Raw genomic sequence first — 115,343 nt, 5'->3', positions numbered from 1 at the left:
TCACCAGATTGGGCATTCACTTCAATGATGATAGCCTTTTGTTTCGGTTCTGTAGGTTATTATATGGTTATAATCATGGCTGCCATGGATAAGATACCTAAGGATTTTTATGAATGTGCTGATCTTGAAGGGGCAGGAAGTTTTACCAAATTCTTTCGCATTACACTGCCTCTGATGAAAGATATATTAAGGACTGCAATAACATTTTGGTGTCTAGGTGCAATTAACTTTTTCTTATGGTCAAGAGTTTTCAGTGGTTCAGGAATGGATCCAAAGACACTTAGTCCAGCAAACTTGATGTTCAATATGATATTCGGTGGCAGTAAGACCCAGCAGGTAGCTGAACATATCAATGTTGGAATGGGTGCGGCGATAGGTGTGACTCTCTGTGCATCAGTCATACTGGTTTTTGTCATTCTCAACGTTGTAATAAGCAAAGAAAAATATGAGTATTAAGGAGGCATATTATGCAGGAAAAATCAAGTGGATTCAAAGTATCTAATATCAAAAATATGTTTCCTAGATTTCTAGGGAGGATAATAGTTGTTGCATGGGTTTTATTTACGGTAATAGTTATTGGATGGATATTCATTGCTTCCCTAAGTACAACAAAGGAGATATTTACCAATAAATTATTACATAGCGGATTACAGTTCAAGAATTATATCAAGACATTTCAGCTCTACAATGTGGGGAGATATTTCCTTAATAGTGCTATATATACGGTAACAGCATGTTTAGGAGTTATTTTTGTAGCTGCCCCAGCTTCTTACATTATGGCAAAATATGTATTCAAAGGCAAAAATATTGTTAGATTGGCTTATGCTTCTGCAATGGGGATTCCAGGAGCTATGATCATGGTACCTATGTTCATGCTTGTAGGTAAATTACATATGACAGAATCTATCTTGACATTGATTCTTATCTATATCTTTACATCAGTACCATTTACCATATTTTATCTGACAGGATTTTTTACAACCATTCCTAATGAGATACAGCAGGCGGCTTTGATAGATGGATGCAGCCATATAAAAGCATTCTGGAAAGTTATTTTCCCTTTAGCACAACCGGGTATTGTTACAGTTACAATGTTCAATTTCATAGGTATATGGAACGAATATCTATGGGCTCTAATCTTTGCAAGTAAAGCTGAGAAGAGGACACTTGCGATAGGATTGCAGTCTATTGTCCAGAGTATGAGTGTCACTGGGGATTATGCTTCACTTTTTGCAGGGGTAATCATTGTTTTCTTACCTACATTCATCTTGTTCATCATCCTGTCAAACAAGATAATGACTGGAATAACAGGTGGTTCAGTAAAAGGATAATATATTTTTATCTAACAATTGTACATTGATTACATAATTTTTGTCCATAGTATTATTTATTAATTTATGTATAATGACATTAAAAATGGATATTTATAGGAGGATGAGATATGGGCAAAGATGTAATGGTTCTGCAAAATAATAATGTTCAGATTAAGTATACAACAACTGATTTGGATTTGATTATAACCAGTGGAAGAAAAGAATGGAGATATGATAAATCTTATAATCCTTATATGGAGATTAAAGTAAATGATGAAAATAAGAAAATCAATTTCCAGGAAGCACAAAATATTTCCCATACAGAATATAAAACTGGCTTAGGAGAGGGGATAAAGTCAACTTATTCTTATTTCATTATCAAGGGACAACAATTAGATATAGCTTTTGAAACTCTTGTATGGATAGATAACACATATGGTGATGTACATTTTGAGTTTATTCCCATAAGAGAAATGAAAGGTATGATTAGAAAAGTAGTTTGGCCTGGACCATTTGAGTTCAATAAAACAGGTAGCGACAATTATACAGTTGTGCCAATGATGCAGGGATGTATAATTCCTACCAATTGGAAGGCAAAAGTAGAGCATATAGATGATGGACGCTATTATTCAAGAGATGCCTATATGCCTTGGTTTGGCCAGATTGAAGAGGAAAAAGGTTATATTGCTATAGCTGAAACTCCTTGGGATGGAGGTTATGACTTGGACCATGAAGGAACAGGTCATACTTATATAGCTCCTTATTGGGAGCCTTCTCTAGGTTATATCTCTTATAATAGAAAAATAGTATATAGATTCTTGGATGAGTGTGATTACAATACTTTGTGTAAGATTTATAGGGAATATATTAAACAGAAAGGTAAATTCATAACTCTAGAAGAAAAGAATATAAGAAATGCTAATGTTGCAAAACTTATAGGAAGTCCTATTATACATACTAATATATTTACCCACATAGTAGAAGACAGCATATATTATGACAAAGAAAATCCTGACAACAATGACCAACTGACAACCTTTGGTACAAGGACAGAACAATTGAAAAAGCTAAAAGAAATGGGTATAGATAAGGCATATGTTCATCTGGACGGATGGGGTAAGATGGGATATGACAATCAACATCCAGATGTGTTACCTCCTTGTGAAAAAGCTGGTGGCTACAAGGAAATGAAAGAATTATCAGATACCTGTAAAAGCTTGGATTATATTTTTGCCACACATGATAATTATAGAGATTACTATTTTGATGCAGAGACTTTTGACGAAAATCAAGCTGTTCTTAATGAAAATGGTAATGTTGATATGGAAGCAACATGGGCAGGAGGAAAACAAACTTATTTATGTACTACTTTTGCACCTTACTATGTCAAGAGAAATTTTGAACTATTAAAGAACAATGGTATAGAGTTGAAAGGAAGTTACATAGATGTATTCAGTGTTGTAGAACTTGATGAATGTTTTCATGAAAAGCATAAGATGTCAAAAAAAGATTGTATGGATAAAAGGACAGAATGTTTCAACTATGTTAGTTCTGAGGGGATATTAACTAGTTCAGAAGAGGGCTGCGATTGGGCAATACCACATATGAATCTTGTTCACCATGCTCCCCATGCCTTATATCCTAATATAGATACAGGCAGATCAAGGGGTATACCAGTACCTTTGCTGAACTTGGTTTATCATGAATGTATCATAATCCCATGGACCCTTTCAAAAGGGGGGTGGGGTATACCTGTACCTCAAGATGGATTCTTATATGCATTATTAAATGGTGGAGTAGGTTATCTTAGTATAGAGGCTGACAAAGAAGAAATTGAAAGGAATAAGATTGTATGCCAGCTATCTAATAGAGTTGCCATGTGTGAAATGGTAAGTCATGAATTTTTAGATGAAACATGCAATAAACAAAAGACAGTATTTTCTGATGGAACTTTTGTGGAAGTTGATTTTGATAATGACCAGTATAAGATTGGTAATTTATAAGTAGCACTATACCTAGCTGATATATGAGGAGAATAAAATTATGGATTATAAAAAAGAATATAAAGCACCTGAGTCATATTGTAATCTTAGCTTTGATGAGCCTATATTGAACTGGGATGAAGGAATTCCCTTAGGTAATGGACTAACAGGTTGTCTCATATGGGGAGATGGTTCTCCATTGAACTTCAGTCTGGATAGAGGAGATCTATGGGATAAACGTCCAGCCAGTGAGACTCTAAGAGATGATTTCAATTATAAGAAATTAATAGAACTAGTAGAAAACAAGGACCAGCAAGGAATAAGAAATTTATTTGATAACTGCTACAATAAACCAACTCCAACAAAAATTCCAGCAGGTAAATTAATACTGGATTATGGGAAAGTAAATAACATAAGCAGCCAATTAAATATTGAAAATGCTGTTGCTGACATCTGTATAGTAAAAGAGGAAGAAACCTCTAATATAAAAAGTTTCATACATGCAACTAAAAAGATAGGTTTAATGGCAGTATCTAATTACGAGATGGTAAAAGAATTAAAGATCATAGCTCCTAGGTTTGGAGTGAAATCGGATAAGCTAGAGGATGATGGATATAAGAATGAAGATAAATTACATAAATCTATAACAAATCTAGTATATCCCAAAATTGAGTTCCATAAGGAAGATAATCTAAGATGGTTTGTACAAAGAACAGCAGAAGACCTTGAGTACGGGATAATATTAGGTCAAAAGGTCATTGGAGATAATTTATATATTGTTTATAGTATCGGTTCAAGCATAGATGGTCAAGATTGGCTTGAAGAACATAAAAATAATATACTTGAAGCACTAGAATCTGGCTTTGATACTATGCTTATAGATCATATAAACTGGTGGAAGAAATTCTGGGAGAAAAGTTCAATTACTCTATATGATAAAGAATTAGAGAAAATGTGGTACCTGACTAACTACCTTTTTGGAGCATGTTCAAGAAAAAATGCTCCACCTATGCCATTACAAGGAGTATGGACTGCTGATAATGGTGAACTGCCTCCCTGGAAAGGTGATTATCATAATGATTTGAACACTCAATTAAGCTATCTTCATTACTTGAAAGCCAATCATATAGAAGAAGGAGAAAGCTTTTTGGATTTCCTATGGAATCTTCTACCTGAGGGACAAGAATTTGCAAAGAAATTCTTTGATGCAGAAGGACTATGTCTGCCAGCTGTTATGACTATAGATGGTAAACCCCTTGGAGGATGGCCTATGTATAGTCTGAATTTGACTAATCAGATATGGTTGTGTCAATTCTTCCAAAGGCATTGGGAGTATACTGGTGATGATGAGTTCTTGGAAAACAAGGCATACCCTTACTTAAGAGAAACAGCAAGATGTATGTTAAGATGGCTGAAACCAGGTAAGGATGGAAAATTGTATCTTCCATTATCTAGTTCACCAGAAATTCATGATGATGAATTAGAGGCATGGTTGACACCTAACAGTAATTATGATTTATCATTACTGAGATATCTCTTTTCAACCTTGTGTACAATGGCAGAGGTTCTAGGATATGAGGAAAAATCTATATGGAAAGAAAAATTAGAATTATTGCCTGAACTGGCTGTCAATGAAAATAATGTACTTATGTTGTGTCCAGACGAATCATTGAAAGAAAGTCATAGACATCATGGTCATGCAATGGCTATATATCCATTGGATTTGTTGAATTATAATCTAGGTGGTAGGGATAAAGAAATAATCGACAGTACCATTGAAGACTTAGAAAAATTGGGTAAAGGTCTTTGGGTAGGTTTTTCATTTACATGGATGTCAAAATTTTATTCCAGAAAGGGAAATGGAGAAGGGGCAGTATTTCAATTACAGCTCTTTTGGGAAAATCTTTGCTCCAAGAATGGTTTTCATCTTAATGGAGATTACAAAAGCAAAGGCTTGACTAATTGGCATTATAGACCATTCACATTGGAAAGCAATATGTGTGCTGCTGATTCTATCCAAGAAATGCTGTTACAGACATTCGATAGAGTAATAAGGGTATTTCCTGCTATACCTTATGAATGGAAGAAGAATGGTACTAGTTTCAACGACTTCAGAGGAATGAAAGGAATTTTAATTTCTTCATCAATTAAAGATGATAGAGTAGAATATATTCATCTAAAAGCTCATAAACAAGGTGAATACACTGTACAAAATAAGTTTAATTCAGAATTGATTATTATAAAAAGGAAAAATAATATTGAGAAAGTAAATTGTAAAGTAGGCTTGAATTTTATAGTTGACCTAATGGCTAATGAAGAATGTACCATAACAGCTAAATAATCAATAACTTACAAAAAGAATCTATTGCAAAACAATAAATTAAATTGATAATTGAAATGAGGAATTAAAATGAAACCATCACTTATATTTACTAATAATTATTATGAATGTGATCAAACCATCAAAGAGTCATCCGTACCATCAATCTGTGAGATGATAAATGTTCAAAACAAAGATAAACAAAAAAATTTCTTATCAGAAGATGAAGGATTACATATAGGATATGGTAAGGTCGTAGGCTGTTTTCCATATAAAGAGCAAAATCAGTATACTACTGATCTAAAAAACAGAGAGGTAGCAGTAGCAGTTTTAGAAAATGATTACTTGAAAGCAACATTCTTGACAGAGTATGGCGGTAGGTTATGGGAATTGATTGATAAGAAGTCGGGAAAGAATCTATTATATACAAATGATGTAATACAGCCTAGAAATCTAGCCCTAAGAAATGCATGGTTCAGTGGAGGCGTTGAATGGAACTTAGGTGTGATTGGACATTCACCTTTTACCTGCGATAAGTTATATGCAGCCGAAACAACTAGAGAAGACGGCATGCCCATACTTAGATTTTATGAATTTGAAAGAATACGTAAAGTAACTTATCAAATGGATTTTTGGCTAGAAGAAGATTCTAATATTTTATTCTGTAGAATGCGTATTGATAACAGAAATTCTGAAATGATACCTATGTATTGGTGGTCTAATATTGCTGTTCCAGAATACGAACACGGACGACTTGTTGTTCATGCAACAGAAGCTTATAAGAATTCTGCGAGTGGAGGTATAAGAAAAGTCCAAGTACCTGTTGATAATGAAGCCGGATATGATATCACATACTATGAAAATACCATATCATCAGTAGATTATTTTTTTGATATTCCATCAGATGCTAAGAAATATATTGCTAATGTTAATAATGAAGGGTACGGTCTTTTACAGCTATCCTCCAACCGACTCCAAGGTAGAAAACTGTTCTCATGGGGACATATAGAAGGTTCTGATAATTGGCAGGATGTATTGACTAAAAATGCAGGAAAATATATTGAAATTCAAGCTGGTGTAGCGAAAACTCAATATGAATGTATTCCAATGCCACCTAACACTGTTTGGGAATGGATAGAATGCTATACAAGTGTAGATGTTAAGCCAGATAGCATATTCAATGAGTATGATAACGCAGTAAGAACCGTGGATGCTCAAGTAGAGAATATCTGGGAGAAATATGACCTGAACACAATGGTTGCTGATACAAAAGATTCTATAGGAAAGAAAAAGTTCGATCTTGTTAGGAATGCCAGTGGTTACGGTGCTCTTGAAAATAGGCTAAGAGAAAAACTAGGAGAAATTTCAATAAGTAAACATCTTGAATTTCCAGTCAATGATGATGTAAGAGACTGGTTGGATATTCTGGAAAAGAACACCTTTACTCATAAGGACGCTCATATAGCGCCATCTAGTTTTGTAGTCGGTGATGAATGGATAGACATACTAGGAAAATCTTCTAAGTCAGAAGGAAAAGATAACTGGTATGTATGGTACCAATTAGGGGTTATGTACAAGTACACTAACAGGCTTGAAGAAGCTTTGAATTGTTTCAAGGAATCATTGTTTCTAGAAGTAAATAAATGGTCTTATCATGGAGCAGCATATATATATAATGAAATGAAGGATATTGATAAAGCAGTGAAATATGCGGTAAAAGCTATAGAGCTAGGCACAGATGATTATTCATTATGCGAAAGCTGTTTGAAACTTCTATTGAATAATGAATACTATGAATTCATAATTAAGACTTATCATATATTGGGGGAAGAAGTACAAAACAACAATCGAATAAAGATGTATCTAGCATTTGCCTATGTTAACACAGGTAACGTTGATATAGCTGACAGGATGATGAATGCAGAAGGAGGATTGGATGTTGTTGATATCCGTGAAGGAGAAATAACCATCACAGAATTATGGGAAGAAATATTCAAATTAAAAAATCCTGATGTGAGAGAAGAAGATATAAGAGTACCTAAAAAATATAATTATAAGATGAAAGTATACAGTGATAATTAAACTATAGATATTATATCTATGTATAATGTCACCAGATGACTTTAAGTAGGTGTTTTAATACAAATCTATATATTTTGGAGGAGAAGGTATATGAAAGATAGTATTATATATAAAAACACAAAGAAAATGCTTGTAACAATACTAGTATTTTGTATGATGATAAATATTAATCTAAGCATTTCCAAGGGAGTTTATGCAAGTGATGTAATGCCTGATACAGATACTTTTGTATCAACAACTAATTCTATCTATACTGATGATTTTAATGATAACACTATAGATAATCTTGCTGTAGTCAATAATCAAACAGCTAATATATATGGTTATGATGGGATTGTACGACTTCTAGGAACTAGTGGAGATGCATTCGTTGTAGATAATGATTCAATGGATATAAAGAATGGACTCTACCAATTTCGAATGAGACCATCAAGTGAATCCAGATGTGGAGGTCTATTCAGATATGCCTCCAATGATACTTATACTTGGGTGGGGTATGAAAAAGATGGTCATTGGAGGATTAGAGAGACCATAGATGGTGTTGCTTCCAATGATATATATGTCCAAAGGGATGAATTGACACCTTATCAGTGGTATACAGTGAGGGTAATATATATAGACAAATATATTAAGGTGACATGTAATGGTAAAGTAATCTACGAAGGTCAGTTGAATAATAGTCAGCCAGCCGTCAGTGGTAAGATTGGATTCATGGGTTGGTCGGAAACTGATAACTTGTTTGATGATATTCTACAGACTAATGATACTATGGCTACAACTGATATCACCAATGGTATGATTACGGTCAAACTAGATAAGTTTTTTCCACAACCATTAGAATACAGAATCAATAATACACAATCAATGCTCTATGGTGCAGATGCTCAAGAGCATCCTCAGATTAATATTAATGGAACTTCATATGATGTTAAAGTGACATCTCTTCAGACTAATGGGGATTCTGCGGATTATGATGTATACATACCAGGATTTGATGTCTCTATACATTACACTTTTACCCTAGAAGGGAATGCACTAGTTAGAAGAATTACAGATATAAGCGGTAATGGAGAACCTAATATAGAGACAATTACAATTACAACAGCTATTATGAGAACTGTGGAAGAACAATCTGGAGCTTATGGGATATATACCTTTTTAGAAAGCAATGGACATACCATAAGAGATATTGCCAACAGTGTATCAGGATTTCAAGGTACCTATGAATATACTGATTGGCCAATAATATGGAATGATAATGCTGTTGGAGCTGTTTATAACAATGTTTATGATTATCCATTTGTCTTTGCTGGTAAAACTGGAGCAGATGGTAAAAGATGTTTGGCTATCTATGATAATCAGTATCATTATAGGGTTAAAGGCATTAAACCAGATCTAATGTTCGAGAGTAGAACCTATATTGGTGGTGATACCAATAATAGCTCTTATGTAAATTGGGAAGATGGAGCTATATGGGTACGAGAACAGTTACCTCAATTGCCAGTGGAGTTAAAGAACTTTTTCCAGAATGGAGGTAATTGGCATCAAGTACAAGGAGCATATCAAGATGAAAAAAATACACTAGGAGGAGCTTCACAGATAAAGACCACCTATCCACAAACTTTGGCTTTCATGAAACAAATCTATTACCAAACAGAAGGCTCTAATCAAGTATTAGCATATGTTGGATGGAATGGACATGGACATGATGATGATTATCCTGATTGGAATCCGGTTTTCAATCCTGGATTAGGCGGTAAGGATACAGCTGTAGAATATTATTCAAAGATGAAAGAGTATAACGGTGAACTATCTTTTCATGTCAATGCAGATGATATGTATGAAGATTCACCTGCTTATGATGATGATATCTTAGCTAAAAATAAATTTGGTAATAGAATAAAGTCATGGCAGTATGGTGCATTACCAACAGCTTATGCCATTTCACATTTCAAAGACTATAAAAAAGGTACTATGGATACTAGAAGGAATCAATTTCTAGACAATTATTGGGAGCCATTGGTGATATATCAAGATGTAATGCTTGTGAAAAATAGTCCTTATGATGGTTATTATGATGCAGAAGAAAGATTTGCAATGAAGATGCAGGCAGATGGTTTTAAACAAAGAGGAGTCTATATGGCTACAGAATATTATCAGCCATTACATCGTAGAAATGGTATATTCGTATTCAAGAGTAGATGGGGAGATTCGAAAGTAGATAATTTCATTAATGAGGGACAAACAATATATGCTAAGTATTATGAAGACTCCAATCATTATCCAGGTGCAGGGTACAAAGAGACTTGGGGTGTGCTATCCTCCAACGAGAGATGGGGAAATATGAATATCACTCTAAAAGATGATATAGTAGATGATACATATATCTATGCATTACCAGCAGCATATATGAGGAACTATAATGCATTAAGCTGGACGGATAATAATAGTGAATATAAATTAACTTTTACTGACAATGTAGTTTCAAGATGGGATAAGGGAAATAACAAGTATAGTCTTACACATGGTGATGTTGTTATAGCCGATGCTTACGACAGGTTCATTCCTTCACCAGATGGTACAGAAAAAATATTCATCTTTTATGATGGGGCAAAATCACGTGAATGGACATTACCAGCTAGTTGGAATAATTACTCATTTGTTGACCTATATGAGCTGACAGAAAGCGGAAGGTCATATATCAAGAAGATACCAGTAATAAATGGTAAGGTTGATATATATGCAGAGAGTCATACTCCATACATAATTGTTAATGGAGATAATGGTCAGCCAAATGTTGGTCCAGTTGATTCTGCATTAAATAAAAATACTGTTTCTTCTTCCAATGATGGTTCTAATATATCAGATAAAGCTGTTGATGGAGATGATTCAACCTATTGGACAGCTAATGAAGCCAATAATCAGTGGATAGAGATAGACCTATCTCATGAGACTCAGGTAAATAGGGTAGAGATAAAAGAAAATGGCAGCAATATAACATCTTATCGTATCCAATATTGGAATGGTAGTGACTGGATTGATATTTATAGTGATGGAATAATAGGCTCATATATAAATAAATCATTCCAAACAGTAAGTACCAAAAAGATAAGATTATATATAGATACAGCTGACTCTAATCCTAGTATTTCACATTTTGGTACATTCAGTGATCAAAATCTAGTGATAGGCAAGAGTGTCAATGCATCATCAAAACATGATTATCTTTTTAGTAGTGTAGGTAATTTCAGTTATACTTATCAGACGATACCAGCATGTGCCATAGATGGAACAACGGAATCTTTCTGGGTAGCTGAAGGAGAGACTTCAGGGGCATGGTTAGAAGTTGATTTGGGTAGATTGATGTCATTTGACAGAGTGGTCATTAACGAGAGGGATAATGCAGTAAATGGATTCCGTTTACAATATTACAATGGTTCTTCATGGATGGATGTTTACTCAGGTACAACAATAGGAAGTTCTAAGGAAATAGATTTCAATAAGGTTCAAGGAACTAAGGTAAGGTTATATATTGATTCGGCATCAGGGGACCCTAAGATAGAAGAATTCTGTGTTTATGATGTAGGTGGAGTACAATACGATAAATAATAATTAATAACGAATAGGCTTCGGGTTAATCCCACAGCCTATTCGTTATTGGGGATTTATTATTTTTTATAATATATTTTTTTATAGTCTTTTGGACTCATACAGGTAAATCTTTTGAAAACGGTTGCAAAATATTGACTGGAGGAAAAGGATAGGGTGAATGCCACATCAGTTATTGTCATATCAGTCGTGCTTAATAGAATCTTGGCTGTGCCTATTTTTCTTCTTAGAATATATTCATGAGGAGGCATACTGAATTGGTTTTTGAACTTAGTCTTGAATCGTGTTTCAGATAGCCTGCAAATATCTGCTAGTTCAGAAATACTAATGTTGCTGTAGATGTTTTCTTCTATGTAATCTGTTATGTTTTGCATAGTATTGCTATAATAATCTCTATTTTGAGTATTCTTGCATTCTATTATGTTCAAGAGTAATTCTGAAACCAGATTTCTGATGATGGTTTTTTTATATGGAACATTTCTAAAGGGAACTTTTATCAGATTATCAAATATTTCAGAGATTCTTGTTGATGCTTTGAATACTCTATCTTCACTGTTATTAATCAATTTGACAATATTATCTCCTTCAATATCTCCGTAGCCTATTAAGTTATTCTTATGCTTATTAAGGTCTATGATAAAATAATAGAAATAGGCTTTATCTTCTGGATTACAGCCTGTACTATGAAGTTCGTCAGCATATACTATAAAACATTCACCACTTCTAACTACATAATCCTTGTCTTTGACATTATATATCTGTTCGCCCTTTACAATATACACTAATTCAATTTTATTCTCATGAATATGTGCATCTAGAGGCTGCCTTGCTTTTATATAGTTTACTTTCCCTAATTTAAAAGAGAATTCTTTATCAATAACTGAAAAATCCACAACGCAACGTTCATTAACACCAGTTTTCTTATTCACCAATAATCTCCCCTATATAATTTTTATCCATTTGTATGATATTATAGCACGTTACTATTTTGAAAGAAAGTTCTAGATGATTTTGATATAATGTAGCAAAAAGCAGGAGGTAAATTCTATGATTAATAAAATAAATTATCAAAAAGCAGTAAGGTTCGAAAGACCTGATTATATCCCTATGACATTTCATATCAATGATGCTTGTTGGGAGCATTATCCTCAAGAAGAACTATTTGAATTAATGGAAACACATAAATTCCTGTTTCCTGATTTCAAGAGACCAAAAGGGGTCTACAAACCTGTATTCGCTAATTGTGCACGTAAAAATGAGCCATTTGTAGATGATTGGGGTTGCTTATGGGAAACATCAATGGATGGAATTACAGGTACTGTAACTAAGCATCCGTTAGCTGATTGGGGAGCTTTTACTGACTATAAAGCACCAGACCCTACAAAGTGTATGGGTATAGGTAAAATTGATTGGAATAAAGCAGCCGAAGATATTAGAAGAATCAAGGAGAATGGAGATTTGGTTTATAGAGGACTACGTCATGGACATACTTTTCTTCAATTATGTGATATAAGAGGGTATCAAAACCTTATTTTTGATATGGTTGATAATCATCCTAATCTTGTAAAATTAATTGATATGGTTGAAGAATTCAACAGTTATATCGTTAATAAATACCTTGAAATAGGTGTTGATGTGATGGGTTATGCAGAGGATCTTGGAATGCAGAAAGGACCTATGATATCACCTGATTATTTTAAGCAATATATAAAACCAAGTTATGAGAGACTAATGAAACCAGCTCGTGATAAAGGAGTTATTGTCCATATGCACTCTGATGGGGATTTGCATGATCTAATTGATGATCTTATTGATGGTGGAGTAGAAGTTATAAACATGCAGGATAATACAAATGGTGTTGATTGGATAGCAGATAAGTTCGCTGGAAAAGTTTGTATAGAGCTTGATATTGATAGACAATTCATTACTCCTAATGGTACTCCAAAGGAGGTTGATACACTTATTAGAGAAGAGGTAGAAAAAATAGGAAGAAAAGAAGGCGGTCTCATGATGATCTATGGACTTTATCCTGGAATCCCTTTGGAAAATGTTAAAGCGTTGATGGATGCAATGGAGAAGTACGCTTTTTATTACTAATAGTACATATGTTATGCTTTTTAATCTGATAAGTAAATAAAAGATAAGGAATGTAAAAATATGCTCATATATCCACCATATTTATTTCAATATAATTAAGATATGAAATAAATAAGTTATAATTGAGGTGATGATATATGAGCTGTTTAATTTGACTTACGGGGATATTTCTCTGCTAGAATAATACTACATAGCCGTTTTCTTGAAGTTCAATGCAGTTAAAAACTATACAATATGGAGGAAAAGTAATGAAACGAATTGTAAGTCTTTTCATAATATCGGTTTTTTTATTTAGTTATATGTCTAGTGTGTTCAATATCAATAATGATGTTCAAGCGTCAACACCTCTTAGAAGACCTATATCGGAAGATAATCCTTTATTTTTCTATAATATATATTATGGAGATCAGGGACCAGATAATATTGAAGCATTTTGGAATATATTACCTGATGATGTCAAAGATTACTTTGCTATCATGATATTGCCTGAATCTCCTTACAATTATACTGAAGTCAATAGGAACTGGATTGAAAGCATGTTGGATAAAGCACAAGAATTAGGTGTTCCTGTAATTATCCAAAATGAATCCTTCAATACTCATAGTAATATACCAAAATCCTATTATTCACAGTTGTTTGATGAGTATTCTGTACTTATTGGATTATGTATTGCAGAGCTTAGTGTTGCCAATCTAGGTGTAGTTACGCCAGATGCCAGTACAATACAATCTATGAAGGATACTATTGATACTGTAGCAGCCAAAGGTGGTTATTTCATATGGCAGGATATGGCTACCTTTACTACACATGTTTTTCTTAAGATAGGAGCTGATAATGAGCTCTTCAATAAATTCAAGGATAACAGTGAGCATATTATTATTATGGATAAGCACAATGGAAAAAGTAAGCGTTTTGTTACACCAGCGGCGGCAATGGGATTATGGTTATCGGACTTAGCAGGCAATTGGGGAAGCAATTCAGAAGACTGGTTATGGGCTGAAGCAGGTTATTCAAGATTGTATGAAGAACCTGAATCTGTTATATGGACAGATATATTCAGAAAAGATGAATGGAAGAAAGTATTCACATTCCCAGATGCCCAATATGGAGTGGACTGGTTACAGGATATGGCATTTGGTGCCAATGTTTTTTCATTGGAATGTCCTTACCATGGTTTTACATCTATGGAATCAGACCAGTTGACACCAGCATTCAATAATGTTGTTCTACCACTGATTAGAAAAATGATTAACGATTCTATTATTCCAAGTAAACAGGAAGTATATGATAAAGTCAAGGTTGCATTCCATCCAACTGAGCAGAAGCCAGGTGCATTAGAGGATGATGAATTCTTCAAGAAATTGTATGGTGCTGATAATAGTGAGCATGAATGGATGCCTTCCAATGGAAGATATTTTGGAATACCAATATTACCTGTTTTATCAGGTGAAGATGAGATGAATCATTTTACTAGTATTCTTCATTCTAATAAATATGATGGTCATTTTCCATCTGTTTATGAAAAGGTCAACCTTATGAATTCTATTTATCATTCTATAGGGACTGGTGATTCTTGGTTTGTAAATGTTGATGATAACTGGTTTATTGCTAACCCTCATGAGAATGAGAATGTTGCTACTACTTTTGAGTTTCCTCTTAAAATAAATACCTGTACAAGTATCAGTGGACAGATTGACCCTCATACCTTCAGCATTATCGAAGAAGGTGAAAATTCTCTTGATATACATCTTAGCAATTATCGTATTGATGCTGAAACAGATGTATGGAATAATCCTAATTATGAATTTAAAAATGATATCAAAGAGTATGTTCGTAATCAGTATATTGCTAATCCTACAGATGATGAACTTCGCCAGAGTATCATTAAGATTAAGGGAGCTACAGATGGCGAACCAAGTATAACTAGTATAGAGGGTAATAATGGTTATAATTATTCTGCATCTTGGGACGAAGCACTAAAAGAATATACAATAACAGTAAATCATAATGGACCAGTTGATATAACAGTTAATGCAACAGGGATTAACGAGGATACTACCAGTAAAAACATTGCTCCTTTTGCACATGTAAGTACTTCCAGCTACGAAAACGGGGATAACATAGATGAGTATGCTATTGATGGTTCTATGAACACAAGATGGAATGCGGCACATAGTGACCAAGCAGGTTCATGGATGAAGCTTGAATTTGACAAAAAAGTTACATTCAATAAAGTTGTAATTAAAGAATTTCTGGATAGGATGACTGGATATGAGCTTCAATATTGGGATGGAATCCAGTGGGTTAATATTGCAGCTGCAACTAATGTTGATAATTCAGTACATACTTTTGATTTTGATCCAGTAACGGCTAATAAAGTAAGGCTATATGTAACAGAGACTAAAAAAGATTCCAATGGATGGGGAAGTGAACCATCAATATATGAATTTGAATTATACAGTGAGAGTGATGAGATTCCAGTAAGTGATCTAGGATATAATCTTGCTGCTAATAAGAATGTAAGCTGTTCCAGTTATCACAATAATGACGATTTCTATAAAGCCAATAATGTAACTGATAATAACCTTATGTCTAGATGGAATGCGGCAGGGGGTACTGGACCTGGTGAATGGCTGGAAATTGATTTTGGTGAGCCTACTACTTTCAGTAAGATTGTATTGAGAGAATTTTTGGATAGGATAACAGGTTATAAGTTACAATACCTGGATGGTAATGATTGGATAGATATTACTGAAGATTCAACTATAGGTCATTATTGTATCAATATATTTGAACCTATAGAATCAAGTAAGGTAAGATTATATATTACATCATCTAAAACAGACTCTTGTGGTTGGGGCAGAGACCCATCAATATATGAGTTTGAGGTTTATAATTAGGATATTAAATTATGAACAGTAGATAAAGGTGTCTGATAGTACATTAGATGCCTTTATCTTTGTTTTGTATATGTAGAGAATTAAAATTATTAAGAGATTCAGGGTTGGTAATATATAATATGAATTATATATAATTTTTAATTTTAGTTATCAATAATTAATGTTATAATGTATAACAAGATTTGCGAAGGAGGATACTAGTATGATTGATTTGAGAAGTGATACGGTAACTAATCCAACAACTAAGATGAGAGAAGCTATGTATAATGCTGTTGTCGGAGATGATGTCTATGGAGATGACCCTACAGTAAATGAGTTGGAGGAATATGCTGCCAAGTTAGTTGGTAAAGAGGCTGCTTTATTCGTACCAAGTGGAACTTTTGGAAACCAAGTTTCTCTACTAACACATTGTAATCGTGGGGATGAAGTGATATTAGGGGATGATTGTCATATAGTACAACATGAGGTTGGTTCATCATCTGTAATTGCAGGTGTTCAACTTAGAACTCTTACAAGTAACAAGGGAATATTGGATGTAGAAGAGATAAAAAGTAAAATAAGGGAAGACGACTTGCATTATCCAAAAACAGGTCTTATATGTGTGGAAAATGCTCATTCCAATGGAAGAGTCATACCAATAGAAGTATTAAAAGAAATATATTCAGTTGCCAAAAATCATGATATACCAATACATCTGGATGGTGCAAGGTTATTTAATGCGGCAGCTGCACTTGACGTAGAGGCAAAAGAGATTACTGGATATTGTGATTCTGTAATGTTCTGTTTGTCAAAAGGTCTATGTGCTCCAGTTGGTTCCATTGTAGCAGGAACTAAAACTTTTATTGACAAAGCCAGAAAGAATCGAAAACTTATGGGTGGTGGATTACGACAATCTGGTATATTAGCAGCGGCTGGATTGGTAGCATTGAAAGACATGACAAAGCGTTTGCATATTGACCATGAAAATGCTAAGAATTTGGCAGCTAAATTAAATGACTTAGACAATATTCAAGTGTTCTTGGAAGATACTCACATCAATATGGTATTCTTCAAGATAACTAAGGATATAGATTATGATGATATAATTAGTTATTACAATAAAAAAGATATCAAAGTTAATGGCCCTGAAAATGGTATTATGCGTTTTGTAACCAATAATGATGTCAGCGAAAAAGATGTTGATTATATAGTTGAATGTACTAATGAGTATCTGAACAAGTAGTAGAATGTTAAGAAGAATAATGCTTAGGAGAGCATCCGTGAATCTTCTTGAACTTTTTACTGAAGTAGAATACATCAGAGTATCCAACCATCTGTGATATCTCAGTGACATTGTATTTATTGGTATTAAGAAGTTTTTTGGCTTGTTCCATTCTAAGTTCCGTAATATATTGCAGAATGGACTGGCCAGCTATTTTTTTGAATATACTTCCTAAGTAAGTAGGAGTCAGTTCAAAGAAATCCGATATCTCAGCTACAGATAGAGTAGGGTCTGCATAGGTTTTCTGTATATACTTAATCACCCTATTGACTAAAGATGTATTGGATGGTTTTTCGTGATTGACGTAATCCATACATTGATTAGTGTAAGCTACAACTATATCTTGTAGATGTTGTAGAGAATAGTCTTCGGATATTAATTCTTGCACAAAACTGTTAATACATCTCTTAGAATTAATCTGGTCAGGAAAATTTATCTGTAGAGTAACAAATATTTCAGTTAATGACAAGATAAGATAATCTTTAGAAGCATTTTTTCTAATATTAATGAAGATATCATTTATCAATTTGGTAAGGTCTCTGGAATTCTTGGAATTCAAGCATAATAATAATTTTTTTCTTATAGCAATTGATTTTGGCTTATTTTTATTAAGTGACAATGAATTTTTGCTTAATATAATATTATCATCAATAAAATATCTCTGATAAAGAAGATTCCATACTAGATTATAGTTTCTAGTCCAATTCTCGTTTATAGGTATAAAATCACCAATAGATATAAAAACATTAACAGAGTCAGTTATATAATTGGTTATTAGTTGATTAATATAATTAATCTTAATTGCAGATTTACTTTTGATTATTAATTGAATTATTGATACTGATTCGTTTTCTTTAAATGATTGAGCTAAAACAGTTTTTTTATTTAACTCGTTAAAGTGCTTTGATAAATGATTTATGAATGATGATATGTAATTATCATGATCTTCTGGACAGAATACACCTATAAAGAGCAATGAATCATAATTTTTGATATCAGGATATTTTTTATATAGGCTGTGGATATTATTAAAATCCAAGATGGTATTATATAAATGTGTACGCTTTTGGTAATTATTATAATCATATATCTTTTGCTGTTTTTCTATAGATTTGAGTATAGTATTCTTGCATGAAAGAAGTGCTTCATTCAATGTTTCCTTATTGATAGGTTTTAATAGATAATCTTCTACCTTGAACTTAACGGCTTTTTGAGCATAATCAAAATCGTTGTAACCAGTTAATATAATGATTTTAGTGTTGATATTATTAGTCATAATATATTCAGCTACTTGAATTCCCGATTTTATAGGCATTTTTATATCCAACATGAGTATATCAACTTGAGTATTACTTATTTTATCTATAACTTCATTTCCATTTTCTGCTTCACCAATGAATTCTAGTTTTAATTCTTCCCAGTCAATAATTTTCTTTAATCTTTGTCTAATAAAATATTCATCATCAGCAATTAAAACAGTTAACATAGAAAAAACCTCCATATAATTATATTTTGTCTCGTTTAGGAATAGTTACTGTTACTTCACAGCCCATACAGGGTTCACTGGTAATATTAAGTCCATAATCTTTACCATAATATAATTTCACTCTCTTATCTATATTAGTTATTCCAAAACTGCTTTCGTTTTCACTCCAAATAGTCGCTAATCGTTCCTTGGTAATTCCAATACCATTATCAGTAACAGTGAATATTATCTTATTATCTGATTCTCTGACACTGATTCTTATTATACCTTTTCCTTCAATTTCTTTTATACCATGATATATACTATTTTCAACAATTGGCTGCAACAACAGTTTCAGACAGATTTTATCTTTTAAGGAGTCAGGACAATCAATAGTATATTCGAATTTATTATAATACCTGATCAGCATAATGTGCAAATATGATTCTATGATGGATAATTCATTTTCTATAGTTATGAAAGAGCTGCCTTTATTCAATATTTCTCTATAGAACTGAGAAAGATTCATTACTATGTCCGTAAGTTTTTCTTTTTCATCTATTTCTGCAAGAGAACAGATATTGTCAAGTGCGTTGTATAGAAAATGAGGGTTTATCTGCTGTTGTAGTAGGTCTAGTGATAATTTTTGCTTCATTTTTTGCTCTTTTATCAAATCGTTAGTTAATTTTGATTGGGCTGTAAGCATCTTGTTGAATTCACCATAAAGGAATCCTATCTCTTCACCTACCTGCAATTCTTCCATTGGTTCCCAATTCCCTTTGATTACATGTTGTATATGACCAATTAGTTTGTGAATTGGTGAAGTAATGGTTTTTGATATCTTATGAGAGAAAATAGTGGCTAGTGCTATACCGCACAAGGCTATTAGTGCAGAAAGCAGTATAATAGTAAAAAATGGCTTCAAAAAGAAATTTCTATTTATTTCATGCATTATATACCAGTCCAGTTTGGGAAAATATCTATAGAAAACAATATTGTCTTCTAAAAAAGTATATCCTGAGGATTCATTTTCAACAACATCAAGAAAATTGACGTAGTATTGATATAACTTATAAAAACCATCTGTACTCTTGATTAAACCATATTTATCTAGAATGAATTGATTACCATAACCGTGTTTGGTATTATAGCTGTATATATCTGATATAGCAGTTTCAGGAATTGATATTTCAATATATCCTAATAACTGTCCCAGATCATAGCTGTAAAAATCTTGTAGATATGATACAACATTAATTGTATCTTTTACCATATATGGCAGCATCTTTTCTCTTGATACCCATATGTTTTTGGATATATCAATACCTAGTATATCCGGTGGAGTAGCAGATGTATCTGTTGTAGCAAGGAGGCTTCTGTCACAGCTATAGATTGATACAGAATGAATAAATTTTGTTGATTGGATTATTGTATCAATTCTATTTTTTAGAGCAATGGAATCCAGATATGTGAAGGCTTGGTCTTTTCTATAATATTTACTTGCCAATTCTTGAACTATGGGGTCTACAGCTATAGTTTTACCAAAGTTCTCAACTGTAGTGAGAGAGAATTCAAGTTGCTTGGATATATAATTCAATTCATTCAATGAAGAAGTTGTTGTAAGGTCAAATTGACGAGATACAATAATGGTTGATGTTATAATAAAAATCAGGGAAATAATAATTGCAGAGGTCAATATGATACTTAGAAAAATCTTTGTGTTTATTGATAGAGTATGTACTTTTTTTGAGAATGCAGTCATGAATATTACCACCTTAATCAAGAGTCATTAATAGTTATAAGAGTATTACTAGAACTTCTATTGAATTTGTCAATATTGTTAATCTTACTATTTAATATAAGTTTAAATTATGTAAATGTACTATAAGTATACATGAAAAAATTTTATATGTAAAAAATATATAGAAAAAGTACAAAAGATATTAGAAATGTCTATGGCTGGTTTGTATATTTTTTGATATTATACAGTTGCGATAATGAATCATAATATAAAAACAAGGGGGTACAACAATGAAAAAAATTATTGCGTTACTTTTAGTATTGACAATGGGTATTGGTTTAACAGCTTGTGGTAGCAAAGACACTTCAAAAGATACATCCAAAGATTCGAAAGATGAAAAGATTGAAATTAGACTTTTGACAAGATCAGCAGGACCAAGTATGTCAGCACAGATTTTTAGAGATATCCTAAAGGATTTTGAAGAAAAGCATCCCGATGTAGTGATAATTGATGAATCACAAGGTGATGAATCCTCTTTCAACAACAAATTAAAAACAGATATAGCATCAGGAACATTACCTAATATTTTTAGGATTCAAGGAGTATCTAATCTTGGTGAATACATTAAGAATGGTATGATAATGAATATGGACCCTATATACGAAGCTGATAAGGAGTGGAGCCAAGGTTTGACAGAAGGTGCTGTCAATTATTATAAGGTTCCAGGCTTTGATGGTTCATATGGTGTACCAGCTGAATCAGGGTTAATAGGAGTCTTCTATAACGAAGTAGTTCTAAAAGAAGCAGGAATTGATAAATTCCCTGAGACATGGAATGAGTTAAAAGCTGCAATTGAAAAAATAAAAGCAATCAATAAAACTCCAATAGCTCTTGGAGCAAAATCAACTTACATGGCGGGACATCTACATAATAACATTTTATACAAATGGTTAGGAGCAGATGCACCAAAGGCTCTTGGTGACAGAACTATGAAATGGACAGATTCAGAAGTTGTGGAAACACTTAGCTATGTAAAAGAATTATATGATATGGGTGCTTTTCCAGAGGGTGTTGCAGGCTTAAGTGATGATATTGTAATTACTCAATTCTTAAAAGGTGAAGCGGCTATGATTATTACTGGTCCTTGGAACATTGGAAAATTCACTAGTGAAGAAGAGACTGAGTATTATAATGATATCAAGATTGCAAAATTCCCATATTTTGAAGATAAACCTCAATTCAAAGATCATGATATGCAATCCATCAATCCTTTCATGATTAATGGAAAATTGGAAGGTAAGGAAAAAGAATATACCATAGAGTTAATGAAAATGCTAACATCTGCTGATGCAGCGAAAAGATATGCAGAAGAAGCGCAGAGTATCATGCCTAGAAATGATATGGTACTTGATGAAGGCTCTCTAAGCAAGTTATTCCAAGATGTTGTAGAGTTGAGCGGAACATCTACAGGTATTGCAGTTGATGTATTTGATTTTGACCCATTAGCATCTATGCAGGATAGAACAAGAAACTCAATCGTAGGTATGTTCGTGGGTAATACACCAGAACAAGCGGCTCAAGAGATTCAAGCAGAAATTTATAAATCAAAATAAAAATAAATAAAAGTTAATAATACAAAAGAGAATTCTTGAGCTGTTATTCAACTTGGGAATTCTCATTTGCATATATGGGAGGGAGAAAAAATTGCGTAAAATAAAAAGCAAAAAGGACGGAACTAAAATTTTAATGTTTTTAATTCCGGCTCTAGTGATATATATACTATTTATGGTTATACCAATGATCGGTGCAGTTTTCTTTTCAGCGTCTGAATGGAGTGGAATAAAAGGAGCTCCTATAGACTTTGTAGGGTTCAAGAATTACATATCTGTCTTTCAGAGTTCAGCATTTATATTGTCATTGAAGAATATGGGCAGAATGGTTTTCTTCAGTGTATTATTCCATACACCTATAGCCCTTTTATTGGCTGTGGCGATAAATGCAAAATTCAGAGGATATAGATTCTTCAAAGCTGTATTTTTTGTACCAACAATATTCCCTTTGACAGCTGTTGGATTATTGTGGTATTTCATATTCATGCCTAACGGTTCTCTTAACCATCTATTATCTACTATTGGGCTTGACAGCTTAGTTACAAGTTGGCTGATTAATCCTGGGACAGCAATAAATACAATAATATTCGTTAATATCTGGGCTGGTATTGGTTATTATATGGTTATTTTATTGGCTGGACTTACTACTATACCAAATGAAGTATATGAAGCGGCTGCTATTGATGGGGCATCAAGCTTCAAAAAATTCTTTCATGTAACAATTCCTATGTTAAAACCTATCATCAGTATGTGTATTTTGATGGATATAATTGGTACAATAAAAGTTTTTGATTTGATTTTCGTCATGACAGAAGGAGGACCTAATGGACTTACCAATCTGCCAACGACGTTAATGTATTACGAAGCATTTAGATATGATAATTATGGTGTAGGTAGTGCTATAGGAGTTATTATATTATTGATTGCGCTGGTTCTTACATTAGGAAGTAAATGGATTATGAGAAAAAAAGAAGCTTGATGGAGGTGAAGAGATGAAAAAAACAAAAAAGAAATCAAACAGGACCTTAAAGAAAATGGGAGTGTATATTTTCTTAATAGTTATGGCTCTGGTCTTTGTTGGACCTATGGTCTTTACATTATTATCATCAATGAAAGGGAATGTAGAGATCTTTGATAATCCGTTTGGATTGCCTGAGAAATTTTTAATTAGTAATTATGTTACTGCATGGAAAGAAGCCAATATGGGTACTTATTTTGTTAATAGTATACTCATATCTGTATCCACGGTAGCGATTTTGATTGTGGTATCATCTATGGTTGCTTATGTATTAGCAAGATTTGATTTTAAATTGAATAAGTTCCTAGGAATATTTTTCTTATTGGGTATGATGATTCCAATGCATACAATTCTTGTTCCAGTTGCATATATAATAGGATCATTTAATCTTAAGAATAATATTTTTGCCCTTATTCTTCTATATGTTGCGTTTTCATTGCCCTTCAGTATATTTGTCTTGACATCTTTCATGAAAGGTATCAATGCATCTCTAGAAGAAGCGGCAATCATCGATGGGGCAGGTTATTTTCAGATATATTCAAGAGTAATGTTGCCATTGACAGTTCCAGCTATTTCTACAGTTTCAATTTTTAACTTTTTAGGTGCTTGGAATAATGTTCTTTTCCCATTGCTATTTATCAACAATAACAAGCTAAAACCTATTTCACTAGGATTGCTCAATTTCAATGGTGAGAGAGGTTCAGAATATGGACCATTGATGGCTGCAATCATCATTACTGTTTTTGTACCTTTCGTCATATATCTATTATTCCAGGAAAAAGTAGAAAGTGGATTGGCGGCTGGTGCTATCAAAGGTTAAGAAATATAATATTACTATGTAGATATAAAATGGAGCCAGCTATACAAAAGTCAAGTAAAAAATGAAATAAAAGAAGAAAATATTGAATAGATAAAAAAGAACATCATAAATAAAGGTACTGCTAAGAATACCTAAATTATATTGTGAGTTATGTAATGTATATAAAATCCTCTTTACTGTTAAGCATAGCGAAAATGGTATTTATCATGTTTTTGGACACATTACAAAGTGCAGAATTATGATGCTTGCCTTGAAGTTTTTTCTTATGATATTTCTGACGGAATTGATTGTTCTTGCCTTTTCCTACACACGCAACACGTGTAGCTGTAAAAATGGAAGTTCTGAGGTATTTAGAGCCACGTTTAGATATGCGACACCGTTTACCTTTGAACTCTCCTGATTCATAGATGGAGGGATCAAGACCGGCAAATGCTAATAGTTGAGAAGGTGAATTAAAGCGTGAGATATCACCGATTTCACCAATGATAGAAGCACCAATAACGTTACCAACACCTGGTATTGTTGTTATAAAATCAAAATCAGCCATCAGAGCATCAAGATGTTTATCGATAATAGCAATCTGTTTGTTGTAGTGATTGATGTCATCGATGATAGACTCTATAAGAAGTGAGTTGGTAATAGAAGTATCACCAATTGTTTTTTTAGCAAGATTTTTGATTAATTGAGCAGCAGAAACACGATCCCCCTTGATTTTGATAATGCTTACAAGTGTGTCAAGATGCATACGAGCAATCTTAGCAGGAGCTGGATAAGAAGAGAAAAGATTCATAGCCCACTGAGAATGCTGTTTGAAGTGTTTGATAAACTCAGGGAAAGTAATCTGGAGCAATCGAGTGAACTCCATTTTGGCCTTTGCAAGGGTATGAAGTTTATCTAGACGTAATCTAGATAATGACTTAAGTTCAGAAGTCGTGTATAGTGTAGATATATAGGGTTTGAGATGCGTGAAATTATGCATGATATATCTACAGATTGCAAGGCAGTCAAGTTTATCAGTTTTTGTGTTTCTTAGTGAATATGCCATTCTACTGTGGTGGGTTAGAACGGGGTTAATCATATACACGTTGAAACCGGCAGAGTGCAAGAAGTCACGGATGTTACTGGAGTAAATACCAGTTTCTTCAAGCCCTATATGGACGTTATCAAAAAGCTCCGTATGGGAAGAAATTTCCGTATGGAGTTTTTTAAATCCAGCAGAAGAGTTTTCGATAGTAAAAGACTCTGAAAGGATTTCACCGTACTCTGAAATAATAATTACATCATGTTTTTTTGAAGCGACATCAATGCCAATAAAAAGCATGTTAAGACCTCCTAGATATATTTAAACATTGTGCGACCACAAACTAAAATTCGGATGACCTTGTAAATGAAACGTCAAGCGTTAACCAGCTAATTTATCCTTTGAATAATAGTTGTGGGTATACCCTCCATTCAACGGTCGAGCCGTAGGTAAAACATGGAATACTCCACAACGTTTATCTAAATATTATATAGGAAAATAATATAAAGCAGAAATAAGAAAGGAGAGTATACTGATGTATCAATCTGATATATTTAGTATACAAGGGTTATTATGAATGATTTAAGATACAGGCAAGTTCATTTGGATTTTCATACAAGTGAATATATTCCAAGGGTAGCTGAGAATTTTGACGGAGATGATTTTGCTAGTACGTTAAAGGATGCACACATCAATTCTATTACATGCTTTGCGAGATGTCATCATGGATACCTATACTATCCATCCAAGTCACAACCAGATATGATACATCCGAATCTTGTAAAAAAAGATTTGTTATTGCAGCAGATAGAAGCTTGTCATAAGTATGGCATCAAAGCGCCTATCTATACAACGGTACAATGGGATGGATATATAGCCAGAAAACACCCAGAATGGCTAGCGATTGATGAAGAGGGAAAGTACATAAATAGTCAGGATGTACCTGAACCACATTTTTATTATACTATCTGTCTCAACAGTGATTACAGAGAGTATTTCAAAAATCATATACAAGATATTATTAATGTAGTGGGAGTAGATAATATAGACGGATTTTTCATGGATATATTATTCAAAGTTGATTGTAACTGTCCAAAATGTGTTGAGAAAATGACTGGACTAGGATTCAATCCAAAAGAGAAAACAGATAGAATAGCCTACTCACTAGAAATGTTACATGAATTCAAAAGCGAAATAACAGAGTTTATTACTGAGAGAGTACCAGACACTAGTATTTTCTATAATAGTTCCCATGTTGGACCAGCATTGAAAGATAGTTTGAAGGAGTATTCCCATCTTGAATTGGAATCATTACCAAGTGGTGGATGGGGTTATATGCATTTTCCTACAACTGTAAGATATGCAAGAAATTTGGGTAAAGAGATTCTTGGGATGACAGGAAAATTTCATACTTATTGGGGAGATTTTCATTCACTGAAAAATAAAGCAGCCCTTGAATTTGAATGTTTTCAAATGTTAGCAATGAATGCAGGTTGTTCAATAGGAGACCAACTTGACCCAAGAGGTAAATTATCTGTTGGAGCTTATGATTTGATAGGGCATGTTTATAAACAAGTCCATGAAAAAGAACCTTATTGTATAGGTGCTAAGGCATTGACTGAAATAGGGGTAATGACACCAGAAGAATATTATACAGCTAAAGACCATGATCTAGGATTACCACCTGCATTGGTAGGTACTGTAAGAATGCTGCAGGAATTATCATACCAATTTGATATTATAGATAGTAGAACAGATCTATCAAAGTATAAACTTGTAATATTACCTGATGATATAGATTACTCACCAAGATTGGAAAACATTTTGCAAAAGTATATAAGTAACGGTGGAAAAGTTATAGGAAGTTATCATTCCTGTATAGATACTGTAAATGGTACTAGCAAACTCTATGGTGTAACTTATAAACAGGAGTCTCCATATTACAGGGATTTTATTTATCCTAATAATCTTATTGGAAAGGATTTATCTGAAGAAGAATATGTAATGTATCTAAGAGGTGCTCAGGTTGAAGCTAAGGAAAGTCTAATACTTATGAATACTGTAAAGCCTTATTTCAATAGGGAAGGTAAGAAATTCTGTTCACATCAGCATACACCATCATCAGGAGAAAAAGGATATCCAGCAGTAACAAGAAAGGATAATGTAATATATTTTTCACATCCTATATTTAAAACATATCGACAATATAGTCCTATATGGTGTAAAATGATAATTAAAGATGCAATAGGATTGTTGTTGGATGAAAAGTATGTCGAGCATAATGGACCTTCTACAATAGTGACTACAATGAATACCCAGTGTAAAGAGAACAGAGATATTCTTCATGTATTACATTATATAGCAGAAAAAAGGGCAGAGAATCTATATACTATTGAAGATATCATTCCTCTAGCTAACATATCATTCCAAGTATTTGTAGGAGATAAAGAAGTCGACAATCTCTTTAATATTTCTGATAAGCAAACTATTGAATATAAACGGAAAGGTAATTATATTCTATTTACAGCAGATAAGATTGAAGGGCATGAGATGTTCTGTATAGAATATAATTAAAACAAACTGGTGAAGCCATATGATAAGTGTTAGTGGAAAAAGGGATTACAAAGGGCAAGTTATTTTTTTATATGAAGATGATTCAAGTTATATACCAGATGAAGTGTTAGAAGCCAGAAATATCTCCAGCACTTTAGAAGGTAAGCTGTATTCTGTAACAAACATATATATATCCAATAAATTCTATGTCATTGTTGGTTTAGGTGGCTACCGTGATTTAGATATGAAGAAATTAAAATCAGTTGTAGCCAAGAGCGTAAAACAGATGAAGAAAGCAGGTATAGAGGAATATGGTATGGACATTACTCCTTTTATACAAAGATTTGATAGTCAATGTTTATTCCACTTAGTAGAAGGTATCAAATTAGGTAATTATGAATTCTATGGTTATAAGACTGATAAAAAAGAATATGATTACACTGTTTTTCTCCAAGGAATCCATAAGGACATTAATCAGGTTAAAGAAATAATACATAAAGCAGAAAATATTGTAGATGGCATAATCATAGCTAGAGATTTGGTTAATGCACCAGCCAATAGATTAACGCCTGAATTGTTGTCACAGGAAGTTATATTATTAGGTGATAAAGCTGGTTTTGAAGTGGAGATTCTTAAAGAAGATGAATTGGAAGAGTTGAATATGAAAGCTTTTCTAACGGTTGGCAGTAGTAGCGGTAACTCACCAAGATTAATTGTAATGCGTTATAAAGGCGATTCTACAAGTGATAAGGTTGCTGGATTAGTTGGAAAAGGTGTTACCTGCGATACAGGAGGATATTGTTTGAAAGCCAGTAATACAATGGGTGGCATAAAAGGTGATATGGCTGGTGGAGCAGCGGTTATAGGAGCTATATATGGATTGGCAATGAATAAAGTCAAGACTAATGTTGTGGGAATTATCCCAGCCTGTGAAAACCGTATTTCAAGGGAAAGTTATATACCTGGCGATGTAATTGATTCTATGTCAGGTAAGACAATAGAAATAATCAATACAGATGCAGAAGGAAGATTAATTCTTGCAGATGCAATTACATATGGTATAAAAGTAGAAGGTATAGATAAAGTAATAGATATTGCAACACTTACCAGTGCTGTTGTTGCAGCATTAGGATTTACAACAACTGGGGTATTGACTAATAACACAGAGTTTTATGATAAATTGATAAAAGCCTCAGAAAAATCAGGAGAACAGTTTTGGAGATTTCCTATATATGATGAGTATAGGGATATGTTAAAAAGTGATATAGCAGATATTAAAAATATGGGTAAGGATTATCTAGGGACAGTAACAGCAGGATTGTTTATTGGAAGTTTTGCAGAGAAACTGCCATGGATTCATATGGATATAGCTGGTACTGCATGGGTGAATCCGCCAATATTCCAGTATCAGTCTGAAGGTGCTACAGGTGCCCCAGTCACATCACTTTACTTTTTATTTGGAATGGGAGACGAATAAGATGTATATTCTTGAAGGTTGTGTAGACTCAGTAGAATCAGCTATAGAAGCAGAAAAAGGTGGTGGTAACCGTCTTGAATTATGCAGTAATCTAATCATAGGTGGTACAACCCCTAGTATCAACCTTTTTAATATGGTAAGAGAACATACTAATATAAAGATTAATGTGCTGATTCGTCCAAGATTTGGAGACTTTTGTTATTCAGATAAAGAATTTGAAGTAATTAAAAGAGAAGTTAAAATGTTTCAGGAAGCAGGTGCAGATGGAGTAGTAATAGGTGTACTTAATCCTGATGGAACTTTGGATATAGATAGAATGAATGAGCTGATCCATATTACAGAAGGGATGCATATAACATTACATCGTGCCTTTGATATGTGTAAGAATCCTTTAGAAACATTAGAACAGGCAAAACAATTAGGAATCAATACCATTCTAACATCCGGACAGAAGAATAGCTGCTATGATGGAAAAGAACTAATCAGAGAGTTGGTCAACAATTCTAAGGGCAAAGTAGATATTCTTATAGGTGGCGGTGTTAAGGCAGAAATAATAAAAGAAATGTATAAATTTACTGGAGCTGTCTCATATCATATGTCTGGTAAAGAGGTAATAAACAGTTCCATGGAATACAGAAAAGAAGAGGTAAGCATGGGTATTGCCTCATTAAGTGAATATAGTATATGGCAGACAAGTTCCACAAAAATATCACAGGTAAAAGATATTTTAGAAAAACTTATAAGTAATTAAAATAATAAAAGAAGGTGTTATATATGTTGTTTTCTAATGAACTCAAGAAAACTATTGATGCTGATTTTGAAGAAGTTCTGAAACTTATAGAGTATAAGAAACAAGAAATACAAAGGGGATTAGATCAATGTAACGAAATAGAACAGTATTGCATTAAGTTCTTATATACATGTATGCCTCTTAGCGATATGGCAAATTATAGCTTTGATATATATTTGAGTTATGTAAGACATGGACTTTTTCTAAAAGAGAATATGCCTTGGGGAGATAAAATACCATCAAACATATTTCTTAAATATGTGATGTTCTATCGTATCAATAATGAGAACATAGAAGATTGTAGACGTACTTTCTATAATAATCTTATTGATAGGATAAAAGACAAGGACATGCCAGAAGCTGTAATCGAAGTCAATTACTGGTGCTTGGAACAAGCCACATATCAAACAACTGACGAAAGAACAGCTTCTCCACTTACAGTTTTAAGATCGGCTTACGGTAGATGCGGAGAAGAATCCACTTTCACAGTCACAGCCCTTAGAAGTGTTGGAATTCCAGCTAGACAGGTGTATGTACCTAGATGGTCACACTGCGACGATAATCATGCGTGGGTAGAAGTGTGGTGTAATGGTAAGTGGAATTATCTTGGAGCCTGTGAACCAGAACCCTCACTAAACATAGGATGGTTTACAGCTGCAGCATCTAGAGCAATGCTCATTAACAGCAGAATATTTACTTCTATGAATAATGTGAATCAGATAGTTGATGAAGAACTGATATCTAAAAATGATAAAGCAGCTCTTGTGAATAGTATAGAAAACTATGCAGATACCAAGAAATTAGTAGTCAAAATACTAGATTCTAATAATGAACCTATGGATAAAGTAAAAGTTCGGTTTGAAGTACTTAATTATTCTGAGTTCTATCCTGTAGCTACGGTTATTACTAATAATGACGGAATAGCTGGAGTAACACTAGGACTTGGAGATATCTATATTCATGCTGTCAAGGATAATAGATTCATAAATAAACTTGTAGATACCAGAAACCAAGATGAGATAGTTCTCTCATGGAATGATTCTATAATAGAAGAAGTAGTAGTGGAGGATATTGATATCGTTCCACCTATTGATAATATGAAATATGCTATAAGTCTTACAGATAGTGAAAAAGAATCAGGTAAAAAACGCTTCACAGAATGTAATCATAAACGAAAACAAAAAGAGAGCAATTTTATCACCCATGATAATGTATCAAAGTTAATGAATGAAAATAATTATAAAGATGATGCTCTAAAAGATATTTTCATAAAATCTAAGGGTAATTACCAAGAAATCAAAGCTTTCATTGACAGCAAAATAGAGTGCTCAATAGATGATAAAATAATATTATTAACGAGTCTTTCTAATAAAGATTACACAGATATCACTAACACTATACTCCAAGAACATCTAATATATTCTATGGAATACAAAAGCAACTATCCAGAAGAGATATTCCAAAATTATATTATGAATCCTAGAGTACATTTTGAGATGATTACCAATTATAGAAAGTACATATTAGATTATTTTGACGAAGACACAAAGAAGAGATTTATTGAACACCCAACGAGCATATGGGATTATATAGATACATATATTACTGAACTTCCCAAATTAGAATATAACCTACTATCCACTAATCCAGTTGACTTGCTCAAGCTTAAAAAAGGGAACAGCATGTCCAAGAAAATACTTTTCGTCGCTATTTGTCGTACACTAGGTATCCCTGCAAGAATAGACAAAGAAAATCTTGAATTGCAATACTATACTGAAGATAGATTCATTAACGTTAACCATATATTACAGAAGAGTCATATTAAACTAACTCTTATCAACGAAGATAATACCAACTGGAAATACTGGTTGAACTTCACTATAGCCAAATTAAATAATGGAGTATATGAAACCCTCGATCTTGTTGACAGGAAATGGGTTAATGACAAACTTACCTTAGAATTGGAACCAGGAAACTATAGAATCATAACATCCAACAGAATGCCAAATGGAAGTATCTTCTCAAAGAAATACTGTTTCATACTATTTGTTGAAAAAGAATTAGGTATTTCCTTACGCCAAGGCAAACTAGAGGATATGTTCAAAAATATTGAAATCAATGATTTCAAGTTAATAGACAAAGATAACAATAAAATAATCGCAAGTAACATACTAGGTGATAAAAAGAATATCATAATCTGGATAGAAGAAGGCAAAGAACCAACAGAACATGTTCTAAATGAAATGCTGGAACATCAAGATATACTAAATAAGTTACCCTGCAACATCATCTTTGTACTAAGGAATAAAGAAGCTTTAACTAATGCTACACTAAATAAAACACTAAAAGTATATCCTAACATACAAATCTATTATGATGAATCAGCTGCTAATGCCTCACCTATAGCTAGAAGAGTATACGTTGACCCTGACAAATTACCATTGATTCTATTAACCAATAAAGGTCTAAATGTAGTATATGCCTTCAGCGGCTATAACGTTGGATTATCAGATCTGATAATTAAAATAATAGAAGCCATATAAAGTATATAATCCCTAAATACTTTAGCCTATACTTCACAACCATAAACAACTTAAAATCCACTTTATAATAATTCTAAAATAGTATCTGTTTGCTTGAATATTAATAAGCTCACAGATACTATTTTACGTAATTAAATGAACATTAAATATGCGTTAAAAGAATATTTAATAAAAAATAATCCTCAAAATGTCTACACTTCATACTCCGCATCCAACAATAACTTCTTAACATCCTCAACACAATACCCTCTGCTTTTTTCCGTAACAGATAGATGATCCCTAGGATTCGCTCCATATTCAGCATACAATTGATTAACACCGCAAATTAAAGTCATAGGAGTTACTTCATGAGCATTCATAGCTCGTTTTGGTCTCGAAGCAATTCTCGATACAGCCCCAATCTTAGCTAATTCTCTAGCAGATATTTGCCCCTTATCAAATAACGGAGTCCCTTTCACCGGTATCCTTCGCATAACAGCCATAACACTAACATTATTATCCCTAGCTCTTATTATCTCATCCGCAATCTCTTCATAACTATGCTCCGGACCTATAGGTTCTACACAATAATATAATTCCAAGTTCTCTGAAGCTATAGCAGCTAGAGTTTTCAATCTAGTCTCAGTATTGACTTCCGTATCTATACCTTCCCTCAATCGATTAATATGATAAATACCTGTAAAACCAACTTCCTTTAACTGCCTAGCTACATCCACATCAAAATCACCTATATTAGCTACCAGCCTAACATCCCCAGGCAAGACCTTTCTCACTTCCATACCTATCCTAAGATACTCATCAATAGGATAATCAGCAGTAGTCATCAAAAACAGATCATCAATACCTTTCTCAACCAAATCTCCAATCTCAACTAAAACTTCCTCAACAGACTTCCTCCAACTAGTATCCAAAGAATAATGCTTCTCTCCCATAGAACAGAATTTACAATTAACCGAACAAGGCTCAGCATTCAAACCAATCTGTGCAAATATTATGCCCTTGTTATTAAATTCACTTCTAGTCAATTCGTCCGCCTTACATAAAATCGAGTAAAAATCCTCCGAACCATTAACCACATTCAACAATCCTACTATTTCATTCTTATCTAGGACTTTCTCATCATTTAATAGTGATGATATATAATTGCTATCCTTATTATCCATGATTTCACCTCTCCAATAAAAATTTTATCATACATATATTGTACTTGAACTAAAATCTTAACTATATAAATATATTAATTTAATTTGTAATTTTTTATGAAGATTAAGGAGTAACACCAATAATTGAGATAGGTAGTGCTAAAAATATATTATATATTATTCCAATATATAAAAAAATTCCTCCCTTAACATAAGTCAAAGAAGGAATCTTCGGGGGCAAATTAATAGAAAGTTCTACTTTCTATTAATCTTCTAGATCTTTTAAAGTTTTTAAAACAGGTATGATTCAAAACCAACGAGTGTAGGGAGTATAGGGGAATATGGAGCAGTGAGCCATGGACCAATGTCATTAAGTTAAGCCTTTGACAGATATAAAAATTCATCTATTGATGCTTTCATGGTTGCCAATAGATGAGTTTTACTTTTACCTCTTGTTAAGATTTTATTTTTGGCATTATTAATAAACAGAGATATCTCTGCTTTAGAAAATACATTTGAGTATTTTGTTTCCTTATGCTATTCTATATAAGAAGCTAACTACAGTAGCCTGCTTTTTGACTTTTCGAGGGTCTTTTCTACCAGGTCTAACTGGCAAAATATTTTTTGCAATTAGTGCTTCAATATCGGGGGGCTCATGCCCCTTATATTTAATGAAATGTCTACAAATTGCTATCGCAATAGTATAATTCACTTGATACATATGTTTAGTAGTACCTTTGGTCTTCTTTATAACAGTGTTTAATGTAATTAGTTCACAAAAATTATACATTATAAGTCTAGCATATATTTCTTGTACTATAAATTCCACTTTTTTGGAGTGAAGATTAATAAGACCGATAGTGTATTTCAACTCTCTAAAAGCAGTCTCTATTCCCCATCTCATATGATATATCTCTTTTAATTTTTCAATTGGAAAGTCATTCCTATTTAGATTAGTAATTAATATCTCATAGGTATCTTCTGAAATAGGAAATCTTACAATTCTAAACTCTATAGGATATGTATCTTTTGAATTTACTGGTAGAAAATCGAATCGATTTCCTTTTCTAATACACTTATATTTGTCTGGATTGGTCCTGATTTCTTTAGTATGTCTTCTTGTGACTAATATACGATAATCAACATCAAAGCAATCTTCATGTGGAAGCTTCAGGCTGGATGTTATTCCATTGCCAGTTATATCTTTTACTCTAAATAGACAGTTCAAGTTCTTCTGTTTTATATACTCAAAAACATGATAACCCTCATATCCTCTGTCAGCGATGATAATAGTATTGTCAGATATGTCTTCCATACGATCAATCATCTGTAGCAATGCCTTTCTTTCATTTTGTCTTCGTCCAGGATAAATCTCAACGTCAACAAAAATTTTATTACAAATATCATAAAGAGCATTAATCTGTAAGTGATTAAAACCTTTCGCATTAGCCCGATTTGGAAAATGAGTTTCAGTGTCATCAGGATTATAGAAAATACTTAAGTTAGAACCATCAACGGCAAGAAGTCTATATCCATTAAAAGTTCTAGAAAAGTTCATAGCCTTTTTAGTAAAATCATGGAAAAGATAATTGAAAGCATCAGGTAAAATCTTATGGCGTTGTTGTACAAATGCAGAAGCAGTAGGTGTATTAATACCAAAGGAAAAATAATTCATAATTTCAAGCTTCAAATTTTGACCACCCATAGTTAGAAGAATTTCTACCATTGTCCTAAAATCAAGTTTTCTAATACGAGTAAAATCTTTCTCAGGATTTTGAAGAAATAAAGATGAAATAGTATCAAGTTCAGAGATACTGTCATATAGATGATTTTTAATTGTATTAGCATAAGTATTATTCATAGCTAAACCTCCTTTAAATAATTCATTTAAGAGGCTTCGCCACAAATTTTCGGGTAAATGTCAAGCATTTTTTAAAAGATTAATATAAAATCGTATAAAAAAAGAGCTCTGCATTATTAATATACAGAAACTCTATTTTCTTAACTTAATGACATTGAGCCATGGACGGCGAACTCAGCCTTTTAAACACGGACGTTTAACTGGCTGACGGAATATTCCCCTATACTCCCTACACGACCGTTAGCCTATAAATAAAAATCACCCCAATTTATTCAGCAAACTGCAAAGCAATCTCCATCATCCTAGTAAAAGCATTTTGACGCTCTTCACTACTTGTTTCCTCTTTTGTAGCAATTGAATCAGAAACAGTCAATATACAAGCTGCATTTTTACCAGATACTTTTGCATTAGCAAACAAAGCAAAAGACTCCATTTCAGCTGCTAAACAACCATAATCATCTCTGTAGCTCTTGTATACTTCTAAATCACTGGAATAAAATACATCAGAAGAATGTATACGACCTCTTACAATAGGTATATTAAGTTCTTCAGCATGTTTTGCAATTTCTTCATTCAATTCTTTTGATGCTTCAATTACATCTTTATCATAACCATTTTGAACTTTTGCATAACTTGATTTTGACCATGCTTCATCAACTAAAATAACATCATATAGTTTTAAGTCCTCAGTATAAGAACCACAAGAACCTATACGAATAATGTTTTCTACATCATAGAAATTAAATAATTCATAAGAATAAATACCTATACTTGGCATACCCATTCCTGAACCCATAACAGAAATACGTTTCCCTTTGTAGTTTCCAGTATAACCGAACATATTACGAACATTATTAAACTTTACAACATCTGTAAGATAAGTATCTGCAATAAATTTAGCACGTAAAGGGTCACCTGGCATTAGTACTGTCTTAGAAATAAGATTTTTATCTTTGCATTCAATATGTGGTGTTGGTATACTCATAAAATTTCTCCTTTACAATATAAATTTTTAGTATATATAAGTAGGTTTTAGTTATTACTTATATATGTTAGTCTTATGAATAAACTTGTAAGTTTATTCAATAAGATTAATCAACAAAAAGTACTTTGCATAAAGCAGTACGTTTTTCCTTTTTGTGGAATAATCTCAATGATATTATATCATTATACATACTTATTAACAACATAACTAGGACATATGTCTATTGATAAAATTTAAATTTTTATAAAAAAGTTATTGGCATTTGCCAATAATGGGTATATAATAGAGGAGGATAAATAAAATATAATAATGAATTGATTACTTGCAAGTATATATCCATTATTATTAATATAAAATGGAAGGAGTAATAAAAATGAAAATATGTATTTCAAGTACAGTAGATAGTATTAACGGTTTGGCAGATGGTAGATTCGGTAGATGTCCTTTCTATGCTATCTATGATGATGAAACTAAAGAATATGAATTTGTAGAGAATGAAGGTGCCAAAGCAGCACAGGGAGCAGGAATCAAAGCAGCTCAGATTGTAGTAGATAATGGTGTAGATGTTGTAATTACAGGTAGTCTAGGACCAAATGCCATTAGAGTTCTTCAAGCAGGTAATATTAAGATATATAAGATGTTGGGAGATAAGGTAAAAGAGCAGGTAGGTTACTATAATGAAGGAAAATTAATTAGTATTGATAAACCTGGTGCATCACATATGGGAATTGGAAAATAATAATTAGATTAGATAAATACTATAGAAAAAGAGGAATTTGTTATGCAAATCGCGGTTTTAAGCGGCAAGGGAGGTACTGGTAAGACAACAGTATCAACCAATCTTGCCAAATTAATTAATGTTAGATATATTGATTGTGATGTTGAAGAACCTAATGGATTCATCTTTCTAAAACCACAAGATATCAAAAGTAAGGAAGTAAGTATACCTGTTCCTTACGTAGATGAAGATAAATGCATTCATTGTAAGAAGTGCGTAGATATCTGTCAATTCAATGCATTAGTTCATACTGACAGAGTAATACTTTTTGAAAAGTTATGTCACGGTTGTGGTGCATGTAGAGCTGTATGTCCAACTATGGCTATTGTTGAAAAAGATAGACCTATAGGTAAGATTGAAACAGGCTACAGTGATGATATGGAGTGCCTTAGCGGAACACTTAATGTTACAGAACCTATGGCAGGACCAATCATCAGTAAGCTCAAAGGCATGATAGATGATAAGACTACAATTATTGATTGTTCACCAGGTAGTTCATGTAATGTTGTCAAACCATTACTAGGTGTTGATTATGCAATATTAGTTACAGAACCTACAGAATTTGGTTTACATGATCTTAAAATTGCAGTAGAATTAGTACGTAAGATGAAAATACCTTTTGGAGTTATCATCAATAGAATGTCACAAGAAGATAATGCTACATCAAAGTATTGCAAAGACGACAACATTAATATTATTGGTACTATTCCTTTTGACAGAGATATTGCAGTTATGTACTCTAAAGGTGAACTACTGATTAAGGATGAAAAATATAAAAAGATGTTCACTGACATAATGAGCAACATAGAGGAGGCGATAGGATGCAGCTTGTAATAATAAGTGGAAAAGGCGGAACAGGAAAAACTACTATTGCAGCATCATTTGCCTATCTTAGTGAAAATAGTATTAAATGTGATTGTGATGTAGATGCTTCTAATCTTCATATTGTTTTAGGCGGTGAAGATATTAAGAGCGAAGCATATATAGGTGCTAAAGTAGCTCATGTTGATGGAGATAAGTGTACTTTATGCAGAGCTTGTGAAGACATGTGCAGATATGATGCAATTAAAGATGGTGTAGTAGATGAATTGAAGTGTGAAGGCTGTGCAGCATGTACAGTAGTTTGTGATTATGACGCTATCAAGATGAAAGATGAAGTTACAGGTGATACCATAATAACTAAAACTTCAAAAGGAATATTATCAAGAGCCCAGATGATAGTGGGTGCTGAAGGTTCAGGAAAACTAGTGACTGATGTCAGGAAAAATGCATTAAGTTATGGAAGTAAAGACGACATGTACATTTTGGATGGTACACCTGGTGTAGGATGTGCTGTTATGGCTTCTGTTACTGGTTGCGATATTGCTCTTATTATTGTTGAACCAAGTCAATCAGGTCTTAATGATTTTAAGAGAGTACTTTCTGTAGTAGAGTTTTTTGAGATAAAACCATTAGTATGTATCAATAAGTATGATATCAATGAAGAGGTAACAAAAGATATATCAGCTTATTGTGAGGCTAAAAATATTGATTTGATTGGTAAGATACCTTTTGACACTACAGTTGAAAAATCAATCAATGAACTTAAGCCTATTGTGCTATACGAAAATAGTATGGCAGCAAAAGAAATTAAAAATATCTGGAAAAAACTTAATGATTATACAAAATAAAATCAAATAATAAATATTATTCAAGGAGGAATTTATAATGAAAGTAGCTATAGCAAAGGAAGGAAATGTAGTTTCAGGACATTTTGGATATTGTGAAGGATTTCAAATCTATGAGGTAGAAAATAATCAGGTCAAAGACACTACATTAGTAGCTAACCCAGGTCACAAACCAGGTTTTTTACCTAGATTTCTTGGAGAAAAAAATGTTAATGTAATTATTGCTGGAGGAATGGGTGCAACAGCTCAACAACTATTCAACGAAAATAATATTTCAGTAATTGTTGGTGCTTCAGGAGAATTAGATGAAGTTATTAAGAGTTATCTTGATGGAAAATTAGAATCTACAGGAAGTGTTTGCCACGATCATTCACATCATGATGAAGGCTGTGAAGAATAATCATAAGTATTAGTTGCAAATGATATTTTATTATGGATAGCAAAGAAGGAATATATTCTCCTCTCTCTACAATTTATTTATAAATTAGTTTTTGCTATCCATATTTAATATTATAAAAATAAGTGTAAAGGTGATGTTATGGAAAATAAATTATTGATGATAGAAAAATTATTAAATGAAAAGGACATAAAATTGACTTCAAGACGTAGAGCTGTGTTAGAAGTTCTTTTGAATCACCAAGAGCATTTTAGGGTAGAGGAGATATATGACAAATTAAAAGCTACTGGGATTGGATTTGCAACGGTATACAGAACAGTAGAATTACTGACTAAAGCAGGAATTATTAATGAAATAATGATTGATAAAGTTAATTACTATGAACTAAAGGTTTTCAGTGAAAAATGTCTACATGTCCATTTTAAATGCAAAGAATGCAAAAAAGTATTTGATTGCAATGATGCCAAGATTGGACTTGATATAGTGAAACTTAAAAACTATACTGAAGAAACATATGGTGTTAATGTTGAGGATGTAACTATAGTAATGCAAGGCACTTGTAAAGAGTGTAGATCGTAGAATCAATCCTGTAAATATAGAAATTATAATTCATAAAAATAATATGCCTATACAATGATTGGGAAAGGGATAATAATCATCATATAGACATAATAAAAATATGTATGTAAAGTTAATGGTTGGTATATTTATTCGTGATTTTCTCTGTTCAAGTTAAGTGAATCCATATTGAATATTCTAATAGCGTCATTAACAGTTGTTTCAATGGCCAATTTACCATATTTATCTACTTCTTTTTTATCCTTGGCTCCATGAGATAGTGAAGCGGGACCACATATGCAACCACCTTCACAAGCCATTCCTTCAATGAAGTTACCTTGTAAACGGTTGAATTTTGCTAATTTCAGATTTTTGGAACATTCATTTAGTCCGTCACATACTACAGGTTTAATATCAATATCCAGATTGTTGGTTTCTACAACATGCTTAATAGCATCTGTAACCCCGCCAGATCTAGCAAATATCCTTCCAAAATAAGAAGCATTATCTAGAATCCCTTCATCACATTCTTCTACTTTTATATCATGAGCATCAAATAATGCTTGCAATTCTTCAAATGTAAGAACATAGTCAACTTCACCTTTTAGGTCAGGTTCATTGATTTCTGATTTTTTAGCAGTACATGGACCAATGAAAACAGTTTTCGCTGTAGGGTCCGTATTCTTGATGAGCTGTGAAGTAGCAATCATAGGAGAAACAGCAGTTGATATATGATCTATAAGATCAGGATAGTTTTTCTTGATATATGTAACAAATGCAGGACAACAGGATGTAGTCATCCATTCTTTTTCGCCTAGTTCTTTTGCAACTTGTGTGCTTTCATAATATGCAATAATATCAGCACCTAAGGCAACTTCGACAACATTGTGAAAGCCTAATTTCTTGATTCCAGTGATTACTTGTTCTATTTTGGCATAAGTAAATTGACTAGAAATGGCAGGTGCAATCATAGCATATACTTTGTAGTTATTGTTTTTAGCTGATTCCTCAATTAGTCTAATTACGTCCACTATAGATGATTTATCCATAATAGCGCCAAAAGGACATTGGTATACACAGGCACCACAGCTGATACAATTCTCATAATCTATTGAAGCCTTTTTAGTATCTGGATCTATGCTTATTGCATCTGCATTACACGCTTTTACACAAGGTCTTTGGATTTCAATAATGGCATTGTAAGGACATGCATTGGCACATCTACCACATTCTTTACACTTATCTGTATCTATGTGAGCTTTTTGTCCAGAAAAATCTATTGCATCAAATGGACAGGCTTCTTTACATTTGTGAGCTATACAGCCTCTGCAGGCTTCTGTAACAGAGTATTTTTGGATAGGACAGCTATCACAGGCCATATCAATAACTTGTATTGTGTTATCATTGTCAGCGTCGCCCCCCATTGCCAATTTAACTCGTTCATTTATTATAGCTCTTTCTTTATATATACAACATCTGGTTTCTGGTTTAGGACCAGGGATAATTTTATTTGGAATATCTAATATATCTTTTTCTAATGTATTGTTTAGTGCAGATGAAGCTACTTCTTTTAGTACTTTGTATTTTAGTAGTTGCACATTAGTTTCAAATTTTCTCATTGTCTTCCTCCTAATTATGAAACAACTGTATATAGACTTTATATGATTAATTCACATAAGTATTTAGTGTAAGTATCTAGATATAGGTTATAGTAACTTGCTTACCTATGTTTTCTAGTTCATTTGCTAATTCTCCTACAATCTTTAGCTTAATGTTAAGGCTGGTAGGGAAATTAGGGTTTTGATGAGCAGGATTAACTGCTTTTCCTACCCAGAAATGTACATGTGTACATTCATTTATTAAGTAATTGGCTAGTTTGCTAGCTCCATTATTTTCATTCAGATAGTTGGCTTTAGTAGTGAAATCTTCTCTAGAATAATTTTTAAGCAGTTCTAGAGTTTGTTTTAAGGTCAGTACTCCTTCAGTTACTAGGTCAATACCATCCATATATGCCATAGGAGGTACGTCTTTTGCCATGGTTTCAATGTCTACATAGATTTCACGATTCAATTCTCTGGAAGCTATATTTGCTGTAGTTCCTCCGCATATTACTTTTTTACTATTGCCCTTGGATAATTTATTGATTATCCATTTATCCATATCCCTATCTTCGGGAGGACCTGTAAACAGGTCTATATTTTCTATTTCACGTACTCTGATATTCATTATAGTGGTATCATCACCAGGATGGTCTTCATATAGATTGTTACATACTCCAATGAAATTACCGCTTATGTTACGTGATGTTTTTTCCACTTTCGCAAGGTCTCTAAGATAGTCATTGATATTGTCCCATTGCCATCCAAGATTAAGAAGTGCACCAACACCTGCATGGACAGCACCGTCACTTATGACAGAGATGTTATCTCCAACCATTAATTTGAAATTGCTTTCTAAAATGGTTTTACCGTTAATATCAATTTTACGTTTATTTAATGCTAAATCTATTCCGTTTCGATATATAAAAATCGGTGGATTATCGTATTCTGCAATATATACTTCTCCTGATTTATCTATTTTTATCATAGTGAAAGTAGAGTAGGCAAGTTTCCTTACCTGACATTCAGGTAGAGTATTCACAATAGTATCTACTGTGTCTTTTATACTTGCCCCTTCTTTTAACATGGTTGCTGCTATCTTTGCTGTTAGGGTAGCAAGTATATTAGCTTTTACACCACTTCCTAATCCATCAGATAGAACAGCGATTACACTGTCTTCTGTACGTATTATCTCTACTTTGTCACCACATAGTTGTTCGCCGTATTTATTAATGCTATTATGAAAAATATCTATAAAATATTTCACTTAGTAACACCTTCCTCGCCTAAAACAATCTGTTGTAATTTCATCAAAGTAATCTTTGTTTCAGCGGTTGTTTCACCTAGGAGACTAGCTATTTCTTGAGCTACACGCATTTGTTTCTCAATGACATTATCAGCCACTTCCAAAGTGTTTTTCTTAAGATTAATAAGTTCTTGGTTTTTCTTTTCTATATTAGTAACATCATATAAAATAGCCATAATCAGATTCTGTTTTGGTAAAAATAAAATGGTTTCATTAACAATCAAATTGTAATGAGAATAAACTACTCTCTTATTAACAATATTTCGTTTTGTTTCTAAAACCTGTCTAAAATCACTATCATCAATGTATGTTGATAAAGCTTTGCCTTTTGATAAGTTGGAATGAATCATAAAAGCACTTTCACAAGCAGGGTTGACATCAACGATATTAAGGTTTTCATCTAACAATAGGATTATGTTAGGTGTGCTTTCAAAAATGAGGTTTGAAAGTTTTTCAGCTTTACTTCTCATGTAAGGGATGCACATTTCTGGTTGAGACATACCTTCATATACAGCTTGGGCTTTTTCACGACAGGTATTGTAACCACAGGCACCACAATTAAGCTCATCTTCCTTAACAACTTTACCCATTGATTTTAGAATCTCTTTTATTTCTTCTTCTGAGGCAAGTTTTTTAGTAACATGGCTATTGGTAAATGAACGATTATAAACCCTTTTATTGGTTAATTCATATTCTAGAGCTTCTTTTTCCTCTAAGTAATCATCAACATGAAGTTGTCTTAGATGAACATTTTCACTATTCTTGCTGACAGCTGGACCATTGATACATCCGTTGGCACATATATTCGCTTCGATGAATAGATTTCCAACATCTTCTTTTGATAATGTCTCAAACAGGTTTTTACAGTCTTCTATACCTGTAACACTTACTGAACGATATCCATTTCTAGTAATGTCATCTTCAATTCCTTTTAAGATACCACCTTCTAGAGGATATCTCTGACCATATGAGGAAGCTGATGAATCAAGGTATGAGTCTTCTAGGTCATTTAGTATTATTCCTTCTTCATGTAACCAAGTATCTAATTCTTCAAAGGATAGAATAGCGTCAATATCTCCAGTTTCCTGGTAACCAAAAGCTTCACATCTTTTAGAAATACATGGTCCTACAAAAGTAATAAATGAATTTTGACCGTATTTTTCTTTTAGTAATATGCTATGGGCTATCATAGGGGATACTACAGGGAGCAGGTAGGGGAGTAATTCTGGATAGTAACGTTGTATCAATAAATTCACTGATGGACAACATGAAGTAATCAGGTTCTTCTTATCATTATGATTACCCATATATTCCTTATATAAGTCACTTACTATTTCTGCACCTATTGCTGTTTCTTCTATTACTTCAAAACCAAGTGCTCTTAGAGCAGCTATAAGTTTTTTTGGTTTTTTATAAATACCACTATAAGAGGGTGCTAATGTAACAACCATTTTTTTAGTACTTTGTATAGAATTCTTTATAGCACTTAAATCACTTTTTATATTTCTGGCATTCTGTGGACAGACTACAAAACATTGTCCGCAACCGATACAATGGTCTTCCATAATCTGTGCTTGGTCATCAACTATTCTTATTGCTTTTACGTGGCAATTTCTTACGCACTTATAACAATTTTTACAATTAGCAGGTAAAAAATCCATTATCTTCATAATAATAACCCCCTTATTGTTGTGGTAACTTAGTTAAGATTTCGTTATTGAAAAATTCTTCAGTTGTAGTTGGACAGACTGAATATATTTTATCGTCTACTTTGACTGATACTGCTTCGGTGCATCTTCCAAGACAAAAAGCACCTTTTATTTCAACTTTATCTTCTAAAGATTGATCTTTAACTAATTCTTGGAGCTTTGAAATGACTGAATAAGACCCTTTTAAATGGCATGCACTACCTATACAAATATTAATTGTTAACATTTTAACCACTCCTTTTAATAAAATAATTATGTATTACCTATAAAATTTGTTAAATATATTTAATGAAATTTTTAGTTATTAATATAAAGATATATATATACATTTGTTGATTATATAATATTTTGGTATATAATTAATATGAGTTTTTCATCTAACTGTTTTTATATGCTAATACATAAGTCTATTGTATTAGGTTCATATATATATTAACAAAAATTAAAAAAAAGTCAATGATTTTGTTAATTAATTAACAAAAAATATTAACCAATTATAGCATTATTTTATTTTTAATATCCAATGCTATTGAAAAATTTTCATATTTTGTATAATATTATATCAATTAATAAAACTGTTATGGAGGAGATTTTATTGTTCAAGATTGAAAAAAAGGGTAAATCTCAAATGAAATCAATAAATAAGATTAAGATTTTCAAGATGATATTGAAAGATGGACCAATATCAAGAACTGACATAGAGAAGACATTAAAATTATCAGCACCCTCGGTTTCTAGAATTGTAGAAAGCCTAATTAAGGAAGACTTAGTTATGGAAGTTGGTAAAGAAGATACTTATGTAGGGAGAAAACCAATAAGTCTTATAGTTAATAAAAATGCCAGCTATATAATAGGTATCAATATTTCCAAGAGTAGTATATATATATGCATCACTAATCTTAAGTCAGAGATCATCTACAAAGATACTCTAAGTATAGTAGCAATAAATAATGCAGATGTTTTATTGGAAGAGTTGGATAAGCTAATAACAGCATCTATTAATAATGCGCAGATTAATAAAGACAAGGTGTTGGGCATTGGTGTTGCATCAAGAGGTATATTAGATTATAAATCAGGGACTATATTAAAACTTAAGAAAGGCATTGAAGATGTAGATATCAAGAGATTTTTAGAGGAAAGATATAATTGTGTAATAATGGTTGAAAATAATACCAATACTGATTTAATCGGAGAATATCTGATTAATAATAAGCTAAGCAATAATAAAAAGAGTCTGATATATATTTACTTAGGTGAAGGCGTTGGAGGTAGTATTATATGTAACAATCAATTGGTGAGAGGTAAAAATAATCTTGCTGGTAAGATTGGTCATATGATAATTCAACCTGATGGTGAAGAATGCTATTGCGGCAAAAAAGGTCATTTGGAAGCTTATTGTTCCAAAGGGGCAATAGAAAAGGCTTATAGAGATAAAAAAGGTGATAAAGATGCTTCACTAACTGATATATGTAAAATGGCAAATGTTAAGAATGAAATATGTGTCGATATAATAAATAATGCCCTTAACAAAATAGCTATAGCTGTTTCTAATCTATTGGTCGTAATTAATCCAGATGTGGTAGTTTTATCGGGAGAGATTTTTGATTACTATGAGGATGCACTAAGTATCTTGAAGAACCTTGTAAAAGATTTAGCTTTTGACATTAAGTTAAATGATATAGATTGGGTAATCAGGTCAAAAGAGAAAATGATGATAGAATATAGTGCTACTGCGCTTATTATGGACAAAGTTTTTAATGTATAATTGTATGATTGTAATATAATTAATATATTTATTCATATTGAAAATATATATATTTTATGCTAAAATCTAATTAGGATAAGAGAGGTTATTTTTTTATTAATTTACTTTCATTATGAAAGTAATGTATTCAAATAAATATTATTGTAAAGGAGCAAGTGAGCTATGAGAGAGCATATAGTTAATACTGAAGTAGGGACATTAGTAGTTAATATCTGTGATGAGATAGTTGTTAATGGTGAATTAGAGTGGGAATTACAATTCAAGGCAAAAGAAAATATAGAAAAAGGTGGAAGTATCAAGATTCTTGTTCCAGCTTATCAACATCAAAGAAGTGAGGAATATCTTCAAACCTATGATTATTGGAAACCTAATTATATCTATGCTGTTGGTGAAGAAGATGATATTAAGGTTGACGTAAGAATAGAAAAAGTTCCTAGTGCTTTTAGTCATATAACAGGATGGGTTGACAGCAATCGTATCGCTGTTGTAACACTGGATAATGGTCTAAAAGAAGGACAGATTATTAAGATTAAATTTGGAGGTATTGATAGACCTTGGTTAGAAGGGGAGTGCACACCTTCTAGAGTCTCACAATTTTCTTTTAGGGTAAATGGTACGTATTTAATTTATAAAGTGTTTATTGATAAAATGGGTAATGGAGAGTACCAAGAAATCAAGGCATTTCCATTAGTGAAGGTAGTACCTGATAAAGCAAAGAGAATAGTTTTAACTGCACCATCTATTATAAAAACTGATGAAGAATTCAATATTGATATAAATGTAGTAGATAGATTCAATAATCCTATATTTGACTATGATACAGATAATTTCAAATTAGTAATAATTAATTTGGATACAAAAGAAAAAACCACAATAACTAAAGTTGAGGATAAGTTTTTAGGTAAGGCAAGTAAAGAAGGTTTTTACGAAATAATAGTAGAAGATACTGATTTACATGTAGAAAAAGCCGTTTTATTATGTGATAATTCAACAGACAATCTGTATTGGGGAGATATTCATACACATTCCAATCTTACTGCCAACATAAGAGACAATGATTGTGGAGCATATCCTAGTGAAGGATATCTATATGCCAAAGAAGTCTCTAGACTAGATTACATATGTATTTCTGAACAGACTTTCATGTTTAATGAAGATAGAAGTGTTAATGTAGATAAAGATACTTGGAATAAAATTGGAACAGAGTCAGATAGATTCTATGAAAAGGGCAGTCTAGTTACGTTCCCAGGAATTGAGCTTCATAGTAAAAGAGGGGATACAGTTGTATTGTTCAGGGATTCTCTAAGCAGTTATGAATATCCTTCAGAGGATGTATTGGATATTGGGGATATGTGGAAGTTCTATAAAGGAAAAGAGTATTTATCTATACCTCATCTACATAGATACTGTAATGGAAGACCTAGAAAAGATGAACAAGAACAGAAATTCACTGGTTTTGATACACAGAACTGGAAAGAGGATAATGAACATGAAGTATTATGCGAAATCTATTCCAGTCAATGGGGAAGATTTGAAAACGATAAACATCCTATGATATTAAAAGCAAGAGCAAATGTTGAGGGTAATACAGTTGTCGATTTTCTGAATAGTGGTAAGAAATGGGGTACAGCCGCTAACAGTGATGGTCATGATGGAAACCCAGGTTATGGAGGAATTACAGGTGTATATGCTTCTGAAAAAACTCGAGAAAGTATTTTTGAGTCCCTGAGCAGCCGCAAGACTTTGGCATCTACGCACCCAAGAACTGTGATCAAGTTTGATATTAATGGCTATGATATGGGAAGTATTAATGAAGGCGATAAAAGTCCTAGAGACATAAATATAAAAACTATAGCACCAAGTAATATTAAAAAAGTTGAAGTTATAAGAAATGGAGAAGTTTTCTGTAGTGAATCCTGTACAAGTAACTATATGGATATAACTGTTACTGATAGGGAAGAGTTATATAAAGATACTTATTATTACATTAGAGTAGTATTAGAGAATGGTCATTTTGGATGGACTAGTCCTATATGGTTTATATAATCAAAGGTTTTCATATATTATAGAATAAATTAATACTTGGTATCGTTTATACAAAGGGAGAAGATGATAAAAAGTATAAGATTAAATATTCCTTTGGAAAATCCAATGATATATTTTTTGAGATGGAAGTGTTGTTTGAGTAATGATATTATTATGGTATAAGTTATTTGATAAAAAATAAAATATATATTTCTTTTTTTGTGAAAACAGTGTATAATATAACAAACGAAGCGTGCTTAGCACGCTTTTTACATGTGAATATTGGAAGGAGAAATACAATTGATTACAGTAACAGGACTAGAACTCCAATTTGGAACGAAAAAATTATTTAAAGATGTTAATGTAAAATTTACACCAGGTAATTGTTATGGGGTAATAGGAGCTAATGGAGCAGGAAAATCTACTTTTCTCAAAATTTTATCTGGTGAAATAGAACCTACTAAAGGAGAAGTAAGCATTACTCCAGGAGAAAGACTAGCAGTTTTAAAACAAGATCACTTCGAATTTGATGATTGTGTTGTTTTAGATACAGTTGTAATGGGACATAAAAGATTATATGATATAAGAATAGAAAAAGATGCATTATATATGAAAGAAGATTTTAGCGAAGAAGATGGTAAACACGCTTCAGAATTGGAAGCAGAATTTGCTGAACTTGATGGATGGGAAGCAGACACTAACGCTGAGAGATTATTAATGGGACTAGGAATAGAAAAAGACTTGCACTATAAGACAATGAAAGAACTAAAAGGTAGTGAAAAAGTTAAGGTTCTACTTGCTCAGGCACTATTTGGTGAACCAGATATTCTATTACTTGATGAGCCTACTAACCATATTGATTTTAAAGCCATTGCTTGGTTGGAAGAGTTTCTTATCACTTATGAAAAAACAGTTATAGTTGTATCTCATGATAGACATTTTCTTAACAAAGTATGTACTAATATGTTGGATATTGATTTTGGTAAAGCAAAATTATTCGTAGGTAACTATGATTTTTGGTATGAATCAAGTCAGCTTGCATTAAAGCTTATAAATGACCAAAACAAAAAGAAAGAAGAAAAAATAAAAGAACTGCAAGCATTTATTGCTAGATTCAGCTCTAATGCATCAAAAGCAAAACAGGCTACATCAAGAAAAAAATTACTTGACAAAATAACTATTGATGATATTCAACCTTCTTCAAGGAGATATCCTTTTGTAGGATTCAATCCAGAAAGAGAAGCAGGAAAAGACATTCTTATGGTTGATGGAATCAGCAAGACTATTGATGGAGTTAAAGTGCTTAACAATGTTACCTTCACTATAGCAAAAGGTGAGAAGATTGTCATTCTTGGAAAGAACGAAATTGCTAGAACAACATTATTTAAGATTTTAATGGGAGAGATGGAGCCAGACGAAGGAACATACAAATGGGGAGTTACAACCAAAAGAGGATATTTACCGAAGGATAACTCAGAATATTTTAATGACGTGGAGACTAATCTTATTGATTGGTTAAGACAATTCTCTGAAGAAAAAGCAGAATCATTCATTAGAGGTTTCTTAGGTAAAATGTTATTTTCAGGGGATGAACCGTTGAAAATGGCTAAAGTTCTATCTGGTGGAGAAAAAGTTAGATGTATGTTCTCAAAATTAATGCTGTCAGGTGCTAATGTCATGATGCTTGATGAACCTACCAACCACCTTGACCTTGAATCAATTCAAGCAGTCAACAATGGTCTTATAGCATTTACAGGTACATTATTATTTACTTCTCATGACCATAAATTTATACAAACCATTGCTAATAGAGTTATTGAGATAACTCCAGCAGGAGTATTTGATAAGAAAGTAACATTTGATGAGTATATTGAAGATGAAGATGTTACTAAAACATTAAAAGAGATGTATAGATAATATTAAATACCATAAAATAATTATAGAAATATAAGTAAAGCAGGTGACTTATGATAAAGTTAGGTAAAGTACAATTATTAACAGTAAAGAGATTATCACCAATAGGAATTTTTCTAACTAGTAATGAAAATGAGAAGAAAGAAGAGAATGGTTTCATTTCTGATCATTATCTGGACGAAAAAAAAGATAAGGAAAAAGAAGAAGTCCTTCTACCAAAAAAACAAGTTCCAGAAGGAATTAAAGTTGGACATCAACTAGAAGTTTTTATCTACAAAGATTCTAAAGATAGACCAATAGCGACTACAAGAAAACCTAAACTTGTACTTGGTGAACTGGCTCCACTAAGAGTTGTTCAACAAACAAAGATAGGTGCTTTCATGGATTGGGGATTAGAGCGTGATTTATTCCTTCCATTTAGAGAGCAGACAGATAAAGTTCATCTTAATAATGAATATCTGGTATCATTATATGTTGATAAGAGTGAAAGATTATGTGCAACTATGGATGTCTACAAACATCTATCTAATGAATCACCTTATAAAAAGGATGATACAGTAAAAGGTATAGTTATAAGTGTCAAAGAAGAGTTAGGTGCATTCGTAGCTGTTGATAATAAGTATAACGGGCTAATTCCCAAGAATGAGCTTTTTAATAACATAAAAAGCGGAGACCACATTGAGGGTCGTGTAACTAAAGTAAGAGAAGATGGAAAACTCAATATTAGTTTAAGACAAAAAGCTTATTTACAGATGAATGATGATTCTAAAAAGATTATGGATAAATTGATTAAGAACAATGGCAAGTTGAACTTAAATGATAAAAGTTCTCCAGATAGAATAAAATCAGAACTCAATATGAGCAAAAATGCCTTCAAGAGAGCAGTCGGTAGACTTTTAAAAGAAGGTAAAATTAAATTTGTTGGTAATGGTATAGAAAAAATATAAATAGCATGTTTGGTAATAAATAAGAAAGGGACTGGCGATAATATTATTGCACAGTCCCTTCCTTTAATATATTGTTTTGCTAAAAAAATTCTATCATATCATCAATTTCTTCAGTTGCATTCTGAATTGCCATATCTCTACCAACTGAACTATCATCCACTCCATCTACGAGGATTTTGTCAAATTTTTTCAATCCTAGAAACTTAAAAATGTCATGTAGATAATTTACTCCTTTATTCATGAAAGGAGATATAAGAAACGGGATTTTAGCACCAGAAGATTGGATATATACCATTTTCCTTTTTTTATCTCCTAATAATCCAGAAACTTTATTGTTGACAGTATCTATATTTATTAATTTTTTATCTTGTATAATACAATCCAGATATTGTTTTAACATTGATGGGAAAAAAATACTCCACATTGGTGCTGTGATAACATATTTATCAGCTCTTAGAAATTGATCACATAGACCTCTGATTTGCTCAACTTGTTGCTTTTCTTCGTCAGAAAGCTTATCATAATCTTCACCACTAGCTAAGGTAGCTCTTGAAGTAAATAATTTATAATTTAATCTTGGTATATTTGCTTCATACAGGTCTAATTCTTCAATTGTATCATTTGGATATAACTCTTTGTACTTATTAATGAATATTCGACCTACTGTTTTACTGGTTGATAAGTCTTCAGGTTTTGAATTAACAGTTATATATAACAATGTAGCCATACAAATCTCTCCTTTTTGTCGTTTTATAAGTTTTACTAATAGTAAGCTACTTTACCTCTATCTATAGTTTGCTGTTTTTTATGTAAATTTAAACATTAATTAATAAATAAAATATATTGTATTTTTGTATACTAAAATGTAATATATGAAGACCTAGATATATCAGGTGTTTAACAAAAAACACAAATTGATTGTACGTCAGACAGAAACAAAAACATAATATTTTAATTAAAATTATAAAAATTACATAAAAAAGTGTTTGACTCACGGACAAAATCTTCATATAATGAGGAAGTAAGTAATCTTATATTGAGGAGGATAAAAATGTGGAAAACAACGCAAATATTAAAAAAGCCATAAGTGTAGAAGGACTTGTATCACTAATCATAATTGGAGTTTTTTTTACTTATCTGTGTAGTATTATGGGAGTAGTCAACATGTTTAATACTTTAATCAGCACAGCGCATGATTTACTAATTAATACAGTATTTTTCATAATGGGCATAACAGTACTCGCAGGAGCATTTGGTTCGGTTTTATCAGAATTCGGAATAATATCAATTCTTAATAGACTATTATCTTGTCTCATGAAGCCCTTGTATAAAATGCCAGGTGCCGCAATATTAGGAGTTGTAACTACATATTTATCAGACAATCCTGCAATCATTACCTTAGCTAATGATAAAGGATTCAAAAGGTATTTTAAGAAATATCAATTACCAGCACTTACCAACATAGGAACGGCTTTTGGAATGGGGCTTGTTGTAACCTCTTTCATGATAGCTCAACAGTCTCCCATTGGAGAAAGCTTTGTATTACCCGCGTTAATCGGGAATATTGGAGCTGTTATCGGAAGTATTGTAAGTGTACGTATAATGCTATACTTTACAAAAAAAGAATTTGGTATAGATGATATGGCTGTGGAAGGCTGTGACAAGTCTTTTAGCATATTAAAATATAGAGAAGTAAGAGAAGGTAATATTGGTTCTAGACTTCTTGAGTCTTTATTAGAAGGGGGTAAATCAGGCGTAGATTTAGGTCTTTCTATCATCCCAGGGGTTTTAATCATTTGTACTATAGTCATGATGCTGACTAATGGACCATCAGTTACAGGAGCATATACAGGTGTAGCTTATGAAGGCGTTGGCTTGTTTACATTCTTAGCTGACAAACTTAATTTTATATTACATCCTATGTTTGGATTCAGCAGTTATGAAGCAGTATCCGTTCCAATTACATCCTTAGGTTCTGTTGGTGCAGCTATAGGACTTGTACCAAAATTATTAAAAGAGAATCTAGTTGGTGGTAATGATATAGCAGTCTTTACTGCTATGGGAATGTGTTGGAGTGGTTACTTAAGTACACATGTAGCAATGATGGATAGCCTAAAATGTAGAAATCTAACAGGTAAAGCTATTATAAGTCATACTTTTGGTGGTTTGGCTGCTGGTATATCGGCACATTGGATTTATGAGATATGGATGAATTTATTATAAATATATAAAAATGTTGAACATGTTAAAGAATCATTTTATTTACTAAGATGGTTCTTTTTTTCTGATAGAATAAACTTTTAGCTGGTATAGGTGGCATATAACTATTGATTCCAGATGACAGCTAATATATAATAAGGTTTGTTCATTAAGAAAAATATAGTGGTATTATAAGCTTAGACATTTATTAATGAATGCTAGAAGAGGATTAGGAAAGTTGAAATCTTATTTATATATTAATTACACTGAAAGGAATGAATGTTTATGATAAAATTAGGATTATGTGCATGGATGTTACCAATGGAAGAAGAGGAGACATTCTCATTTGCGGGTGAATTAGGATTTGATGGAATTGCCATTGATCTTAAATACAATAATGGTTCACTTCATTTAATAGATAAAGATAAGCAAAGAAGATATCTAGAACTAGCAAAAGAAAATAATATTGCTATAGCTACTTTTGCTCTTAATACATTATGTGACCATGACCATGGTATGAGTAAGAAAGAGGATCACCAAATAGTATTTGATATAATAGACCAAGCAATTATGATTGCTGAAAATATGGGAGTAAAAACATTTCAGTTTCCTAGTTTTATTGCTAGTGATATTACTAATGAAGAGGAATTTGATAATACTGTCATTTGTCTAAGATATGCCTGTGAAAAAGCCAAAGGAAAAGGAATCAAGATTGGCTGGGAAAATACTATGGATAAAGATAATAACAAGTTAATGGTTGAAAAAGTAAATTGTGAAAATTTCTTTATATATTATGATACACAAAATCCAGTTTCATTCTCTAATCTTGATAATGTACAATTAGCTAAAGATCTATTAAGCTCAATTAAAGAAATTCATGCAAAAGATAGCTTAGATGATCCAGAGGCTGAATTATATATATGGGAAGGTACCACTAATTTCAAAGAAGTCATGGAAGTATTTAGAGATAGTAATTACTCTGGCTGGATTATTATAGAAAGTAATTATAAAGCTTTTAAGAATTATGTAGATATAATTAAAAAGGACAAAGAATTTATCTTTGATTTGTTTGATAGGTAAGGTTGATTAATCATTAATACATGAAAAATTAGTATATTGAGATATAATAAAAATAATGAATATGAAGAAAATAATGAGGTTGTAGATTAAGATAATACTGCCGCATTATTTTTATGGTTGATGAAACTGTAAAAATGGATTACACTGTAATTATCAACATTAATTAGACATGAAATTCACTTCTAAATGTGCTAATCGGGAAGACTCTTGATTTATTCAATTAAAACTACAAAATATCATTGAAAAGGAGAGATAAAAATAATGAATGAGTTTTATCAACTTGATGTTAATAAGGTCTATGATTATGTACAGCAAGAATTAAACTTTTTTCATGAGGATGCAGATATTGAATGTAGCGAAATTGGTGACGGTAATCTCAATCTAGTTTTTAGAGTAAAAGACAAGAAGCATAATAAAAGTGTTATAGTTAAACAATCTCTTCCATATGTTAGATGTGTAGGAGAAGATTGGCCTCTGAGCATTGGTAGAAGTGAAATAGAGAGTAAATTATTAGAAATTGAGTACAAACTTACAAATGGAAAGGTGCCTGAAGTTTATAAGTTTGATAAGATCATGTATTCAACCATCATGGAAGATCTAACTGACTATGTAATAATGAGAACAGGACTACTTGAGTATAATCAATATCCAAAATTTGTAGACCAAATAACGGATTTTATTGTTAATACATTGATTCTTACATCTGATGTAGTCATGGAACACAAGGAGAAAAAAGCGTATGTAAAAGAATTTATTAATCCACAGTTATGTGAAATAACTGAAGACCTTGTTTACTCTGAACCATTCTTTGATGCCAAGAGGAATAATATCCCTGATTATATGATTACATTCATGGAAAAAAATGTGTGGAACGATAAAGCTCTTATATTGGAAGTAACTAAACTGAAATTTGATTTTATGAATAATGCTCAAGCATTGTTGCATGGTGACCTTCATACAGGAAGTATTTTTATTAATCAAGATAATATAAAAGTTATCGATCCTGAGTTTGCATTTTATGGACCTATTGCTTATGACATCGGTGCTTTGATAGCCAATTTAATTATGAACTACTTATCTACAGATGTAAGATGCAATGATACAGGATTAAAGAACAAACATATGACTTATCTACTTGATACCGTAAAAGATGTTATGGATGTTTTTAGGGATAAATGTATGAAAATATGGCCTGAGGTAGTGAAGGATAATATGGTTTTACGCTCACCAGATTTCGCTAAATACTATATAGATGATATATTTGTAAATACAGCAGGAGTTGCTGGATGCGAAATGATAAGGAGAACAGTTGGACTTGCTCATGTTGCTGATCTAGATGGTATAGAAGATGAGATCAAAAGAGAAGAGACTAGAAAATTGAACGTGTTATTAGCTAAAGAATTCATTATGAAGAGAAATGATATACTGGAAGGAAAAGATTTTGTCAATCTAATCAAGAATTTTTGTGGAAAGAAATAAATTTTCAATAGAAAAGGAGTGTTCATAGATGAATATTATTGTTCCAGCAAAATTGAATGAAGCAAAAGATAAGATGATTCTACTAGACCAGACATTATTACCTATAGAAACAAAATACGTAGAAATTGTAAAAGTCGAAGACACTTGGGAAGCAATCAAGAAGTTACGTGTTAGAGGAGCTCCTGCAATAGGAGTGGCAGCAGGGTTTGGCGTTTATCTAGGAGTAAAGGATTCTATGGCAAAAACATATGATGAATTTTATAAAGAATTCAAAGAAGCAAAAGATTATCTAGCTTCATCAAGACCTACAGCAGTCAACCTTTTTTGGGCTCTTGATCGTATGGAAAGAAGATTGATAGAAGAAAAGGATAAATCAATATTAGAAATAAAGGAATGTCTATTAGAAGAAAGTGAAGAGATACTTAAAGAAGACCAGGAAATGTGTAAAAAAATCTCAGAGTACGGGTTAAGCCTATTAAAGCCTGAAATGGGATTACTGACCCATTGTAATGCAGGTGGTATAGCTACATCAGGTTATGGTACAGCTCTTGGACCAATGTATCTAGGACAAGAAAAAGGATATAATTTCAAGGTGTTCTCTGATGAGACTAGACCTCTTAATCAAGGGTCAAGATTGACAGCATGGGAACTTAATGAAGCAGGTATTGATGTAACAGTAATATGTGATAATATGGCATCAATAGTTATGAAACAAGGCAAAATCAATGCAGTTCTAGTTGGTTGTGACAGAGTTGCTGCTAATGGTGATACAGCTAACAAAATAGGAACATCTGGGGTAGCTATCTTAGCAAAAGAGTACGGTATACCATTTTACGTATTAGGTCCTACTTCCACTATTGATATGGATACTCCAACAGGTGATGATATAAACATAGAACTTAGAGAAAGCAAAGAAATATATAATGGTTTCGGTAAAGTAACAGCGCCACCACAAGTCAAGTTCTACAATCCTGCTTTTGATGTAACTGATAATAAATACATTACTGCTATTATCACAGAAAAAGGCATAGTTGAACCACCATTTGAAGAGAACCTTAAAAAACTGTTCTAACCAATAATCAAGTTTCAATATTGACTTTTTATATAGTAAGATGTAATAATATTCTAAGACGGCTTATTATTAACAACTTAGATGGAGGAATGAATATGATAAATGTATTAGAAAATGATGTTCTAAAAATTGAAGTCAATAGTCTTGGAGCAGAGTTATCAAGTATAAAAACTAAAGAGGATGGATTAGAATATTTATGGCAGGGTGATCCATCAGTATGGGGAAGAAAATCACCTATCTTATTTCCTATTGTTGGGAAACTAAAGGATAACGAATATTATATTGAAAATGAAAAATATGAATTAGGTCAGCATGGATTTGCTAGAGATATGGAATTTCAAGTAGAACAAAAGAATAAAGAAATACTTGAATACAAGCTTAAATATAATGAAGAATCATTAAAGAAATACCCTTATAAATTCTTATTAACTATTACTTATGAATTGAAAGGTAATAGTCTTAACATAGGCTATGAAGTCAAGAATCTAGACTCAACAGAAGTATATTTCTCCATAGGTGCACATCCTGGATTCAATATACCTATTATGGAAGAAGAGAGATTAGAAGATTATTATCTGGAATTCGATAAGCTTGAAACAGTGAATAAATATGAATTAAATATTGAAAACAGTGTTTCTTTAAAAAGTATACCATTTCTAGAAAATGAAAAAGTAATACCTATGACTAAGGATATATTCAATAAAGGGGCAATTATCTTATTGGATGTGGAATCCAACAGCCTATCATTGAAGAGCAAGAAAAGCAGCAGAGAAGTATGCGTTGAATATGATGGATTCCCATATTTAGGTATTTGGGGACAACCTGACAACTCTCCTTTTGTATGTATTGAACCTTGGTATGGAGTAGCTGATTTTGAAGATACAGATAAACAATACAAAACTAAAAGAGGTATTCAAAAACTAGAAGTATCAAAAGAATTTAAAGCTAACTATTATGTTACTATAAAATAATATTAAAAATGAGCAAGCTAATGCTTGCTCATACTCATTCTTTCCTTTATTAATTCTTTTATCAATTCTCCAAATTGCCATTTAACTGAAGTTGGAGTTGCTACAGCGTATATAGGTTTCTTAAGTCCAGTATCCTTGAATAAATTAATGAAAGAATGGACTTCTTTGTTGGAAAGTGCGTTAAAAACAATGGTTTTGGATTTTATTCCTGTCTTATATTTCACAGGTATAATATTATTTTCTATGATATCTTTGATTTTGTTTCCCAACATATCATCTGTGACTACAACACATTCATCAATACCCCTACCCAACGAGAATTTTTCAATGGTACTAATTTCTTCAGAATTATAACCATATATTAGAATACAATTTCTACCTTCCGGTCTTTTACTATCCTCATTATTAATTTGCTCAAATGACATAAAAAATCACCTCAATTTTATTCTTGATTAAATAATATTATTATATACAAAAGCATTTTTATAAATATAGTTAATATAATGAATATACTTCTAAAAAAGTTAGATGTCAATGAAATTAATATTTAAGTATCAGCTTTAAACTAAATTATTTTGCAAGTAAGTCAGAAAAAAGAGTTTTGTTCTGACTTGGTATTTGCAAAATAGTATATGTATATGTTACGCCAGCTACTTGCTCGTCCTGATTCAACAAATAATAATGGACATCGAGTCCATAATTATTTCTGACAGTCCAGTAGGGCTGTCAGATTAAAAGCTGGGTTCGGCGTCCTGCCTCACTACTTCACATATACATATACTATTTTGCGTTAAGTCCCTTCAATGTAATCACAAAACATTTTTTTCTTCTAGTTAGCAGAATTTTGGCTATTTAAGATTTTTACTATATAAATAATGAGGAAACTCATTTATTAATTTATCTAGTAATTTAGTAATAAATATTTTAATCAAGAACATACTATAAACATAAAATATTAGAATGAAAAAAGAGGTGATGATTAATGCCAAAAGATAGTCAGCCAGATAATAAAAGAGCAAGAATGGAAAAATGCAATTACCAAACGCCTATAACAAGAGAGAATATGAATCACAATCCTAATAAGAAAAAACATTCAGTTAAAAATAATGATGTATAAAACAACAAGCAAATGAAAGGGATGTCATATCATATATTTATAGTTCTTAAGACCTATATTATATATATGTTATACATCCTTTTTATGTTAAGTAATTTAATACTTTAGTTGAAAAAATTGCATTACTTTGATATAATTACAATAAAGTTTTTCGGCAAAATTCTACAAAAATGATAAGATGGGTGGTAATGTAATGACAAATGATAATGATTTATCTATTAAGAGTTATACAAAATCGTATAACATCAAAAGTTCCATTGTTTTAAGTATATGCTTAATTGCGAGTATCGTTGTTTCGTTTTTGATAGCTGATATACTTATTGTAAGTCTTATAACATTATGTATACTATTGATAGGCTTGATATTATTAAGAAGATTTAGCAAATATGATAAGAAGAAAATCAAAGAAACCCCAGACGAAATGCTAGTAGAAAAACAACTTAAAAATAGACTAGAAAATCTATTAGAACATGCTGAAAACGTTACACAAAGTGGTTTTGGAAAACAGATTCCTGTTGATTCCAATGATGAAATAGGAAAATTGGCAGCAACTTTTAATTACTTATTAGATAATGTAGGTAATTTTGTGAAAGAATTAGATGAAATCTCAGAAGAATCTTCAGATACAAGTAGGAATCTAGCTGATATAACACATAGAACCTCTTGTGTTATGCAGGAAGTATCTACAACATTACAAGAATTAACGTCTAATACATCCAATCTAAGTGGAAGCATCGAGGAAATAGCAGAGGGTGCTTACAAAGTAGAAGAACTTACTAATGAAGGAATCACGTCATTAAGAAATCTAGAACACAAAATGGAGAATATAGTTGAAAATGCTAATTCTGCTACTCTAAGTATAAAAGAACTTAACTCAGCGTCTAAAAAAATGCAGGGTATAATTGATGTTATATCCAATATAGCAAAACAAACCAATCTATTAGCTTTGAATGCTGCAATAGAAGCTGCAAGAGCAGGTGATACTGGAAAAGGTTTTGCAGTTGTTGCAGATGAAGTTAGAGAGTTAGCAGGAAATACTCAAGATTCATTACAAAGCATAAGTGAACTAATCAGTACTTTTTCAGAAGAAACTATAAAAACAGTAGAAATAATTGACTCTAACAATAAAGATATAATCCAAGGTGGTCAGATATTAAAAGAAACCTCTGGAACATTTAATGTTATAGCACAGAATATAACCAACATGGTTGATGGTATCAAAAATTCAGCAGATGCAAGTTCACAAATTGCAAATGGTAGTAAGGAAATTGCTTCGGCAACAGGTGTTCAGACTAATGCAATAGCTGATATAGCTGATCTTTCTCAAAAATTATCCAATATGGCATCAGAATTGAAAACTACTCTATCAGATACTCAAATAGGAGGAGCGAATCTTGATTTTGATTTAGTGGCTAATGATAATAGTATGAAAATGATTTCAGAAAGTGATAAAAAAGATTTAAAAGGTTCTTTGGGAATAGATAATAAATACATAATTGGTATGATAGCCAGACTTGAACCAGTTAAAGGTTATGATTTCTTAATAGATGGTCTTAAAAAAGTATTACCAAAGCATAATGATGTAGTATGTATTATAGTTGGTGACGGGTCTCTAGAAAACAAATTAAAAGAAAAAGTTGAGAGAGAGCAGTTATCAGATAGAATTCTGTTCTTAGGTTATAGAAAAGATATATTGAAGTTATTAGCTATAATGGATGTTGTAGTATTGACTTCTGAAAAGGAAGGTATGCCACCAAGAACATTGATGGAGGCAATGGCTTCAAGTAAACCTATAGTTGCTACCAATGTAAAAGGTAATACTATGTTAGTTAAGGATAATAAAACAGGATTATTAGTTAATTATAATGATGTGGATAATCTGACTAGATGTTTAGAGTTCTTTGTTAAAAATCCTAGTATTGGTATGGAATATGGTAATAAGGGAAGAGAACATCTTGAGAAATTAATAAATAACTAATGAGATTGATTTTATATATAATTTAATATAAAATAATAGGATATTAAATAATAATTTAGTAGGTTACTTAATATTTTATAATGATAGGTAATAATATTATTAAGTTATATTGGAGGTAAATATGAAAGTTATAGCGTTTAATGGAAGTCCTAGAAAAGAAGGCAATACATATACTTTATTACAGACGGTTTTGAAGCAATTGGAAGAGCATAGTATAGAAACAGAACTTATTCAAGTTGGAAATAGAAATATACATGGATGTATTGGTTGTGGGAAATGTAGGACCAATGGTAATAATAGATGTATATTTGATGATGATATCATTAATGAAAGTATTGAAAAAATTATTGAAGCAGATGGAATTATATTAGGGTCTCCTGTTTATTTCGGAGGATTATCTGCTCAAATGAAAGCTTTTATTGATAGAGTAGGTTATGTAACTCGTCCAGAACGTTTATTAAAAAGAAAAGTCTGTTCAGCCGTTGTTTCACAAAGAAGAGATGGAGCAATAGCAGCATTCAATTCAATGAATAACTTGTTTACTATTTCAGAGGCTATAGTAGTAGGAGCAAATTATTGGAATCTTGGCTTAGGCAGAGCTGCTGGTGATGTTGTTAAGGATACAGAAGGTATAGAGAATATGAAGAACCTTGGTGATAATATGGCTTGGTTGTTGGATAAGATCAAATAATAATTTTATAAAAATGTAAATAACCTAGGAATTAGTGAACTCATACTAATTCCTAGGTTTTTTGTTTTCCTGGGAAATATCTGTTGTGATAATAATATAGAATATTACTATAAAAATGGGTTAAAATAAATATGATTAAATTTCTAGGAGGTATATTATGGAGTTATCACCAAAAGATTGTTTGAAAAAAGCTATATTGGATACACAAGAAAAAGTACGTGACTATGAATCTCACGCAAAAAATATAGACGACCAAGAAATTAGTAGCTGTTTTAAAAAATTTGCAGAGGAAGAAGGACATCAAGCTGTAAAGTTACAAGAGCTGCTTGATAAATGTGATAATTAAAAACTACAAAAATATTATTAGTTAATTAGATTAAGCCTTACTGCCTGTGAGTGCTTTTTCTTTAATTAACTTTTAATGAAAATAACAAATAGTAAAAATATATATGTAAAACACTTTATAAAACATTGAAATTCTGATAATATTAATATGTAAAAATTTAAGAAGGGAGATAGGAAAAAAATGAAAATATTTATTGATACAGCTAATGTTAATGAAATAAAAGAAGCAGAGGAAATGGGTGTAATTTGTGGGGTTACCACTAATCCTTCTTTAATAGCAAAAGAGGGTAGGGATTTTAAAGAAGTTGTTACTGAAATAACAAGTATTGTTGATGGACCAATAAGTGCGGAAGTAATCAGTCTTGAATCTAAAGGTATGATAGAAGAAGCTCGTGAGCTTGCTACTATACATAAAAATATAGTAATCAAGATTCCTATGACTATTGAAGGATTGAAAGCAGTAAAAATCCTTACTTCTGAAGGGATAAAAACAAATGTTACATTGATATTTTCAGCTTCACAAGCATTACTTGCCGCAAGAGCAGGAGCAACTTATGTTAGTCCTTTCATAGGAAGATTAGATGATATTGACACAGTTGGTATGGACCTGGTTGAAGATATATCAGAAATATTTTATATACACGATATAAAAACTGAAATTATAGCTGCTAGTATTAGAAGTCCTCTACATGCTTCACAAGCTGCTTTAGCTGGAGCAGATATTGCTACAATACCACACAAAGTTCTGTTGCAAATGACTAAGCATCCACTAACAGACCTAGGGATTGAAAGATTCCTTAAAGATTGGGAAAATGTTTCAAAGTAAATATGATTGTATGGGGCTGAATAATCAGCCCTATAATTATGTCAAAATTCATTGTTGGATTTTAAGCTCTTCTTAATTTCACGAGGACTTTTATTAGTATATTTTTTCATGACTTTGCTGAAATAAAAAGAATCACTGAAACCACATAATTCAGAGATGTTTGATAATGTCAACGAACTGGTTTTCATTAATTCAAAAGCTTTTTTAAGCCTGATCTTATTAACGTAATCAGAAAAAGGTTCACCAGTTTCTTTTATAAATATTTTTCCGAGATACTCGGGATTATAGCCAAGAATACCAGACATACTTTTTAATGTAAGTTTGTTTCTTATGTTTTTATTCACATATTCTTGCATATAATCTGATATGTTAGAACTACTTGTGTTTTTATGGTAACTATACTCTTTATAAAACTCTTTTAGATAGATATTAAAGAATTGAAGCATAAGGTGTCTGCATTCCAGTTGCCAAAACATTTCTTGTCTATTGAAAGTATCATTCAATTTAACAAAGATATCTCTAATTATGGTGCCGTTCTTTAGTTGAGTGAATTCAGGAAATCTAAAGCCGTTTTCAAAAACAGGATCTTTCCTAATAAGCGAATTCCATTCTAAAGAATTCCTATATAGAGATTCATTAAACTCCATATTCTTATAATCTATATAATTTCCATCAAAAAAATGTTTGAAATCAAAATGAACCCAGTATATTACACCAGAGTCTTTATTAGTTATTTTAAATTCATGTGGAATATTAGGTTTTATTAATATAAGATCATCTTTGCCTATTGTATAGGTTCTATCTTCTATGGTCATGTTTGTAGAACCTTCAAAGCCTAATATGAACTCATGGTCATATATTCTTCGTATAGATGTTCTTGTTTTATTAAATACTTCAATTCCTACATTTCTTACATAGGGACATATTTCTTCAAAATACATTTTTTCTAATAACATAATTAAAGCTCCTTTTAGTTTGAAATGTTATTTTATTAAGTATATATGATTATTATAAATGATTAGGTAAAAAAATGATATCGGTATTTTACATAAAATAATCTGCTTTTTTCATGTGAAATTGATAGTATAAGGATTAATATAAAAACAAGAAGAAATATTTTAGGAGGATAATAATGAATAATACAACTGTTTATGAGATTAAGAGGAATATACCTACATACACATTAACACCTGATGAAAAAAATCCCATGTTTGATATGCATGGAAGATGTCTTAATCCATTTCCATATACGCTTCAGAATGGTTGTACCAATGAAATTAAAGATGAAGAGTATACTATTGTAGTGCTGGAAAACAAATATTTATTAATTGAAGTATTGCCTCAGTTAGGAGGAAGAGTACAGAGAATATTAGATAAAAGAAATAATAGAGATATATTTTATTATAATAAAGTAATAAAACCACAGTTAGTTGGTACAAGAGGTGCGTGGTTTGCTGGAGGAATAGAATTCAATTTTCCTATTAGTCACTCACCAACATCATATGATTCAGTACACTATACCATTAATCAGACAAAAGATAGTGCTTCGGTTACTTTTGGTAATATAGAGCAAATATCATCAATGAATTGGCAGGTTACATTAACATTATATGATGATTCATCTTATATGGAGCAAAAAGTACATCTGAATAATCCTACCCCAGTAGAAAATCGATATTATTTTTGGACAAATGCAGCTATACAAGATACAGAAGACTTGAGGCTTGTTTATCCATTTGACTGGTGTGTCAACCATATTTGTCCCTATTATTTGAAATGGCCTTATTATGAAGATGTAGATTATAGAGAAGCAGATAACATACCCTCTGTCTATGAAACCTTTGGTAAATTACTTACAGATAATTTTTTCGGAGTGTATTATAAAAAAGATGACTATGGCATTGTTCATTATGCTGATAGAAAACAAGTAAAGGGAGCCAAATTTTTTGCTTGGGGAAAAGATGATTTAGGAAAAGCGTGGAATCATGCTCTTACTGAAAATAACGAAGAATATCTGGAAATACAAAGCGGTCTTTATGAAACCCAGTCTGTTTTTAATTTTATTAAACCACATGAAAGTATAGAATGGACGGAGATATGGTATCCTGTTAATTCTCTAGGTAACATTACATACGGAGATAAATATGTTGCAATGAATCATTCTATAGAGAACAATAACTTGAATCTAATGTTTTCAGCAGTTAAGAGTTTTGGAGAGTGTAAACTTACAGTAAAAATAGATGATTATACTATTAATCAAATTATTGATCTTGACCCTGATAAAATAACAAAATTAAATATAGATATTCCTGATAAAATCTTAAGTGTTGATAAATTAGAAATTAGTGTAAGAGATGACGAAGAAGTTATTTTCCTTTATGGTGATAGAGATGAATTCTTGGAAACATATCCATCCATTGATTTATTTACTGATGTTAGAATGAATCGTAGTGTTAAAGATATAGAAAGCTTATTGAATAAAGTCAACAATGATGAAGAACTTACTAAAGATGAAATGGGGAAATTATATCATACAGCTTATTATAAGGAAACTAGGGGAGAAGAAGATGATGCATTAATATTATACAATGCCAATTTAAAGTATAATCCTAGTTGTTTGCTTACTAAAAAAAGATTAGGGATAATGTATTTTAAACAGGAAAAATATGATCAGGCTAGATTTTATCTACAACAAATATTATCCTATAATCCAGTAGATGACGAAGCACGTTTTATGATTGCTATACTGATAGGCAGACAGGGAGATCTTAGACTCTTACGTAAGTTATTATTTGATATTTCTAGCCCTTCACTTAAAAAAGCCTCTGTAGTTGAGATTGCAAAGATTAATATAAGGCTAGGATATTATAGAGAAACAATCGTTATGCTAGAACAATATAAAAATATAAATGAGCCATATATCAATTTTTTGCTTTGTATTGCATATCGACATAATAATCAATTAAAGAAAGCCCAGGGAATTCTTAGTGCAGTGAACATTGTATCTCCTTATTTGTTAGTAGAGAAAAACTTACAAGGATATGATGAAGATGGTTCCGTCATCAATTCTATACTTAAGGTGAATGGATTAATCTTATCAATCATAAGAGAATATACAATACTTGATTGTTATGAGGAGGTTATTGAATTATTAAAATATGTACATGAACCCAATATACTTCATAATGCATATATGAAATATTCTTCTGACCAAATATCTTCAGAGGGAAGTCTTGATTTTAATATAATCAAAAATTCACAAATTGACTATTGCTTCTTCAAAGATTATGTTACAGCAAATGTACTAAGAGAGTATGAAGATATTGATGAATCGGGTAAGATATCATATTTATTAGGTAACTATTACTATGGAATCGGAGACTATGATAATGCAGAAAGTTCATTTTTACTCGCTTATGAAAAGGGTTTGAGATATACAGTTCTCTTAAGAAATCTAGGATATTATTATTATAAAAGAAAAAGTGACCTAGTAAAAGCTTGTTATTACTTGGAACAGGATATAGAGTTGCAGTCAAACAAGAATGAGGATAGTTTAATATTACTTAATGAAATCTACCAATTAAAAGATGATAAGCAAAAACAAAGGGAATTATTATCTGTGTGGCAACAGGTAGATAATCCTAATAGAATTATATATCCAATGATAAGTAGTTTAATTAATATTAGTGAATATAAAAAAGCCCTTGAAGTTATATTAAAAGATGAGTTATATAATTGGGAAGGTAAAGAAAATAGTGGACATCTATATCAACAAATATATAAGGAATTGATAAAAGAAGCTTCTTGCAATAATGATTTATCCTGTTTAGAAGAATATATAGATAAAATGATTAACTATCCAGCAAACATTCATTATGGAGATAGTATGAGAAAACCATTATCGAAAATTTACTATATAAGAGGAAAAGTCTACAAGTTACTAGGCAAAATGGATAAAGCGAAAGAAGAGTTCAATATGGGATATAAAGAGATGTTACGTACAGAACGAAATAATACTGATGATAGCATAAGATATAGCTTCAAATGCTTGAAAGACTTAAAGAATATAGAAAGAAATTACAGTAACGTTTGATTATAGAATAATATAAGATATGGAGGAATTTAAGTGGTAGAACAACAAACAATAATAAACAATACAGAAAATATAAAAGTGGTATATAATAAAAATGATTTTAGTTTTAATGTGGAAACTCCAAACAAAGTATGGTGTCAAAAAAAAGATTTCAAGCCATATGTTGATATCAGCTATAATGATGAAATACATAGATTATATTTTGAGAATGCTGAATCAATAACACATAAGTCATTTGAAACAGGTATCGGAAGAGGAATCAAATGTCTATTATCAAATTTTAAGATAGGAAAAGAAGAAATAGAACTTTGTTTTGAGATATCTATCTGGATTGATAATATCTACGAAGATATTCATTTTGAATTAATTCCAATTAATGAGGTTCAAGGCATTATTGAAAAAATAGTTTGGCCAGGACCATTTGATTTTAAGAAGAAGGAAAAAAATAATTATACAGTAATACCTATGATGTTAGGGTGTATTATCCCTAATAATTGGGCAAAAGAAGTACATCCAATGGAGAACGGTAGATACTATACAAGAGGTGCATATATGCCATGGTGGGGACAGGTTGAAGATAATAACGGTTATATAGCCATTGCAGAAACTCCTTGGGATGGGGGCTATGAGTTAGTTCATCCAGCTGGAGGCGAAACTAATATAGCTTCTGTTTGGTATCCTTCGCTTGGAGAAATTGGTTATAATAGAAAGATAAAATACTCATTTATGGATGAATGTGATTATAACCGACTATGTAAAGTATATAAAAAATATGTCAAACAGCAAAAAGGTATAGTTACCCTAGAAGAGAAGGCAATCCAAAATCCTAATATTAACCAACTTATAGGTTCGCCTGTTATTCATTCTTTTATTTATAATCACACTGAGCCATCAAGTGATATTTATGATAGGGAGCATCCTGAGAATAATGATGTATTGGTATCTTTTAATGAAAGAGTCAACCAACTAAAAGAGCTAAAGGAAAAGGGTGTAGAAAAAGCATATCTTCATCTTGATGGATGGGGGAAGAGAGGTTATGATAACCTTCATCCTGATGTTTTTCCTCCTTGCAAGCAAGCAGGTGGTTGGCAAGGAATGAAATACATATCTGATACATGTAAGGAATTGAATTATATTTTTGCTATACATGATCAATATAGAGATTATTACCTTGATGCTGAAACCTATAATAAGGAACATGCTATTCATAATAGTGATAATAATATAACTGTAGAGGCTGAATGGGCTGGAGGAAATCAGACTTTCTTATGTACTCAGTTAGCACCTTATTATGTGAAGAGGAACTTTGAGACACAAAAAAAGAATGGTATTGAACTAAATGGAGCCTATCTAGATGTTTTTTCTGTTGTGACACTAGATGAATGTTACCATCAAGAGCACAGAATGAGCAGAAAACAGTGTATGGAAAAGAGAAGAGAATGTTTTAATTATGTAAGCTCAGAAAAAATCTTAATTAGTTCAGAAGAGTGTGTTGATTGGGCTTTACCAAATATGGATTTGGTTCATCATTCACCTATGGCATTGACTGTGCCTCTTGATGGTTGGGATTATACGGGAGATGCAATAGGAATTCCAGTGCCACTGTATACGTTAGTTTATCATGAATGTTTAGTGGTTCCTTGGGCGCTTAAAAAAGGCGGTTGGGGGCTGCCAACATCACAAGATGGATTTTTATATGCATTACTTAATGGTGGAACAGGTTATCTTGATATTGAAGCTGATACTGCCCAGATTGAAAAGAATAAGATTGTGTGTAAGCTTCACGAAAAAATAGCTAAAAAAGAAATGGTTAGACATGAGTTTATTGATGGGTCATTGACAAAACAAAGGTCAGTGTTCTCAGATGGAACGATGGTAGAAGTAGATTTTGAAAATGATACATATTCAATAGGAGAAAAGTAATATTTCTTAAGTATAAAATAAGTATAGATATTTAGTATAAAAAATCCCTGAAGTTATTGGCTTAAGGGATTTTTTAGTGTTAACAAATATTATTTTTGTGAAAATTTAATGTTAATTGACAAAATTTCAACTGATATATATAATTTATTTAAATGTTATTTTGGCAAACCGTAAATTTGGCATTGGTATTATATGGTACATTAACGTGAGACTTTGCAATTAATGTATTTAATGAAATTTACAAGTATGTAACTAGGCAGTATTGATTATATCAAAAATCCATGAGGTGAGAAATAATGAATAATAAAATTAAAATATTTCTGATAACAGGTGTTACAGCTGTATTATTATGTAGCTGCACTAGCAATGAAGATTTAATAAAACAAACAGAAGAGATAAATAATCAGCTGATTGAGGTCAAAAGTGAAAATGCAGAATTGAAAGATAAGATTGATGAACTAAATAAAATCATTAAGAATAATGATATTGTACTAAATGATTTAGAAGAAAAAGAAGAACAAGAAATACAAGAACAAGAAATACAAGAACGAGAACAAGAAGATAAAGATGATGAAGAATACCAGCATAATCATTATCAACAATACCAACTATACCAAGAAGATTTAAGTTATTTAGATACTATTGTTGAAGGTAAAGAAACATTCACTACATATAGGAATATTATAAAGAATTTTGGAGAACCAAAAGAAATAAAAAATATTATAGATGAATCAGGAGCATATCTACACGGTTACTTTGCTCTAGTTTTATATGATGATATTGAATTCGTTATTACATGTTGCGGCGATGCTGAAGACCCATTTTATATTACGGATGATGATAGGGTTACTAGAGTAGATATAACTGGTAATAAGTATGTTTTGAACAAAAGTTATTTTTTGTCCCTAGAAGTTAAAGTAGGTGATTCAGCAGATAAGATAGCAAAACATTATAACAATGAGATTATTGATAGTAGAGATAAGAAAGCTTATAGTATGAATCAAGTAATAGAGGTTTTAAGGGATGATGAAGATAGTTTTAAACAAGAAAGTGGTTTATATTTTTCAGGAACAATGGATACAGGTCTTTGTTTAGGAATGGTTATGTTGATAGATGATAATGGGCTAATAACAAGAATAATAATGGGATTGCCAACAGCAGGATAGAATATTTGGAGGTAAGGTTATGCAAGAGGTTAAATTAGTTGAACCAAGTATATTATATAGGGATTCATTTCTAGAATTTATTGAAGACGTGAAAGAAACAGGTTATGAGTCATATGAGCTTTATACTAAGGCTGAAGAAGATTTTAACGAGTTTATCAAAGACCTTCTTGATTCTAGCAAGGGGATTAATATACCAGAAGGATGGATACCATGTAGCAGCTTTTGGCTTGTAGATGATGTTGGAGAAGTAATTGGAGTAATAAGAATTAGGCATAGTGTTGACAGCGAATTTTTGCAAATGATAGGTCATATCGGTTACGAAATAAAATCTACACATAGAAACAAAGGTTATGGTAGCAAATTACTTGAACTAGGTTTAGTTGAAGCTAGGAAACTTGGATTAGAGGAAGTAATAATAACATGTAATGAAAATAACATAGGCTCCAGAAAAATTATTGAAAAATTCAAAGGCAAATATATAAAATCTATTTTTGATACGGATGATCAAAGAAACTTATTACAGTATAAGATATAATTATGATAATTTCTATTTAAATATGGGAGGATTTAATGGATAAAATAGTGTATAAAGAAGTAGAAAGCTATATGCTTTCATGTATGAATAACAATGATTGTGCTCATGGTTATCAACATATCTACCGTGTATTATATAATGCATTAGAATTAAGTAAGGACTATGAAGTAGATAAGGAAGTTTTGATTGCATCAGCTTTATTACATGATATCGGTAGAGATGCCCAAGAGGAAGAATCAAGCAAGAATCATGCTGCTGTAGGAGCTGCGATGGCTTATAAATATTTGATTACCATAGGTTGGAGTGAAGATAAAGCTAATCATGTGAAAGATTGTATTGCAAAACATAGTCATAGAATAGATAATAAAACTTGTAGTATAGAAGCTAAGTTACTCTATGATGCTGATAAATTAGACATTATTGGATATATAGGTATTTCTAGATTAATAGCTTATAGTGGAATAGTAGCCCAACCTTTATATTCTTTAGATGATAATGGACAAGTTCTATCTGGTGATAATGATGGGAAAAATTCATTTTTTAACGAGTATCATCAGAGTATTAAAAAGGTTAATAATAACTTTTATACTAACAAAGCAAAAATAATTGCTGAGGATAGAATAAAAGATAGAATAAAAGATAGTATACATATATATAATAATTTATTTGATGAAGTTGATAAAACTCATAAAAATGGTTTGAATATGTTAGATGAAATTTTCAATGACAGTAAAATGTAGTGATGATTATATTGGTATAACCAACTTTAACAATTAAAAGAGATAATATTGTAAAGAAATAATAAAACTAATTAAGATAAAGGAGAAAGCATGTATAAAAAATTATATATAGTAATTTTAGTAATTCTAATAGGTATAACTGGATGTAATAAACCTAATAATTTGCCAGAAGAAGTAGAAAAAATCGTTAAGTTAGAGAATAATAATTATCAGTTATGGTATTTTAACATCACATATGACCAATATAAAAATAATATTGAAGGTGTGCTTGATGAATCTAGTATAAATAAAGATGATGAAGTAATATTCGGTCATAATGACGAAAAATATAAAGGAAAAGATTTGATTGGTTTAGATATTGATCAAATAAAAGAATACAGAGCAAAAATGAAGAAATCAGTTCTATGGCTTTATGACATAGATGAATTAAAGGTAGAAGTACAGATTTCAGATGTGTATTATGATGAGAAAGAGGATATTAAATACGTATATACTTTAGCTGAAAAAGTCACCAATAATGAAAAAAATATGGTATTATATACAAATTTCAGATACTCATTTAAACAAATAGATGGAATATGGAAAGTATTCAAGATTGACAAATCCTCAGCTAGCCAAGGAGAAGATAATACTATTCAATTATACGATGAACTAGAATATCTATACCATAACGGAGAACCAATTTCATTTATAAAAACAATAAATCCGTTAACAGGGGGAGAATAATTTGCAAATAGAATTGTCTAGCAAACAAAAGGAGTTTATAGATAAATACATAAAAAAATCAGCTAAAGACATATGGGAAGAAAAGCTGATAAATCTAAAGGGCATAGTACTTAATGGGGAAGAAGATAATCAACAGATAGAAGATAAAATCAACGAATGGATTTTAGTTGACATTAAAGTGGCAGAAGAAAATACTAGACCATATAAATGTGTATGTGGACGTTCATTAAGATATCAATATGTAATTAAACACAGAATACTAGATATAACTTATAATCTTGGTTGCGAATGTGTTAAAAAGTATACCGGTATAGATAGTAAATTAGTGAACAGAGTATTACTGAAAAAAGAAGAACTAAACAGTATGGTTGATGAAATAATAAGAAAGTTAAACGAATCAGAAATTGATAGACAACTGTATTTGTTGGATTACGATGAGATACCCAATATGATTAGACAACAATTATTGATTGGTCTACCATTAACCGATAAACAATTGGAAAAAGTTTTTAAGGTTATAGGTAAAGATAATAATAAAAAGAATTATCATAAAAAAGTACATAATGTAATGCAAGAATTAACCAAAGAACAACTAGAATTTTTGAATAAATTGAATTACGAAGATAAACAACCACTAATTATATCACTAATGGATGGTAAAAAAATATATAATATGGATGAACTTAAGGGAGTAGAATTATCTAATATAGCGTTAAGAAAAGTTGAGTTAAACTTACCATTCACAGATAAAGAAATCAGAGATATCAAAAAAGGCAAGAAAACAGAGGATATCAAATATATTGAGATTGCCAGTAAAAAACTTAATAAATCCCAATATGAATTTTGGTGTAGCAGAATGTCTCTTAACCAGAGAAAAGAAACTGCCAAATACATTGTAGAGGGAACAAATATATGTGATAAAAGACTTGTAAGAGGAAAATCCTTAGATAAAAACATAAGAAAGCAAATTCAATTAGGTATTCCATTGACAGAAAAACAGAAGAAAAGTCTAGACATATAGCATTATAAATAAAAAAATATAAGGGAGGATTATATGGAATTAAGAGAGGTTATGAGAAAAAGAAGGTCGGCTAGAAAGTTTCAAGATATTGAAATAAGGGATAGTATTATTAACGACATTTTAGAAAGTGCAAGACTTGCACCTGAGACAGATACTTGTAATTATTATATTGGAGTAATTACAGATGACAAAGTAAAGAATGAAATTGCAAATGCAACGTTATTCGCTGAGTGGGTTGCAGAAGCACCGGTTATCTTTGTTTGCTGTTGTGATATTAGTTGGGATATTGGTGAACAAAAAGATGACGATTATGGTGTTATTGGGAATAAACTTAGATATAGTAAAGAGATAGTTGATTTTTTAAGAGAACATAATAATCGTAAAGCCTGTAAAACCTTAGTACAGAGTACACCAGTTTACATAGCTGCTCAGCATATGATTCTTACTGCTGTTTCCCATGACTTACGTGGGTGTCTAGTAGATTTTATTGATATAGAGAAGATTAATAAAATATTAGGATTACCAGAGCATATAACATGTCAACTTTTAGTACCTATTGGATATCCAGATGAAAAGACAACGCCTAAAAGTAAAGAAAGTAGAGAGGATATGTTTTTTTATAATAAGTGGAAATGATAGAGTATCGCAGATTTTAATTACTATTAAATTAGGTGATTAAATAGTTATTTTAATACTTTTTAAGAGAAAGGAAGCTATAAATATGATTAAGAAATTAACAGATAGAATTTATTATATGCCACATAAAGAGGACACAGATAGACCTTCTCTAGGAGTTATCTGTGGGAATAAGTATAGTTTGGTAGTTGACTCAGGTAACTCTCCAAAACATGCAAAAGAATTTTTAACTGAGCTAGATGCACTAGATATTCCACCATTGAAGTATTTAGCTATTACACATTATCATTGGGATCATATATTTGGAATAAAAGAGATGGGATTAGTGACTATAGCTAATCATAATACAATTGAGAAATTAGAAGAAATAAAAAAATTGAAGTGGGACGATGTATCTTTAGTAGAACATGTTAATGAAGGTAGATTTTCTGATTTTACAATTGAGTGCATTAAAAAAGAAATTACTGATAGATATAATTTTGAAATAGGTGAGTTAGATATTACATATGAGAATAGTATTAAAATAGATCTAGGAGGATTAACATGTATAATCAAATCAATCGGGGGTGACCACACTAACGATGCATCTATGATATATATTCCTGAAGAAAAAGTTTTGTTTTTGGGAGATTGTATTTATGGTGGCATGTACAAAGGTGTATATGGTTATACAAAAGAAAAACTATTTCCAATGATAGATGAAATTCTTGATTGTGATGCAGATCATTATATTGTATCTCATGAGAATATATTTGATAAAGAGGGTATAACAGATTTATTAAAGCAACTAAAAACAGCAGGAGAAATAGTAGGAGAAGATTTATCTAACGAAGAAGCAATAAAAAGATTTTCAGATAAATATAATAGAGTACCTTCTGAAGACGAAAGCTTTTATATGAAATGTTTTGCAGATGTAAATGGAGTGATGTTGAAACAATAGTTATATAGCATTAATATAGTCATTTCAATGAAAGAATAAAATGGGAGTATGAAGATGATTAGAAATGCACCAATATGGGTTAATGAATTATTAGTTGATAGTCTAAGAATAATTTTAGGATTGTTAATTATAATAAATATTATTTTTATTATTATCCTTGTAAGGTATATTATTAAAGGTATTTATTATAAGCATAAAAAACAAGGAAAACATAATGAATATTATAGTAGGAAAAAGATATTTTTATATTCTGGTTTAATCATAGTAACAGCTATAATTATAAGTATTTTCTACTTACCAAGAGAAGTATTACCTAATGATGATTATAGTATTTACAGCATGAATCTACATAAGATTTATCCTATAGAACAAAATCAGTATAACATTAAAGAACTAAGTAAATTAGAAGAATTAGAGAGAATTTTAAAAGATTATAAATGCAAAAGAAGTTTGTTTGGTACAAGTTGTGTGCAACATATGAAAGACTCAAAACCCATATGTTTCAGTCTTATATTGTATAATCAAAATGAAAAGGAAACTTTAGTTGTTAATTTTATAATTGAAAATGATAGGCAAAGAGTATATACGTCAGCTAATATTGATTTTGTATATGATATTGAAAATAAAGATGGTATGTTAGATGATAAAATTTATCGTTTTTTTGAAGAGAATTATTAAGTTATAAAAATAGTAAGCTTAAATATATTAGTTTTACAGTGTTTAATTAGTAAGTAAATTACATATAAATATACATAAGCTGTTAGCTGATAGAATACAATTTTTAGGAGATGTATGTATGTTTAAGTTTTTATCTAAGAAATACGCTAAGAAACATAAGAAACAAGAGATTATACCATTGAAAACACAGTTAGAAAAATTAGAGGAAGTTGGAATAAGAATTAATCCAGATATTGACAGTAATCACCTCTTTAATGTTTTTGATAAGGAAGAATATGAAGAAGATCCGTATGGTTCTTTGTTAATAGCATTAGGTTGTGAAGTTGAAACTTCAAAAGATTGTGGGAAACCCATATCAAAAAATATATGGTATTTAGATACAGAGTGTATTGAAGATACAGGGGATTATGTAAGAGTCATGGAAAAAATAGCTTGTTTAGCTCATGATAACCTGCCATTATCTAAAATACATGACTATATAGATATGGATAAAAGCGAAGCATGGATTGCGTTTAATTTAGGAGAAGAAACATATAAATGGAACTTAGAATTTAATGATGATTGGCTGGATGTGAGAATATTTTCCATGGTTAACAAGCTGTTGTTAAGCAAAGACAGTACAAGTCAATTTGTTATATCAGTATTGGACCAATCTATATTAATAGCTTTTTTAGAAAATGATAAAATTGATGATTTTAATAAAATATCCAAATACATTTTTGAAATAGTTTAACTTTCACTAGGTAGAGATGCTATACCAAAAGATAGGACATTAAAAACACTTTGTACTGAGTACAGGTTTGAAATTGATAAGATACTAGATGATGAATTCTTCTTTTTCAGCTGTACTAAAATGCAGTGAAGAAAACTATATTTTTAACTAAATAATCTCAAAATGAGGTGACTGATAATGAATGTTAATATATGGGACTGAGAGAAAAGGCTGTACATATAATATCGCCCAGGAAGTAATAAAACAGATAGAAGACGCAAATGTAACTGAGATTTTTCTTCCTAGAGATTTGCCAGAGTTTTGTATATCTTGTTTAAGATGTTTCAGTGAAGAAAAAGGTACATGCACACATAGCAATTATACTAATCCAATTCGTCAAAAATTATTATCAACAGATTTAATCATTTTGACTTCGCCAGTGTACTCATATCATGTAACAGGCCAAATGAAAGTTTTTCTGGATCATTTTGCTAATATGTGGATTGTCCATCGTCCCGAAAAGAATATGTTTCATAAACAAGGTTTAGTTATAGCCACTGGAAGTGGACCTGTTTATAATCACAGTTTGAAAGAAATGAAAGATAGTCTGGATTTTTGGGGAGTTGCTAAAACCTATAAAATGGGCTTTGCTGTTTATGAAACAAGGTGGAAGTGCGTATCGGTAAAAATAAAAAATAAAATTACTAAGAAAGCAAAAAAGGTAGCTAAAAAAATTCAAAAAAATAATGGTAAAGTTAAGCCTTGCTTCAGAGTACGTAAATGGTTTTTCGTTAGTAAAATGATGCAAAAGTACATAGGTTCTAATCCGCCAGATGTTGAATATTGGAGAGAACAAGGATGGTTAGGTAGAGAGCGACCATGGAGGTAATTATAGTTGAAAAATGAAAGGGGTTTACAATTATGAATAACACATTAAATGATTTTTTTAATGGTTTGAATGATGATGATAAGGAGATCTATTCAGAAATAGCAGACTTTGCATATGAACTAGGTTATAAACCCAAAAGAGCAAGAACTAAAGATATTAACTATGTATTTACTAATAATAAGACAAAAATACATCTTTTAAAATTCTCATATACGGATGGTCAGCCTAAATTAAAGCTGAAATATTTTGCAACTGACAATTATTCTGAATTTTTTCATGAAGCTATAAAAAATACTATTGAAGAATTTAATTTTAAGTATACTGGTTGTTATAAATGTGGGAGATGTAAAGATAAACCATTAGGATATATATATGAATATCCTGATGGTAAAAAATATTTTAGGTGTGGTAGAGAGTTGATATGTTTACCCCCTCTTACACAAAATGAAGTTCCAGAAATTCTTAAGTTACTTAAAACACAGCATGGATATCATTTATTAAATAATGAATAGAAAGTATAGAAGAAAGAATTTTTTATATTAAACTGATTCAGATAGGTGTTAGATTAGGAGATATTAGAAGGGTGATAGGTAATGAGGACAAAATTAATTTTAGTTGAAGGATTGCCAAGTTCGGGTAAATCAACTATAGCAGAGATAACTGATGAGATTCTTAATGAAATTGGTATAGAGCGAAAACTTTATAAAGAAGGAAACTTAGATCATCCTGCTGATTATGACGGAGTAGCTTGTTTTAATCACAAAGAGTATAATGAACTAGTTGCTAAGTACAATAAATATTCTCAATTGATTCAAAAGGATCTAATACAAAAAGGAAATGATTATTTTTTACCATATGCTAAATTATTGAATGACACATCATATCCAAGTGAATTAATTAATGATATAACAAAATATGATATATATGAATTATCACTAGATAGACATATAGATTTGATTTTAAAGAAATGGGAACATTTTGTACATAGTGTTATACATGATAAGTTTACTTATATTTTTGAATGCTGTTTTATGCAAAATCCAATAACAGTCAGCATGTTACGAGATAATAGTCCTAAGGAAAAAACAATAAATTATATTAAAAGATTGACTAAAATCATTGAACCATTGAATCCTATTTTGTTATATGTTAATCAAATGTATATTGAGAAGTCATTCAAAAAAGTATTGAATGAAAGACCTGAATCATGGTTAAAAGGATTCATTGATTATTACACAAAAAGAGGATTTGGCAAAGAAAATGAGATGAATGGCATAGAAGGAACTATAGAAGTATTAAGAGCAAGAAAAAAATTAGAGCTGGAAATATTTTATTTACTAGAAATGGATAAATGGATTATTGATAATTCATCTTATGATTTTAATAATACTAAGGATGAACTAATGAATATAATCACAAAGCATTATAATAAGTAGTTCAATAAGGATATTTAGACTAGCAAACGTTAACTTTTGGAAGATAAAATGGAAGGGATGATAATAATGTATGATTATAAATTTATAAGAATTGACATCTCTAAGTGGAACAATAACCCAAAAGAAGATTACAGAGAAATAATTAGAAGAGAAGCCAGGGATGGGTGGGAGCTTGTACAGATATTTGCCCCATCACTAGCTGCTGCAGGATTTAGCAAGTATTTTGAGATAATATTGAAAAGAGAAATGTAATACTAGAAAAGTAATTATAGGGATAAGAAGGGATTTAGTTATTATGGAGAATACAACAATATTAAAGGATCTAGACGAATTAATAGAAAAGGATGATTTTTCAGGTGTGGTTTCAATTAAAAAGCAAGGTAAAATTATCTATGAAAAAGCAAGTGGATATGCAGATCGTGGTAACAGAATAAAAAACAATATAGAAACAAAGTTTGGAATTGCATCAGGTACAAAATTATTCACAGCATTAGCTATAGGAAAATTAATAGATCAAGGTAAGATATCTATGGAAACAAAGGTTTGTGACATAATTGATTATAATTTTGAGCTTTATTCAAAAGATATTACTATTAGACAATTATTAACCCATACATCCGGTATGCCAGATTATTATGATGAAGACAAAATTGATGATTTCGATAATTTTTATGTGGATATACCTTGGTATCATTTAAAAGAGCCAAAAGATTATTTTCCTATTTTTCCTAAAGAAGAGATGAAATTTTTACCAGGAAAATCATTTGCTTACTGTAATGGTGGTTTTGTATTACTAGCAGCAATAGTATCTGAAGTATCAAAAATGACATATAAAGATTTTGTTGAACAGGAAATATTTACAGCTGTTGGGATGACTAACTCAGGATTCTATGCAATGAACAGATTACCTGAAAATACAGCAATTGGTTATGTTAAAGATGATATGGGTTGGCGTACAAATATATATAATCTACCTATAGTTGGTGGTGGTGATGGTGGTGCATTTACTACTATTGGTGATTTATATATACTATGGGAAGCATTATTAAGCAATAAGATTCTATCAAAGGATTTAGTTGATTCATATATTAAACCTTATGTTAAAGCTGAATCAGAAGGTAAAGATACATATTACGGTCATGGAATTTGGGTTTATGAAGAAAAAGGAAAGCCTGTAGAAGAATACATTGTAGGATGTGATGCAGGAATATCTTTCAAATCGGCAATTATTAGAGAAAAAGAAATAACTTATACTGTAATTTCTAATACAGGAAATGGAGCTTGGCCAATATTAAGAGAGATAATAAACTTGGTTTATAACAAAGGGCTTTAAGATTTGTCTATACTTGCTTTGCATACTATAACTATTTACACTAATATCTAAATTTGCTATAATACAAGGAAACATAACTATATTAGAGTTAATGTAGGAGGATATTATGCAAAAAAGTACATTGCAAACAGTAGATAGAGCACTAACTATATTGGAGATATTATCTCAAGAAGTTAATGGCTTGACAGCAAAAGAGATAGAAAATAAGATTGAACTTAATAAAAGTACAATCCACAGATTACTTATGACACTTTTAAACAAAGGTTTTATTGAGAAAAATGAACAAACCAATAGATATATAATTGGTCTTAAGATGGTAGAGCTTAGCAGTATAAGATTAAATAATATTGAACTTAAAACTGAAGCTCTTCCATATCTTAGAGAAATGTCTTATAAACTTAACCAACCTGTTCAACTAGCAACATATCTAGATGGAGATGCAGTTTTCATTGAAAAAATTGAACCAATACACTCTATAAGAATGTACTCACAAATTGGTAAAAGAATACCTATCTATTGTTCATCAGTAGGTAAAGCATTACTGTTACAATGGAGTAATGAAAAAATATTGAAATTATTAGAGGATACTGAATTTACTAGTTTTACTCCTACTACATTATTAGACCCTGAAAAAGTCATTAAAGAGATAGAACAAGCTAGGGTAGAAGGCTTTGCTATAGATAATGAAGAGCATGAAGTAGGGATTTATTGTATTGCTTCACCTATATATGACTATAGAGGAGAAATAATTGCAGCGGTAAGTACTGCAGGAACAAATAAAGAGTTCCTAGAAAATAAAGATGCTGAAATAATTCGTGTAGTTAAAAATACTGCTGAAAAAATTTCTAAACGTATGGGGTATAGAGCTAAATAGATTTAATTAAGAGTATTTGTTTGCATTATTTTTGCATTAATTTTAAATTATAGATATTTTTATTATGATTAAGAAGCAGGAGCTTCTTTTAAAATTACCCTTTGATAGTTTCATATAATGAAACATGGTATTATTAAATGAAATATAGTTGACATTACTTGGTGTCAATGATAAAATGTATATATAGTGAAAATGAGTTTCATATAGTGAAACTAATATAGAAAGGATGAAAATATAATGGAAATAAGACAACCATCAAATTCAAGAGATGCTAAGCATTATACTACAGATAGACTTAGAGAAGAATTCTTAATTGAAGAATTATTCGTTACAGGAAAAATTAAACGTGTTTATAGTCACATAGATAGAATTATAACTATGGGTATCTGCCCAGGGGATAAGGCTATCACTTTAGATGAAAACTTGGACGTATGGAAGAACTTAGGAACTAATTCTTTCTTAGAAAGAAGAGAATTAGGAGTTATAAATATAGGTGGAAAAGGTCAAATCACTGTTGACGGAGAAGTATACAAATTAAATGAGCGTGACGGACTATATGTAGGTATGGGAGCTAAAGAAGTTTTATTTACTAGCGATGACCCAAAAAATCCTGCTAAATTCTATAGCTTAAGTGCACCAGCTCACAAAACATACAAAAATGTACATATCGACATTACTAATGCAAAACAAGTTAACTTAGGTTCAGACGAATCTTGTAACAAGAGAACTATATATCAATACATTCATCCAGAAGTAATGGAAAGCTGTCAATTATCAATGGGTCTTACTAAGATGGCTCCAGGAAACGTATGGAATACAATGCCAGCACATACTCATGAAAGAAGAATGGAAGTATATGTATACTTTGACATTCCAGAAGATTCAGTAGTATTCCATTACATGGGAGAACCAACTGAAACAAGACATATCGTTATGAAGAATGAACAAGCTGTTATTTCACCAAGCTGGTCAATCCATTCAGGTTGTGGAACAAGTGCCTATACTTTCATTTGGGGTATGGTTGGAGAAAATAAAGCTTTTGATGATATGGATCACTTAAAGATTACTGACTTAAAATAATTGGTAGAATAGATATTCCTAGAAAACACAATATTAGGAGGTAAATAAAATGGCAAATAAATTTACATTAGAAGGAAAAGTGGCTATAGTTACAGGTTGTAGTACTGGTCTTGGTCAAGGAATGACATTAGGACTTGCAGAAGCAGGAGCAGACATTGTTGGTGTTGATTATGTTGACGCACCTGAAACACAAGAAAAAGTAGAAGCGTTAGGTAGAAAATATTTAGGAATAAAAGCTAACTTACTTACAACAGAGCCTATTCAAGGTATCGTAGATCAGACTGTAGAAAAATTTGGTAGAGTAGATATTCTTATAAATAATGCAGGTATCATTCGTAGAGAAGATTCTATTAACTTTACAGAAAAAGATTGGGATGACGTTATGAACATTAACGTGAAAACAGTATTTTTCTTCAGTCAAGCAGTAGCAAAACAATTCATGAAACAAAAATCAGGCGGAAAAATCATTAATATTGCATCAATGCTTTCATTCCAAGGAGGTATCAGAGTTCCTTCTTATACAGCAAGTAAAAGCGGTGTAATGGGTATTACTAGATTATTAGCTAATGAATGGGCAAAAGAGAATATTAATATTAATGCAATCGCACCAGGTTACATGGATACTAATAATACTGCTGCTTTAAAAGCAGACCCAGTTAGAAGTAAAGCAATACTTGATAGAATACCTGCAAATAGATGGGGATTACCTTCTGATTTAGCTGGTCCAGTTGTATTCTTGGCTTCAGAAGCAGGAAGTTATGTAAATGGTTATACATTAGCTGTTGATGGTGGATGGTTAGCTAGATAAGACATATACTACATAGTTATAATAAACATAAAAATTATTAATACTTCAAAAAAAGCTTATTCTATAACAGGATAAGCTTTTTGTTTATGATTCACAAGAAAATAATATTTACAATTCTTCTTATTAAAGTGCATATTACACATTATAAAAGAAAATAATACTACCAAGCAAATAATGAAAGTTGTGAGGTGGTAATAATGTTTGAAGACATAAAAGATAACAATATCTATAAAAATCTTTATGATGGACAATGGGTCAGTTCTGCTTCCAATAATTTTATAACCATTAATTCTCCTATTAATGAAGAAGAAGTTGGAAAAATTCAAGCTATGACAGGAGAAGAAGTAGATAAAGTAGTTTCAAAGGCTCAGAGTTCTTTTGGTGTATGGGCAGATAAACCAGTTAGTGAGAGAGCTGATATCATTCATAAATCAGCAGCAATACTAGAAGAAAATTCAGAAGAAATAGCAAATATATTAACTAAAGAAATAGCGAAGGATATAAAGAGTGCAAGATCTGAAGTTATTAGGACTGTTGATTTTATAAGATTTACAGCTGATGAAGGTAAAAGAATACAAGGAGAAACTCTTCAAGGTGATGGTTTTCATGGATTTTCAAAAGACAAATTGGCTTTTGTTACAAGAGAATCAGTAGGAGTAGTCCTAGCAATATCACCTTTTAATTATCCAGTCAACCTTTCAGCATCAAAGATAGCACCAGCATTAATGGCGGGGAATAGCGTAGTTTTCAAACCTCCCACTCAAGGTTCTATTAGTGCATTATATCTAGCAAAGGTATTTCAAGCAGCTGGGTTGCCTAATGGTGTACTTAACACAATAACAGGTAAAGGCTCTGAAATAGGAGATTATATAATAAAACACAAGGAGATTGATTTAATAAACTTTACTGGCAGCAGTGAAGTTGGTAGACATATATCAGAAGTGACATCTATGGTACCAAGTATCATGGAATTAGGAGGAAAGGATGCAGCAATAGTATTAAAGGATGCTGATCTAGAACATGCGGCTAATAATATAGTAAAAGGAGCTTTCAGTTACTCAGGGCAAAGATGTACAGCATTAAAAAGAGTTCTTGTATTAGAAAGCATTGCAGATCGACTAGTAGATCTTATAACTGAATATGTATCAAAATTAAAAGTAGGAAATCCTTTTGATGATGTAACAATAACACCACTCATCAACAATAAGGCGGCTGATTTTGTTCAAGGGTTAATTGATGATGCTATAGATAAAGGTGCAACATTAAAAATAGGTAACAAGAGAGAAGGAAATCTATTATATCCAACTGTATTTGATAATGTCACAACTGATATGAGAATCGCATGGGAAGAACCTTTTGGGCCAGTACTTCCTATAATTAGAGTAAAAAATATTGATGAAGCTGTTGATATAGCCAATGCATCTGAATATGGATTACAATCTTCAATCTTCACTAATGATATAGATGATGCGTTTCATATCGCAAGGTTATTGGAAGTGGGTACAGTTCAAATAAATAATAAAACAGAAAGAGGACCTGATCATTTCCCATTCTTGGGAGTAAAATCATCAGGTATGGGTACACAAGGTATCAGGTATAGTATTGAGGCAATGAGTAGACCAAAAGCGATTGTTGTAAATCTTAGGGAAAGAAGCGATAAAGTAGGACAGGTTAAATAATAGAGTTAGGAATGTGAGGGCTATTAACAATTATTAATTATAGCCCTTTTTTCTATATAATCCTTTACAAAAGAATTAAAAAAGTGTAAAATAAAAAATATACAGACCGACAGTCGGTTTGTTGTCGGAAGGAGGTTTATATGGATTTAAAACAGAATATAATAAGAACGGCATATAAACTATTTGCTGAGAAAGGTTATGAAAAGACAACTGTATCAGAGATAATTGAGTCAGTAGGAAGTTCTAAAGGTGGATTTTATCATCATTTCAAATCAAAAGATGAAGTTCTTGAAGCAATAACCATTAATTATATAAAAGATTTAGTCAGATATTATGAAAAGATGCAAGAAAAAAATGTTGAATCCACAATTGAATCATTAAATAATGTTTTTATTACCATCAATAAATGTAAAGCAAGCAAGATAGAAGAATGGCCAGAGATTGGTAAGATATATTCTTTTAAAGGAAACAACACTATTTTGAGAAAGATGGCAGAAGAATTTGAAATAGTTACAACACAACTTTACAAAAAATTGATCATACAAGGCAATGAAGAGGGTATATTCAATGTAAAATATCCAGAGTATTTAGCAGGATTATGGACGAGAGAATTAATAAGAATTTATGGTATTATACCTCAGATTATTATGTCAAAGGATGAACAGAAATATGTTGAATTCACAGAATTACTTGAGTTCAGTGAAGAATTAATAAATGGTGCATTAGGTTTTGATACAAATAAGATTAAGATAAAAGAGGAAGCATTGTCTTATGTAAAATATTGCAGAGATCAACTCAGTAAACAGGATAATTAAAAGGGAGGTAGTTGAATGATAGAAGTTAAAAATCTCACACAGATCTATAAGAGTGGAAAAGGTGTCTTTGATTTGAACTTCACAATTAAGGAAGGAGAAGTTTTTGGCTATATTGGTCCTAATGGTGCTGGAAAAACAACAACCATAAGAAACCTGCTTGGGTTCGCCAATCCAACAAAAGGCAGTGCAGTAATTAATGGAATCAATTGTCGAAAAGAAGCGGCAAAACTTCAAAATACTATTGGTTATCTTCCAGGAGAGATTACTTTCTTTGAGAATATGAAAGGTATGGAATTCCTTAGATTCATGTGTGAAATGCGTCATACCAAGGATTTATCAAGACGTGATGAGCTTATAGAGCTATTTGAATTAGATACAAAAGGTAAAATAAAAAAGATGTCAAAAGGTATGAAACAGAAATTAGGGATAGTGACAGCATTTATGCATGACCCATCTATATATATCTTAGATGAACCAACAAGTGGATTGGACCCTCTCATGCAGAATTTATTTATGAATCTATTGGATAGAGAAAAAGAAAGAGGTAAAACAATAATGATGTCTTCACATATTTTTGAGGAAGTTCAAAGAGTTTGTGATAGAGCAGGCATCATAAAAGATGGTAGAATTGTTGCTGTTGAAGATGTTCAATCTCTTAATGCTATGAAACAGGAAACTTTTATCATTAGATTATCTAACAAAAATGATGTAAGTAAGCTTATGAATAATAAACTGGATGTGAAAAAAATAACAGATAAAAAGGTTAAAATTACAGTAAATAACAATTACAAGGAGTTCTTCAAGATTTTATCTGATTGTAGTGTGATTGGATTAGAAGCTGAGCAACAATCACTTGAAAATGTATTTATGAAATACTATGGGAAGGATGGTGTTACTCATGAATAAGACATTGTTCAAAGCAACATTCAAGGCAAATTGGGGTATAGGATTATTTTTTACGCTTTTCATACTTATGTATGTAACTATAAGTATAGTTATGTTTGATCCTGATAGTGCAGAAACAATAGAAAGTATGCTGGCATTGATGCCTGAGGGAATGTTAAAAGCCTTTGGATTTGATAATCTAGGTACGGATTTAACTGGTTATCTTGCACATTATCTTTATGGATTTATTTTTCTAGTATTTCCAATGATATATACAATAATCATAGGTAATAAATTGATTGCAAAACATGTTGATAATGGATCAATGGCTTATATATTAACAACACCTAATACTCGTATTAGAATAGCTGTAACTCAAGCTGTTTATCTGGTAAGTAGTATAGCTGCCATTTTCATAATAAATGTAGGTATAGGTATTGCTATTAGTGAATCCATGTTCGGAGGACATCTTGATATAGGTAAATTCATTGCTCTAAATTTAGTGACTTATCTAGCCACAATGGTTGTCAGTGGTATAGTATTCTTATTCTCATGTTTATTCAATGAATCAAGAAATGCTCTTGCCTTTGGAGGGGGAATAGCAGCTTTATTCTTGATATTTAGGATGCTCATGGGAATAAGTGAAGATATATCATGGTTAAAATATTTCACTATTTATTCATTTGTAGATATTGAAGAAATCTTAAGCAGTTCAAGCTATGCTGCTATGACAAGTTTGATTTTATTAGGTATAAGCGGTATACTTTACTTTGCAGCGATAATTATTTTTGACCGTAGAAGTCTATCAATATAAAAATTAGCAAAAGTTATAGGGGCTGTAGGATAATATTTTATTTACAGCCCCATCTTAATTAGGATAATAAATTATTGACACATATTACAAACTATAGTATATTAATAAATAACAGGTGATTTTTAATGCAGATAAAAAAAGATGAAGTGAAAAACGCTATTATTAAAAGTGGAGAAAAAGAATTTTTGGAAAAAGGATATGAGAAAGCTTCTATTAGAAAAATAGTAAAGCAAGCAGGAACTACTATTGGTAATTTCTATAACTATTTTGATAATAAAGAGGCTCTATTTGAGGTACTTGTAAAAAATGAATATGACAAGTTCATATATTTTATCCATAATCATGATAAGATAGAAAGACCTGATTATTTATGGCAAATATCTAATCCGTCAAAGTGGAGAGTAGTACTTTCAGAACTCTTAGGTAAAGTGGTTCCTAATTTTGGTATAGGTTTGATTATATTATTAGATTGCAGCGAAGGTACCAAATTCGCTAATTGCAAGAATGAGTTGGTTAATCTTATTAAAAACCATTTTATTGAGCATATGGAGAAATATAATAAGGAATACAGTTCTATTGAGATTGGAGATATAATTTCTGAACAGTTGATAGATGGAATTATTAAAATTCTTAGAAATAATAATAATCCTGACTTAAAACATAAATTAATAACTGAATATATCCTGTTCTACATGATTGGAACAATGGGACTTATACGGGACTTCAACTTTTAATTTTTTTATCCTAATAAAGAACACTTGATTTTTATTAAAATTACTTAAATGGAGGACTGTATATGATAATAGCAAATGATTTAATCTTTACATATCCAAAGACCAATAAATTAGCAGTTAACAAAGTGAATTTTCATATAGATAAAGGAGAAATATTTGGTTTTCTAGGACCTAGTGGAGCTGGTAAAACAACAACTCAAAAATTAATCATTGGTTTGTTAAGAGGGTATAGGGGACATATAAACGTACTAGGTAAAGAGAGAAATAAATGGAGCAAAGATTTCTTTGAAGATATAGGAGTGGCATTTGATTTTCCAAATCTATATCTAAAATTAACTGCTAAAGAAAATCTGGATCTTATTGGATCATACTATAAAAATACAAAATCTGATATTAATAATTTATTAGATAGAGTAGGGTTATTGAAAGATAAAGATAAAAAGGTAGAAGGATTTTCAAAAGGGATGAAAATGAGACTTAATTTTATAAGAGCACTAATTCATAGTCCTAAGCTGCTGTTTTTTGACGAACCAACGTCTGGGCTAGATCCCGTCAATGCAAAAATTATAAAAGATATTATATTAGAATTAAAAGGACAAGGAAAAACCATATTTTTGACAACCCATAATATGACTGTGGCAGAGCAATTATGTGATAGAATAGCCCTTATTGTAGATGGTAGTATAAAAGTAATTGATACCCCTAAGAATCTTATGATAAAAAATGGGCGTAATACTATTAAGTTAGAATATGTAGAAGGCAATCGATTAAATACTAAAGAATATGAGTTAGACACAATCAATAGCAACTCAGAATTTTTGAAAATCATTCAGACCAAAAAAATTAAGACTATACATAGTGGAGAGGCTACATTAGAAGATGTATTCATTGATCTAACAGGGAGGAAATTGATATGAGAATGACAGGAGCATTGAAGACAGATTTTAAATTCCAGATGAAGCAGGGATTTTATATTATTTACCTTTTTTTAACTATTATCTATATGGTGATTTTGTCTATGATTTCTAAAGAATTCAAGAATATCATTTTACCGATCATAGTATTTTCAGATCCATCTGTAGTCGGATTTTTCTTTATTGGAGGCATAATCATGTTGGAAAAATTACAGGGAATCATTAATTATATTGTAGTGACTCCTCTTAGTATAAAAGAATATATTTTATCCAAGGTATTTACCTTATCCTTATTGGCGGTTATTGCAGGAGAAGCAATAACTTTTGTCTCCATAAATTCTACAAGTGTCAATAATATAATATTGGCAATAGGTATTTTTATATCATCTGTTTTCTTTATTCTAATAGGTATTATTGTAGTAGTAGGATGTAAAACACTTAATCAATATATGGTTAAGATGATACCATTCCTGATGCTGCTTATAATTCCATGTATTTCTATTGTAGATTTCAAGTTTTCATATATATTGACTGTAATTCCTAGTGTAGCAGGGTTTAGAATCGTATATGGTGCTTTTAATGATTGGAATATTATTGAAGCGATAGGTCTTATAGCATATGTAGTAATTATTGATTATCTTTTATTGCGCAAAGTTGAAAAAATATTTGAAAACAAAATAGTATATGGAGGTTAGAGCAATGATTAGTTGTGAGCATATAAAGGCAGACTATAAGCAGATTTTTAGAGAAAAAATAATGTTCTTGCTTTTTATTTTACCAGTAATATTAATATGTTTGTTGAAAATTTTATTGATAATTACTCCAATCTATACAGAAGAATATTTAAATATTGATGTTACAGATTATCACAGCTATATAATATCTGTAATATTTTTGATGATTCCATCATTGATTGGGACAGTTACAGGGTTTATGATGTTAGATGATAAAGATGGTAAGATATATGAACTTATGTCAGTAACACCTATTGGCAGAAACGGATATTTATATAACAGGCTATCCATCCCAATAATAATTACATTCATATACAGTTTTTTGATAAGATTAGTTATAGGTATAGCTTCTATTAGTTATGGAACAACCTTATTGATAAGTATTCTAATAAGCATACAAACAATAATCATCGGATTAATAATGTTTGATATAGCAGATGACAAGGTAAAAGGATTAACATACGCAAAAGGACTTAATATCATTATGATATTTGGGTTGGCTGACCTATTAAATAATGAATCTGTAATCTATATAGCAAGGTTGTTTCCATCATATTGGATTACAAGGTTAATAAAATCCCCAAGCTTTTCTAATATAATAATGTCATTTTGTATTCATTTATTATGGTTATTCATAATACTAGGCAGATTTTATAAGAAAAAGAAATAAATATTAACATTAATACCATAATATACAGGCAGACCTCTGTTCAAGCAATATATAATATGTTACTTAAACAGAGGTCTGAAATTTTAACTATACAATTAAAATTTATCTTCTTCTTTTTCTTGTGTTGGCTAATTCCATTGTAATATTTTTACCACGGATTCTTGATTGATTCATTTTATCAATAACTTGATTAGCGTATTTTTCTGGTATTTCCACAAAAGTATATTTATCATACATATCAATTGAACCAATGGAGGAACCTTTTATCTTAGTTTCGCCTGCGATGGCACCAACTATATCTCTAACACCTATTTTATGGTTCTTTCCAATATTGACATATAATCTTGACATACCTTTTTCTCTTTTATTGCCATAGCGTTTGGATTTGTTATTTCCTCTGTCATTTCTATCATTATTGTATGGTTGTCTTCTACTGATTTCATAAGACAGATTCATGTTATTTTCTTCTTTTAATTCAAGATTAGACATAAGTAGTGCTGCGGCTATCTTATCAGAAGTATAACCTTTATCGTTAAGTTTGTTTATGATGTTTTCGTATTGTTCCAAATCAGAAGTATTGTCAATAGTAGAAGCTAGTGATTCCATATAGTTATCTATCTTAACAGCATTAACTTTGTTGATTGATGGAATTTTTTTTCTAGGTATATCTTTTTTAATATATCTAATTATATTCGATATTCTCCTAGTTTCTGTTTTAGAAACCAAAGTATAAGAAGTACCTTTTTTACCTGCTCTACCTGTACGACCAATTCTATGGACATAATATTCTTCATTATCTGGCACGTCATAATTAACAACCGCTTCAACATTTTGAATATCAAGGCCTCTTGCAGCAACGTCAGTAGCAACAAGTATATTAATAATACCTTTATTGAATTTGTTTAGTACGCTAAGTCTTACTACTTGATTCATGTCTCCATGTATTTTATCACATGCGTAACCATTGTCTTGTAATAAGTCTGTTACCTCATCAACCTTCTTTTTGGTATTACAGAATATTAATGATAGTTTTGGATGGTACACATCTATCAATCGTCTTAGAACTTCTAATTTATGATGTTCAAGAACATGATAATATCTTTGATCGATAGTATCAGTTGTCAATTCTTTTCTTGTAATCTTAATAAGCTTAGGCTTCTTTTGGTAATTATGAGTAATATCTAAGATACTTTTTGGCATAGTTGCTGAAAAAAGTATAGTTTGAAGATTTTCGTTAGGTATTTTACTTAGTATGGTCTCAATATCTTCTCTGAATCCCATATTAAGCATTTCATCAGCTTCATCCAGTATAATTGAATTAACATGGTCAAGTTTGATGGTTTTTCTATTCATATGATCCATAAGTCTTCCAGGAGTACCAATGATTATTTGAACACCTTTTTTTAGAACAGAAATCTGTCTATAGATAGGTTCGCCACCATAAACAGGAAATGATTTTACATTATGCATGTATCTTGTTAGCTTCTTGAACTCATTACATACTTGAACAGCTAACTCTCTTGTAGGGCATAGGACTAATACTTGTGGCTTTTTAATAGATGGATCCACTTTTTCTAATATTGGAATTGCAAATGCTGCCGTTTTACCTGTACCTGTTTGGGATTGTCCAATAATATCACTGCCTGATAATATTTCTGGAATTGATTTTTCTTGTATTTCAGTTGCTTCTTCAAATCCCATATCAGATATAGCTTTTAAAATATTATCAGATATATTTAATTCGTTGAAATTCATTATATTATCTCATCCTTAATCTTATTTGTGTTTTATCTTCTATAACTAAATCATTATAGTTGTTAATCGTGAAAAAATCAAGCATAATTTGATATATCTCTATTTTAACCAATTAATTCTTTTATTACTTATAAGTATATGTTAAAATATATTCAAAAGTATTAACATATTATTTATTAATAGTTTATTTTGACAAATACAGAATTGTTCAAAATAACATTGGTTACATAATAAATATTGTTAAAGGAGGACACTGATATGAAAAAAAGAAATCTATTAGGTATATTGATAATTGCAATTGGTGTTGTAATTCTATTAGGTAGATTGGATATAATTGATAGTGAAAATATCTTTGGTACTTATTGGCCCCTTATATTAATTGCTATTGGCTTAGTAAATCTATTTGATAAATATGGTTCAAAAACCTTAGCTTCTGTATTGATAATTGTTGGTGTTATATTTCAATTAAAGGAATTGAATCTAAAAATTCTGGAAGGTATTAATATTGGTGAATTCATATTCCCTGCAGTTGTCATTATAGTTGGTGCTTGGCTAATAATTCCTAAAAAAAAACGTAGTAATAAAAAAATATACTCAGATAATATACTAGACACTTTTTGTTTGTTTTCAGGAAGCGATATAATTAATGATTCAACAGATTTTCAAGGAGGTAATTTAGGTACTGCATTTGGTGGTATTGATGTTGATCTAAGAAATGCTAATATCACAGAAAATGAACCAATAATAATTGATGCATTCGTTGCATTTGGTGGTATTGATATAAAAGTACCTATGGATTGGAAAGTTGAAGTAAAAGGATTTCCTCTTTTTGGTGGATGGGATAATAAAACAAAAAGAGAGATGGCTGATTCAAATAAAGTACTTATAGTTAAAAGTTTTGTTTTGTTCGGTGGACTAGGCGTTGAATACTAAATAATTAATAAGAGAGATATCTAATGATAATGTAGAATCTCTCTTTAATTCTATTATTACAAATAAACTTCTCCAATAGCTATAAAAATTATTTTAATGCTAAAATTAAAGATTTATAATAATTTAAGATATTTTTTAATATATTTTAATAAGATTTTAATATTAATAAATTATACTAGACTTGTTGGATATACTAATAATATGTTGAATTTATAGATAGACGAAGAAGAAAGGATGTGGGATTATGATTGAATGGTTTAAAGAGTTAATGACACTTGGCTATTGGACAGACATGCTTAATCAAATAAGCTCTATGGGAATGTTTGCCGGTGTTGGATTAGCAATGATTGAAGCTTTTTTCCCACCATTACCTTTAATATTATTTGTAACGATTAATGTTATGGCCTTTGGCTTTTGGACTGGTTATTTATATTCATGGTTAGGTTCATGCATCGGCTCAATTATTGTATTCTTGGTAATAAAGAAATTTGGACAAAAAAGATTCCAGCAGAAGATTGCTAAAAACGAAAAAATCTATAATATTTTTAATTGGATTAAGGATAAAGGATTTACCCCTATATTCTTCTTATTAACTTTTCCTTTTACACCTTCTATAGTTGTTTGTGGTTTAGCAGCTCTAGCAGGCATTAAAAATAGAGAATATATTAGTGCGTTGGTTCTTGGTAAGCTTATAATGATATTTTCTCTAAGTTTCATAGGATTTAATATAAGGGCATTTGTAGAAAAGCCTCTTAAATCAATCTTATTAATATCAATAACATTTGCTATATCTTTGATAGGTAAAAAAGTTATTAAGCTATTTGAAAAAAAGTACGAAAAAAAGACATCGACCAAGAATGAAAAATTACCCGCAAAAGCTGCATGAAGAGAATTTGATTAATAATAGAAAAAATACCCTAAAGGTAAGTAGATAAGAATTTACCTTTTAGGGTATTTTTTATTATAAGAAGGGGGTATTTAGCTGTTTGAGTAAAATTAATTATTCTTGCCTAAGCATAAAAGTAATGATTATTGATCTGAGTAACAAATTTACGGTTATTCATAATCCAGAAATTTGAAGATTTTGCTGGATTAAGGAAATATAATGAATTACCAATGTTATTGGAACCATTCAGTGCTGCAATAGCGGCATTTATACTCTCTTGAGTAGGGGTATTGTATATGTTGCCGTCTGCAACTGGTGTAAATTGAATACCGTATTTGTTATCAAAAATAACAGATTTTATTGTGCTTGGAAATTCTGAACTTTTTTTTCGATTAATGATTACGTTAGCTACTGCTAATTTTCCAGCGTATGGTTCACCGACTGCTTCAGCCTCTACAATTCTAGATAACCAATATAAATCTTCTGAGCTATATTTGTTTGAAGGAGGGGTATACCCATTATTGCTGATATATACTGAGCTATTAGCCCATTTTACGTCATATCCTAATATTTCAGATATAAATCTTACAGGTACGAAAGTTCGTCCTCTGACTAAGTTAATTGGTGCATCGATTTTATATTGTTTACCGTTTACAGTTACATATCTAGAACCTACGGGTAATTTAATTACAGTTTGATTAAATACCAATGTAGCAGTCTTGGATGAATAATCCCATTTGATTGACGTAGCATTAAGTGCTTCTCCAATGAATCTAATTGGTACAAAAGTACGTTGATTTTGAATATAAGGATTAACGTCAGGAGTTAAAACATTTCCATTAACGTAAACAGGTATTACTTGAGAAGCAAATGCTTTGCTGGAAAAACTAAAAGCCAAAATTAACGAAATCATTAAAAGCATTATTCTTTTCATCTAATCACCTCAACAACAAGTCTAACAAATGTATTATCCAATCTCAATATGGAATTAATGGAAGAGATGTAAAATTCTAAAACTTAGAATAATTACTGTAAAATTTTATGTAATATTAATTACTAAGTATATATATTGTAATAACTTATATGTTGTAGGGGGATGGTACTGTCTGTATGTACTATATTAAATTAGTTCATGACCAGGAATAATTCATTAAAGATACTTAAAGAGGTTTCTAGTATAGTTAGAATAAATTCATAATGTTAATTAATGAGTAGTCAAAACAATCATGGCTTAATTAAAATATTTATACGTTATTTCTTAGTATAAATAATAAGATTATCTTTGAAATAAATCAGCTGATAGAAAAAAATTAATAATAATATTAGCAGTTATTGGAATTTTAATTTCCTTATATATACAGTAAATTTTACACTTAACTAATCATATGTCATAAAAAAAGATTTAAAAAATGTCGAATAAAGCCTTGACTTTATTATATATAAATGATATAATTCTTTTCGCTGAAGAAAACAAAACAGCAAGCAACAAATCAGGACAGAACCTTGAAAACTGAACAGTGAAACAACCAAAAACTTAGTAATAAGTTTTACCCAAGAAAATTCCTTAGTAAATTAATGGATAAGACGATAGTCTATAAAATATAAGCCAGAGCAATCTGGTCAAGATGAAACTTTAACATGAGAGTTTGATCCTGGCTCAGGATGAACGCTGGCGGCGTGCTTAACACATGCAAGTCGAGCGAGAAGCTACCTATTGAACCTTCGGGTGATTTAGGTAGTGGAAAGCGGCGGACGGGTGAGTAACGCGTGGGTAACCTGCCCTATGCAGGGGGATAACACATTGAAAAGTGTGCTAATACCGCATAAGACCACAGAGTCGCATGACTCAGTGGTAAAAACTCCGGTAGCATAGGATGGACCCGCGTCTGATTAGCTAGTAGGTAAGGTAACGGCTTACCTAGGCGACGATCAGTAGCCGACCTGAGAGGGTGATCGGCCACATTGGGACTGAGACACGGCCCAAACTCCTACGGGAGGCAGCAGTGGGGAATATTGCACAATGGGGGAAACCCTGATGCAGCGACGCCGCGTGAAGGAAGAAGGTTTTCGGATCGTAAACTTCTATCAGCAGGGAAGATAGTGACAGTACCTGACTAAGAAGCCCCGGCTAACTACGTGCCAGCAGCCGCGGTAATACGTAGGGGGCAAGCGTTATCCGGATTTACTGGGTGTAAAGGGTGCGTAGGCGGCGAAGTAAGTCAGATGTGAAAGCCCGAGGCTCAACCTCGGGACTGCATTTGAAACTGCTTTGCTAGAGTGCAGGAGAGGAAAGCGGAATTCCTAGTGTAGCGGTGAAATGCGTAGATATTAGGAGGAACACCAGTGGCGAAGGCGGCTTTCTGGACTGTAACTGACGCTGAGGCACGAAAGCGTGGGGAGCGAACAGGATTAGATACCCTGGTAGTCCACGCCGTAAACGATGAATGCTAGGTGTCGGGGGTCGAACCTCGGTGCCGCAGCAAACGCATTAAGCATTCCACCTGGGGAGTACGATCGCAAGATTGAAACTCAAAGGAATTGACGGGGGCCCGCACAAGCGGTGGAGCATGTGGTTTAATTCGAAGCAACGCGAAGAACCTTACCAAATCTTGACATCCTTCTGACCGTTCCTTAATCGGAACTTTCCTTCGGGACAGAAGAGACAGGTGGTGCATGGTTGTCGTCAGCTCGTGTCGTGAGATGTTGGGTTAAGTCCCGCAACGAGCGCAACCCTTATCTTTAGTAGCCAGCAAGTTAAGTTGGGGACTCTAGAGAGACTGCCGGGGACAACTCGGAGGAAGGTGGGGATGACGTCAAATCATCATGCCCCTTATGATTTGGGCTACACACGTGCTACAATGGCGGTGACAAAGGGAAGCAAAATGGTGACATGGAGCAAATCCCAAAAAAGCCGTCCCAGTTCGGATTGTAGTCTGCAACTCGACTACATGAAGTTGGAATCGCTAGTAATCGCGAATCAGAATGTCGCGGTGAATACGTTCCCGGGCCTTGTACACACCGCCCGTCACACCATGGGAGTTGGAAGCGCCCGAAGCCAGTGACTCAACTGCAAAGAGAGAGCTGTCGAAGGTGAAGCCGATGACTAGGGTGAAGTCGTAACAAGGTAGCCGTATCGGAAGGTGCGGCTGGATCACCTCCTTTCTAAGGAAAATAAGAGAAGCCGAGGCTAATCTTATAAAAGCACTAAGGACTTATGGAATAAAACTAATTAATTAAGTGGAGATTAATTTTTTAACTAAGTTCATCTAAAATTTGATATTCTCTAAGAATCACAGAGAAAATCAAATCAAGATTTACTAAAGTTAAAATATTAATTGATTGTTTCACTGTTGAGTATTCAAGGAACAACAAAAGAATACAGAAAATTTCTGGTGGCGATGCGTTTTTGGGAAACACCCGTTCTCATACCGAACACGATGGTTAAGCCATTAACGGCCGATGGTACTTGGTTGGAGACGACCTGGGAGAGTAGGTGGCTGCCAGATTACCAGTTTTACTTTAACTTCATATGACACTATCAAAATTCTTTAAGATGATTAAAGAATTTAGTTATCAGTTGTAGGAAATGTAAGTAAAAAAAATAAAAAAAGTGCTTGACACAACGCTGGTGACTATGATAATATATCCTAGCGCTTAACACAAGCCAAACAAAGAAACAAAAAAAGATTTATAATGAAAGAGATCGTTTTACATACGTAAAGCCGACTCTTAAATGAACATTGAAAACTACACATTGTAAGTTATTAATCCAATCGGACTATTGATGATAAATCATCGATAAGAAGAGAAGAAGAAATAACTAGACATCAAATAATCAATATCCTTGAAATAAATAGTAACCATATGTCGCATATGGAAAACTGTGAAAACAAGAAAAACCAAAGCAACAACAAGCTACGAGAATCAAAAGATTCTATAAAATAACTTGTAAATCTTAGCTCTTAGATGACTAAAACATAGGTCAAGCTAATAAGAGCATAGGGTGGATGCCTTGGCACTAGGAGCCGATGAAGGACGTGATAAGCTGCGAAAAGCTTCGGGGAGGCGCAAATAGCCATCGAGCCGGAGATATCCGAATGGGGAAACCTGGCTAGGAAATACCTAGTTACTGCATAGTGAATACATAGCTATGCAGGGGGAACTCGGGGAACTGAAACATCTAAGTACCCGAAGGAGTAGAAAGAAACATCGATTCTCTGAGTAGCGGCGAGCGAAAGGGGAAGAGCCCAAACCTAATAACCTAGTTATTAGGGGTTGTGGACTGCATAAGGTATCTTGAGAATTAACCGAATGGTTTTGGGAAAGCCAACCAAAGACGGTGAAAGTCCGGTAGGTGAAAATTCAAAAGAGCTGGCAGGATCCAGAGTAGCACGGGACACGAGAAACCCTGTGTGAAGCTGGGGGGACCACCCCCCAAGGCTAAATACTACCTAGTGACCGATAGCGAATAGTACTGTGAAGGAACGGTGAAAAGAACCCCGGGAGGGGAGTGAAAGAGAACCTGAAACCCTATGTTTACAAGCAGTCGAAGATCTATATATGATCGACGGCGTACTTTTTGTAGAACGGTCCGGCGAGTTACGTATACTGGCAAGGTTAAGGACTAAAGGTCTGGAGCCGAAGGGAAGCCAAGTCTTAACAGGGCGTTAAGTCAGTGTATGTAGACCCGAAACCGGGTGACCTACCCATGGCCAGGATGAAGTTACCGTAAAAGGTAATGGAGGTCCGAACCCACACGTGTTGAAAAACGTGGGGATGAGCTGTGGGTAGCGGAGAAATTCCAATCGAACCCGGAGATAGCTGGTTCTCCTCGAAATAGCTTTAGGGCTAGCCTTGATGGAGTCTAATGGAGGTAGAGCACTGAATTGTCTAGGGGGCTGCGAAGCTTACCAAAACATATCAAACTCCGAATGCCATATAGATGCTCATCAGGAGTCAGACTGCGCGAGATAAGTTGGGTAGTCAAAAGGGAAAGAGCCCAGACCACCAGCTAAGGTCCCAAAGTACATGTTAAGTGGGAAAGGATGTGAGATTTCGAAGACAACTAGGATGTTGGCTTAGAAGCAGCCATACATTCAAAGAGTGCGTAATAGCTCACTAGTCGAGAGATCTTGCGCCGAAAATGTCCGGGGCTAAAACATGACACCGAAGCTGTGGATTGATAGTAATATCAGTGGTAGAGGAGCATTCTTAAAAGGGAAGAAGCTGTACCGTAAGGAGCAGTGGACTATTAAGAAGAGAGAATGCCGGAATGAGTAGCGAGAGAGAAGTGAGAATCTTCTCGGCCGAATATCTAAGGTTTCCAGAGTAAAGCTGATCTTCTCTGGGTAAGTCGGGACCTAAGGCGAGGGCGAAAGCCGTAGTCGATGGACAACAGGTTGAAATTCCTGTACCGCATGCAAACAGAACTGTGGGGACACAGGAGGATAAGAGAATCGGGGAATGGAAAAACCCGTTTAAGTACAAAGGATAGGATGGAAGGAAAATCCGCCGTCCGTTTCTGAAGTACGAACAGGACCGAAATAAAAGTAGGGAAGTCTCTGAATCCATACTGTCAAGAAAAGCCGCTATTGTTTTGTATGTGCCCGTACCGTAAACCGACACAGGTAGATGAGGAGAGAATCCTAAGGCCGACGGGAGAAGCGTTGTTAAGGAACTCGGCAAAATGACTCCGTAACTTAGGGATAAGGAGTGCCTCTTTATAGAGGCCGCAGAGAATAGGCCCAAGCGACTGTTTAGCAAAAACACAGGTCTCTGCAAAACCGAAAGGTGAAGTATAGGGGCTGACGCCTGCCCGGTGCTGGAAGGTTAAGAGGAGGGGTTAGCGCAAGCGAAGCTCTGAATTTAAGCCCCAGTAAACGGCGGCCGTAACTATAACGGTCCTAAGGTAGCGAAATTCCTTGTCGGGTAAGTTCCGACCCGCACGAAAGGCGTAACGATTTGGGCACTGTCTCGACAACGCGCCCGGTGAAATTGTAGTACCAGTGAAGATGCTGGTTACCCGCGACAGGACGGAAAGACCCCGTGGAGCTTTACTCCAGCTTGATACTGGGATTCGGTATTACATGTACAGGATAGGAGGGAGACTTTGAAGCAAGGACGCCAGTCTTTGTGGAGTCGATGTTGGGATACCTCCCTTGTAGTACTGGATTTCTAACCTGGCACCATAAACTGGTGTAGGGACAATGTCAGGTGGGGAGTTTGACTGGGGCGGTCGCCTCCGAAAAGGTATCGGAGGCGCTCAAAGGTCATCTCAGAATGGTTGGAAACCATTCGAAGAGTGCAAAGGCAGAAGATGGCTTGACTGTGACACCGACGGGTGGAGCAGGTACGAAAGTAGGACTTAGTGATCCGGTGGTATGAAAGTGGGATTGCCATCGCTCAACGGATAAAAGCTACCCCGGGGATAACAGGCTTATCACTCCCAAGAGTTCACATCGACGGAGTGGTTTGGCACCTCGATGTCGGCTCATCGCATCCTGGGGCTGAAGTAGGTCCCAAGGGTTGGGCTGTTCGCCCATTAAAGCGGTACGCGAGCTGGGTTCAGAACGTCGTGAGACAGTTCGGTCCCTATCCGTCGTGGGCGCAGGATATTTGAGAGGAGCTGTCCTTAGTACGAGAGGACCGGGATGGACGAACCGCTGGTGTATCTGTTGTATTACCAAGTGCATAGCAGAGTAGCCAAGTTTGGAAGGGATAAACGCTGAAGGCATCTAAGCGTGAAGCCCCCCTCAAGATAAGATATCCCATACCGAAAGGTAGTAAGACCCCTTGAAGACTACAAGGTTGATAGGTCGGAGGTGTAAGCATGGTAACATGTTCAGCTGACCGATACTAATAGGTCGAGGGCTTGACCTAAGTACATCAAAGAGATTTGAGTGTATGGTAGTTAAGCTAAGAGTTAAGATATATAAGTTATGTAGCTTTGCAGAGGTTTGATAAGATGATTAAAGATGTTGTTCAATGTGTTGTTTTGAGCGTTTATTATTTAGGGGCATAGTTCAGTTGGTAGAACGTCGGTCTCCAAAACCGAATGTCGTGGGTTCAAGTCCTGCTGCCCCTGTTATATACAGATAAGTTATTCAATGTATAGAATTAATTTTATCTGGCCTAGTGGTTCAGTTGGTTAGAACGCCGGCCTGTCACGCCGGAGGTCGAGGGTTCGAGTCCCTTCTGGGTCGTTAGTTGCAAAACTAATTTTTTTTAATATTCCCAGGGCGCATAGCTCAGCTGGGAGAGCACCTGCCTTACAAGCAGGGGGTCACAGGTTCGAGCCCTGTTGCGCCCATTATATTTTACAATTTGATAATATGGCGGAGTAGCTCAGATGGCTAGAGCATACGGTTCATACCCGTAGTGTCAACGGTTCGACTCCGTTCTCCGCTACTAAGAAACTTATAACTATATGTTATAAGTTTTTTTAGTGTAAAAATATTTCTTATAATAATAAGAGTACATCTAAGAAAACTATAAATAATTTAGTTTCATAGTATATTATATTTTTAATATAATATTATTATAGTACAAACAATATATATCATCTATTAGATCATTTCCATGACTGCCAAATACTCCCATTATACGACTAAAAATACATACATAATCAAACAAATAAAAACAAAACATATTAATTATCTAAATAATACTACTTAATACAACATAAAAACAAAAATCATAACAATAATGCTATAAATACAAAATATTCACTAATTAGCTTTACAATTGCAAAAAAAAACAATATAATTAATATATGGTAATACTTATTTAATGTATTATCATATATACTTTTTAATATGCATTATAATTACATAAATTTATAACATATATATATATAATAGGTTGGCTAAGAACCTATATTATTATCTTAAAGAACCGGTCTAGTCATAAAAAGATAATAGAACTTGAACATAAAATCTTAGCTGGAATATATAAAAAGGAGGAGTAATATGAAGAATATTACAAAGATAGTTTCAATTTGTTTTCTTATTTTATGTTTGATGCTAAGCTTAACTGCTTGTAAGGGGGAAGAAAAAACAACAATAAAAGAAAACGATGGGGGAGATGCAACCGTTACTGAAGATAGTGATAAAGAGAAAGAACCAAAAGAAAAGAAAACTAAATATGATACATTAGTTTTGGGTTCATCAGATTTTAATGCTGTTTTTAGCCCATACTTTTCTACAACTGCATATGACACTGAGATAACAGAACGTACACAGGAAAGATTAATGTCCAATAATCGTCTTGGAGAGCCTACTTCTAATTTAGCTATATATGAAACACCAAAGGAAATCAAAGATGATGATGGTAATATAAGGACAGTATATAGATTTAAACTTCAAGATAACTTAAAGTTTAGCGATGGAGAACCTATAACAGCTGATGATATTATATTTACATATAAAATATTATGTGATCCAAAATATGATGGATCTTCAACTATATATACAACTCCAATTCTAGGAATAAATGAATATCGTTATGATGATCCTAATTATGCAGAAGTTATAGAAGGATTTAAAGCTAGCTCAAAGGATGTAACGAAAGAAGAAGTTGAAGCACGTATGATATCTGCATATGAGTCTTACGGTGCTGAAGTTATTGATGGATATACAGGTTTTGATAATCCTGATGGTTTAGAAGGAGATGACTTGAAAAAAGCATCTATAGCTAAATTTATTGAAGTAGAGACAGGTTGCTGTTATGGTGATTATGAAGAAGAAGCTATAGAAATGAAATTCAAAGAGCTTGAAAAAGGATACATTGAAGAGAATTTAGCTAGTGGAAATATTAAGGTTCCTGATATTGAAGGTATTAAAAAAGTTGATGAGTTAACTGTTGAAGTCACTATTGAAGGAGTAGATCCAAAAGCCATCTGGAATCTAGGTGCCATTGAAGTTACTCCAGAACACTATTATGGCGAAGGATACAAAAAAGGTGATTTAACAAAAGTAAAAGAGAAAAATGATAAGCCAATGGGTGCTGGTGCATACACATTTGAAAAATTTGAAAATAATGTTGTAACCTTTAGAGCTAATAAAAATTATTTTAAAGGTGAACCAAAAATCAAAAACATAAAATACCAAGTTGTATCAAGTTCTAATAAGCTTGAAACTGTAACTCTAGGAGAAGTTGATATTTCTGATCCAACAGCAAGTCCTGAGATGGTACAAAATGTTAAGGATGCAGGAATTCATTACGAATTAATTGAAAATCTAGGTTATGGATATATAGGTATTAACTCTGAAAGGATTACAGATAAAAACGTAAGAAAAGGCTTAATGCATCTTATGAATAGAGAACCAGCAATTAATACTTATTATGGTGAGTTAGCTAGTGTAATAGAACGACCTATGTCTAGGGTTTCATGGGCTTATCCAGAAAACGCAAAACCTTATTATGAATTCAGTGCTGACAAAGCTCTTGAATGTTTTGAAGCAGCTGGTTATAAACAAGTAGATAAAAGCGGTAGTAAAGTATTAGAAAAAGATGGTAAACAATTAAGGGTTGAAATTGGTATAAGTGGAGATGGTATCATGGACCATCCATCAGCTCCTATCTTGACTCAAATGAAAGAGGAAATGGAAAAATTAGGTGCTATATTAGATATATCTGATGTTGATGGTTCTATACTATTTGATAGACTAGATGCTAAAGAGTGGGATATGTGGGTAGCTGCATGGCAAGCGACTATTGATCCTGATATGTATCAAACTTACCATAGTGATGGACCTAGTAACCATTATTGTATAAAAGATGAAGAGTTAGATAAATTAATTCTTGATGCAAGATCAACAAATGATATTGAGAAAAGAAAAGAGTACTATTCAAAAGCTCTTGATATCATCATGGATGATGCAGTAGAAATGCCAGTTTACCAACGTAAGAATATGTATATATTCAATCCAGAAGTAATTGACATTGATACACTACCTAAAGATATGACACCATTCTATGGATATTTCAGAGAAATAGAGACTTTAGAATTAAAATAATAAATTATACATTTGCAGCCTTCGGGCTGCAAATAAAATCTTAATTATAATATAAGTTGAAAGGATGGTGGAATAATTTTGAGACAATATATTATACGAAGATTATTCGTTTGTATATTTATTTTACTAGGAGTTTCTATACTAATCTATACTTTAATAAGAGTAATGCCAGGTGATTATGTTCAAACTATGACTGCAGGAAATCAAAATGTTACGGAAGAAATGAAAATATCCCTTAGGAAATTATATGGGACGGAAACAAACATAGTTAAAGGGTACGTCGGTTGGTTAGGCAAAGCTATTCAGGGAGATTTCGGTGAATCTTTCTTATATAAACAACCAGTCAGTGAAGTAATAAAAAGTAAAATGTGGACATCCTTCACTATTGCATTCATTGCTTACATAATACAAATGATAGTAGCCATACCACTAGGTATAATATCTGCAACAAAACAATATTCAAAATTGGATTATGGTGTAACCATATTTGCATTTATTGGTATTTCACTACCAAGTTTCTTCTTTGCAGCTATACTTCAAAGAATATTTGCTTTTGGATTAGAATGGGTACCATTACAAGGTATGATAACCGCTAGAATGGATTATACCGGTTGGGCACTGATTAAGGACAAGGCATGGCATTTTATACTACCTATTGTGGTATTAGCATTCTTAAGCATAGGAAGTATTATGAGATATGCAAGAACAAATATGCTTGAGGTATTGAATGCTGATTATATAAGAACAGCTAGGGCAAAAGGATTAAGTGAAAGGAAAGTTATATATAAGCATGCTTTCAGAAATACTTTAATACCTATTGTAACTATGCTAGGTAGTTTATTACCTTCATTATTCTCTGGTGCTATTATTACAGAACAGATTTTTGCTATTGATGGATTAGGTTTTACAGCTTTCAAAGCTCTGAAATCAGGAGATATAAATTACATGATGGGATTTCTTACATTCTCTGCTGTTTTAACACTTCTGGGAACCCTGCTAGCAGATATTTTATACGGTGTCGCAGATCCTAGGGTAAGATTAAAATAATTGGAGAGGGGAGAAAATCATGTTAGAAAAATCAAAGATAGATATTGAAAATGAACAAGTTACTAATAATGATAGAGAAATCGTTGTAGACAAAATAATCACACCAGGGCAGCTGGTAATGAAACGTTTTGTAAGAAATAAATTAGCCATTATAGGTATGGTTATACTTGTTTCTATGTTTTTAATAAGTTTTATCGGTCCTTTTTTCTCACCATATGGTGAATATCAAATATTTTTTCAAAAAGACGGTGTTGAATTAACAGAGGACATTGTAAATTATGAGGATAAAAATATAAAAGTATTGATTAAAGCACCACCTTCAAGTAATCATTGGCTAGGTACAGATAGAGATGGTCGTGATACTTTTACCAGGTTAATGTATGGAGGAAGAATTTCATTAGTTATAGGATTTGTAGTTGTAGCAATAGAGCTGTTCTTTGGTATTATTTTAGGAGGTATTGCAGGATATTTTGGAGGAGTTACAGATAATATCATAATGCGTATAGTTGATATATTTTTCTGTATACCTTTTCTACCCATCGTACTTATTTTGAGTTCAGTATTAATTACTTTAGATGTGGATGGGTCAAAAAAAATATATTATCTAATGTTAGTATTAGGAATCTTGGGATGGGCAGGAGTAGCTAGGTTGGTTCGTGGACAGATTCTGAGTCTCAGGGAACAAGAGTTCATGATTGCTACTGAAGCTATTGGATTAAAGCCAAGAAAAAGAATTTTCAAACATCTTATTCCTAATGTAATGCCTCAACTAATCGTTATAGCTACACTGGGAGTTGGTGGAATAATACTTACAGAATCGGGATTAAGTTTCTTGGGATTTGGTGTTCCATTTCCTTTTGCGTCTTGGGGTAATATGGTTAGTGCAGTAACAGACCCTATCATTTTGAAAGGATATTTATATATTTGGATTCCACCTGGAATCTGTATATTAACTACAGTTATGGGATTTAACTTTGTTGGTGATGGATTGAGAGATGCATTTGATCCTAAAATGAGAAGATAGGTGGTGACAAAGTGAATAGTAAAACAGAGAGTAAAAAATATTTCAAACAAGTATCAAAAACCAATAAAAGTGTTATAAAAAAATATAATAAAAATAAAAAGAAAAAGAATATACCCCTTAGTCAGTACAAAACTAGCATGAGAGATAGTAATAACCTGATTGAAATTGATAATCTAAAGACTTTTTTCTATACAGATATGGGGACAGTTAAAGCTGTTAATGGAATAAGCTATAATATTCCAAGAGGCAAGACAGTTGCTATTGTAGGTGAGTCAGGTTGTGGAAAATCAGTAAGTAGTCTATCACTAATGCGCTTAATTCAAGGACCTGTTGGTCAAATTGTAGAAGGTGAAATAAGATTCAATGTAGGAGATCATGCAATTGATTTGACTAAGACGCCTATTAAGAAAATGCAAAGTATTCGTGGCAATGATATAGCAATGATTTTTCAAGAGCCAATGACTAGTTTGAATCCTGTATTCAGAATTGGTAATCAGATAAATGAAGTCATAGAACTGCATAACAGTGATATGGATAAAAAAGAAGTAAAAGAAAAATCAATTAATATGTTAAAGTTAGTTGGAATACCTAGAGCAGAAGGAATATACGATTCATATCCCCATGAATTGTCTGGAGGAATGCGTCAAAGAGTCATGATCGCTATGGCATTGGCATGTGATCCAAAGATGATAATTGCTGATGAACCAACTACTGCTTTGGATGTAACTATTCAAGCTCAAATACTTGATTTGTTAAGAGACCTAAAAGATAAAATTGATGCCAGTATTCTATTAATCACTCATGATTTAGGTGTTGTAGCTGAGATGGCTGATTATGTAATAGTTATGTATGCTGGTCGTATTGTAGAACAAGGTACTGCTGAAGATATATACTTGAAGCCAAAACATCCTTATACAGTTGGGTTGTTAAAAAGTAAGCCAGTAGTAAATAAATATGTGGACCGTTTGTATACTATACCAGGTTCTGTACCTAACCCAATAGCTATGCCAAATCATTGCTTCTTCAAGGATAGATGTAATTCATGTATCAACAAATGTGAAGGTGAGTATCCTTGCTTTAATAATGTAAGTGACACACATAAAGTGGCATGTTGGCTATATGAGAGGGGGAGGAAAAAATGACAGACACAATACTGGAAGTCAATAATCTGGTAAAATATTTTCCTATCAAAGCTGGATTATTGCAAAAAGTGGTAGGTCATGTAAAAGCTGTTGATGGAGTATCATTTGAATTAAAAGAAGGTAAAACTTTTGGCTTAGTAGGAGAATCAGGTTGCGGTAAAACTACCGTTGGTAGAACTTTATTAAGATTAACTGAACCTACAGACGGAGAAGTCATATACAATGGAGAAAACATTTTTAAATTGAAGCATAAACAAATGCGAAAGTTAAGACCAGAATTGCAGATAATATTCCAAGATCCATATAGTTCTCTTAGCCCTAGATTACCAATAGGTGAAATTGTTGGTGAAGGTGTAAAAGAACATAATATCGTTTTGAAAGAAGAATATAAAGACTACATAATAAAAATAATTGAAGAATGTGGTTTGCAAAATTATCACATAGACAGATACCCACATGAATTTTCAGGAGGACAGCGTCAAAGAATATGTATTGCCAGAGCATTGGCACTTAATCCAAAAGTGATTATAGCTGATGAGCCAGTATCAGCATTGGACGTGTCTATCCAAGCTCAGATTATCAATTTGTTGAAAGACATTCAAGAAGAGAGAGGATTGGCATATGTATTTATTTCTCACGATTTATCAGTAGTTGAACATATCGCTGATGAAGTAGGAGTTATGTATCTAGGTAACTTGGTAGAGAAATCAGATAGGGATGAAATATTCAAGAATCCATTACATCCTTATACTAAAGCCTTATTCAGTGCTGTACCTGTACCTGATCCTACTCTTAAGAAAAAAAGGATTATACTACAAGGTGAAATACCTTCTCCAGCAAATCCTCCAAAAGGATGTAAATTCTGTACAAGATGTTCTTATGCAGAAAAAATCTGTAGAGAAGAAGTTCCAGAGTATAAAGATATTGGTAATAACCATTATGTTGCCTGTCATCTTTATGATTAGGTAGGTGATACATGTGAAAGAGCAGTTTAATGACAAAGATGTTACTATTGCTGATATGAATGTTCCTGGTATGCCATGGTATAGGAAAAGGAGTAAAGTATCAAGTAAAGAAAGAGTTTCACTTAATAGAAGAGAAAGATGGGCTGCTATGATAGGGGTTTTTGAAGCTATATTTCCTATCATTATGATATATGCTGCAGGAATTCTCCTTATATTTTTATTTATATATTTTATATGGTTATGATTAAAAGGCGGATCTGGTTATCCGCCTTTTAATCATATAATATACTTTATATGATTGAATTTTAATCAATAATTTGGAAATAATAAATAGAATGGTATATATTAACATAAAACAATATAAAAGGAGTGGTATATATGCCTTTTCTATTAAAGCCCATAGTTTTGTATGTAGTTGCTATTGTATTACTTAGAATTACTGGTAGAAGGTCATTGGCGCAGATGACTATTGCACAGACAGTAATGGTAATATCTATTGGAGCAATTATTGTAGAGCCTTTCGCTGATAAGGATATTATAAAAACAATAATTGCAGCTTCAATATATATAGTTCTATTGCTTTTATTTGAATATCTGGAATTTCATTTTCACTTCTTTGAAAAAATAGCAGTTGGAAGAGAAGTCATCATCATAGAAAATGGAAGTTTTATACCTGCAAACCTAAAAAAACTTAAGCTTACCAAAGCAGAGATTATGACTAGGGTTAGACAAGAAGGAATACCTAATCTTAATTACATTGAAAAAGGAACATTAGAACCAAATGGACAATTTGGTTTTATATTGAAAAGGGGAGCAGAGCCAATTAGGGTTCAAGATATGGAATATCTATTAAATACTATATTACTAAAACAGCATTTAATAGATAAACCAATAAATCTGGTTGATGAATTAAAAAAACAGCAGATTTAAGTTTTATTAAATATAATTATATTTTTCAAGTATTAACATGGTAGTTAAAATTATTGAAAAGTAAATGGTTATTGTCAAACAAATCTGATTGAAACTTAAGTTGATTTCTCTTATGTTGTTAAATAACTTTATCTTTTTGTACAAGAATCTATAGAAAAATAGACCAAGTATAATACTAACTATATAGAGCAAACTTTTAATTAAATATCCATCTAATGTTATATGTAGATTTACATTAAATAGGAATTTAATTAACTCGATCCCCATTATACCACCTAGGAAACATAAAGTTCCTAACATGGCTATTGCTATTTTTTGATTAAAGGGTGGAGAATATTTTTTACCATCATAGGAACCTCTGAACATGCTTAGATACTTTACAAAAGATAGAATGGTACCAAGATTAATAAGGATAAATCCATAATCCATTAAACCACTATAACTACCTTTTTGAATTAGGTATTTGGAGATACTACCGTTGAAAAATGGAGCTCCAGTTATACCTAATATAGCCATAAAAGTAAATATACTAACAAAGGGCATCCGTTTGAAGACTCCTCTTATCTGACGTATATCTCTGGTTTCATATTCTTCTATAATAATACCGGCTGTTAAAAATAATACGGATTTAAAAATGGCATGATTGATGATATGATAAATACTGCCCCAGTAACTATATGTGTTATTAAGGCTCAAACCAAAGATAATCAGACCAATTTGACTTATAGTATGATAGGAAAGAATTAATTTTATATCTACTTGAGATAATGCAAATATGAATCCTACTACAGCAGTCAAAAATCCCATAATAAGAAATATGGTACTTGTATCAAAAGCAGGAGAAAACATATTCTGAATTCTAAAGAATAGATAAACACCACATTTGACATACAACCCTGATAATATAGCTGAAACAATTGAAGGGGAGGAGTGGGTTCCATGAGCTCTAGGCAGCCAGCTGAATAGTGGCATGACTGCTGATTTCAGGCTTATAGCAGTTATGATTAAGCTATAAGGCAATATCAATGATTTTATATCTGTAACTCTAATCATCTTATCCTGGATGATTGTAATATCCAGAGAACCAAAAATCTTGTATATGTATCCAATACCTATGAGAAAAAACGTCATAGCTACGATATTTATGAGTAGGTACAGCATGCCGTCATATATTGACCTACTATCTTTTTTGAACATAATCAGTATACTAACAACAATAGTTGATACTTCAATAAGAACATATAGATTGAAAAAATCCATTGATAGGAAAATACCGTTTATCAAACCTTGAAGTATCAAGAATAAAAATAAAAACAAATTATTCATATAGTGCTTTCTGAAATTATATATAATCATGCATGTAAAGAGGAATATTGTAAGCATAACAAAAACAGAAGATATAATATCAGCCTTTAGTGCAATACCTACACCAGCCTTATAGTTACCTAGAATACTGGTTATGGGACTATTGTTTTTTATATGGGTAAAATTAATTACACTACATACAAAAAGAATTAGTTGAGATATTAGTATCAAAGGTTTATTGTATCTAGTTTTGAATAGATAGGATATTGATGCAATTATAATTGGAATTAAAATAAAAAAATATAGCTGTATCATATATTCTCTCCTCTTTTTTTAGTAGCTTTATACCAGTTAGTTGTACCATAACGGTGATATAGCGTGATGAACATAGTAAGACTAACTGCTGTTATAGAAATACCTATTACAACTGCTGTAATCATCAAAGCTTGAGGTAACGGGTCAGAAGTAACTTTTTCTATATTTTCACCAATAGGTGGTATAGAATTATCAGTATAATTTATTGTTAAAAAAAACAAGATTATCCCAGATTGAATAATTCCCATAGAGATAATTGTCTTTATTATATTACGTCTAGCCAAAAGACCGTACATACCTATAAAAAATAATGCTATACCTATAGTTTCACCATTTATTATATTATTCATATCACAGACCTCCTTCTTCCATATTATCTGCTTTCGAAAAGTACAAATCTAAAGAAAATTATACTTAGACCACAATAAACTTTAGTCGCAATCAATATGTTCATGACTATAAGATATATTTGGTTGACTAGCAGGATTGAGCTTCCATTTAAATGAAGTACAAATATGGTTACGATTAATATAATACAGAGAAAAAGGATTTTCTCGATTTTTTGTAATCTTGATAATGAAACTTCCAATTCAGGATTTATAATATATTGAATTATAAATGTTGAGCTGATAATTGCACCACCTTGAAAACCGCCACCAGGAGTGCTATGGCCATTTATTGTAATATATATACCAAATAAAAATATGATGGGATACAATACTCCCAATGATTTCATAAGAAGTTCAGATCTGCTTCTCATAGCCTACCTCCTTAATAATCTCCTTCATGTCTAGAAAAGTAGATTATACCTATAATACTTATCAATAATAGTAAAGTTTCAAATATTGTATCGAACACTCTATAATTCAAATAGATTGAGGTAACAACATTGATGCTACCAGTTTCTCTATAGCTATTTTTAATGTAATAATTTAGTACATCAGTGGCGTTATCTATGGGTATGATATCAAAAGATATACACAGGAAAAAAAGTAGTATCAAATATATAGCTATTGATTTTCTTCTCATAACAACGAATCTCCTTCATCTTCAACAATGTAATCATGACCAACATTAATGCTGCTGTTTATATCAATATAGCTTATTAAATCATCAAAATGATAATTTGACTTATCACCATAGATAGTTGTACTGGAAACATTGTGTTGTACAATTACATCGTAGGGGTAATCATTAACTATTTCTTCAATGCTTTTGTCTGATATGACAATATCAAGTTCCAGTTCTTTTTCATAAGAGTAGTTACCTAATGTTTTACACAAAGCATTTTTTTGTATGATGGAAATAGGATCTTTGGGTTTTTCTATAATATAATACACTCTGAATACTTTATATTTATTTAATGCAACCAGATATATGATAGTTGAAAGGGTACAACCTATAACAGCTTCGGCAATAGCAACATCTGGTGCTTGGTATAATAGATAACAAAAAGAGCAGAGTAAGGAAAAAACACATAAATATACAATTGCTCTTCTAAGTGTATTAGTTTGAACAGAGAGAACAGCTAATACAACCAATAGTATCAATGCAACTTCTAGCATTAGTCATCATCTCCTATCCGCAATCCGCTAGTGTATGCTCCTCTAGCAATCGTATGTGTAGCTAAAGGGTTCAAAAAAAGCATAAGTAAAAGTATAAGTACTATTTTGAGGCTGAAGAAGCTAAAGCCTTTTATGAAAATAATACCTATAGTTATGGTTATGAATGATGCGGTATCAATAACAGAAGATACTAATACCCTCGAGTAAAAATTCTTGAATTTGAAAAGTCCTATAAAACCTATTAGCATGAATACAAGACCAATAGATATAATAATATATCCAATAGTAATAATCATTAAATTTTCCCCTTTCCTTTTACAAATCTTGAAATGAATATTATGCCGATAAAACCTAGTAATGTATATACTATAGCAATATCAAGTAAATAAGGTAGATCAAATAAAATTGAAAAGAGAAGTATCAACAGTATTATTTTTGCAGAAAAAAGGTTAAGTCCCAAAAGTCTATCCCAAATAGTTGGACCTTTAATTATTATTACTATACTTAATATAGATAATACCAACAAAAAAGAAAATAAATAATAAATCAATGTTTCACTCCTTTTCTTAGCGCTTTCACAATATTTGGATTTATAATTTTATCAGATTTTTCAGGATATGTAGTTAATATCAATAGCTTATTACCTTTTCTGTTAACTGTAACAGTCCCTGGAGTTAGAGTTATTGCATTAGCTAAAAAAAATATTGACCATTCGTTGTTTAACGTTGTCTTAATAGGTACTAGTCTAGGACTAATATTTGAGGTAAATATTAACTTGAATATACTAAATGTTGATGAATAAATATCAATGAATAGTATAAAGATAAATTTAAGGAACATAAAAAAAGATATATTTATGCTGTGCAGAAATTGTGCACCTCCTGGTATATGACAACTTATAAAAACAGCAAAAGATGAAAGAAGAAAGCCTTCAGCTACTGTAAATATTGAAAAACTGCCACATAGAATGCACCAAATCACTGTAAGAAATAAAATAAAGATTTTGTGGTTTATAATATATTTCAAACTATTCCTCCTCCATTTAAGATACTATTATAATAACAAAAAGCATAATCATTTTCAATATAATTTAAAAAATTATAATAATTATTCACTTTTATTTTGTAACCGATTATAATATATAAATTATATATTATAGCTATTATAGCCGAAAACTTTACATATTAATATTAATGTGTTATATTGAGAAAAATTATAAGTATATTCAATACGCATATGATTGGTGGTTAAGATGAATAATATTATTAGTTCAATAGAAGAAAATCCTATTATTGCAGCTATAAGAAACAAAGATGATATTGAAAAAGCTCTTGAATCTTCAGTTTCTACTATTTTTTTATTATATTCAGATATCTTTAATCTTAAGGAGCTGGTCCATAAAATAAAAGCTAGTGATAAAAGGGTATTTGTTCATATGGATATGATTGAAGGAATGGGTAAAGACAACAAAGCTATAGATTACATATCACAGATAATAAAGCCCGACGGTATAATTAGTACTAGAAGCAATCACATAAAGTATGCAAGGGATAAAGGATTATTTACAATTCAAAGATTTTTTTTGATAGACAGTCTATCTTTTAATACTGCAGTGAAAACAGTGAAATCTGTTAGACCTAATATGATTGAAGTTATGCCTGGTACTATACCTGCTACAATCCAAAAATTAAGTAATAAACTATCTGTTCCTATTATTGCTGGAGGGTTAATAGATACAAAAGACGATATAATATCGGTTCTGAAAGTAGGAGCATTAGGTGTATCTGTAGGAAAAACTGATTTGTGGGATTTGTAGTAGTATTTTTTATTTAGCTCTTTCATTTTATCAGCATTTGTAGTATAATGAAGCTAGATATTAAATTAATTAAATAAGTTCCATACAATTAGTTAAGTTTAAATGTAGGAGAATAGGAGTCACATTTAAATAGAGTTAGCTCTATTTATGCGTGGCTTTTTTTGTGTGTTTCTTATTATTTAATTACATTAATAATATAATGGAGGTCTTGATATGATTTATGATATTAGTATTATAGGTGCAGGAGTTACTGGTTCACTAATAGCACGACAATTATCCAAGTATAATTTGAAGGTATGTCTACTGGAAAAGGAATCAGACGTTGCTATGGGTACTAGTAAAGCGAATAGTGCAATTGTTCATGCAGGTTATGACGCAAAACCTGGTAGTTTAAAAGCTAAGCTCAATGTAAGAGGTAATGAAATGATGGGTGACATTGCAAAAGAATTATATGTGCCTTTTAAAAGAATCGGTTCTTTTGTAATAGCTTTTGATGAAGATGATATGGAACAGATTAAAACCTTATATGATTATGGTATAAAAAACAATGTGCCTGATATGAAGATATTAACTAAAGAAGAAGTTAGGGAAATGGAACCTAATATGTCAGATGAGGTAATTGGTGCATTGCATGCTCCTACTGCTGGTATCGTATGTCCTTATGAATTGACCCTTGCAGCAGCAGAAAATGCTGTTGACAATGGAGTTGAATTGATTTTAGACTGTGCCATAAAAGATATTAATAAAGTAGATGATAATTTTGAGCTTGATACTACAAGAGGTAAAATAGTAAGCAAGTATGTAATAAATGCAGCAGGTCTTTTCAGTGATGATATTTCAGCTATGGCAGGGGATGATAGTTTTAAGATTAATCCTAGAAAAGGGGAATATCTATTACTTGATAAGAGACAAGGAAATGTAGTGAACAAAGTGATTTTCCAGCCACCAACTGTAATGGGTAAAGGAATATTGGTTACACCTACTGTTGACGGAAACTTACTACTTGGACCAACAGCTGAAAATATATTAGACAAAGATGACATTTCTACAACTAGTATTGGTTTAGATACAGTTATTAAAGGAGCAGTTAAGTCTATTCCATCAGTTAATACTAGGGATGTGATAACATCTTTTGCTGGTCTTAGAGCATCATCATCTGTAGGAGACTTTGTTATTGAAAAATCACAGAAGGTGGATGGACTCATTAATGTGGCTGGTATAGAGTCACCAGGACTGTCAGCTGCTCCAGCCATAAGTGAATATGTTATGGAAATTCTTAAGTCCATGGATATTGAGTTAAAGGAAAAAGATGATTACATTAGTACTAGAAAACCTGTTTATAGATTCCGTGAAATGGATGAAAGTGAAAGAGATGAATTAATTAAGAAAAATCCTCTATATGGTAATATAATATGCCGTTGTGAGACTATCACCGAAGGTGAAATAGTTGATTGTATTCACCGTTCTATTGGAGCTTCGAACTTAGATGCTGTAAAAAGAAGAACAAGAGCAGGTATGGGGAGATGTCAAGGCGGTTTCTGTACTCCAAGAGTTGTAGATATTATTGCAAGAGAACTTAATATACCTAAAGAGCAAGTAACGAAAATGGGTGGAAAATCTAAAGTGCTTGTAGGTAAGACAAAATAGATTTTATAGATATAATAAGTAAATAATGAATAATAATACTAAAATGAGGTGAATAACATATGAACACAGTTGATTTAGTTGTAATTGGTGGAGGACCAGCAGGTATGGCTGCTGCAATTGAGGCATATAAGAATGGTATAAAAGACATTC

At 31.9% G+C, this 115,343-nt stretch carries 98 protein-coding genes, 4 tRNA genes and 3 rRNA genes (2 of these 105 only partly in view); 81 read left to right on the top strand and 24 right to left on the bottom strand.

What is annotated here, in order from left to right; all coding sequences use genetic code 11:
* The 6 genes from HYG85_RS01755 to HYG85_RS01730 form a co-directional block, all read left to right on the top strand.
* Window positions 1-456 carry the 3' portion of a carbohydrate ABC transporter permease gene (locus HYG85_RS01755; RefSeq protein ID WP_242986556.1) on the top strand. 468 nt of this gene lie to the left of the window's left edge, so 456 of the gene's 924 nt are visible here — the last part of the coding sequence; its start codon lies beyond the left edge, outside the window; its stop codon occupies window positions 454-456.
* A gap of 11 nt (window positions 457-467) precedes the next feature.
* Window positions 468-1,331, top strand: a complete 864-nt coding sequence (locus tag HYG85_RS01750; protein ID WP_202975266.1) for a carbohydrate ABC transporter permease — start codon at window positions 468-470, stop codon at window positions 1,329-1,331.
* Between the two features lie 110 nt (window positions 1,332-1,441).
* The gene (locus tag HYG85_RS01745) at window positions 1,442-3,316 is read left to right on the top strand and encodes a DUF5696 domain-containing protein (RefSeq protein ID WP_212692023.1); all 1,875 of its coding nucleotides are present in this window, start codon (window positions 1,442-1,444) and stop codon (window positions 3,314-3,316) included.
* 40 nt (window positions 3,317-3,356) lie between these two features.
* On the top strand, window positions 3,357-5,636 hold the full coding sequence (locus HYG85_RS01740; RefSeq protein WP_212692022.1) for a glycosyl hydrolase family 95 catalytic domain-containing protein: 2,280 nt from the start codon (window positions 3,357-3,359) through the stop codon (window positions 5,634-5,636).
* A 69-nt stretch (window positions 5,637-5,705) separates the two neighbouring features.
* Window positions 5,706-7,697 carry a DUF5107 domain-containing protein gene (locus tag HYG85_RS01735; RefSeq protein WP_212692021.1) on the top strand — a complete coding sequence of 664 codons (1,992 nt, stop codon included), beginning with the start codon at window positions 5,706-5,708 and terminating at the stop codon, window positions 7,695-7,697.
* Window positions 7,698-7,787: 90 nt separating this feature from the next.
* Window positions 7,788-11,306 carry a discoidin domain-containing protein gene (locus HYG85_RS01730; RefSeq protein ID WP_212692020.1) on the top strand — a complete coding sequence of 1,173 codons (3,519 nt, stop codon included), beginning with the start codon at window positions 7,788-7,790 and terminating at the stop codon, window positions 11,304-11,306.
* Between the two features lie 59 nt (window positions 11,307-11,365).
* Here the strand turns inward: HYG85_RS01730 and HYG85_RS01725 are convergent, their stop codons facing one another.
* Entirely contained in the window at window positions 11,366-12,235 is an 870-nt protein-coding gene (locus HYG85_RS01725) for an AraC family transcriptional regulator (protein ID WP_212692019.1), read from the bottom strand.
* Window positions 12,236-12,353: 118 nt separating this feature from the next.
* Here HYG85_RS01725 and HYG85_RS01720 point away from each other — a divergent pair, with 118 nt between their 5' ends.
* The 3 genes from HYG85_RS01720 to ltaE all read left to right on the top strand — a co-directional run bounded on the left by HYG85_RS01720 (window position 12,354) and on the right by ltaE (window position 17,525).
* Window positions 12,354-13,403 (top strand): uroporphyrinogen decarboxylase family protein, encoded by a 1,050-nt coding sequence (locus tag HYG85_RS01720; protein WP_212692018.1) that lies wholly within the window; start codon window positions 12,354-12,356, stop codon window positions 13,401-13,403.
* 248 nt (window positions 13,404-13,651) lie between these two features.
* A complete protein-coding gene (locus HYG85_RS01715; RefSeq protein ID WP_212692017.1) occupies window positions 13,652-16,303 on the top strand; it encodes a glycosyl hydrolase family 98 C-terminal domain-containing protein in 2,652 nt (883 codons plus the stop codon).
* Between the two features lie 202 nt (window positions 16,304-16,505).
* Window positions 16,506-17,525: a low-specificity L-threonine aldolase gene (gene ltaE / locus HYG85_RS01710; RefSeq protein ID WP_212692016.1), complete on the top strand. Its 1,020-nt coding sequence runs from the start codon at window positions 16,506-16,508 to the stop codon at window positions 17,523-17,525.
* A 7-nt stretch (window positions 17,526-17,532) separates the two neighbouring features.
* On the opposite strand, the gene HYG85_RS01705 is transcribed toward ltaE, so the two are convergent.
* On the bottom strand, window positions 17,533-19,050 hold the full coding sequence (locus HYG85_RS01705) for a response regulator transcription factor (protein WP_212692015.1): 1,518 nt from the start codon (window positions 19,048-19,050) through the stop codon (window positions 17,533-17,535).
* Between the two features lie 19 nt (window positions 19,051-19,069).
* Window positions 19,070-20,791 (bottom strand): sensor histidine kinase, encoded by a 1,722-nt coding sequence (locus tag HYG85_RS01700; protein ID WP_212692014.1) that lies wholly within the window; start codon window positions 20,789-20,791, stop codon window positions 19,070-19,072.
* Between the two features lie 269 nt (window positions 20,792-21,060).
* On the opposite strand from HYG85_RS01700, the gene HYG85_RS01695 reads away from it, so the two are divergent.
* The 3 genes from HYG85_RS01695 (at window position 21,061) to HYG85_RS01685 (ending at window position 24,218) form a co-directional block, all read left to right on the top strand.
* A complete protein-coding gene (locus HYG85_RS01695) occupies window positions 21,061-22,383 on the top strand; it encodes an ABC transporter substrate-binding protein (RefSeq protein ID WP_212692013.1) in 1,323 nt (440 codons plus the stop codon).
* Window positions 22,384-22,474: 91 nt separating this feature from the next.
* On the top strand, window positions 22,475-23,359 hold the full coding sequence (locus tag HYG85_RS01690) for a carbohydrate ABC transporter permease (RefSeq protein WP_212692012.1): 885 nt from the start codon (window positions 22,475-22,477) through the stop codon (window positions 23,357-23,359).
* A 13-nt stretch (window positions 23,360-23,372) separates the two neighbouring features.
* Window positions 23,373-24,218 (top strand): carbohydrate ABC transporter permease, encoded by an 846-nt coding sequence (locus HYG85_RS01685; RefSeq protein WP_113676079.1) that lies wholly within the window; start codon window positions 23,373-23,375, stop codon window positions 24,216-24,218.
* A 148-nt stretch (window positions 24,219-24,366) separates the two neighbouring features.
* Here HYG85_RS01685 and HYG85_RS01680 read toward each other — a convergent pair whose 3' ends face one another.
* Entirely contained in the window at window positions 24,367-25,539 is a 1,173-nt protein-coding gene (locus tag HYG85_RS01680; RefSeq protein ID WP_113671495.1) for an IS110 family RNA-guided transposase, read from the bottom strand.
* A 273-nt stretch (window positions 25,540-25,812) separates the two neighbouring features.
* Between HYG85_RS01680 and HYG85_RS01675 the strand changes: the two genes are divergently transcribed.
* The 4 genes from HYG85_RS01675 to HYG85_RS01660 are packed head-to-tail and all read left to right on the top strand — an operon-like array spanning window position 25,813 to window position 32,602.
* Window positions 25,813-27,813, top strand: a complete 2,001-nt coding sequence (locus tag HYG85_RS01675; RefSeq protein WP_212692011.1) for an alpha-amylase family protein — start codon at window positions 25,813-25,815, stop codon at window positions 27,811-27,813.
* Between the two features lie 19 nt (window positions 27,814-27,832).
* On the top strand, window positions 27,833-29,269 hold the full coding sequence (locus HYG85_RS01670) for a leucyl aminopeptidase (RefSeq protein WP_212692010.1): 1,437 nt from the start codon (window positions 27,833-27,835) through the stop codon (window positions 29,267-29,269).
* 1 nt (window position 29,270) lies between these two features.
* The gene (locus HYG85_RS01665; RefSeq protein WP_212692009.1) at window positions 29,271-30,020 is read left to right on the top strand and encodes a copper homeostasis protein CutC; all 750 of its coding nucleotides are present in this window, start codon (window positions 29,271-29,273) and stop codon (window positions 30,018-30,020) included.
* 23 nt (window positions 30,021-30,043) lie between these two features.
* Complete coding sequence (locus HYG85_RS01660) at window positions 30,044-32,602, top strand: transglutaminase domain-containing protein (RefSeq protein ID WP_212692008.1); 2,559 nt, start codon at window positions 30,044-30,046, stop codon at window positions 32,600-32,602.
* A 191-nt stretch (window positions 32,603-32,793) separates the two neighbouring features.
* On the opposite strand, the gene HYG85_RS01655 is transcribed toward HYG85_RS01660, so the two are convergent.
* The 3 genes from HYG85_RS01655 to deoD all read right to left on the bottom strand — a co-directional run bounded on the left by HYG85_RS01655 (window position 32,794) and on the right by deoD (window position 36,590).
* A complete protein-coding gene (locus tag HYG85_RS01655; RefSeq protein WP_212692007.1) occupies window positions 32,794-33,765 on the bottom strand; it encodes a biotin synthase BioB in 972 nt (323 codons plus the stop codon).
* A 511-nt stretch (window positions 33,766-34,276) separates the two neighbouring features.
* Complete coding sequence (locus HYG85_RS01650) at window positions 34,277-35,605, bottom strand: IS4 family transposase (protein ID WP_212691219.1); 1,329 nt, start codon at window positions 35,603-35,605, stop codon at window positions 34,277-34,279.
* Window positions 35,606-35,873: 268 nt separating this feature from the next.
* The gene (gene deoD, locus HYG85_RS01645) at window positions 35,874-36,590 is read right to left on the bottom strand and encodes a purine-nucleoside phosphorylase (protein WP_212692006.1); all 717 of its coding nucleotides are present in this window, start codon (window positions 36,588-36,590) and stop codon (window positions 35,874-35,876) included.
* 373 nt (window positions 36,591-36,963) lie between these two features.
* Here deoD and HYG85_RS01640 point away from each other — a divergent pair, with 373 nt between their 5' ends.
* The 5 genes from HYG85_RS01640 (at window position 36,964) to HYG85_RS01620 (ending at window position 40,011) form a co-directional block, all read left to right on the top strand.
* Window positions 36,964-37,329, top strand: coding sequence for a NifB/NifX family molybdenum-iron cluster-binding protein (locus tag HYG85_RS01640; RefSeq protein ID WP_212692005.1), 366 nt, complete (start codon window positions 36,964-36,966; stop codon window positions 37,327-37,329).
* Window positions 37,330-37,371: 42 nt separating this feature from the next.
* Window positions 37,372-38,202, top strand: a complete 831-nt coding sequence (locus HYG85_RS01635) for a nucleotide-binding protein (protein ID WP_212692004.1) — start codon at window positions 37,372-37,374, stop codon at window positions 38,200-38,202.
* Entirely contained in the window at window positions 38,190-39,038 is an 849-nt protein-coding gene (locus tag HYG85_RS01630; RefSeq protein WP_212692003.1) for an ATP-binding protein, read from the top strand. The genes HYG85_RS01635 and HYG85_RS01630 overlap by 13 nt, the downstream gene beginning before the upstream one ends.
* A gap of 37 nt (window positions 39,039-39,075) precedes the next feature.
* Window positions 39,076-39,435 (top strand): NifB/NifX family molybdenum-iron cluster-binding protein, encoded by a 360-nt coding sequence (locus tag HYG85_RS01625; RefSeq protein WP_113671116.1) that lies wholly within the window; start codon window positions 39,076-39,078, stop codon window positions 39,433-39,435.
* 138 nt (window positions 39,436-39,573) lie between these two features.
* The gene (locus HYG85_RS01620) at window positions 39,574-40,011 is read left to right on the top strand and encodes a Fur family transcriptional regulator (protein ID WP_113671115.1); all 438 of its coding nucleotides are present in this window, start codon (window positions 39,574-39,576) and stop codon (window positions 40,009-40,011) included.
* A gap of 128 nt (window positions 40,012-40,139) precedes the next feature.
* Here HYG85_RS01620 and HYG85_RS01615 read toward each other — a convergent pair whose 3' ends face one another.
* From HYG85_RS01615 to HYG85_RS01600, 4 genes are all read right to left on the bottom strand, one after another.
* A complete protein-coding gene (locus HYG85_RS01615) occupies window positions 40,140-41,609 on the bottom strand; it encodes a 4Fe-4S dicluster domain-containing protein (protein WP_113671114.1) in 1,470 nt (489 codons plus the stop codon).
* 76 nt (window positions 41,610-41,685) lie between these two features.
* Window positions 41,686-42,855: a SpoIIE family protein phosphatase gene (locus HYG85_RS01610; protein ID WP_113671113.1), complete on the bottom strand. Its 1,170-nt coding sequence runs from the start codon at window positions 42,853-42,855 to the stop codon at window positions 41,686-41,688.
* Window positions 42,852-44,564: a [Fe-Fe] hydrogenase large subunit C-terminal domain-containing protein gene (locus tag HYG85_RS01605; RefSeq protein ID WP_212692002.1), complete on the bottom strand. Its 1,713-nt coding sequence runs from the start codon at window positions 44,562-44,564 to the stop codon at window positions 42,852-42,854. The genes HYG85_RS01610 and HYG85_RS01605 overlap by 4 nt, the downstream gene beginning before the upstream one ends.
* A gap of 13 nt (window positions 44,565-44,577) precedes the next feature.
* The gene (locus tag HYG85_RS01600) at window positions 44,578-44,829 is read right to left on the bottom strand and encodes a (2Fe-2S) ferredoxin domain-containing protein (RefSeq protein ID WP_113671111.1); all 252 of its coding nucleotides are present in this window, start codon (window positions 44,827-44,829) and stop codon (window positions 44,578-44,580) included.
* A 369-nt stretch (window positions 44,830-45,198) separates the two neighbouring features.
* On the opposite strand from HYG85_RS01600, the gene HYG85_RS01595 reads away from it, so the two are divergent.
* The 4 genes from HYG85_RS01595 (at window position 45,199) to HYG85_RS01580 (ending at window position 51,254) form a co-directional block, all read left to right on the top strand.
* Window positions 45,199-46,368, top strand: coding sequence for an ROK family transcriptional regulator (locus HYG85_RS01595; RefSeq protein WP_212692001.1), 1,170 nt, complete (start codon window positions 45,199-45,201; stop codon window positions 46,366-46,368).
* A 162-nt stretch (window positions 46,369-46,530) separates the two neighbouring features.
* On the top strand, window positions 46,531-48,414 hold the full coding sequence (locus tag HYG85_RS01590) for a DUF3604 domain-containing protein (RefSeq protein ID WP_212692000.1): 1,884 nt from the start codon (window positions 46,531-46,533) through the stop codon (window positions 48,412-48,414).
* 279 nt (window positions 48,415-48,693) lie between these two features.
* Entirely contained in the window at window positions 48,694-50,310 is a 1,617-nt protein-coding gene (locus tag HYG85_RS01585; RefSeq protein WP_212691999.1) for an ABC-F family ATP-binding cassette domain-containing protein, read from the top strand.
* Window positions 50,311-50,360: 50 nt separating this feature from the next.
* Window positions 50,361-51,254, top strand: coding sequence for a CvfB family protein (locus tag HYG85_RS01580; RefSeq protein ID WP_212691998.1), 894 nt, complete (start codon window positions 50,361-50,363; stop codon window positions 51,252-51,254).
* A 79-nt stretch (window positions 51,255-51,333) separates the two neighbouring features.
* On the opposite strand, the gene HYG85_RS01575 is transcribed toward HYG85_RS01580, so the two are convergent.
* Entirely contained in the window at window positions 51,334-51,981 is a 648-nt protein-coding gene (locus HYG85_RS01575) for an FMN-dependent NADH-azoreductase (protein ID WP_113671106.1), read from the bottom strand.
* A 326-nt stretch (window positions 51,982-52,307) separates the two neighbouring features.
* On the opposite strand from HYG85_RS01575, the gene HYG85_RS01570 reads away from it, so the two are divergent.
* The 5 genes from HYG85_RS01570 to HYG85_RS01550 all read left to right on the top strand — a co-directional run bounded on the left by HYG85_RS01570 (window position 52,308) and on the right by HYG85_RS01550 (window position 58,055).
* A complete protein-coding gene (locus HYG85_RS01570; protein ID WP_212691997.1) occupies window positions 52,308-53,477 on the top strand; it encodes a CD0519/CD1768 family membrane protein in 1,170 nt (389 codons plus the stop codon).
* A 261-nt stretch (window positions 53,478-53,738) separates the two neighbouring features.
* Window positions 53,739-54,533: a sugar phosphate isomerase/epimerase family protein gene (locus tag HYG85_RS01565; RefSeq protein ID WP_212691996.1), complete on the top strand. Its 795-nt coding sequence runs from the start codon at window positions 53,739-53,741 to the stop codon at window positions 54,531-54,533.
* 261 nt (window positions 54,534-54,794) lie between these two features.
* Window positions 54,795-56,012 (top strand): S-methyl-5-thioribose kinase, encoded by a 1,218-nt coding sequence (mtnK, locus tag HYG85_RS01560; RefSeq protein ID WP_212691995.1) that lies wholly within the window; start codon window positions 54,795-54,797, stop codon window positions 56,010-56,012.
* A gap of 28 nt (window positions 56,013-56,040) precedes the next feature.
* Window positions 56,041-57,084, top strand: a complete 1,044-nt coding sequence (mtnA, locus tag HYG85_RS01555) for an S-methyl-5-thioribose-1-phosphate isomerase (RefSeq protein ID WP_212691994.1) — start codon at window positions 56,041-56,043, stop codon at window positions 57,082-57,084.
* Window positions 57,085-57,179: 95 nt separating this feature from the next.
* A complete protein-coding gene (locus HYG85_RS01550) occupies window positions 57,180-58,055 on the top strand; it encodes an aldose 1-epimerase family protein (RefSeq protein ID WP_212691993.1) in 876 nt (291 codons plus the stop codon).
* 17 nt (window positions 58,056-58,072) lie between these two features.
* Here the strand turns inward: HYG85_RS01550 and HYG85_RS01545 are convergent, their stop codons facing one another.
* Window positions 58,073-58,480, bottom strand: coding sequence for a DUF3783 domain-containing protein (locus tag HYG85_RS01545; protein ID WP_212691992.1), 408 nt, complete (start codon window positions 58,478-58,480; stop codon window positions 58,073-58,075).
* Between the two features lie 557 nt (window positions 58,481-59,037).
* Here HYG85_RS01545 and HYG85_RS24470 point away from each other — a divergent pair.
* From HYG85_RS24470 to fsa, 5 genes are all read left to right on the top strand, one after another.
* A complete protein-coding gene (locus HYG85_RS24470) occupies window positions 59,038-59,172 on the top strand; it encodes a hypothetical protein (RefSeq protein WP_273326760.1) in 135 nt (44 codons plus the stop codon).
* 193 nt (window positions 59,173-59,365) lie between these two features.
* Entirely contained in the window at window positions 59,366-61,150 is a 1,785-nt protein-coding gene (locus HYG85_RS01540) for a methyl-accepting chemotaxis protein (protein WP_212691991.1), read from the top strand.
* Between the two features lie 121 nt (window positions 61,151-61,271).
* A complete protein-coding gene (locus HYG85_RS01535; RefSeq protein ID WP_212691990.1) occupies window positions 61,272-61,841 on the top strand; it encodes a flavodoxin family protein in 570 nt (189 codons plus the stop codon).
* Window positions 61,842-61,998: 157 nt separating this feature from the next.
* Window positions 61,999-62,187 (top strand): hypothetical protein, encoded by a 189-nt coding sequence (locus tag HYG85_RS01530; protein WP_113671035.1) that lies wholly within the window; start codon window positions 61,999-62,001, stop codon window positions 62,185-62,187.
* 180 nt (window positions 62,188-62,367) lie between these two features.
* A complete protein-coding gene (gene fsa, locus HYG85_RS01525) occupies window positions 62,368-63,012 on the top strand; it encodes a fructose-6-phosphate aldolase (protein ID WP_212691989.1) in 645 nt (214 codons plus the stop codon).
* Between the two features lie 41 nt (window positions 63,013-63,053).
* Here the strand turns inward: fsa and HYG85_RS01520 are convergent, their stop codons facing one another.
* A complete protein-coding gene (locus tag HYG85_RS01520; protein WP_212691988.1) occupies window positions 63,054-63,968 on the bottom strand; it encodes an AraC family transcriptional regulator in 915 nt (304 codons plus the stop codon).
* Window positions 63,969-64,144: 176 nt separating this feature from the next.
* Between HYG85_RS01520 and HYG85_RS01515 the strand changes: the two genes are divergently transcribed.
* The 27 genes from HYG85_RS01515 (at window position 64,145) to HYG85_RS01385 (ending at window position 89,847) form a co-directional block, all read left to right on the top strand.
* A complete protein-coding gene (locus HYG85_RS01515; RefSeq protein ID WP_212691987.1) occupies window positions 64,145-67,105 on the top strand; it encodes a DUF5107 domain-containing protein in 2,961 nt (986 codons plus the stop codon).
* Between the two features lie 33 nt (window positions 67,106-67,138).
* A complete protein-coding gene (locus tag HYG85_RS01510) occupies window positions 67,139-69,028 on the top strand; it encodes a DUF5696 domain-containing protein (protein ID WP_212691986.1) in 1,890 nt (629 codons plus the stop codon).
* Between the two features lie 296 nt (window positions 69,029-69,324).
* Complete coding sequence (locus tag HYG85_RS01505) at window positions 69,325-70,194, top strand: hypothetical protein (RefSeq protein WP_212691985.1); 870 nt, start codon at window positions 69,325-69,327, stop codon at window positions 70,192-70,194.
* A 19-nt stretch (window positions 70,195-70,213) separates the two neighbouring features.
* Window positions 70,214-70,729: a GNAT family N-acetyltransferase gene (locus HYG85_RS01500; RefSeq protein ID WP_212691984.1), complete on the top strand. Its 516-nt coding sequence runs from the start codon at window positions 70,214-70,216 to the stop codon at window positions 70,727-70,729.
* Window positions 70,730-70,764: 35 nt separating this feature from the next.
* Window positions 70,765-71,469: an HD domain-containing protein gene (locus tag HYG85_RS01495; RefSeq protein ID WP_212691983.1), complete on the top strand. Its 705-nt coding sequence runs from the start codon at window positions 70,765-70,767 to the stop codon at window positions 71,467-71,469.
* Window positions 71,470-71,559: 90 nt separating this feature from the next.
* Window positions 71,560-72,195, top strand: coding sequence for a hypothetical protein (locus tag HYG85_RS01490; RefSeq protein ID WP_212691982.1), 636 nt, complete (start codon window positions 71,560-71,562; stop codon window positions 72,193-72,195).
* 1 nt (window position 72,196) lies between these two features.
* Window positions 72,197-73,216, top strand: coding sequence for a hypothetical protein (locus HYG85_RS01485; RefSeq protein WP_212691981.1), 1,020 nt, complete (start codon window positions 72,197-72,199; stop codon window positions 73,214-73,216).
* Window positions 73,217-73,249: 33 nt separating this feature from the next.
* The gene (locus HYG85_RS01480) at window positions 73,250-73,852 is read left to right on the top strand and encodes a nitroreductase family protein (RefSeq protein WP_212691980.1); all 603 of its coding nucleotides are present in this window, start codon (window positions 73,250-73,252) and stop codon (window positions 73,850-73,852) included.
* A gap of 85 nt (window positions 73,853-73,937) precedes the next feature.
* The gene (locus HYG85_RS01475) at window positions 73,938-74,792 is read left to right on the top strand and encodes an MBL fold metallo-hydrolase (RefSeq protein ID WP_212691979.1); all 855 of its coding nucleotides are present in this window, start codon (window positions 73,938-73,940) and stop codon (window positions 74,790-74,792) included.
* Window positions 74,793-74,846: 54 nt separating this feature from the next.
* On the top strand, window positions 74,847-75,470 hold the full coding sequence (locus tag HYG85_RS01470; protein ID WP_212691978.1) for a hypothetical protein: 624 nt from the start codon (window positions 74,847-74,849) through the stop codon (window positions 75,468-75,470).
* 118 nt (window positions 75,471-75,588) lie between these two features.
* Window positions 75,589-76,203, top strand: a complete 615-nt coding sequence (locus tag HYG85_RS01465; RefSeq protein ID WP_212691977.1) for a hypothetical protein — start codon at window positions 75,589-75,591, stop codon at window positions 76,201-76,203.
* Window positions 76,204-76,384: 181 nt separating this feature from the next.
* The gene (locus HYG85_RS01460) at window positions 76,385-77,071 is read left to right on the top strand and encodes a flavodoxin family protein (protein WP_212691976.1); all 687 of its coding nucleotides are present in this window, start codon (window positions 76,385-76,387) and stop codon (window positions 77,069-77,071) included.
* Window positions 77,072-77,103: 32 nt separating this feature from the next.
* Window positions 77,104-77,583, top strand: a complete 480-nt coding sequence (locus HYG85_RS01455) for a hypothetical protein (protein ID WP_212691975.1) — start codon at window positions 77,104-77,106, stop codon at window positions 77,581-77,583.
* 81 nt (window positions 77,584-77,664) lie between these two features.
* A complete protein-coding gene (locus tag HYG85_RS01450; RefSeq protein ID WP_212691974.1) occupies window positions 77,665-78,507 on the top strand; it encodes a P-loop NTPase family protein in 843 nt (280 codons plus the stop codon).
* Window positions 78,508-78,555: 48 nt separating this feature from the next.
* Window positions 78,556-78,759: a DUF4177 domain-containing protein gene (locus HYG85_RS01445; RefSeq protein ID WP_212691973.1), complete on the top strand. Its 204-nt coding sequence runs from the start codon at window positions 78,556-78,558 to the stop codon at window positions 78,757-78,759.
* Window positions 78,760-78,802: 43 nt separating this feature from the next.
* Window positions 78,803-79,840 (top strand): serine hydrolase domain-containing protein, encoded by a 1,038-nt coding sequence (locus HYG85_RS01440; RefSeq protein WP_212691972.1) that lies wholly within the window; start codon window positions 78,803-78,805, stop codon window positions 79,838-79,840.
* A gap of 106 nt (window positions 79,841-79,946) precedes the next feature.
* Window positions 79,947-80,714 (top strand): IclR family transcriptional regulator, encoded by a 768-nt coding sequence (locus tag HYG85_RS01435; RefSeq protein ID WP_113671073.1) that lies wholly within the window; start codon window positions 79,947-79,949, stop codon window positions 80,712-80,714.
* Between the two features lie 237 nt (window positions 80,715-80,951).
* Complete coding sequence (gene kduI, locus HYG85_RS01430; protein ID WP_113671072.1) at window positions 80,952-81,794, top strand: 5-dehydro-4-deoxy-D-glucuronate isomerase; 843 nt, start codon at window positions 80,952-80,954, stop codon at window positions 81,792-81,794.
* A 49-nt stretch (window positions 81,795-81,843) separates the two neighbouring features.
* Window positions 81,844-82,602, top strand: coding sequence for a 2-dehydro-3-deoxy-D-gluconate 5-dehydrogenase KduD (kduD, locus tag HYG85_RS01425; protein ID WP_212691971.1), 759 nt, complete (start codon window positions 81,844-81,846; stop codon window positions 82,600-82,602).
* 197 nt (window positions 82,603-82,799) lie between these two features.
* Window positions 82,800-84,281, top strand: a complete 1,482-nt coding sequence (locus tag HYG85_RS01420; protein ID WP_212691970.1) for an NADP-dependent glyceraldehyde-3-phosphate dehydrogenase — start codon at window positions 82,800-82,802, stop codon at window positions 84,279-84,281.
* Window positions 84,282-84,421: 140 nt separating this feature from the next.
* On the top strand, window positions 84,422-85,096 hold the full coding sequence (locus HYG85_RS01415; protein WP_212691969.1) for a TetR/AcrR family transcriptional regulator: 675 nt from the start codon (window positions 84,422-84,424) through the stop codon (window positions 85,094-85,096).
* 15 nt (window positions 85,097-85,111) lie between these two features.
* Entirely contained in the window at window positions 85,112-86,002 is an 891-nt protein-coding gene (locus HYG85_RS01410) for an ABC transporter ATP-binding protein (protein ID WP_212691968.1), read from the top strand.
* Complete coding sequence (locus tag HYG85_RS01405) at window positions 85,995-86,795, top strand: ABC transporter permease subunit (RefSeq protein WP_212691967.1); 801 nt, start codon at window positions 85,995-85,997, stop codon at window positions 86,793-86,795. Before HYG85_RS01410 ends, HYG85_RS01405 begins: the two co-directional genes overlap by 8 nt.
* A 125-nt stretch (window positions 86,796-86,920) precedes the next feature.
* Window positions 86,921-87,529, top strand: a complete 609-nt coding sequence (locus HYG85_RS01400; protein WP_212691966.1) for a TetR/AcrR family transcriptional regulator — start codon at window positions 86,921-86,923, stop codon at window positions 87,527-87,529.
* Window positions 87,530-87,591: 62 nt separating this feature from the next.
* Entirely contained in the window at window positions 87,592-88,446 is an 855-nt protein-coding gene (locus tag HYG85_RS01395) for an ABC transporter ATP-binding protein (RefSeq protein WP_212691965.1), read from the top strand.
* Window positions 88,443-89,138, top strand: a complete 696-nt coding sequence (locus tag HYG85_RS01390; protein WP_212691964.1) for a fluoroquinolone export ABC transporter permease subunit — start codon at window positions 88,443-88,445, stop codon at window positions 89,136-89,138. Before HYG85_RS01395 ends, HYG85_RS01390 begins: the two co-directional genes overlap by 4 nt.
* Window positions 89,139-89,142: 4 nt before the next feature.
* Window positions 89,143-89,847: a hypothetical protein gene (locus HYG85_RS01385; protein WP_212691963.1), complete on the top strand. Its 705-nt coding sequence runs from the start codon at window positions 89,143-89,145 to the stop codon at window positions 89,845-89,847.
* 102 nt (window positions 89,848-89,949) lie between these two features.
* On the opposite strand, the gene HYG85_RS01380 is transcribed toward HYG85_RS01385, so the two are convergent.
* Window positions 89,950-91,602, bottom strand: coding sequence for a DEAD/DEAH box helicase (locus HYG85_RS01380; protein ID WP_113671062.1), 1,653 nt, complete (start codon window positions 91,600-91,602; stop codon window positions 89,950-89,952).
* A gap of 258 nt (window positions 91,603-91,860) precedes the next feature.
* Between HYG85_RS01380 and HYG85_RS01375 the strand changes: the two genes are divergently transcribed.
* Window positions 91,861-92,535: a LiaF transmembrane domain-containing protein gene (locus HYG85_RS01375; RefSeq protein WP_212691962.1), complete on the top strand. Its 675-nt coding sequence runs from the start codon at window positions 91,861-91,863 to the stop codon at window positions 92,533-92,535.
* A gap of 244 nt (window positions 92,536-92,779) precedes the next feature.
* Window positions 92,780-93,421 (top strand): TVP38/TMEM64 family protein, encoded by a 642-nt coding sequence (locus HYG85_RS01370; protein ID WP_113671060.1) that lies wholly within the window; start codon window positions 92,780-92,782, stop codon window positions 93,419-93,421.
* 124 nt (window positions 93,422-93,545) lie between these two features.
* Here HYG85_RS01370 and HYG85_RS01365 read toward each other — a convergent pair whose 3' ends face one another.
* Window positions 93,546-94,355, bottom strand: coding sequence for a stalk domain-containing protein (locus tag HYG85_RS01365; RefSeq protein WP_212691961.1), 810 nt, complete (start codon window positions 94,353-94,355; stop codon window positions 93,546-93,548).
* A 700-nt stretch (window positions 94,356-95,055) separates the two neighbouring features.
* On the opposite strand from HYG85_RS01365, the gene HYG85_RS01360 reads away from it, so the two are divergent.
* The 14 genes from HYG85_RS01360 (at window position 95,056) to HYG85_RS01295 (ending at window position 108,545) form a co-directional block, all read left to right on the top strand.
* A 16S ribosomal RNA gene (locus HYG85_RS01360) occupies window positions 95,056-96,583 on the top strand.
* Window positions 96,584-96,809: 226 nt separating this feature from the next.
* Window positions 96,810-96,927 (top strand): 5S ribosomal RNA (rrf, locus tag HYG85_RS01355).
* 474 nt (window positions 96,928-97,401) lie between these two features.
* A 23S ribosomal RNA gene (locus tag HYG85_RS01350) occupies window positions 97,402-100,300 on the top strand.
* The 16S, 23S and 5S rRNA genes sit together here with 4 tRNA genes alongside, the layout of an rRNA operon.
* A 132-nt stretch (window positions 100,301-100,432) precedes the next feature.
* Window positions 100,433-100,505: transfer RNA gene (locus HYG85_RS01345), tRNA-Trp, on the top strand.
* Window positions 100,506-100,549: 44 nt separating this feature from the next.
* Window positions 100,550-100,623 (top strand) — tRNA-Asp (locus HYG85_RS01340).
* A gap of 34 nt (window positions 100,624-100,657) precedes the next feature.
* Window positions 100,658-100,730: transfer RNA gene (locus HYG85_RS01335), tRNA-Val, on the top strand.
* 24 nt (window positions 100,731-100,754) lie between these two features.
* A tRNA-Met gene (locus HYG85_RS01330) sits at window positions 100,755-100,828 on the top strand.
* A gap of 560 nt (window positions 100,829-101,388) precedes the next feature.
* The gene (locus HYG85_RS01325) at window positions 101,389-103,437 is read left to right on the top strand and encodes an ABC transporter substrate-binding protein (protein WP_212691960.1); all 2,049 of its coding nucleotides are present in this window, start codon (window positions 101,389-101,391) and stop codon (window positions 103,435-103,437) included.
* A gap of 78 nt (window positions 103,438-103,515) precedes the next feature.
* A complete protein-coding gene (locus HYG85_RS01320; protein ID WP_113671056.1) occupies window positions 103,516-104,484 on the top strand; it encodes an ABC transporter permease in 969 nt (322 codons plus the stop codon).
* Between the two features lie 19 nt (window positions 104,485-104,503).
* Window positions 104,504-105,508: an oligopeptide ABC transporter permease gene (opp4C, locus tag HYG85_RS01315; RefSeq protein WP_113671055.1), complete on the top strand. Its 1,005-nt coding sequence runs from the start codon at window positions 104,504-104,506 to the stop codon at window positions 105,506-105,508.
* 11 nt (window positions 105,509-105,519) lie between these two features.
* Window positions 105,520-106,650 (top strand): ABC transporter ATP-binding protein, encoded by a 1,131-nt coding sequence (locus tag HYG85_RS01310; RefSeq protein WP_212691959.1) that lies wholly within the window; start codon window positions 105,520-105,522, stop codon window positions 106,648-106,650.
* Window positions 106,647-107,615, top strand: a complete 969-nt coding sequence (locus tag HYG85_RS01305) for an ABC transporter ATP-binding protein (RefSeq protein WP_113671053.1) — start codon at window positions 106,647-106,649, stop codon at window positions 107,613-107,615. The genes HYG85_RS01310 and HYG85_RS01305 overlap by 4 nt, the downstream gene beginning before the upstream one ends.
* 13 nt (window positions 107,616-107,628) lie before the next feature.
* The gene (locus HYG85_RS01300) at window positions 107,629-107,859 is read left to right on the top strand and encodes a hypothetical protein (RefSeq protein WP_212691958.1); all 231 of its coding nucleotides are present in this window, start codon (window positions 107,629-107,631) and stop codon (window positions 107,857-107,859) included.
* Between the two features lie 134 nt (window positions 107,860-107,993).
* On the top strand, window positions 107,994-108,545 hold the full coding sequence (locus HYG85_RS01295; protein ID WP_212691957.1) for a DUF421 domain-containing protein: 552 nt from the start codon (window positions 107,994-107,996) through the stop codon (window positions 108,543-108,545).
* 6 nt (window positions 108,546-108,551) lie between these two features.
* Here the strand turns inward: HYG85_RS01295 and HYG85_RS01290 are convergent, their stop codons facing one another.
* The 8 genes from HYG85_RS01290 to HYG85_RS01255 all read right to left on the bottom strand — a co-directional run bounded on the left by HYG85_RS01290 (window position 108,552) and on the right by HYG85_RS01255 (window position 112,756).
* A complete protein-coding gene (locus tag HYG85_RS01290; RefSeq protein ID WP_212691956.1) occupies window positions 108,552-110,165 on the bottom strand; it encodes a complex I subunit 5 family protein in 1,614 nt (537 codons plus the stop codon).
* Window positions 110,162-110,515 carry a cation:proton antiporter subunit C gene (locus HYG85_RS01285; RefSeq protein ID WP_113671049.1) on the bottom strand — a complete coding sequence of 118 codons (354 nt, stop codon included), beginning with the start codon at window positions 110,513-110,515 and terminating at the stop codon, window positions 110,162-110,164. The genes HYG85_RS01290 and HYG85_RS01285 overlap by 4 nt, the downstream gene beginning before the upstream one ends.
* A 23-nt stretch (window positions 110,516-110,538) precedes the next feature.
* Window positions 110,539-110,925, bottom strand: a complete 387-nt coding sequence (locus HYG85_RS01280) for an MnhB domain-containing protein (protein WP_113671048.1) — start codon at window positions 110,923-110,925, stop codon at window positions 110,539-110,541.
* Between the two features lie 11 nt (window positions 110,926-110,936).
* Complete coding sequence (mbhE, locus tag HYG85_RS01275; protein WP_212691955.1) at window positions 110,937-111,194, bottom strand: hydrogen gas-evolving membrane-bound hydrogenase subunit E; 258 nt, start codon at window positions 111,192-111,194, stop codon at window positions 110,937-110,939.
* Complete coding sequence (locus HYG85_RS01270) at window positions 111,191-111,730, bottom strand: DUF4040 domain-containing protein (RefSeq protein ID WP_113671046.1); 540 nt, start codon at window positions 111,728-111,730, stop codon at window positions 111,191-111,193. Before HYG85_RS01270 ends, mbhE begins: the two co-directional genes overlap by 4 nt.
* On the bottom strand, window positions 111,730-112,026 hold the full coding sequence (gene mnhG, locus HYG85_RS01265; protein WP_212691954.1) for a monovalent cation/H(+) antiporter subunit G: 297 nt from the start codon (window positions 112,024-112,026) through the stop codon (window positions 111,730-111,732). Before mnhG ends, HYG85_RS01270 begins: the two co-directional genes overlap by 1 nt.
* Complete coding sequence (locus HYG85_RS24710) at window positions 112,026-112,190, bottom strand: MrpF/PhaF family protein (protein WP_273323371.1); 165 nt, start codon at window positions 112,188-112,190, stop codon at window positions 112,026-112,028. Before HYG85_RS24710 ends, mnhG begins: the two co-directional genes overlap by 1 nt.
* Before the next feature lie 86 nt (window positions 112,191-112,276).
* On the bottom strand, window positions 112,277-112,756 hold the full coding sequence (locus HYG85_RS01255; protein ID WP_113671044.1) for a Na+/H+ antiporter subunit E: 480 nt from the start codon (window positions 112,754-112,756) through the stop codon (window positions 112,277-112,279).
* A 226-nt stretch (window positions 112,757-112,982) separates the two neighbouring features.
* On the opposite strand from HYG85_RS01255, the gene HYG85_RS01250 reads away from it, so the two are divergent.
* The 3 genes from HYG85_RS01250 to HYG85_RS01240 all read left to right on the top strand — a co-directional run.
* Entirely contained in the window at window positions 112,983-113,546 is a 564-nt protein-coding gene (locus tag HYG85_RS01250) for a glycerol-3-phosphate responsive antiterminator (protein WP_113671043.1), read from the top strand.
* Between the two features lie 213 nt (window positions 113,547-113,759).
* Window positions 113,760-115,193, top strand: a complete 1,434-nt coding sequence (locus tag HYG85_RS01245; RefSeq protein ID WP_330619204.1) for an NAD(P)/FAD-dependent oxidoreductase — start codon at window positions 113,760-113,762, stop codon at window positions 115,191-115,193.
* 59 nt (window positions 115,194-115,252) lie between these two features.
* Window positions 115,253-115,343: the 5' portion of an NAD(P)/FAD-dependent oxidoreductase gene (locus HYG85_RS01240; protein WP_113671041.1), read on the top strand. It continues 1,175 nt past the right edge of the window; only the first 91 of its 1,266 coding nucleotides appear in the window; its start codon is at window positions 115,253-115,255; its stop codon lies beyond the right edge, outside the window.

The sequence above is a fragment of the Vallitalea guaymasensis genome, from assembly GCF_018141425.1.
Lineage (GTDB): Bacteria > Bacillota > Clostridia > Lachnospirales > Vallitaleaceae > Vallitalea > Vallitalea guaymasensis.
This window is presented reverse-complemented; position numbering and strand designations above follow the sequence as displayed.

Excerpts from the sequence above, each read along its gene's own strand:
- HYG85_RS01750 (WP_202975266.1), top strand. The coding sequence starts at position 468 with ATGCAGGAAAAATCAAGTGGATTCAAAGTATCTAATATCAAAAATATG.
- HYG85_RS01745 (WP_212692023.1), top strand. The coding sequence starts at position 1,442 with ATGGGCAAAGATGTAATGGTTCTGCAAAATAATAATGTTCAGATTAAG.
- HYG85_RS01740 (WP_212692022.1), top strand. The coding sequence starts at position 3,357 with ATGGATTATAAAAAAGAATATAAAGCACCTGAGTCATATTGTAATCTT.
- HYG85_RS01735 (WP_212692021.1), top strand. The coding sequence starts at position 5,706 with ATGAAACCATCACTTATATTTACTAATAATTATTATGAATGTGATCAA.
- HYG85_RS01730 (WP_212692020.1), top strand. The coding sequence starts at position 7,788 with ATGAAAGATAGTATTATATATAAAAACACAAAGAAAATGCTTGTAACA.
- HYG85_RS01720 (WP_212692018.1), top strand. The coding sequence starts at position 12,354 with ATGATTAATAAAATAAATTATCAAAAAGCAGTAAGGTTCGAAAGACCT.
- HYG85_RS01715 (WP_212692017.1), top strand. The coding sequence starts at position 13,652 with ATGAAACGAATTGTAAGTCTTTTCATAATATCGGTTTTTTTATTTAGT.
- ltaE (WP_212692016.1), top strand. The coding sequence starts at position 16,506 with ATGATTGATTTGAGAAGTGATACGGTAACTAATCCAACAACTAAGATG.
- HYG85_RS01705 (WP_212692015.1), bottom strand. The coding sequence starts at position 19,050 with ATGTTAACTGTTTTAATTGCTGATGATGAATATTTTATTAGACAAAGA.
- HYG85_RS01700 (WP_212692014.1), bottom strand. The coding sequence starts at position 20,791 with ATGACTGCATTCTCAAAAAAAGTACATACTCTATCAATAAACACAAAG.
- HYG85_RS01695 (WP_212692013.1), top strand. The coding sequence starts at position 21,061 with ATGAAAAAAATTATTGCGTTACTTTTAGTATTGACAATGGGTATTGGT.
- HYG85_RS01685 (WP_113676079.1), top strand. The coding sequence starts at position 23,373 with ATGAAAAAAACAAAAAAGAAATCAAACAGGACCTTAAAGAAAATGGGA.
- HYG85_RS01680 (WP_113671495.1), bottom strand. The coding sequence starts at position 25,539 with ATGCTTTTTATTGGCATTGATGTCGCTTCAAAAAAACATGATGTAATT.
- HYG85_RS01675 (WP_212692011.1), top strand. The coding sequence starts at position 25,813 with ATGAATGATTTAAGATACAGGCAAGTTCATTTGGATTTTCATACAAGT.
- HYG85_RS01670 (WP_212692010.1), top strand. The coding sequence starts at position 27,833 with ATGATAAGTGTTAGTGGAAAAAGGGATTACAAAGGGCAAGTTATTTTT.
- HYG85_RS01665 (WP_212692009.1), top strand. The coding sequence starts at position 29,271 with ATGTATATTCTTGAAGGTTGTGTAGACTCAGTAGAATCAGCTATAGAA.
- HYG85_RS01660 (WP_212692008.1), top strand. The coding sequence starts at position 30,044 with ATGTTGTTTTCTAATGAACTCAAGAAAACTATTGATGCTGATTTTGAA.
- HYG85_RS01655 (WP_212692007.1), bottom strand. The coding sequence starts at position 33,765 with ATGGATAATAAGGATAGCAATTATATATCATCACTATTAAATGATGAG.
- HYG85_RS01650 (WP_212691219.1), bottom strand. The coding sequence starts at position 35,605 with ATGAATAATACTTATGCTAATACAATTAAAAATCATCTATATGACAGT.
- deoD (WP_212692006.1), bottom strand. The coding sequence starts at position 36,590 with ATGAGTATACCAACACCACATATTGAATGCAAAGATAAAAATCTTATT.
- HYG85_RS01640 (WP_212692005.1), top strand. The coding sequence starts at position 36,964 with ATGAAAATATGTATTTCAAGTACAGTAGATAGTATTAACGGTTTGGCA.
- HYG85_RS01635 (WP_212692004.1), top strand. The coding sequence starts at position 37,372 with ATGCAAATCGCGGTTTTAAGCGGCAAGGGAGGTACTGGTAAGACAACA.
- HYG85_RS01630 (WP_212692003.1), top strand. The coding sequence starts at position 38,190 with ATGCAGCTTGTAATAATAAGTGGAAAAGGCGGAACAGGAAAAACTACT.
- HYG85_RS01625 (WP_113671116.1), top strand. The coding sequence starts at position 39,076 with ATGAAAGTAGCTATAGCAAAGGAAGGAAATGTAGTTTCAGGACATTTT.
- HYG85_RS01620 (WP_113671115.1), top strand. The coding sequence starts at position 39,574 with ATGGAAAATAAATTATTGATGATAGAAAAATTATTAAATGAAAAGGAC.
- HYG85_RS01615 (WP_113671114.1), bottom strand. The coding sequence starts at position 41,609 with ATGAGAAAATTTGAAACTAATGTGCAACTACTAAAATACAAAGTACTA.
- HYG85_RS01605 (WP_212692002.1), bottom strand. The coding sequence starts at position 44,564 with ATGAAGATAATGGATTTTTTACCTGCTAATTGTAAAAATTGTTATAAG.
- HYG85_RS01600 (WP_113671111.1), bottom strand. The coding sequence starts at position 44,829 with ATGTTAACAATTAATATTTGTATAGGTAGTGCATGCCATTTAAAAGGG.
- HYG85_RS01590 (WP_212692000.1), top strand. The coding sequence starts at position 46,531 with ATGAGAGAGCATATAGTTAATACTGAAGTAGGGACATTAGTAGTTAAT.
- HYG85_RS01580 (WP_212691998.1), top strand. The coding sequence starts at position 50,361 with ATGATAAAGTTAGGTAAAGTACAATTATTAACAGTAAAGAGATTATCA.
- HYG85_RS01575 (WP_113671106.1), bottom strand. The coding sequence starts at position 51,981 with ATGGCTACATTGTTATATATAACTGTTAATTCAAAACCTGAAGACTTA.
- HYG85_RS01565 (WP_212691996.1), top strand. The coding sequence starts at position 53,739 with ATGATAAAATTAGGATTATGTGCATGGATGTTACCAATGGAAGAAGAG.
- mtnK (WP_212691995.1), top strand. The coding sequence starts at position 54,795 with ATGAATGAGTTTTATCAACTTGATGTTAATAAGGTCTATGATTATGTA.
- mtnA (WP_212691994.1), top strand. The coding sequence starts at position 56,041 with ATGAATATTATTGTTCCAGCAAAATTGAATGAAGCAAAAGATAAGATG.
- HYG85_RS01550 (WP_212691993.1), top strand. The coding sequence starts at position 57,180 with ATGATAAATGTATTAGAAAATGATGTTCTAAAAATTGAAGTCAATAGT.
- HYG85_RS01545 (WP_212691992.1), bottom strand. The coding sequence starts at position 58,480 with ATGTCATTTGAGCAAATTAATAATGAGGATAGTAAAAGACCGGAAGGT.
- HYG85_RS24470 (WP_273326760.1), top strand. The coding sequence starts at position 59,038 with ATGCCAAAAGATAGTCAGCCAGATAATAAAAGAGCAAGAATGGAAAAA.
- HYG85_RS01540 (WP_212691991.1), top strand. The coding sequence starts at position 59,366 with ATGACAAATGATAATGATTTATCTATTAAGAGTTATACAAAATCGTAT.
- HYG85_RS01535 (WP_212691990.1), top strand. The coding sequence starts at position 61,272 with ATGAAAGTTATAGCGTTTAATGGAAGTCCTAGAAAAGAAGGCAATACA.
- HYG85_RS01530 (WP_113671035.1), top strand. The coding sequence starts at position 61,999 with ATGGAGTTATCACCAAAAGATTGTTTGAAAAAAGCTATATTGGATACA.
- fsa (WP_212691989.1), top strand. The coding sequence starts at position 62,368 with ATGAAAATATTTATTGATACAGCTAATGTTAATGAAATAAAAGAAGCA.
- HYG85_RS01520 (WP_212691988.1), bottom strand. The coding sequence starts at position 63,968 with ATGTTATTAGAAAAAATGTATTTTGAAGAAATATGTCCCTATGTAAGA.
- HYG85_RS01515 (WP_212691987.1), top strand. The coding sequence starts at position 64,145 with ATGAATAATACAACTGTTTATGAGATTAAGAGGAATATACCTACATAC.
- HYG85_RS01505 (WP_212691985.1), top strand. The coding sequence starts at position 69,325 with ATGAATAATAAAATTAAAATATTTCTGATAACAGGTGTTACAGCTGTA.
- HYG85_RS01500 (WP_212691984.1), top strand. The coding sequence starts at position 70,214 with ATGCAAGAGGTTAAATTAGTTGAACCAAGTATATTATATAGGGATTCA.
- HYG85_RS01495 (WP_212691983.1), top strand. The coding sequence starts at position 70,765 with ATGGATAAAATAGTGTATAAAGAAGTAGAAAGCTATATGCTTTCATGT.
- HYG85_RS01490 (WP_212691982.1), top strand. The coding sequence starts at position 71,560 with ATGTATAAAAAATTATATATAGTAATTTTAGTAATTCTAATAGGTATA.
- HYG85_RS01480 (WP_212691980.1), top strand. The coding sequence starts at position 73,250 with ATGGAATTAAGAGAGGTTATGAGAAAAAGAAGGTCGGCTAGAAAGTTT.
- HYG85_RS01475 (WP_212691979.1), top strand. The coding sequence starts at position 73,938 with ATGATTAAGAAATTAACAGATAGAATTTATTATATGCCACATAAAGAG.
- HYG85_RS01470 (WP_212691978.1), top strand. The coding sequence starts at position 74,847 with ATGATTAGAAATGCACCAATATGGGTTAATGAATTATTAGTTGATAGT.
- HYG85_RS01465 (WP_212691977.1), top strand. The coding sequence starts at position 75,589 with ATGTTTAAGTTTTTATCTAAGAAATACGCTAAGAAACATAAGAAACAA.
- HYG85_RS01460 (WP_212691976.1), top strand. The coding sequence starts at position 76,385 with ATGTTAATATATGGGACTGAGAGAAAAGGCTGTACATATAATATCGCC.
- HYG85_RS01455 (WP_212691975.1), top strand. The coding sequence starts at position 77,104 with ATGAATAACACATTAAATGATTTTTTTAATGGTTTGAATGATGATGAT.
- HYG85_RS01450 (WP_212691974.1), top strand. The coding sequence starts at position 77,665 with ATGAGGACAAAATTAATTTTAGTTGAAGGATTGCCAAGTTCGGGTAAA.
- HYG85_RS01445 (WP_212691973.1), top strand. The coding sequence starts at position 78,556 with ATGGAAGGGATGATAATAATGTATGATTATAAATTTATAAGAATTGAC.
- HYG85_RS01440 (WP_212691972.1), top strand. The coding sequence starts at position 78,803 with ATGGAGAATACAACAATATTAAAGGATCTAGACGAATTAATAGAAAAG.
- HYG85_RS01435 (WP_113671073.1), top strand. The coding sequence starts at position 79,947 with ATGCAAAAAAGTACATTGCAAACAGTAGATAGAGCACTAACTATATTG.
- kduI (WP_113671072.1), top strand. The coding sequence starts at position 80,952 with ATGGAAATAAGACAACCATCAAATTCAAGAGATGCTAAGCATTATACT.
- kduD (WP_212691971.1), top strand. The coding sequence starts at position 81,844 with ATGGCAAATAAATTTACATTAGAAGGAAAAGTGGCTATAGTTACAGGT.
- HYG85_RS01420 (WP_212691970.1), top strand. The coding sequence starts at position 82,800 with ATGTTTGAAGACATAAAAGATAACAATATCTATAAAAATCTTTATGAT.
- HYG85_RS01415 (WP_212691969.1), top strand. The coding sequence starts at position 84,422 with ATGGATTTAAAACAGAATATAATAAGAACGGCATATAAACTATTTGCT.
- HYG85_RS01410 (WP_212691968.1), top strand. The coding sequence starts at position 85,112 with ATGATAGAAGTTAAAAATCTCACACAGATCTATAAGAGTGGAAAAGGT.
- HYG85_RS01405 (WP_212691967.1), top strand. The coding sequence starts at position 85,995 with ATGAATAAGACATTGTTCAAAGCAACATTCAAGGCAAATTGGGGTATA.
- HYG85_RS01400 (WP_212691966.1), top strand. The coding sequence starts at position 86,921 with ATGCAGATAAAAAAAGATGAAGTGAAAAACGCTATTATTAAAAGTGGA.
- HYG85_RS01395 (WP_212691965.1), top strand. The coding sequence starts at position 87,592 with ATGATAATAGCAAATGATTTAATCTTTACATATCCAAAGACCAATAAA.
- HYG85_RS01390 (WP_212691964.1), top strand. The coding sequence starts at position 88,443 with ATGAGAATGACAGGAGCATTGAAGACAGATTTTAAATTCCAGATGAAG.
- HYG85_RS01385 (WP_212691963.1), top strand. The coding sequence starts at position 89,143 with ATGATTAGTTGTGAGCATATAAAGGCAGACTATAAGCAGATTTTTAGA.
- HYG85_RS01380 (WP_113671062.1), bottom strand. The coding sequence starts at position 91,602 with ATGAATTTCAACGAATTAAATATATCTGATAATATTTTAAAAGCTATA.
- HYG85_RS01375 (WP_212691962.1), top strand. The coding sequence starts at position 91,861 with ATGAAAAAAAGAAATCTATTAGGTATATTGATAATTGCAATTGGTGTT.
- HYG85_RS01370 (WP_113671060.1), top strand. The coding sequence starts at position 92,780 with ATGATTGAATGGTTTAAAGAGTTAATGACACTTGGCTATTGGACAGAC.
- HYG85_RS01365 (WP_212691961.1), bottom strand. The coding sequence starts at position 94,355 with ATGAAAAGAATAATGCTTTTAATGATTTCGTTAATTTTGGCTTTTAGT.
- HYG85_RS01325 (WP_212691960.1), top strand. The coding sequence starts at position 101,389 with ATGAAGAATATTACAAAGATAGTTTCAATTTGTTTTCTTATTTTATGT.
- opp4C (WP_113671055.1), top strand. The coding sequence starts at position 104,504 with ATGTTAGAAAAATCAAAGATAGATATTGAAAATGAACAAGTTACTAAT.
- HYG85_RS01305 (WP_113671053.1), top strand. The coding sequence starts at position 106,647 with ATGACAGACACAATACTGGAAGTCAATAATCTGGTAAAATATTTTCCT.
- HYG85_RS01295 (WP_212691957.1), top strand. The coding sequence starts at position 107,994 with ATGCCTTTTCTATTAAAGCCCATAGTTTTGTATGTAGTTGCTATTGTA.
- HYG85_RS01290 (WP_212691956.1), bottom strand. The coding sequence starts at position 110,165 with ATGATACAGCTATATTTTTTTATTTTAATTCCAATTATAATTGCATCA.
- HYG85_RS01285 (WP_113671049.1), bottom strand. The coding sequence starts at position 110,515 with ATGAATAATATAATAAATGGTGAAACTATAGGTATAGCATTATTTTTT.
- HYG85_RS01280 (WP_113671048.1), bottom strand. The coding sequence starts at position 110,925 with ATGAGAAGCAGATCTGAACTTCTTATGAAATCATTGGGAGTATTGTAT.
- mbhE (WP_212691955.1), bottom strand. The coding sequence starts at position 111,194 with ATGAGAAGAAAATCAATAGCTATATATTTGATACTACTTTTTTTCCTG.
- HYG85_RS01270 (WP_113671046.1), bottom strand. The coding sequence starts at position 111,730 with ATGCTAGAAGTTGCATTGATACTATTGGTTGTATTAGCTGTTCTCTCT.
- mnhG (WP_212691954.1), bottom strand. The coding sequence starts at position 112,026 with ATGATTATTACTATTGGATATATTATTATATCTATTGGTCTTGTATTC.
- HYG85_RS01250 (WP_113671043.1), top strand. The coding sequence starts at position 112,983 with ATGAATAATATTATTAGTTCAATAGAAGAAAATCCTATTATTGCAGCT.
- HYG85_RS01245 (WP_330619204.1), top strand. The coding sequence starts at position 113,760 with ATGATTTATGATATTAGTATTATAGGTGCAGGAGTTACTGGTTCACTA.